The following is a 111,062-nucleotide window of genomic DNA, read 5'->3' as shown; positions in this document are numbered from 1 at the left end:
GAGGTTCGCCCTGCGCGGCACCCTGATCCCCATCGTCACCATCTTCGGGGTGGACCTCGGCACGCTGATCGGCGGCGCGATCATCACCGAGACGACCTTCGGCCTGCAGGGGATCGGGCGTCTGTCCGTCAGGGCCGTCACCTCGTCCGACCTGCCCATGCTCATGGCCACGGTGCTCGTGGCGGCCGGGGCGATCGTGGTGTTCAACATCGTGGTGGACATCCTGTACGCCTTCATCGACCCCCGCGTACGGCTGAACTAGGAGCCCTGAGAAAAGTGCCAACTCCGTTCCTGTCGGTCCGTGACCTGACCGTCGACTTCCACACCGAGGACGGTGTCGTCCACGCCGTGGACGGGCTCTCCTTCGACGTGGAGAAGGGCACCACGCTGGGAATCGTCGGCGAGTCGGGCTCCGGCAAGTCGGTGACCAACCTGACCGTGCTCGGCCTGCACAACCCGGAGACCACCAAGGTCGGCGGGGAGATCCTGCTGGACGGCGAGGAGCTGATCGGCGCCTCGCGCCCCACCATGGAGAGGCTGCGCGGCAACAAGGTCGCGATGATCTTCCAGGACCCGCTGACCTCGCTCTCGCCGTACCACACCATCGGCAGGCAGATCGGCGAGGTCTACCGCAAGCACACCGGAGCGAGCCGCGCCGAGGCCCGGGACCGCGCGGTCGAGATGCTCACCCGGGTCGGCATCCCGCAGCCCCGGCTCCGGGTGGACGACCATCCCCACCAGTTCTCCGGGGGCATGCGCCAGCGCGCGATGATCGCGATGGCCCTGGTCTGCGACCCGGATCTGCTGATCGCCGACGAACCCACCACCGCGCTGGACGTGACCGTGCAGGCCCAGATCCTGGACCTGCTCAAGGCCCTCCAGGAGGAGACGGGCGCCTCCATCGTGCTGATCACCCACGACCTGGGCGTGGTGGCGAGCACCGCGCACGAGGTGCTGGTGATGTACGCCGGGCGGGCGGTGGAGCGCGGCACCGTCAGGGAGGTCCTGAACGAGCCCCACCACCCCTACACCTGGGGGCTGCTGGCCTCCATGCCCCGGCTGACCACCCCGGTGGACGTGCCGCTGCGGCCGGTCCGCGGCACCCCGCCGAGCATGCTCAACGTCCCTCCCGGCTGCCCGTTCCACCCCCGGTGCGACTACGTGAGGCTGGCCGGGCCCGGGATCTGCCAGGCGGAGCGGCCCGAGCTGTCCCCGCACCACGGCCACGGCGACGCGTGTTACCTGACCCTCGCCCAGAAGCGGGAGATCCACCCATGAGTGAGCCGCTGCTCGAGATGTCCGGGCTGACGAAGCACTTCCCCGTGGCGGGCGGCCTCGTCCTCAGACGGCAGGTCGGCCGGGTCCACGCGGTGGACGGCATCGACCTGACGGTGCACGCGGGCGAGACCCTCGGTCTGGTGGGCGAGTCGGGCTGCGGCAAGTCCACCACCGGGCGACTGGCCGCCCGGCTGCTGGAGCCGACCGCCGGCGCCATCCGGTACGGCGGGCGGGACATCACCCACGCGACCCGCAGGGAAATGAAGCCGATCCGGACCGAGATCCAGATGGTCTTCCAGGATCCCTACTCCTCGCTCAACCCCCGGCACACCGTGGGAACCATCGTCGGCGGCCCGATGGAGATCAACGGCATCGACCCGCCCGGGGGCCGGGACAGGCGGGTCAGGGAGCTGCTGGAGATCGTCGGGCTCAACCCCGAGCACTACAACCGCTTCCCGCACGAGTTCTCCGGCGGCCAGCGCCAGCGCATCGGGGTGGCCCGCGCGCTCTCCCTCAACCCCAGGCTGATCATCGCCGACGAGCCCGTCTCGGCGCTGGACGTCTCGATCCAGGCGCAGGTCGTCAACCTGCTCCGGCGGCTCCAGCAGGAGATGGGCATCGCCTTCCTGTTCATCGCGCACGACCTGGCCGTGGTCAGGCACTTCTCCCAGCGGGTCGCGGTGATGTATCTCGGCAAGATCGTCGAGATCGGCGACCGGGAGTCCGTCTACTCAGGCCCGCGTCACCCCTACACCCACGCCCTGCTGTCGGCGGTGCCCGAGGCCACCCCGGACACCGAGCCCCGCGAGCGCATCCGCCTGGCGGGGGACGTGCCCTCCCCGGTCGACCCGCCGTCCGGCTGCCGGTTCCGGACCCGCTGCTGGAAGGCCCGGGAGCGGTGTGCGGCCGAGGAGCCCCCGCTGGTCAGGCTGGAGGACAGCCGGGAGGGGCACCTGACCGCCTGCCACTTCCCCGAACGGCCGACCGTGCACGGGCGGGACGTGGTGCTGGACCCCGCCCTGCGCACCTGAGGCGTGTTCTGTGGATCTTTCCGCCGGGCCGTGGAGCCGGGCCGTGGAGAGGTCAGCTCTTCTCGGCCATGGACCGCAGGCTGTCCACCGCCATGGCCGGGTCGTCGGCGCCGTAGACGGCGTTGCCCGCCACGAAGACGTCGGCCCCGGCCTCGGCGCAGCGCTCGATGGTGTGGTCCGACACCCCGCCGTCCACCTGCAGCCAGACCTGGCCTCCGTGCTTGTCGATCAGCCGGCGGGCCCGGTGGATCTTGGGGAGGACCACGTCGAGGAACTTCTGGCCCCCGAACCCGGGCTCGACGGTCATCAGCAGCAGCATGTCGATCTCACCGAGCAGGTCCTCGTACGGCTCGACCGGGGTGCCCGGGTTCAGCGCGAGACCGGAGCGCGCCCCGGCGGCGCGGATCTGACGCAGGGTGCGGATCGGGGCCTTGGCCGCCTCGGCGTGGATGGTCACGCTGCCCGCCCCGGCCTCGGCGTAGGACGGGGCCCAGCGGTCCGGATCCTCGATCATGAGGTGGCAGTCGAGCGGCAACGTGGTGGCCTTGAGCAGGGACTCAACGACCGGCAGGCCGAGTGTCAGGTTGGGCACGAAGTGGTTGTCCATGACGTCCACGTGCAGCCAGTCGGCGTTGGGAACCGCCGCGGCCGCCTCGGCGAGGCGGGCGAAGTCGGCGGACAGGATGCTGGGCGAGATCTGTACGGCCATGATGCGGTTGATTCTATTGCGCGGCCTCCAGCGGCCCGTCATCGGTGGGCGAGGCGGGCGGGTCAGGGGTGCGGAGCGGGCGGGGCGGGCGGGGCGGGCGGCGGCTGCTCGTCGTCCGGCCTGCTGATCTCGGCCTTGAAGACGCGCAGGGAGCGGCCGAGTGACCGGGCGGTGTCGGGCAGCTTCTTGGCGCCGAAGAGCAGGATGAACACCGCCAGGATGATGAGCAGTTCCGGCATTCCCAGGTCGGCCATGAGGCGACCTCCTTTCGATGGCACGGATGCCGACGGTCACGGATGGTGTCGGCGAACTCGCCGTCCCCGCGGCCCCCAATGGCCGGAGACCGGCGGACCGTACCGCAGCGCACCGTCAAGCATACTTGTGACCTGCGAAAACGTCGCACGGAGTCGCACAGTGGCAGATCAGAGGCTGATCTGAACCCCATAGTCCTCCAGCCAGGCGTTGAGCTGGAGGAACCGCTCCAGCGACGCCCGGGTCCCACCGGCGTCCGTCGACTGCGCCAGCATGGCCCTGACCTTCTCCAGGTCGACCAGCGACGCGGCGGCGACGTTCCCGCGGTCGAGCAGCCGGGCCGCCTCCGCGCGCAGGGCCTGCCCGTAGGCGGGATCCTGCGTCGAGGGATAGGGGCTCTTGCGGCGTTCCAGGACCGAGCGCGGCAGGAGGTCGGCCACGGCGGCGCGCAGCAGGCTCTTCTCCTTGCCGTCGAAGGTCTTCATCGACCAGGGGGCGTTGAAGACGTACTCCACCAGCCGGTGGTCGCAGAACGGCACCCGGACCTCCAGGCCGACGGCCATGCTCATGCGGTCCTTGCGGTCGAGGAGGATCTGTACGAACCGGGTGAGGTGCAGGTAGCTGATCTCCCGCATGCGCCTCTCCAGACCGCTCTCGCCCGGCAGCCGGGGCACCTCTGCCAGCGCCTGCCGGTAGCTCTCGGCCCTGTAGGCGGGGAGGTCGAGCTTGCTCAGCAGGGAGTCGTCGAGGAGCGCGCTCAGGCCGGCGTACAGCGTGATCCCCGGTGTGGCCAGCCACGGGAAGGTGTCGGCGCCGACCGTCTCGGGGTCGTGGAACCAGCGGTAGCCGCCGAAGACCTCGTCCGCGGACTCCCCGGACAGCGCCACCGTGGAGTACTCCCGGATGGCCTTGAACAGCAGGTAGAGCGAGGCGTCCATGTCACCGATACCGGTCGGCAGGTCGCGCGCCCGCAGGATCGCGGTGCGCACGGCCGGGTCCATGAGGGCGGCGGAGTCCAGGACGATGTCCCTGTGCTCGGGGTGGACGTGCCGCACCACCTCGTGGACGTACGGCGTGTCGGGGGTGTCGCGCATCTCGTCGGGTTCGAAGTTCTCGCTGTAGCCGGCGAAGTCGACGGCGAACGACCGGATCTTGCCCGCCCCGTGCTCCTCCAGCGCTTTGGCGGCGAGCGCGGTGACGGCGCTGGAGTCGAGGCCGCCGGAGAGCAGGCTGCACAGCGGCACGTCGGAGATGAGCTGGCGCTCGACGATGTCGTCCAGCAGCCCGCGCACGGTCCGGACGGTGGTGTCGAGATCGTCGGCATGCTCGTGCGACTCCAGCCGCCAGTAGCGGCGCCGGGTCAGGCCTTCGCGGCTCACCCGGACGAACTGGCCGGGACGCACCTCGTACATCCCCCGGTAGATCCCGTGTTCGGGCGTCTTGACGAAGGAGAGCAGCTCGCGCAGCCCGTCGGCGTCGACCACGGGCGGCTGGGCGAGCGGGTTGGCGAGGATGGCCTTGGGTTCCGAGCCGAACAGCACGCCGGCCGGGGTGGGCTGGTAGTAGAGGGGCTTGATGCCCATCCGGTCACGTACCAGCAGCAGTTCCTCGCGGCGGACGTCCCAGATCGCGAAGGCGAACATGCCGTTCAGCCGGGTGGCGAAATCCTCGCCCCACTCGAGGTAGGCCCGTACGACCACCTCGGTGTCGCTCCGGGTGCGGAAACGGTGGCCGCGCGCGGCCAGTTCGGAGCGGAGCTCGCCGAAGTTGTAGACCTCACCGCTGTAGGTGAGGACGGCGAGTGGCCGGCCGTCCTCGTCGTCGGCGACCATCGGCTGGCGGCCGCCCTCGATGTCGATGATGGCGAGCCGGCGATGCCCCAGCGCGACGTGCGGGGCGAGCCACAGCCCTTCGTCGTCCGGCCCGCGGCAGGCCATGGTGTCGCTCATGGCCTGCGCGATGTCCCGCGCCTGCCCGAGGTCGCGTTCGAAGTCCACCCAGCCGGAGATTCCGCACATGTCGACGCCCCCACGTCTCGCCAGCGATCGTTACACATTTGTAACAGACTGTCGAACACCTCTATGCCCCGGGGGGGCGGGCGACACTCAGCGGCGGCGCAGCAGCGCGAGGAACATCCCGTCGGTGCCGTGGCGGTGGGGCCAGAACTGGGCGTACGGGCCCTCGCCCAGGCCGTCCACCTCGGGAAGGTAGGCGCGGGCGTCGAGGGTCTCCACGTCGTCGCGCCCGGCCGAGACGTCGCCGACCACGACGGCGGTCTCGGCCAGGTGGGGCGAGCAGGTGACGTAGGCGACGACTCCTCCGGGACGGACCGCCTCCAGGGCCGAGGTCAGCAGCCCGCGCTGGAGCCGGCCCAGGTCGGGAAGGCTGCGCGGGTCGCGTCGCCAGCGGGCTTCGGGGCGGCGCCGCAGGGCGCCCAGCCCGGTGCAGGGCGCGTCGACCATGACCCGGTCGAAGACTCCGGCGCGCCAGGCGGGGACCGTGCCGTCGGCGGTGATCACCACGGCCTCGCGGGTGGCCTGCCGGACCAGGCGGGCGCGGTGGTACTGGAGCTCGGCGGCCAGGAGGCGGGCCCCGCCCGGGAAGGCCACCGGACCGGATGCCCCCTCCCGCGCGGTCTCGGACCGCCCGTCCGGCTCCCGGAGCACCGCGTCGGGCTTCCACGCCGGGGAACCGGCCTCGTCACCGTGGACGGCGATGGCGTCCAGAAGGCCCGCCTTGCCACCGGGGCCCGCGCACAGGTCAAGCCACCGGCTGTCGCCGCCGGCCACCGGGACGCGGGTCAGAGCCAGGGCGACGAGCTGGCTGGCCTCGTCCTGCACGGCGGCGCGTGCCTCGGCCACGGCCTGGATGGAACCGGGGTCGCCCTCGGACAGATAGGCCGCGTAGGGGGAGTAGCGAGCCGGCTCCGCGCCGGAGGTGAGAAGCTCCTCGACCGACGCGCGGCCGGGCCTGGCCACCAGGGTGACACGGGGGCGCTCGTTGTCGGCCGCCAGCAGGGCGGCCGTCTCCTCGAAGTCACCGCCCACGGCGTCGCGCATCGCGGTGACGATCCACCGGGGGTGGCTGTGCGCCACGGCCAGGTGACCGATCGGGTCCTGATCGGGGTCGGGTGCCACGATGGGCAGCCACTGCTCCAGGGAGCGGCCGGCCACCTTGCGCAGCACGGCGTTGGCGTACTTCGACGCGCCGGTGCCCACGCGCAGCCGTACCAGGTCGACGGTCGTGCCGACGGCGGCGTGCGGGGGCACCCGGGTCTTGAGCAGCTGGTGCACGCCCAGGCGGATGGCGTCGAGCAGCGGCGGGTCCAGGTCCTCGGGGGCCCGGTCGCTGCAGGCCGCGATGATCTCGTCGTAGGTGCCGAGCCCGCGCAGGGTGCCGTAGGCCAGCTCGGTCGCCAGACCCGCGTCCCGCCCGGACAGGCGGCGCTCGCGCAGCAGCGTGGGCATCAGGAGGTTTGCGTAGGCGTCCCGCTCGTCTACGGCCCGCAGCAGGTCGTAGGCGACGTTGCGGGCCTCGTCACGGACCGGCCTGGGCGGACGGCCGCTCCTGCCACCGCCCCGGCCGCCCGACGCACCTGTCTGACCACCACGTGAACGGTTGCCCGGACCATGGCCGCCGCGCGGGACATCCCCGCCGGTCCCCCGATCGCTCATGACCCCTAGCCCAGCCGATCTTCGTCTGCGGGCCGCACGCCGCGGGCCCACTCCCCTGCGCCCATCAGGCGCTTGCCCTGCGGCTGCACCTCACCCAGCTCGACCGGGTGGGTGGCCGTGCCGACCAGGACGGACTTCTTTGACGCCGCGATCCGTCCGGGCTCCAGGGCCGGGGCGTCGGGCGCGGGCCGTACCGGGCCGAGCTTGACCCGCTGACCGCGGAACTCCGTCCACGCGCCCGGGGCGGGCGTGCAGGCGCGGATGAGACGGTCCACCCGCAGAGCGGGTGCGGACCAGTCGACCCGGGCGTCGTCCACACTGATCTTCTTGGTGAAGCTCAACCCCTCGGCGGGCTGGGGCACGGCCTCCAGCTTGCCGTCCTCGATCCCGTCCATGGTGGCCACCAGCAGTCCGGCACCGGACTCGGCGAGCCGGGCGAGCAGGTCGCCGCTGGTGTCGGCGGGCCGGACCTCCTCGGTCACCACACCGTAGACCGGGCCCGCGTCCAGCTCCTTGACGATCTGGAAGGTGGTCGCGCCGGTGATCTGGTCACCGTGGAGCACGGCGTGCTGCACGGGGGCGGCCCCCCGCCAGGCGGGCAGCAACGAGAAGTGGAGGTTGACCCAGCCACGGCTGGGGATGTCCAGGGTGGCCTGTGGCAGGAGCGCACCGTAGGCCACCACCGGGCAGCAGTCGGGATCGATCCGCCGCAACCGCTCCAGGAACTCGGGATCTCCCGCCTTCAGCGGTCGCAGAACCTCGACGCCCGCCTCCTGGGCCAGCTCGGCGACGGGGCTCGGTTGGACCTTGCGGCCGCGGCCCGACTGGGCGTCCGGCCGGGTGACGACGGCGACGACGTCATGGCGCGGCGAGTCGAGCAGGGCCCGCAACGAGGGCAGGGCGGTGTCCGGGGTTCCGGCGAAGACCAGGCGCACGTTGCTACAGAGCCTTCCCTTGGGTGGCGTGCGGGGAGAACTTGAACGCGGGGGCCGACAGGCCGCTCCACTCCGCCTCGCGGATCTCCTTCATGGCGAGCTTGCGCTGCCGCAGGTCCATCCGGTCGATGAACAGCACCCCGTCCAGGTGGTCGGTCTCGTGCTGGAAGCAGCGGGCCATCAGGTCGGTGCCCTCGAGGGTGACGGGCTCGCCGTGCATGTTGACGCCCTTCGCCACGGCCCGGATCGCCCGGGGCGTGGGGAACGACAGGCCGGGGAAGGACAGGCAGCCCTCCTCGCCCTCCTCGTCCAGGTCGTCGGAGAGGTCGAGGTTGGGGTTGATCAGATGGCCGAGCTGCTCGTCCACGTAGTAGGTGAAGACCCGCAGGCCGACGCCGATCTGGGGGGCGGCCAGCCCGGCCCCGGGGGCGTCCATCATCGTGTCGGTGAGGTCCTTGACGAGCTTGCGCAGCTCCTTGTCAAAGTCCTTGACCGGCTCCGCGGGAGTGCGCAGCACGGGGTCGCCGAAAAGGCGGATCGACTGAATGGCCAACAGGGCTCTCCTCACACTTTTCGGGGATGCCCACAGTCTAAGGGCCGCATGGAGTGTTCCTCGGATCTCCCGCTCTCCCACCGGCCCGCAGCGGGAACCTCGGGCGATCCGCCCCACCCCATGGGCGGCGAGCCGGTGCCCGGGGACCCGCCGGCCACGACGGCGGGTCCAGGCCGTCGGGGCGACCGCGGCAGGCGGAAAGATCCACCGAACACGCCCTAGCGGGAACGGGCCTTCATGGCCGCCTTCCGCGCCGCCTTGGCGACCGCCGCGTCACTGTGGCGGGCACCCAGCAGGTCCAGCACGGCGATCGTGTCGGGGTGGTCCACCGGCGCCATCTCCTCGACGACCCGGACCAGGTCCTCCGCGGGTTCGAGCATGCCGAACTCGCACATGGCCTCGGGGGCGTTGCCGAGGTGGATCAGCGAGGCGATCGTGTCGACGGCGATCCAGGTGCTGTCGGCGGGGGTGAGAGCGGGTGCCGGCAGGTCGCGGATGTGCAGCCAGGAGGCGGCGTAGCGCCACATGGCGGGCTCGGTGAGCGCCTCCCTCAGCGGGGCCTCGGCCTCGGGTCCGAGCTCCTCCAGGATCGTTCCCACGGTGCCGCGCTGGCCGGCCGTACCGGATGCGGCGATCTTGACCAGCTCCCGGGCGGCGGCCTCGGGGACGCGGGACTCCAGCCACACGGTGACGGCGCTGGGAGTGGCGGAGCGTTTCATGATCGCATCAACCAGCTCGGCCGCGCCGAGGTCGGCGTAGACGGCGACCTCGGCGCCGGTGGGGGCGTCGTGCCCCTCCCGCAGCAGGTCCTGGCGGACCGCCCACATGCCCAGCGGCGTCAGCCGGGGCCAGCCCGCCTCGGACCGCTCGATGAGCCCGCAGTAGCCCAGCAGCGACAGCGCGCCGTCCAGCTCGGCGGGGAGCGCGACGGCCAGCGCCCGCATCTGCGCGGGACGGGTCTCGCAGGCAACCTCGTGCGACTGCAGGATGCCCTTGACCAGGGTGGCGGGAGACAGACCGTCACTCACGGCGTACATCGTGGCGAGCATCTCGGCGAGATGGTCGTCGACCACCTCCGAACCGGTCAGGCTCTCGTCCGCGCGGTCCAGGACGTCCATGACCACGCCGTCCCAGAAACCCAGCAGGGCCGCGGCGGGCAGCTCGGCGGAGAGCGCCAGCGGACCGGCCGCGGCCACGCCCCGAACGATGCGGATCATTCCGGTGTTGACCGCGACGACCCAGAGCAGGTGCAGCCGTGCCGGGTTGGGCAACCCGAGCTCGGCGCAGGGCAGGAAGGGGTCGGGCAGCAGGCCCTCGGGGGTCACCTGACGGGTGCCGGTCCACGCCGCCAGCCGCTGGGCGTCCAGCACCAGCGGAACCCTGAGCACGGCGTCGGCGAGCACGGCGTCGGTGGCGAGCACGACCGGCGGAAAGCTCAGCGCCTCGGTGCCGCAGCTCTGGCACTCGCAGTCCTTGCCCGCCGCGGAGACCGCGTCGAGCATGGTCGCGCGCGCCTCACGGGACCCCGATCCCAACTCGTCGACCAACCTGCGCAGTTCGCCGAGATCGAAGACATTGCCCATGTTCCCGCTCTTTGCCACCCGTGAAACTTACTGCACTGGAGCCCCACGGGTGTACGGCTAACCGATGGCGCGAGAGCGTGCTTTGAAGGCGGCCTTGCGGGCGGCCTTGGCCACGTTCTGGTCGTTCAGGGAACGTCCCAGCAGCTCAAGAACCTCGACGACCTCGGGGTGGTCCACCCGCCACATTTCCTCGATCACGTGTGCCGGCGGCCCGGAGGCCGCCATGTTCTCGGCGAACGCCTCCGGATCGTCCTCGGCCGTGGAGATGGCCAGGGCGAGCATGTCCACGCTCATCCACAGCACCTCCTCCTGGGAGAGCACCGGGGCGGCCAGACCCCGGGCGGAGAGCCAGTGGACGGCGTGCGGGCGCAGCTCGGCCTCGTCGAGGTAGGGGCGGACGGCGGGCTCGGCCTCCGGGCCGAGCCGGTCCACGATCGTCACCGCGATGCCGCGGACGACCGAGGGCGCCCCGGAGGCGGCGCCGAGCATCTCGGTGGCGGCGGCCTGCGGGGTCCTGCTCCGCAGCCAGCCCTGGATGTCGGCCTCGGCCATCTCGATGGGCAGCCCGGAGAGCAGTCCCTCGATGAGCTCGGGCGCGTCGGCGGCGGTCAGGTCGGCGGCCTCGGGCGCCTCGATGCCGAGGTCGGTGTAGTGCTCCCGCAGGCCCCAGACCGCCAGCGCGGACAGCTCCAGGGTCTCCTCGCTCTGCTCGGCGACGCCGCAGTAGGCCAACCCCCGTACGGCCTCGGCGACGTCCACCTCCCCGTCGCCGATCAGACCGATCTCCTCCAGATAGGCGCTGACGAGAGGGATCGGCACCGGCGCCTGCAGCCGGTAGAGCATGTCGCACAGGCCGTAGAGCTCCTCGTCGAGGGACAGGTCGCCGGTCACGGCACCACCCGTCTCCTTCTCCACGAGGAAACCGACCACCGCGGCCCACGTGTCGAGCGGATCGGGATCCTCACCGTCGAAGATGGCGGTGCCCTCGACCTCCACCAGGCCGGTGTGCACCGCCAGCTCCCACAGGAAGCCGGGGTCGGCCACCGCGAGCTGGACGGCCGCCTCGGCGGCGTCGCGGACCCGCAGGCGCCCCTTGACGGTCGGCCTGCGGCCTCCGGCCAGCATCCACTGGACCAGCCGCCGGATGTCGGTCACCAGAGGCACCCGCAGAGCGCTCTCGGCGAGCACCGCACGGGGCGCCAGCCGCGCCGGGGGCAGGGGGGAGCAGCCCGGGCAGTCGCAGGGGTCGTCGGCGGGCTCCTCCACCGCCGACACCGAGACGTCTCCCTGCTCCAGCGAGTCGGCGCCCATCGCGCTGAACAGGCTCTTGGCCATGCCGAACTTGGAGGTGTCGGCGAGCGCGATCGGCATCTCGGGCTCGATCCGGTCCAGGACGACCCTCATGCGGACGGCCATCTTGCCGCCGATCTCCTCTGTCGCGAGCAGGAAATCAACCAGGGTGCGGGCGGCGGCAACGGTCTCGGGGGCACTTTCCGGTGGGGCGATGACCTTGCGCGGGTAGATGTTGAGCAGCAGTTCCTCGAAAGTGACGGGGGTGAAATCACCCAGCTCGTTCACGTTCAGATAATCGCTCGCGTAGTCGCAGAGCAGCCGCACCTCATCCACGTCAACGTCCAGGCCGTGCGCGCGCCCCCACGCACGCAGATCGTCTACGGCCCGATTTACCCATTCGATCGACACAGGGGAAAATTAACGGCTTACTGTCAGCACCGCGAATCGGGGAAACAGCTCAAATCATGTCGAGAGGGTCAATGCATACCCTGACCACCTCAGGGGCCTTACGCGCGGACCGCACCCCGACGGCCCCCTTCAACGCGGCGGACAGCGCCGGTCCAGCCCCTCGGGGAACCCTCACCATGGCGCGTTCCCGCACCTGATCGCCCCTGAGCGTGTCGAGGGGGACGGGTCCGAGAACCTGCGCCTCCCCCGGCAGCACTGCCTCGCCGAGCATTTCCCTGACCGCCGACGGAGAACCGGTCAGTGTGGCCAGTCTTACCGCGGGAGGGAAACCGAGTTCTGTCCTGCCGGCCAGTTCGCGCTCGGCATGGGTGACGGGATCCCAGCGCACCAGCGCCTGTACGGCGAGCACCGAGGAGTCGGCCAGCACGACCAGTTCGGCCCTGGGCCGCAGCAGCGCGGCGGCGTTCATCCACCGGCGTAGCGTCTCCTCGGCGACCCGCAGGTCCGGCCGGCCGAGCAGCGCCCACCCGTCCAGCAGCACGGCCGCCGCGTAACCGCCCTCGGCCACCGGTTCGGCCCCCGGGGTGGCCACCACCAGCGCCGGGGCCGCGCCCACCGTGGCGAGCACGCCGTCCTTGCCCGAGGTCCTGACCGGTACCGAGGGGAAGGCCCGCCCCAGCTCTTCGGCCGTACGGCGGGCGCCCACCACCTGTGCCCGCACCCGGACGCCCCCGCAGGCGGGACAGCGCCACTCCCCCGCGATCCGGCCGCACCAGCGGCAGTAGGGGGCGGCGTGGCCACCGCGCAGCGCGAGCGGGCCGCTGCAGTGCCCGCAGCGGGCGGGGGCCCGGCAGTTCTGGCAGGCCAGCGCAGGCAGATAGCCCCGCCGGGGGACCTGCACCAGCACCGGACCGGTCGTCAGCCCGGCACGCAGCGCCCGCCAGGCGAGGCTGGGCAGCCGGGCCGCCCTCGCCGCCTCGTCCCTGGCCAGTTCGGAGTCCTCGCCGGCCGGCCGGACCCTCGGGGCCCTGCCCCTGACCGTCTCCCGGGCGGCCACGATGGGACCGGCCCAGCCTCCCGCGACGAGCTGGGTGGCCTCGGCCGTACGGGCGTATCCGCCGATGAGCAGGCCCGTACGGCCCTGGTGGGCCCGGAGCGCGAGGATCTCCCGGGTGTGCGGGTATGGTGCCAGCCGCTCGGCGTGCAGGTCGTCGCCGTCGTCCCAGACCATCGCCAGCCCGAGATCCCTGACCGGCGCGAAGGCGGCGCCCCTGGTGCCGACGACGGCACGCACCTGTCCCCGGACCACCCGCAGCCAACGGCGGTAGCGCTCGGCGGGTCCCAGGTCGGCGGTGAGCGCGACGTGCTCTCCGGGCCCCAGGACGGCGCTCAGCGCCGCGTCGGCCAGTGCCACGTCCTTTCCGTCGGGGAGCACCACCAGCGCCCCCCTGCCGCTGCGCAGGGTCTCCCGTACGGCCACCGCCACGGCCCCGGCCCATCCGGGTCCGCCGTCCCCGGCTCCGGGCAGCGCGGTCCACACGGCGCGCGGCGCCCCCCCGCCGGCCAGGGCCGCGAGGAACCTCTCCCCGTCGGGATAGTCCGCCCAGGCTCCCGGCTCGCCGGCTCCGTCCCGGTCCCTCCAGGACGGTGAGGCGTCCGGACCGCCGGCGCCGCCCTCCGGGGACGGTGAAGCGGACGTCTCGGAGGCTCCTGTGCCCTCCCCCGCGACGGCCGCCTCGCCCTCCGGACGGGGGCGGGTCGCCGCGCGGGCCTCGGCCTCGACCCTGGCGTGGCGCGGGGGCACGGCCAGACGCAGGACGTCGGCCATGGTCCCGGCGTAGCGGTCGGCCACGGCGCGGGCCAGTGCGGCGATCTCGGGGGTGAGGACGGGCTCGGGGGAGATCACCCTCTCCAGCCGGGCCAGCTTGCCCTGGTGCTCGCTGCTGTGCACCCGCTCCAGGAGAAAGCCGTCGACGAGTTTCCCGGCGAACCGGACGCGGACTCGCGAGCCCGGCACCGCCTCGGCGTCCAGGGGCGCCGGGACGACGTAGTCGAACAGCCGGTCCAGGTGCGGCAGCGGCGTGTCCACGACGACCCGGGCGACCGGCAGCGCGGCGGCCGGCTCCGGCACCCCCCTGACGACCTTGGCGGGAACGGGCGCGGGCCGCTCACGTACGGCGTCGAGCGGCAGCAGGGCGTCGTCGTCCGAGGAGGGGCTGGCGTGGGTCACCCACTTGTCCTACCAGATTCCCGAGGCGGCGAAGACGACCGGCCGACGGGTCACCGCCAGACGCCTGTCGGGGCACGGCCGCTCACGCGCGGTGAAACGCCGACGGTGAACCGGCGGCGGAAACGGCACGGTCCCCGGTGAGAGCTCTCACCGGGGACCGTGCACGGAGACCAGGTCAGAGACCGGCGGCGGTGCGCAGGGCCTCGGCACGGTCGGTGGACTCCCAGGAGAAGTCGGACCGGCCGAAGTGGCCGTACGCGGAGGTCGCCGAATAGATCGGGCGCAGCAGGTCGAGGTCACGGATGATCGCGGCGGGGCGCAGGTCGAAGACCTGGAGCACGGCCTTCTGGATCATCTCGATCTCGACCTTCTCGGTGCCGAAGGTCTCGACGAAGACACCGACCGGGTGCGCCTTGCCGATGGCGTAGGCGACCTGGACCTCGGCGCGGTCGGACAGACCGGCGGCCACGATGTTCTTGGCGACCCAGCGCATGGCGTAGGCGGCCGAGCGGTCCACCTTGGACGGGTCCTTGCCGGAGAAGGCGCCGCCACCGTGGCGGGCCATGCCGCCGTAGGTGTCGACGATGATCTTACGGCCGGTCAGACCGGCGTCGCCCATCGGGCCGCCGATCTCGAAACGGCCGGTCGGGTTGACCAGCAGGCGGTAGCCCTCGGTGGAGATCTCCAGGTCGGCGAGCACCGGGTCGACCACGTGCTCCTTGATGTCCGGCGCGAGCATCTCCTTGAGGTCGATCTCGGCCGCGTGCTGGGTGGAGACCACCACGGTGTCGAGGCGGACCGGACGGTCGCCGTCGTATTCGATGGTGACCTGGGTCTTGCCGTCGGGGCGCAGGTAGGGCACGGTGCCGTCCTTGCGGACCTGCGACAGGCGCTCGGCCAGGCGGTGCGCCAGCTGGATCGGCAGCGGCATCAGCTCGGGGGTCTCGCGGCAGGCGTAGCCGAACATCAGGCCCTGGTCGCCGGCGCCCTGGCGGTCGAGCTCGTCGGCGCCCTCGCCCTCACGGTTCTCGTAGGCGTCGTCGACGCCCTGCGCGATGTCGGGCGACTGCGCGCCGATGGACACCGACACGCCACAGGAGGCACCGTCGAAGCCCTTGTGGGAGGCGTCGTAACCGATCTCGAGGATCTTCTCCCGGATGAGACCGGGAATGTCGACATAGGTCTCCGTCGTCACCTCTCCGGCGACGTGGACCTGACCGGTGGTGATCAGCGTCTCGACCGCGACGCGGCTCTTGGGGTCACCCTTGAGCATGGCGTCGAGAATCGCGTCACTGATCTGGTCGGCGATCTTGTCCGGGTGGCCCTCGGTGACCGACTCGGAGGTGAACAGGCGACGGGACAAGTCAGTGGCTCCTCATGCAGCGGCTGCTGGCGTCTGGGGGCTCTGGCGTCGACACGACACCAAGAGCGCTGGGCCGAAGTCTAGCCGTACCCGGAGCAGCGTCGCGAAACCACGACGTGTCCAATTGAAGTGCGCCGTCCAAATTTGCCCGATATGGCTGGTCAGCAGACCCGGCGCCGCCCGCCTGCCGGCGACCACCGGGGTGGAGCGGGCCTGCGGCGGAGACCACGCTCAGAGAGGCCAGCGCCGTATCGTACTCCTCCGCCGCGACGATCGGCGCCCCCGCCCAGTCGACGTGCCGCAGCTCGGGTTCGATCGTGGTCGCGGCCACCGAGTCGAGCTGCGCGTCGGAGAGCGGGAAGGTCTGGTCGGCGAAGACGGCGTAACGGCCGTCCGCGGTGTCGATGGCCAGCAGCAGGTCGAGCCGGCCCAGATCGCTGAGCCGGGCCGTCACCGCGACCCAGTCGGTCGCGTTCAGGCCGGAGAAGCTCTCGACGTAGACGACGTACAGGCGCACCCCCCGGCGGGCCCGCAGTTCGGCGACGGCCGCCTCGACCTCCGCCCGGCGCGCACCGAGCACGCCCGCCCTGTCGGTCACCTGCCCGGAGACGACGGCCGGTGGGTCGGCGGCGACGGCCGGTGGGTCGGCGGCGGCGCCCCACGGGGAGAGAGCGACCTGCGTCACGCGGACGGCGGCCGGCCGATCGGCCCGCGTCGCGGGCCCTCCCGGCGACATCGTCAGGACCAGCACGGCCAGCACACGCACGAGGTGTAGCACCCGCAGCTCCCCACCGGCCCCGCAACCGTCCCGCGGACCGGTTCATCGCCGGGTGGTCTCCGTGTCTCCTACTCGACCCTCACCCGTTCAGCGTATGAGGTCACAGGTCGGGCAGTGGATCGGGGGGTAGCGTCTCGGGCTCGAAGACCTCGGCGTCGGCCGCGCGGACCACCGCGGCGTACTCCTCATCGATCTCGAACACCATGCCGCCGAGCTCGATGGCGGCACCCGCGGAGAACTCCACCGGGCCGAGCCGTGTGCGGCGCGTGTGGGTGGCGTAGACCGAGGTCGGCGCGTCCTGGTCGAAGAACTTGGTGGACAGCACGGAGATCGAACGGTCGGTCACCACGATCAGGAAGGTCGCCATCCCCGGCGACCCCACCGACAGCGCGGGCAGGACATAGCGCATCTCCTCCCCCGGGGGGAGCAGAGCGCGACAGCGGGCCCTGACAGCGGCGGGCACCGGCATGATCGAATCCCTTCACGCTGCAACGTGCCAGGTCATTTCGGACGCAGTATCCGCCCCGGAGAGACCCCCGGCAAGCGGATCAGCGAAGCCGGTGAGCCACAAGATCCCAGACCATGTCGGCGAGGTCCTCCTTGGGGCCGCGTGGGATCTCCACCGGCTCCCCGCCGGCGACCAGGACCACCGCCGCGTTGTCCGGCGTGCCGAAGGCGAGACCCGCGCCGACCTGGTTGACGACGAGCAGATCGCAGCCCTTGCGGGCGAGCTTGGCCTGCCCGTTGGCGAGGACGTCGTCGGTCTCGGCCGCGAACCCCACGATCACCGGCGGATACGGCTTGAGCCCCTCGCGACGGCGATCCCCCAGCTCTGCGAGAATGTCAGGATTTTTTACCAGATGAATGGGATCAGGCTCGGCCGAGGTCTTCTTGATCTTCGAGCCGCTCTGCGCCAGGGGCCGGAAGTCGGCGACCGCGGCGGCCATGACCACGGCGTCGGCTCCCTCCACCGCGTCCAGCACGGCGGCGCGCAGCTCCGCGGCCGACTCCACCCGGACCACCGTGGCCCCGGCCGGGTCGGGCAGCGCGACATTCGCGCTCACCAGGGTGACCTCGGCGCCGCGGGCCACGGCCGTACGGGCCAGCGCGTAGCCCTGCAGGCCCGAGGAGCGGTTGCCGATGAAGCGGACCGGGTCGATGGCCTCGCGGGTGCCTCCGGCGGAGATCACCAGGTGGCGGCCGGCCAGGTCGGCGGGGCGCCCGGACAGGACCCTGCGGCAGACCTCGAAGATCTCCTTGGGATCGGGCAGCCGGCCGCGGCCGGTGTCGGCACCCGTCAGGCGGCCCACGGCGGGGTCGATGACGATCGAGCCGCGCTCGCGGAGCGTGGCCACGTTGGCCCGGGTCGCGGGGTGCTCCCACATCTCGGTGTGCATCGCGGGGGCGAACACGACCGGGCACCGCGCGGTGAGCAGGGTGTTGGTGAGCAGGTCACCGGCCAGCCCGTGGGCGGCCTTGGCGAGCACGTCGGCGGTCGCGGGAGCGACCACCACCAGGTCCGCGCCCTGACCGATCCGCACGTGCGGGACCTCGTGCACGGAGTCCCAGACGTCGGCCGTCACGGGGTTACCTGACAGCGCCGCCCAGGTCGGCTCGCCGACGAAACGGAGCGCCTCCCTGGTCGGGACGACGCGGACGTCGTGCCCCGACTCCGTGAACAGGCGGAGCAGCTCGCAGGCCTTGTAGGCGGCGATGCCCGCGCCGACGCCGAGCACGACGGCGGGTCTGCCGCGCATCGGTGGGACTAGCCCTCGATCGGCTCGGAGGTGAGCAGACCCTCGCTGACCTCTCGCAGCGCGATGGAGAGCGGCTTCTCCTGCGCGTGGGTCTCCACGAGCGGGCCGACGTACTCCAGCAGGCCTTCGCCGAGCTGGGAGTAGTAGGCGTTGATCTGGCGCGCGCGCTTCGAGCCGAAGATCACAAGGCTGTACTTGCTGTCGACGATGTCGAGCAGCGCGTCGATCGACGGGTTGGTGATGCCTTCGGAGTAGGCGGCGTTCGTTGCCACGTTGTGATTTCCCCTAGCTAGGTGAACGTCCGGGGCTCGAAGCCTCGGGAGCATCAGCCAGTAAGGCTATCAGCCGATGACATACATCCTGGACGGACGTGTTCACAAGAGTCAGGTCGAATTCCTGCTCCGCCGCCATCTCGATCCGGCCGGCCGCCAGCCGGCGGGCGATGACGTCCTCCGGCTCGGTGCCCCTGCCGCGCAGGCGCTTCTCCAGCTCCTCCCAGGTCGGCGGGGCCAGGAAGATCAGTGTCGCCTCGGGCATGCTCGCACGGACCTGACGTGCGCCCTGGAGGTCGATCTCCAGCAGCGTGGGCACTCCGGCGGCGATCTTCCGGAGCACCGGGCCGCGCGGCGTGCCGTACCTGTTGCCGGCGAACTCGGCCCACTCCAGCAGCTCGCCGGAGGCGGCCATCCGGTCGAAGTCGTCGTCGTCGGCGAAGAAGTATTCCACCCCGTGGGTCTCCCCCGGCCGGGGCTTCCTGGTGGTCACCGAGACCGACAGCCACACCTCGGGGTATGCCCGCCGGAGCTCGGCGACGACCGTGGACTTGCCGACGCCTGACGGCCCTGAGAGGACCGTCAGGCGGTTGCCGATCGGCCCGGCGGAGGCTCGCGCCGCCTCCGGGCCTGCGACCGGGGAGGTGAAGCCACCGGACCCGCTCTCAGCGGTCTCCTCCGGGACCCGACTCTCGTCGGGCCACGACGTTCCGGTCACTCCAAACCCCCCGTTGTTGCCATCCCCGCTGATCCGGGGTGAGCGCGTCCCTACTGAACCGAGACTAGCTCTCGGCGCCGCCGAACTCACGCTCGAGTGAAGCCCGCTGGTTGGCACCGAGACCCCGCACACGGCGGGACTCTGCGATGCCGAGCCGCTCCATCAACTGCTTGGCGCGGACCTTGCCCACGCCGGGGAGCGACTCCAGAAGAGCCGACACCTTCATCTTTCCGATGACGTCGTCAGCCTGCCCGTCTTTGAGCACCTCAGCCAGAGAGATCGCGCCGTGCTTCAGGCGGTTCTTAACCTCGGCACGCTCTCGGCGGGCCTTGGCAGCCTTCTCTAGGGCTGCGGCGCGCTGCTCAGGGGTAAGGGGAGGAAGAGCCACGCCGGGTCACCTCGAATTTCCTGTCGATGTACTCGGACGGGAAGGGAAACTAGCTGGTCATGGCGCTTCAAGCAACGTCAAGGCCGGTTTCTTACCGTAGAAAATCTACTTCGTCACTTTGTGTAGCGACAATATCGCCGAGCGTCGATAAAAGTGCGCCGGACCCGGTGTTTCCAGCGATGTGGATCACACCGCCGATCAGAGCGCGCGACCGCTGTCGGCGAGGGTGCGCCGTAGCGCCGCGGCGATCCCCGCGGCGGTCGCCCCGGGGTCGGCCGAACCGGTGATCGGGCGGCCGATCACGAGAAGGTCGGCCCCGTCGGCGAGCGCCTGCTCGGGAGTCGCTACTCTTGCCTGATCCTGACTCGCGGCACCGACGGGGCGGACGCCGGGAGTGATCAGGGTGATGTCCGGCCCGACCTCTGCCCGCACCGTGGCGACCTCACGCGGCGAGCACACGAGGGCCTGGGCGCCCGCGCCGACGGCCATGACCGCCAGACGGCGCACGGCGTCCTCGGAGGGCCCGGCGATGCCGATGCGCCCCAGATCGGCCTCGGAGAGCGACGTGAGCACCGTCACGGCCGCGATCTGGGTGGCGGGCAGGGCCTCCACGGCCGCACTGATCATCGCGGGGCCACCGCCCGCGTGGACGGTCAGGATGGCGGGCCTGAGCCGTGCCACGGCCTTGGCCGCGCCCGCGACGGTGTTGGGGATGTCGTGGAGCTTCAGGTCCAGGAACACCTGCACGCCGCTCGCCCCGCGGATCGAGGCGATCACCTCGGGGCCGTAGCGGAGATAGAGTTCGAGTCCGACCTTGACGGTGCTGACATGCGGCGTCACCAGACTCGCCCAGTGGGCCGCGGTCTCCAGATCGGGGGCGTCCAAGGCGACGGCGATGGGTGCGGGCCTCACAGGGAACTCTCCTCTAGATCTATCCGATGCCGGGTGGGCGCCCCCGGCGGGCGATGGGCCAGGCCGACCGCGTCGGCCAGCCGGTGGAACCCCCGGGCCGCCAGGAGCTCCTCCAGCTCGCGCAGGATGCGCAGGCAGGCGTAGGGGTCGTGGAACAGCGCCGTGCCCACGGCGACGACGCAGGCCCCGGCGAGGATGAACTCGAAGGCGTCCCTGCCGGTCAGCACGCCCCCCATGCCGATGATGGGCACGCCGGGCAGCGCGGCGTGGACCTGCCAGACGCAGCGTACGGCCAGTGGGCGGATGGCCGGGCCGGACAGCCCGCCGGTGACCGCCGCCAGCGAGGGGCGCATGGCCTCGGTGTCGATGCTCATGCCGAGCGGATTGTTGATCATTGAGAGCGCGTCGGCTCCGCCGTCCACGCACGCACGGGCGACGCTCACGATGTCCACCACGTCCGGGGAGAGCTTGGCCACCACGGGCACGTCGTAGCGCATCACCGAGCGCACCGAGGCGACCACCTCGGCCGAGGCGGCGCCGTCGCGGGCGAAGACCCGGCCCCGGTCCTCGATGTTGGGACACGACAGGTTGACCTCCACGGCGCTCACCCCGGGGGCGTCGGTGAGTCTGCGGGCCAGCGCGGTGTACTCGGCCACGGTGCCGCCGCCGATGGAGACCACGGTCCTGACGCTCCGCTGGGCCAGCCAGGGCAGCTCGCGCTCCAGGAAGGCGTCCACGCCCGGCCCCTGGAGGCCGACGGCGTTGAGCATGCCCGAGGGCGTCTCGGCCATCCTGGGGGTCGGACGGCCCGCTCTGGGGGCCATCGTGATCGACCGCGTGGTCAGCGCGCCGATCCGGCCCAGGTCGAAGAACTGGGCGAGCTCGGAGCCCGACGCCGCGCACCCGGCGGCCGTGGTGATCGGATTGATCAGTTCCACGTGCCCCAGGTATGTCCGCATGTCAACCGACATTGTTCCGCGATCCCCCACCGGGCGCTCCGAGCGCGTCGAACGGGATCGTTCCCACATCGTCGAAGCGGACGCGCTCGCCCCGGAAGACCGGTCCTTCGACGCACGAGCGGACCATCCGGGTGACACCGTCGTCCCCGATGACCGGCAGCACGCACGTCATGCACACGCCGACCCCGCACGCCATCCGCTCCTCCACGGCCACCTGGACCGGGATGTCGAACTCGACCGCCACCGCCGTGACGCCGCGCAGCATCGGCATCGGGCCGCAGGCGTAGACCGCGTCGGCCCGGACGTCGGCGATCACACCGGGCAGCACGTCGGTCACCCGGCCGCGCAGGCCCAGGGAGCCGTCCTCGGTGGTCAGCGTGGTCGTCTCCCCCATCCTCCGGGCACGCAGCGCGCCGAACACCCGGTCGGCCGAGGCCGCGCCGAGCACGAAGTCGACGCGGCAGCCACGCTGCTGGAGCGCGTCGGCCACCGCGAACAGCGTCGCCGAGCCGTACTCGCCGCCGACCAGAACGCAGTTCACCGGGTCGCGCGGCAGCGGGAACGGCCGGCCCAGCGGCCCGACCAGGTCGAGCGTGTCACGGGCGCGGCGCTCGGCCAGCCACGCCGTGCCCGGGCCGCGCGCGGCGAAGACGAACTCCACCGTGCCGCCGTAGTCGGGCTTGACGTCGTGGACGGAGAAGGCGCGGCGCGTCAGCATCGACGTCTGCGCCCCGCCGACGGCCACGGCGACGAAATGGCCGGGCCGGAAGCGCTCGGCGATGCCGGGCGCCACCACGGTCAGCGCATGATAGGCGTCGACCCGGCGCGTCGTCAGCACCGTGCCCGTCACCTGTACCGGAGTAACAGGCGTCTTTCTCACCTCCGCCCGGGCATCAGCCCCGCAGCCGCAGTGCCCATGGTCGCGCCCGGCTCCTCATTCGCTCCGCGGACGGCTCATCCTTCACCGGCCACTCCGCTCACTCGTCCCCTAAGCCGCTCGTCCCCATGGTCGCGCCCGGCTCCTCATTCGCTCCGCGGACGGCTCATCCTTCACCGGCCACTCCGCTCACTCGTCCCCTAAGCCGCTCCGCGTGCTCCTGGAGCGACCGTACGCCGATGTCCCCGCGGACGATGGCCTGGATGCCCTGGACGGCCGCGGCGAGTCCCTGGACCGTCGTGATGCAGGGGATGCCCCGCAGCACGGCGGCGGTGCGGATCTCGTAGCCGTCCAGCCGCGGCCCGGACTGACCGGGGCTGCCGAAGGGCGTGTTCACGATGAGATCCACTTCACCATCCAGGATGCGACGGCCGATGGTCGGCTCACCCTTGGGGCCCGTTCCTTCACTCTGCTTTCGCACGATCTTGGCATGGACGCCGTTGCGGCGCAGCACCTCGGCCGTTCCCTCCGTGGCCAGAATCTCGAAACCGAGGTCCGCGAGCGCCTTGACCGGGAAGATCATCGCACGCTTGTCCCGGTTCGCCACCGAGACGAACGCCCGTCCCCCCGTCGGCAGCGAGCCGTAGGCGGCGGCCTGCGACTTGGCGTAGGCCGTGCCGAAGAACTCGTCGATGCCCATGACCTCGCCGGTGGAGCGCATCTCGGGGCCCAGGATGGTGTCGACGCCCCGGAACCGGTTGAACGGCAGCACCGCCTCCTTGACCGCGATGGGCGCGTCGAGCGGGAGCGTGCCGCCGTCGCCCTCGTCGGGGAGCATGCCCTCCGCGCGCAGCCCGGCCACCGTGGCCCCCATCATCACGCGGGCCGCCGCCTTGGCCAGCGGCACAGCCGTCGCCTTGGAGACGAACGGCACCGTACGGCTGGCACGCGGGTTGGCCTCCAGCACGTAGAGGATGTTGGCCGACATGGCGTACTGCACGTTGAGCAGGCCGCGCACGCCCACGCCGCGGGCGATGGCCTCGGTGGCGGCGCGGATGCGCTTGATGTCGTGGCTGCCGAGCGTCATCGGGGGCAGCGAGCACGCCGAGTCTCCGGAGTGGATCCCGGCCTCCTCGATGTGCTCCATCACGCCGCCGAGGTAGAGTTCCTCGCCGTCGAACAGCGCGTCCACGTCGATCTCGACGGCCTCGTCGAGGAACTTGTCCACCAGCACCGGGTGGTCGCTGGCCGCGCCCGCCTTGGTCATGTAGGTGGTCAGCGTCTCGTCGTCGTAGACGATGGCCATGCCCGCGCCGCCGAGGACGTAGGAGGGCCGGACCAGGACCGGGTAGCCGATCTCCTCGGCGATCGCCAGCGCCTCGTCCACGGTCACCGCGGTGCCGTGCTTGGGCGCGGGCAGCCCGGCTTCGGCCAGGACGCGGCCGAAGGCGCCGCGCTCCTCGGCCAGGTGGATCGACTCCGGCGAGGTGCCGACGATCGGGACCCCCGCGTCCTTGAGCGCCTGGGCGAGACCGAGCGGGGTCTGGCCGCCGAGCTGGACGATGACTCCGGCGACCGGACCGGTCTGCTGCTCGGCGTGGACGACCTCCAGGACGTCCTCCAGGGTGAGCGGCTCGAAGTAGAGGCGGTCGGAGGTGTCGTAGTCGGTGGAGACCGTCTCCGGGTTGCAGTTGACCATGACGGTCTCGAATCCGGCCGACGACAGCTCGAAGGAGGCGTGCACGCACGCGTAGTCGAACTCGATGCCCTGGCCGATCCGGTTCGGCCCCGAGCCGAGGATGAGGACCTTGGGGCGGTCGCCGTAGGGGACCTCGGTCTCCTCGTCGTAGGTGGAGTAGAGGTAGGGCGTCTGGGCGGCGAACTCGGCGGCGCAGGTGTCGACGGTGTTGTAGACCGGCCGGACGCCCAGGGCGTGACGCAGGTCGCGGACCCGGGGCTCGGTCATGTCGCGCAGCTCGGCGATCTGCAGGTCGCTGAAGCCGTACCGCTTGACCTTCGTCAGCACCTCGGCGGTGAGCTGGGGAGCCTGACGCAGCTCGGCGGCGACCTCGTCGATCGCGAACAGCTGGTCCACGAACCACGGGTCCACCGCGGTGGCATCGAACAGCTCCGCAGGCGTGGCCCCGGCGCGGATGGCCTGCTGCATGGTGAACAGGCGGCCGTCGTGCGGGGTGCGGCAGGCCGCGAGGAGGGCGTCCTTGTCGCCGGGTTCCCCTGCCCAGGTGAAGACGGCGCCCTTCTTCTCCAGCGAGCGCAGCGCCTTCTGCAGGGCCTCGGGGAAGGAGCGGCCGATGGCCATGGCCTCGCCGACGGACTTCATGTGGGTCGTCAGGGTCTGGTCGGCGCCGGGGAACTTGTCGAAGGCGAAGCGCGGCACCTTGACCACGATGTAGTCGAGCGAGGGCTCGAACGACGCCGGGGTCTCCTTGGTGATGTCGTTGGGGATCTCGTCCAGGGTGTAGCCGACGGCCAGCTTGGCGGCGATCTTCGCGATCGGGAAGCCGGTGGCCTTGGAGGCCAGGGCGCTGGAACGGGAGACGCGCGGGTTCATCTCGATGACGACCATGCGGCCGGTGTGCGGGTCGACGGCGAACTGGATGTTGCAGCCGCCGGTGTCCACGCCGACCTCGCGGATGACCGCGATGGCGACGTCGCGCATGTTCTGGTACTCGCGGTCGGTGAGCGTCAGGGCGGGGGCCACGGTGACGCTGTCGCCGGTGTGCACGCCCATCGGGTCGATGTTCTCGATGGAGCAGACGATGACGACGTTGTCGGCCTTGTCGCGCATGACCTCCAGCTCGTACTCCTTCCAGCCGAGGATGGACTCCTCCAGGAGCACCTCGGTGGTCGGCGAGGCGTCGAGGCCCGCTCCGGCGATGCGGCGCAGGCCCTCCTCGTCGTGGGCGAAGCCGGAGCCGACCCCGCCCATGGTGAAGGAGGGCCGCACGACCAGCGGGTAGCCCAGTTCGCCCACGGCGGCCAGGCACTCGTCCATGGTGTGGCAGACGACGCTGCGGGCGGAGTCGGCGTTGAGCCCGCGTTCGGCGGCGACCTTGGCCACGATGCCCTTGAACAGCTCGCGGTTCTCACCCGCCTGGATGGCCTCCACGTCGGCGCCGATCAGCTCGACGTCGTACTTGGCCAGGACTCCGGCCTCGTGCAGGGCGATCGCGGTGTTCAGCGCGGTCTGCCCGCCGAGGGTGGGCAGCAGCGCGTCGGGGCGCTCCCTGGCAATGATCTTCTCGACGATGTCCGGGGTGATCGGCTCGACGTAGGTGGCGTCGGCGAACTCGGGGTCCGTCATGATCGTCGCGGGGTTGCTGTTGACGAGGATCACGCGGAAGCCCTCGGCGCGCAGCACGCGGCAGGCCTGGGTGCCCGAGTAGTCGAACTCGCAGGCCTGCCCGATCACGATCGGGCCGGAGCCGATCACCATGACCGACTGGATGTCCGTGCGCTTAGGCACCCTTGCTTCCCTTCATCAGAGCGCAGAACTGGTCGAACAGCCCCGCCGAGTCGTGCGGGCCGGCCGCGGCCTCGGGGTGGTACTGGACGCTGAAGGCGGGGCGGTCGACCAGCCGCAGCCCCTCGACGCAGTCGTCGTTGAGGTTGACGTGGCTGACCTCCGCCGGGCCGTACGGTGTGTCGAAGCGCCCCTCCAGAGGGGCCTGTACGGCGAAGCCGTGGTTGTGCGCGGAGATCTCCACCTTGCCGGTGCGCCGGTCCTGGACCGGCTGGTTGACCCCGCGGTGGCCGTAGCGCAGCTTGTAGGTGCCCAGGCCGAGGGCCCGGCCGAAGATCTGGTTGCCGAAACAGATGCCGAAGAACGGCACGCCCGCCGCCAGGACGCCCCTCAGCGCCTCGACGGGGCCGTCGGCGGTGGCCGGGTCGCCGGGACCGTTGGAGAAGAACACCCCGTCGGGGTTGAGCGCGAGGATGTCGGCGGCGGTGCTGGAGGCCGGCAGGACGTGCACCTCACAGCCGCGCTCGGCCATCCGGTGCGGGGTCATCGACTTGATGCCGAGGTCCACGGCCGCCACGGTGAAGCGCTTGGCGCCGATCGCCGGGACGACGTACGGCTCGGCGGTGGAGACCGCCTCGGCCAGGTCGGCGCCCTCCATCGCGGGGCTGCGCCGGACCCGCTCCAGGAGCTCCTCGACGGGGGCCAGGGCCGCGCCGGAGAAGACACCGGCGCGCATGGCGCCGCGCTCGCGCAGGTGGCGGGTGAGGGCGCGGGTGCCGGCGATGGCGATGCCGACGACGCCCTGCCCCTTGAGGTAGTCGTCCAGGGAGCGGTCGGCGCGCCAGCTGGAGGAGACGCGCGCGGGCTCGCGGACCACGTAGCCGGCGACCCAGACGCGCGAGGACTCGGGGTCCTCGTCGTTGACCCCGGTGTTGCCGATGTGCGGCGCGGTCATCGCGACGATCTGGCGGTGGTAGGAGGGGTCGGTGAGCGTCTCCTGGTAGCCGGTCATCCCGGTGTTGAAGACCATCTCGCCGAAGGTCTCGCCCTCGGCGCCGTAGGGAATCCCATGGAAGACGCGGCCGTCTTCCAGCACAAGCACTGCGGTCACTCAAACACCCCGATCATCTCGGTCATTGCTCCGCAAAGTATGAAATATCCGGCACGCCTGAGGGGGGCGCCTCCACGATGTGGGACGCCTCCGTGCGCACGGCGGGGCCGCGCGCGCAGGCAGGGGGCCGTCAAGCGAGCTTTCCGTCCAGGACGGTCGGCCTGCCACGGAGGAAGGTGGCCACGACGCGGCCGGGCAGGGTCCTGCCCTCGTACGGCGTGTTGCGGCTCTTGGAGGCGTAGCCGGCCGGGTCCACCTCGGCGCGCACGGCGGCGTCGTAGAGGGTGATGTTGGCCGGGGCGCCGACCTCGATCGGCCGCCCGTGGCCCTCCAGCCGGCCGATCCTGGCCGGGGCGCAGGACATGCGCTCGGCGACGCCGGCCCAGTCGAGCAGTCCGGTCTCCACCATGGCCTCCTGGACCACCGACAGCGCCGTCTCCAGGCCGATCATGCCCATGGCCGCGGCGGCCCACTCGGTCTCCTTGTCCTCGACCGGGTGCGGGGCGTGGTCGGTGGCGACGCAGTCGATCGTGCCGTCGGCCAGGGCCTCGCGCAGCGCCTCCACGTCCGCGCGGGTGCGCAGCGGCGGGTTCACCTTGTAGATCGGGTTGTAGGAGCCGACAGGAGAGTCCTCGACGAGGTCGTCGGTGAGGAGCAGGTGGTGCGGGGTCACCTCGGCGGTGACGTTCCAGCCCTTGGACTTGGCCCAGCGGACGATCTCCACGGAGCCCGCGGTGGACAGGTGGCAGACGTGCAGGCGGGAGCCGACGTGCGCGGCGAGCAGGCAGTCGCGGGCGATGATCGCCTCCTCGGCGACCGCCGGCCAGCCGGTGAGGCCGAGCCTCCCGGAGACCGCGCCCTCGTTCATCTGCGCGCCGGCGGTCAGGCGCGGCTCCTGGGCGTGCTGGGCGACCACGCCGTCGAAGGCCTTGACGTACTCCAGCGCGCGGCGCATGAGCACCGCGTCGGAGACGCACTTGCCGTCGTCGGAGAAGACGCGGACCCGCGCGGCGGAGTCGGCCATCGCGCCGAGCTCGGCCAGCCGCTCCCCCGCGAGGCCGACGGTGACGGCGCCGACCGGACGCACGTCGCAGTGGCCGGCCTCCTGGCCCAGGCGCCAGACCTGCTCGACGACGCCCGCGGTGTCGGCGACCGGCTCGGTGTTGGCCATGGCGTGCACGGCGGTGTAGCCGCCCAGGGCGGCGGCGCGGGTGCCGGTGGCGACGGTCTCGGCGTCCTCACGGCCGGGCTCGCGCAGGTGGGTGTGGAGGTCCACCAGGCCGGGCAGGGCGATGAGGCCGCGGGCGTCGACCGTCTCGTCCCCGCTCAGCCCCTGACCGATCTCCGCGACGACGCCGTCGCGGATCAGGATGTCGGCCGGCTCGCCGCCGAGAATCCTCGCGCCCTTGATGACGATGCTGGTCACTGGATCTCTCCCCCGAGGTCGGCGCCGCCAAGCAGCAGGTAAAGGACGGCCATGCGCGTGGTCACTCCGTTGGCGACCTGCTCGACGATCGTCGAGCGCGGAGAGTCGGCCACCTCGGCCGCGATCTCCATTCCCCTGTTCATCGGGCCGGGGTGCATCACGATGGCGTCGTCGTGCATCTTGGCGACGCGGTCGCGGTCGAGGCCGTAGCGGCGGCTGTACTCCCGCTCGGTGGGGAAGAACGCCGCGTTCATCCGCTCGCGCTGCACGCGCAGCATCATGACCACGTCCGACTTGGGCAGCACGGTGTCGAGGTCGTAGGAGACCTCGCAGGGCCAGGAGTCCACGGTCACCGGGAGCAGGGTGGGCGGGGCGACCAGGGTCACCTCGGCGCCGAGCGTGCTCAGCAGCAGGACGTTGGAGCGGGCGACCCGGCTGTGCAGCACGTCACCGACGATGGTGACCCTCCTGCCGTCCAGCGGGCCGAGGCGGCGGCGCATGGTGAAGGCGTCCAGCAGGGCCTGGGTGGGGTGCTCGTGGGTGCCGTCGCCGGCGTTGACGACACTGCCGCGCACCCAGCCGGCCAGGCGGTGCGGCGCGCCGGAGGCGCCGTGCCGGATGACGACGGCGTCGGCGCCCATCGCCTCCAGGGTCAGTGCGGTGTCCTTGAGCGACTCGCCCTTGGAGACGCTGGAGCCCTTGGCGGAGAAGTTGATGACGTCCGCCGACAGGCGCTTGGCCGCGGCCTCGAAGGAGATCCTGGTCCGGGTGGAGTCCTCGAAGAAGAGGTTGACCACGGTACGGCCGCGCAGGGTCGGCAGCTTCTTGATGGAACGTTCTGAGATCTTCGCCAGCTCGTCGGCGGTGTCCAGGATGAGCAGGGCGTCGTCACGGCTCAGGTCGGCCGCCGAGATCAGATGCCGCTTCACTTGTCGTCTTCCTTCAGCAGCAGGACCGCGTCGCGGCCGTCGTTCTCCTCCAGGTAGACCTTGACGATCTCGGACTTGGAGGTCGGAAGGTTCTTGCCCACGTAGTCGGCCCGGATGGGCAGCTCGCGGTGACCTCGGTCCACCAGGGCGGCGAGCTGGACGGCCTGCGGGCGGCCCAGGTCGTTGAGCGCGTCGAGCGCGGAACGGACCGTGCGACCGGAGTAGAGGACGTCGTCGACGAGGACGACGACCCTGCCGTCGATGCCGTCGGCCGGCAGCTCGGTGCGGCCCAGTGCGCGGGCGGGACGGAGGCGGAGGTCGTCGCGGTACATCGTCACGTCAAGGGACCCGACGGGCACCGAGCGGCCCTCGAACTGCTTGACGTAGGCGGCCAGGCGACGGGCCAGGTGGACGCCTCGCGTGGGAATCCCGAGAAGGACGATGTCCTCGGCGCCCTTGGTGCGCTCAAGGATCTCGTGGGATATGCGGATCAGCGCGCGGTTGATGTCGGGCCCCTCAAGGACCGCACGGGCGCTGCCGCGGGCATGCGAAATCGCATCAGTCAAAGAAAACACCACCTTTCCCGCCTCACAGGACGGGTCTTAAAGGAAGTCAACGCCCTCACGTTAGCAGCCGTACGACGGCACGCCGGAATCGACCTCTTGATTCCGTAACGATGACAAACTAGGACAGAGACCTACATATAGTACTCCATAGCACGCACAGACCATTGATCGGCAAAGTCATGCCCGCTCGACCGTGACGGCGGAGCGCCAGGGCAGGGCGGTGGCGACCGCGTCCCGGTCTCACCTCGAGAGAGCGGGGGCCTCGGACGGCCAGGTCCGGACGCGTCCGGCACCGGACAGGAACCCCGAGGCCAGAAGGCATCTGCGCGGGTAACGAGGGTTTCATCCCATCTGCCCCGGGGGAACTCATCGATATCGCTCATGGACGTGAGCGGTGCGGCGGGACTGTGCCGGGGGCGCGCGATGGGGGAGTCTTCTGGCGAGCGTCCGCCAGGACGGATCGGCGCCTTCTCGCTCGCCGCCCTCACCACCTCCGGCGCCCCGCCCGCCGACGCGGTCAACGCCGCCGTGGCGATCCGGTCCGGCTTCCGGATGACGTACGGCACCGGCATGGAGGCACTCTTCATCGGCTTCCTGATGATGCTCGTGGGTATCCCGACCTACACCTGGGCCGAGGCGAGACGCCGCGCGGACGGCCCCGGAGACGAGGCTCCGGCTCCCCTGCCGCTCCGACAACGACGAAGGAAGACGCGAATGACCTTTCATGTCGACTCCGAGGTGGGCAGGCTCCATCAGGCCCTGCTGTACAAGCCCGAACTGGCGCTGAAGCGGCTCACCCCGTCGAACAAGGACGACTTCCTCTTCGACGACGTGCTGTGGGTGCAACGCGCGCTGGAGGAACACGAGCAGTTCCAGCGGGTACTGCGCGACCGCGGCGTCACCGTCCACCTGCTGGACGAGCTGCTGCACGAGACGGTGGAGATCCCCGAAGCCCGCAAGTACATCCTGGACAGCGTCATCGACGAGCGGTACTTCGGGCCGGTGGCCGTCGACGCCCTCCGCAACGCGCTGGACGCGATGGACTCCGACGAGCTCGTGCTCTACCTCATCGGCGGCATCACCAAGCGCGAACTGATGGACAGGGGCACCGACCCCAAGAGCCTGGCGTTCCACACGCTCCCCCCCGACGGCTTCGTCCTGCCGCCGCTGCCCAACCACATGTTCACCCGCGACACCTCCTGCTGGATCTACGACGGCGTCTCCGTCAACGCGATGAGGAAGAAGGCCCGCCAGCGCGAGACCGTGAACTACGAGGCCGTCTACCGCTACCACCCGCTGTTCGCGCCCGGTTACGACAGGCCGGGCGAAGGCGGCTACAACGTCTGGATGCGAGGGCTGGCCGCCGCCCCGGCCACCATCGAGGGCGGCGACGTGCTCGTCATCGGCCGGGGGGCGGTGCTGGTCGGGATGAGCGAGCGCACCCAGCCGCAGGCGGTGGAGATGCTCGCGCGGAGCCTGTTCAGCAAGGGCTCCGCGGAGCGGATCGTCGCGCTGGACATGCCGAAGGCCCGGGCGTTCATGCACCTGGACACCGTCATGACGAACGTGGACGTCGGGGTGTTCACCAAGTTCGCCGGCCTGGGCATGCTGCCCTCCTACACGGTCGAGCCCGGTGACAACGAGAAGGAACTCAAGATCACCGATCATCCCGCGGAGGACATGCACAAGGCCATGGCCCGGGCCCTCGACCTGGACGACATCAAGATCCTCACCCCCACGCAGGACGTCTACGCCGCCGAGCGGGAGCAGTGGGACGACGGCTGCAACGTGCTGGCCGTCGAACCCGGTGTCGTCATCGCCTACGAACGGAACACGACCACCAACGACTACCTGCGCGACAACGGCATCGAGGTGATCACGACCCCGGGCGGCGAGCTCGGCCGGGGCCGGGGCGGCCCCCGCTGCATGAGCTGCCCGCTCGAACGCGACGGCATCTGACGCGCTTCACCGGCCCGGGGGGCACACATATGGCATTCAACCTACGCAACCGCAGCTTCCTGAAGGAGCTGGACTTCACTCCGGAGGAGTTCAGGTTCCTGATCAAGCTGTCGGCCGGCCTCAAGGCCGCCAAGTACGCCGGGAACGAGGTCCCCCGGCTCGCCGGCAGGAACATCGCGCTGATCTTCGAGAAGACCTCGACCCGCACCCGGTGCGCGTTCGAGGTCGGCGCCCACGACCAGGGCGCCCACGTCACCTACCTCGACCCGAGCGGCTCCCAGATGGTCCACAAGGAGTCGGTGAAGGACACCGCACGGGTCCTCGGCCGCATGTTCGACGGGATCGAGTACCGGGGAAGCAGGCAGGCCTACGTCGAAGAACTCGCGGCCTACTCCGGCGTGCCCGTCTGGAACGGCCTCACCGACGAATGGCACCCGACACAGATGCTCGCCGACATGCTCACCATCCAGGAACACAGCGACAAGCCCCTGCACGAGGTCTCCTACGCCTACCTCGGCGACGCCCGCAACAACATGGGCCACTCGCTGCTGGTCACCGGCGCGATGCTCGGCATGGACGTGCGGATGGTGGCTCCCGCGGACCTCTGGCCGGACGAGGCGGCGGTCGTCGGACCGGCCAGGGACCTCGCCAGGAAGACCGGCGCCACCATCACCATCACCGAGGACGTGGCCGAGGGCGTCAAAGGCGTGGACTTCCTCTACACCGACGTGTGGGTGTCCATGGGCGAACCCAGGGAGGTGTGGGACGAGCGCGTCGAGCTGCTCATGCCGTACCAGGTCAACGCGGAGGCGATCCGGGCCACCGGGAATCCGGGAGTCAAGTTCATGCACTGCCTGCCGGCCTTCCACAACCGGGAGACCAAGGTCGGCGAAGAACTGTTCGCGAAGACCGGCCACGACGCGCTGGAGGTCACCGAGGGGGTCTTCGAATCTCCGCGCTCGATCGTCTTCGACCAGGCCGAGAACCGGCTTCACACCATCAAGGCCATCATGGTGGCCACCCTGGGGGACTGACCGTGCACACCACCACACCATCAAGGCACCCGCGGACCCGGTCATCCAGAGGGGGCGACCTATGCGCGTCCTGGTAGCCCTGGGGGGAAACGCGCTGCTGCGGCGGGGGCAGAGGCCCGACGCCGACCTCCAGGAGAACAACCTCCGCGCCTCGGTCACGTCCCTGGCCAGGCTCGCCGAGCGGCACGAACTGATCATCACCCACGGGAACGGCCCGCAGGTGGGCGTGCTGGCACTGGAGAGCGCCCAGGACACCAACCTGACCAGGCCCTACCCCCTCGACACGATCGTCGCCGAGACCCAGGGCATGATCGGCTACTGGCTGCTCCAGGCGCTGCAGAACGCGCTGCCCGGACGGCAGGTCGCGGCGTTGGTCACCCAGACGCTCGTCTCCGCGGTGGACCCCGCGTTCAAGAACCCGACCAAGTTCGTCGGCGAGATCTACAGCCAGGAGGAGGCCGAGAAACTGGCCCAGGAGTACGGCTGGACGGTCAAACAGGACGGGCGGTACTGGCGGAGGGTCGTGCCCTCCCCCGCCCCGCGGCGGGTCGTGGAGACCCGGCTGATCGGCCGCCTGGTCCGCGACGGCGTCCTGACCGTCTGCGCCGGTGGTGGCGGCATCCCGGTCATCCGCAACGAGAAGGGGCGGCTCCAGGGCGTCGAGGCGGTCATCGACAAGGACCTCACCGGATCGGTGCTCGCCGAGGCGCTGGAGGCGGACGTCTTCATGATGCTGACCGACGTGCCGCGGGTGGCGAGGCACTTCGGCACCCCCGAGCAGGAGGACATCACCCACACCACGCCCCACCAGCTGCGCGCCGAGAGGTTCCCGGCCGGCTCGATGGGCCCGAAGGTCGAGGCGGCCTGCCGGTTCGTGGAGACGACCGGCGACATGGCCGCGATCGGCATGCTGGACGAGGCCGAGCGGATCCTGGAGGGAAGGGGTGGCACGATCGTCACGCCCAACGCCACCTGGCCGCTGGCCAGCACCCTCTGATCCGGGATCCGCGTCCGCGTTTCGGCGGTCAGACCCCGGTCAGCCCCCCTGACACGGCAGATCATCACCACACAGGCCCAGTCGAGGGGGACATGTCATGGCTCCGGTGGCGCAGCGGCTGTTCCGCATCAAGCCCGCCGACATGATCGTCGCCGAGGGCGGCCACGGCGAGGGCGGCGAGCTGCGCCGGACCATGACCCTGTGGCAGCTCACCCTCTTCAGCGTCGGCGCCACGCTCGGCACCGGCATCTTCGTCATCCTCGGCCAGGCCGTGCCCAAGGCCGGTCCCGCCGTGGTGGCCTCCTTCGTGCTGGCGGCGATCACGGCCCTGTTCTCGGCCCTGTCCTACGCCGAACTGGCCGGCACGATCCCCGTATCCGGGTCGTCCTACTCCTACGCCTACGCGACCCTGGGCGAGCTGGTGGCGTGGGTGTGCGGCTGGTGCCTGATGTTGGAGTACGCCGTCTCGGTGGCGGCGGTGGCGGTCGGCTGGGGCGAGTATCTCAACCGCTTCTTCCACGATCTGCTCGGCTGGCGGTTACCGGCCTCCGTCACCCACTCCCCCGGCGATCAGGGCGGCGTCTTCAACCTCACCGCGATACTGATCGTCCTGCTCGCCACCTGGCTGCTGATGCGCGGCACCTCCGAGAGCGCCACCGCCAACGTGATCTTCGTAATGCTCAAGATCGCGGTGCTGGCGTTCTTCTGCTCCGTGGCCTTCACCGCGTTCAACACGGGCAACCTGACGCCGTTCGCCCCGCTGGGCGTCGCCGGCGTCACCGCCGCCGCCTCCCAGGTCTTCTTCTCCTACATCGGCTTCGACGCCGCGTCCACCGCCGGAGACGAGGCCAGGAACCCCAAGCGCGACCTGCCCCTGGCGATCGTCTTCTCACTCGTCATCGTCACCGTCGTGTACGTGGCGGTGGCACTGGCCGCCGTCGGCGCCATGCCCTGGCAGCAGTTCAACCCGGGCACCACCGAGGCCGGCCTCGCCCTCATCGCGAACCAGGCCACCGGCTCCACCTGGGCGGGCGTCATCATCTCCTTCGGCGCCGTCGTCGCCATCGCCAGCGTCGTCCTCACCGTGATGTACGGGCAGACCCGCATCCTGTTCGCGATGTCGCGCGACGGCCTGATACCGAAGATCTTCCAGAGAGTCGACCCGCGCCGCCAGGTCCCGGTGGCCAACACGCTCATCGTGGCCCTGTTCATCTCCGTGCTCGCCGGGTTCATCCCGCTGGGCCAGCTCGCCGAGGCCACCAGCATCGGCACCCTGTTCGCCTTCGCCATCGTCAACATCGGCGTGCTGGTGCTCCGCCGTACCCGGCCCGACCTGCCCCGCAGCTTCAGGACGCCGTTCTTCCCGGTCACGCCGGTCCTCGGCGTGGTCCTCTGCGTCATCGTGATGCTCGGGCTGGCCGGAATCACCTGGCTGGCCTTCACGATCTGGATGCTGGCCGGCCTGCTCGCCTACTTCCTGTACGGCTACCGCAACTCCCGCCTCAACCGGAGCGTCCGATGAAGATCGAACATGTCCTCGCCGGGTTCGTCCCCGAATCGCGCGGCAAGGACGGGCTGGCGCTGGCCGTACTGCTGGCCAGGCAGACCGGGGCCCGGCTGACGGTGGCCTACGTGCACACCCCCGCCTGGACCACGCCGGGACCGGGCAGGATCGACGCCGAGTGGCGGGCCTATGTGACCGCGGAAGCCGCCCGGACCCTCGAACAGGCACGGCTGCTGCTGGCGGACGTGCGCGACCTGCCGATCGACTACGTCCTCGACGGCAACCGGGGCAGCGGGCGCGGCCTGGTGCAGCTCGCCGGCAGGACCCGGGCCGACGTGGTGGTCATCGGCCCGGCCCCCGGAGGCGTCCGGGGGCGTATCCGCCTGGGCAGCACCGCCGACCAGCTCCTGCACGCCTCTCCCGTGCCCGTCGCCCTGGCCCCCAGGGGCTACGGCGGGGAGCACCCGCCCGAAATCCGGCGGCTGACCGTGGCCTACCGGCGCGACCCCGCATCCGACCAGGCGGTGCTGGAGGCCGCCACGCTCGCCGCGCGGATGGGCGTGCCACTGCGCCTGATCACCCTGGTCGTACACAGCGGGCAACAGGCGAGGATGGACGAGGAGACGCTCAACCGGCTGCGGGAGACGGTCACGGCCGACCTCAGGGCGGCCGCGCGCGGCCATGGGCGCCTGGAGGTGGCGGTGGAGGTTCTGGAGGGCAGAAACGTGGCGACGGCGCTCGGCGGCACCGACTGCGAGGGGGTGATGCTGATCTGTGCCTCCAGCGAAACGGGACCGCTGCGCCGGGTCTTCGTCGGCGACATCTCATCGAAGATCATACGCTCCGCGTCCTGCCCGGTGATGATGTTGCCCCGAAACCCACCGAAGAAGCCTGGAATCATCGGCAAGCAGGGGAAACTCTGACGGTTCACCGCAGAAGATGGGACAAGTGTGGCGTTTGAGGAGGAGCACACCGGATCGGATTCGGCATCTTTTTTCCAATCAGCTTGACCTTAGGCGTCCACCGCTTTACCGTCACTGTCCGTAACCACACCTCGCGGCGTTATCGGGTAAACCCCAACCTCCCCGTCACCGAAGGTGCTACCCCAGGCATCAACCCGGTGGTTGGGGCATATGTTGCGAGGGAGCACAATCAAGTGAAAGCAGTACATAACAGAGCCGGGGGGCCACACGATGCCGTCTGAGTACGCCAAGTCGCTGGGTGCACGACTCCGCGCGATCCGCACCCAGCAGGGCCTGTCCCTGCACGGAGTCGAAGAGAAGTCCCGCGGACGCTGGAAGGCGGTTGTCGTCGGCTCCTACGAGCGCGGGGACCGCGCCGTAACGGTGCAGAAGCTTGCCGAGCTGGCCGACTTCTACGGGGTTCCGGTCTCGGAGCTGCTGCCGGGTGGCGCCGCCCCGAGCCCGCTCGGCCCGACACCGAAACTTGTGATCGACCTTGAGCGCCTTGCCCAGCTCCCCAAGGAGAAGGCAGGCGCCCTCGCCCGCTACGCCGCCACGATCCAGAGCCAGCGTGGTGACTACAACGGCAAGGTGCTGTCCATCCGTCAGGAGGACCTGCGCTCCCTTGCCGTGATCTACGACAAGTCCCCTACCGAGCTCACCGAGGAACTCATCACCTGGGGCGTCCTGGACCCCGAGGCACGTCGCGCCGTCGACTCCTTCTGACGGTCCGTCCGGGGTGGGCACGCCGATCGCCGGCGTGCCCGCCCCCGGCGAATCCGGCAAATCTCTCCCTCTTGCCAGAACCTCGCCCGCATCCCGCCACGGTTGACGATCCCTGTGGTAGGAAAAGGCAGACATGGCATTTAACGAGATGTGGTGGACATGGCAGGGGGAGAGGATCGGCATGATCACTCTCGAACGCGCCCGCAGAGCCGTCTTGACACTTTCAAGGCGCTGTTGGGATCGACCAAGACCCGTGCCTTCCTGAGACTGCTGACCTCCGTCGGAGGCAGCAGGACCCAGGACACCCTGAAGCTCCTGCCCTTCATCGTCATGGCCGTGGTGGCCCTGATCGACTTCGGCTCCGGCCCGACGGCCGGCCTCCTGCCGCTGCTCGCCCTCGGCCCGGCCTTCGCCAGCGTGGCCTGCGGGCTGGCCAGGACCACGGTGGTCGGCGTCGTCGCCCTGGCACTGTGCTTCGCGCTCGGGCGCTACAACGAGATCCTGTGGACGCCCCGCACCAACATCACCGCGCTCGCCATCCTCGGCGTCACCGTGGCCAGCGTGCTGGCCAGCGCCGGCCGGCTCCGCCACGAGCGCCAGCTCGCCGACGTCCGCTCGGTGGCCGAGGTCGCCCAGCGCGTGCTGCTGCGACCGGTCCCGCGCCGCGCCGGACCCGGGATCGGCGTCGCCGTCTCCTACACCTCCGCCACCGCGGAGGCCAGGATCGGCGGTGACCTGTATGAGGTCGTCGCCACCCCGCACGGGGTCCGGATCATCGTGGGAGACGTCCAGGGCAAGGGCCTGGAGGCGGTGGAGACCGCGGCGGTGGTGCTCGGCGCCTTCCGGGAGGCGGCTCACGACGAGGCCAAGCTCCAGGGAGTGGTGACCCGGCTGGAGAACGCCCTGACCCGTGAGCTGTCCGGAGAGCAGTTCGTCACCGCGATCCTGGCCGAGATCACCGGGGGGACCTCCATCACCTTGATCAACTGTGGCCACCCGTCGCCCATGGTGCTCAGCGCCGACTCCACGCAGTGGTTCGCCGATCCTCCGGACGAGGCGCTCCCCCTGGGCATGGGCTCGCTGAAGGCCAGCGATCCGGTGCCGTACCAGATCCCCTTCGAGCCGGGCGACCAGGTGCTCTTCTACACCGACGGGGTCATCGAGGCGCGTAACGGAACAGGGGACTTCTATCCCCTTCCCACCAGGGCCCACCTGTTGAACGGCGCCGATCCGCAGCTCTCCCTGGACGCGCTCCGCGCCGACCTGCTACGGCACGTGGGCCGTCCGCTGGGCGACGACGCCGCCATGCTCCTGCTGCGTCGCCGCGCGGCCCATCCGACCGCCTCCTCGGCGGCCTGATCGGCCGGATGCGCGGGCCGGCCGCGTCTAGCCGGCCAGGGGGACGCGACCGGGCAGCATGGGCTGGGTGGGCACGCCCAGCAGCTTCTCCACCGTGGTGACGAACCGCTCCGCCTCGGAGATCAGCTCCTCGGCGTCCCGCGCCGACACCACGCGGGTCATCCCCGCCTCGGCCGAGGCCCGCTTGGTCGCGCTCATCTCGAAATAGGGCGCCCAGTCGGCGAGCCGTGGCTCGGCCTCGGGCAGCAGCTCCCAGGCGCTGCGCAGCCGGCGCCTGCGGCCGTCCATGGGGCGCGGCCGTGCGGCCAGGATGGCGGCGGCGGCCCTGAGCGCCGCCAGGTGGGCGGCGACGTAACGGGTGGCGGGGGTCCGGGCGGCGGCCGCCTCCTCCAGGCAGTCACGCGCGTCGGTCAGGTGCGCCCGCGCCGTGGGCGACAACCGGGGCCCGCCGGAATCGCTGAGCCGAGGGGTCATGTGCTTCAGCCTCCTAGGTCACAAGCGGCTCCCGGCGTTTTCGCCGGTGATGTCAACACTTGCAGACCCCACCGACAAATCCGCCGGGTGGCCGGACGAGGAGCTTCCCCTCTCCCCGTCCGCCCCGACCTGGCCCGATCGCCTGTGGCGACGAGGCGGACACGATCGGCCACCCTGGACGTGATCCGCGAGTCTCACGTCATTACATCGAACATAAATTCGATCACTCATAGTGTCAAGTAAGGCGACGGACGGAGGCCCGGCCCTCCGGAAACGGCAAGGCCCCGGGAGATCATGATCTCCCGGGGCCTTCACCTGTGACTATCGGACGAACTTACCTCTCACGTGCACCGGGACGCCCTTGCCCAGCAGGCCGGGGAGCACCGACGCCACGTTCATGGGGAGCCGGACGCAGCCGTGCGAGGCGGGAGCCAGCGGCACCGACAGCGCGCCGTGGAAGGCGATGCCGCCGTTGAAGAAGATCGGGTTGTAGAGCTGGCCGAGATAGGACTTGTGCCAGCCGTCCCTGCGCCAGGTCGTCTTGTAGTCGCCCGTCGGCGTACGGGCGTCGCCGCAGAACCGCTGCACCTTGCCGCCCCAGTTCGCCGTCTCGCAGTACGGGATCCCGCTGCCGGAGGAGGTGTGGCTGATCAGCTTCACCCGGCCGTTGACGTAGAGGACCATCACCTGCGTGGTGAGGTTCATCTCGACCCGGGTCGGCTTGCCGTTGGGCACCAGCACCTTGGGCGCCTTCGGGGCCTCCAGGGCGTTCCACGTCCTGCGCGCCACGGTGCTGGTCGGTGTGATGCCGTTGACCTTCTGGAAGGCCCAGACCGCGGCCTGGGTGGCCCCGCCGTACCGGCCGTCGAGCTTGCCGGGCACATAGCCGAGCTCCTTCAACCGCGTCTGCAGCATCTGGACCGCGGCGCCCTTGGCGCCGATCTTGAGCGTTTTGCCGGGTGCGGCGAACGCGGCCGCCCCCGCGGCCTTCACCGCGACGGCCGGCGGCGCCGCGGTGACGGTCTGGGCGCTCGCGGCCCCGGAAAGGCCGAGAGAAGAGAGAAGCACGGCCCCCGCCGTCATGAGCGCGGCCACTCCGAGCCGCCGTTCAACCCCCACCTAAAATCATCCCCTCATATCACCGATGCTCGGACCAAGGGACCATAGCGCACGGATCACGCTTATCTGCCATCAGTAATGAAGCGGCAATCAATGGTCAACCTGTTTAGAGTGACCCCGTGCCAGAAAAGTTGCATCCCAATGTCGAGAAGGTCGCCGCCGTCCTGGGCGAGCACGGAGTCACCGGCGAGATCGTCGTGTTCGCGGAGGCCGCGCCGACCGCCGCGACCGCCGCAGCGCAGCTTGGCTGCGAGGTCGGCGCCATCGCCAACAGCCTGGTCTTCGACGCCGACGGAGCCCCGCTTCTCGTCCTCACCAGCGGCGCCCACCGGGTGGACACCGATCTGATCGCCGAACGGGTGGGCGCGGCGAAGGTCAAGCGGGCCGCCCCCGACTTCGTGCGCGCCACCACCGGTCAGGTCATCGGCGGCGTCGCCCCGGTCGGCCACCCCGCCCCGCTCAGGACGCTGGTCGACACCTGGCTCGACAGGCACCCGGTCGTCTGGGCTGCCGCGGGCCATCCGCACACGGTCTTCCCCACCTCCTTCGCCGAGCTCGTCCGCCTCACCGCCGGCACCCCGGTGGACGTGGAGCGCTGACCGCCGTCCGGCCCCCGCTCCGCGGGGGCCGGCGTCCACGGTCCCGGCGTCCGGGACGGAGAGGCGAGGGACACGCCCGTCCCCCCTCCCGAGCCGGCATCTCTCGGGCCCGAAGGGGATGAAGGCACCCAAAGGTCGAACGAGACATACCAAACGCCACTTATGTACCTTTCACCGGCCAGGTCGATGTCCGCCCTGCTAGGGTGCATGGGGTGATCGGACTGCGACAGGTCGGCCCCGGGGAGTTCGCCGCCCGGCTGGACGCGGTCCTGGAGATCTACACCGCCGCGATGGCCCCTCCCGCCGACCAGCTCTCCGGCCGAAAGACGATCATGGGAAACCATGCCGTCCACCCGGGCTTCACCTGCCTGTTCGCCGAGCGGCCCGACGGGATGCCGGTGGGTCTGGCCTACGGCTTCCACGGGGTCCCCGGGCAGTGGTGGCACGACGTCGTCCACCAGGCCATGGCGGAGCGGTACGGCGAGGGCAGCGCGCGCGGCTGGCTCGGCGACGCCCTGGAGCTCGCCGAGATCCACGTCCACCCCGACTACCAGGGCAAGGGCATCGGCCGGACGCTGGTCACGGGCATGTGCGCCGGCCGCCCGGAACGCACCGCCGTACTGTCCACCCGCGACCAGCCCACCGCGGCCCGGCATCTCTACCGCAGTGCCGGTTTCGTGGACCTTCTCACCCAGTTCGTCTTCCCGGGCGGCTACGAGCGCTATGCGATCCTCGGGGCGGTGCTCCCGCTGCGCGGGTAGCGGCGGGGACCGGTCGCCGCGCCGCCGTGCACGGCGGCGCGGCAGGTCGGCTCTACGCGGGCAGGAAAGCGGCCTTCGGGGCGACGTCGAGGGCCTGGAAGACCTCACGGGTCGCGCTGGAGCGGTTGAAGGTGATGAAGTGGATTCCGGGCACGCCCTCGTCGAGCAGGGTCTGGCAGAGCTCCGCGGCGTGCTCGATGCCCAGCCGGCGCACGGCGGCCGGATCGTCGGCGACGGCCTCGAACCTCGCCGCCACATCCGCCGGGAACGGCGCGCCGGAGAGCTGCTCGGACCGGGCGATCGTGCTCAACTGGGTGACCGGCATGATGCCGGGGATGATCGGGGTGTCGCAGCCCCTGGCCGCCACCCGGTCGCGCAGCCGCAGGTAGTCGTCCGCCTGGAAGAACATCTGGGTGATCGCGTAGTCGGCTCCCGCACGGCACTTGCGCACGAAGTGCTCGGTGTCGGCCTCCACCGAGCCCGACCTGGGGTGCTTGTAGGGGAAGGCCGCCACGCCCACGCAGAAGTCGCCGGCCTGGCGGATCAGCCGGACCAGATCGTCGGCGTAGAGGACGCCTTCGGGGTGGCGCACCCACTCACCCATGGGATCGCCGGGCGGGTCGCCCCGCACCGCGAGGATGTTGCGCACGCCCGCGTCCGCGAAGCGGCCGACCAGATGGCGCAGCTCGCGGATGGAGTGGTTGACGGCGGTGAAGTGGGCGACCGGGGTCAGCGTGGTCTCGTGGGCGAGCCGCTCCACGATCTCGACCGTGCGGTCGCGGGTGCCGCCGCCGGCGCCGTAGGTGACCGACACGAACGACGGGCGCAGCGCCTCCAGTTCCCGGATGGCGCGCCAGAGCTGCCGCTCCCCCTCGTCGGTCTTCGGAGGCATGAATTCGAAGGAGAACGACCGGCCACCGGCGGCGAGGATCTCGCGGACGGTGGGCACGCGGTCGGGAAGGACTGACGGGCGACCCAGAGCCATGGTTCCAGGGTACTGGTCACACTGCCGCCGCCAATAACCGCAATTAGCGGCGAAGCGCCCACCTCTACAGATAGGAGTCGTCGCTAAGGCCCGATAATGTCAGGGCATGACCAATTCCGCAGCTGCGCTCGACATCATCCGCTCCGAAGTGGATCGTTCGCTCAGGGAATTCGTCGAGCGGCAGCGACCTCGGATCAACGCTCCCGAGGTGGCACCTCTCATTGCGGCCGCCGAGGAGTTCCTGGCGGGTGGGAAACGGCTGCGCCCGGCGTTCTGCTACTGGGGCTGGCGCGGCGCGGGGGGCGGCGAGGACCCCGCGTTCTTCACGGCCGCCGCGTCACTCGAACTGCTCCAGGCGAGCGCCCTGGTGCACGACGACGTCATGGACGCCAGCGACCTGCGCCGGGGAATGCCCTCGGCGCACCGCAGGTTCCAGAGGCTGCACGAGAAGGCGGGCTGGCACGGCTCCGCCGAGCAGTTCGGCGAGAGTGCCGCCATCCTGCTGGGCAACCTGATGCTCATCTGGTCCGGTGAGATGTGGCGGGGCAGCGGTCTGCCGCCCGCCTCGCTCGCCGCGGCGCAGGAGGTCCACGACCACATGCGCACCGAGCTGATGTGCGGCCAGTATCTGGACCTGCTGGAACAGGCCCACGGTGAGAACAGCTTCGACAGCGCGCTGCGGGTCGCCCTCTTCAAGAGCGGCAAATACTCGGTCGAGCAGCCGCTCCGGCTCGGGCTGGTGCTGGCGGCGCGGGAGCGCGCCCCGTGGATCGACCGGCTGTGCGAGGAGTACGGCCGGTGCGTGGGCATCGCCTTCCAGCTCCGCGACGACATCCTGGGCGTGTTCGGCGATCCCGCCGAGACCGGCAAGCCCGCCGGTGACGACCTGCGGGAGGGCAAGCGGACGATGCTCATCGCCCGCGCACTCGCCGCGGCCTCCTCCGTCCAGGCGGAGACCGTGCGCGCCACGCTCGGCGACCCCGACCTGGACGTGTCCGGGGTCGAGCGGCTCCGGCAGATCATCGAGGAGACCGGGGCGCTCCTCGCGTGCGAAGAGATGATCAAGAAGTATCTCGAAGACGCCCTGAGCTCGCTGGACGACGCCCCGATCACCGCGGAGGCCCGCACGGCCCTGGCCGAGCTGGCCGTGGCCGCGACGTCCCGCCGCACCTGACCGGCTCCACCGCCACCGGCACGGAGCCGGTCAGGTCGAGCCGGTCAGCCGCCGCTGGAACTCCTCGGCAGCCGCCTTCGGGTCGTCGGCCTCGGTTATGGCCCGCACGACCACGACCCTGCGCACGCCGTACGACATGACCTCGTCCAGGTTGGCGAGGTCGATGCCGCCGATGCCGAACCAGGGCCGGTCGGTGGCCAGGGACGCGGCGTGCCGGAGCAGGCCGGGTCCCGGGGCGGACCGCCCGGGTTTGGTGGGCGTCGGCCAGATCGGGCCGCAGCAGAAGTAGTCGACCCCGGGTTCGACGGCGGCGGCGGACGCCTCATCGTCGGCGTGAGTGGAACGCCCGATGAGGATGTCGTCGCCGAGCATGTCGCGCACGACCGGCACCGGCAGGTCGTCCTGGCCGAGGTGGAGCACGTCGGGACGGGCCGCGTAGGCGATGTCCGCGCGGTCGTTGACCGCCAGGAGTCTGCCGTGGCGGTCACAGGCCGCGCGGAAGACCTCGAGGAGCTCGAGCTCCTCGCGCGCCTCCAGACCCTTCTCGCGCAACTGCACGATGTCGACGCCGCCGGCCAGGGCGGCGTCGAGAAAGTCGGCGAGGTCCCCGCGGTTACGGCGTCCGTCGGTGCACAGGTAGAGGCGGGCGTCAGAAACCGAGGGCCTGGGCACGTCGCTTGACCTCGGTATGGCGGCCCGCGACGATCGCGTCCACCGGTGAGCCCGGCAGGGTGTCGTCCGGGGTGAACAGCCACCGGAGCGACTCGACGTCGCTGTAGCCCGCGTCGAGCAGCACGGTAAGCGTGCCCGGCAGGCCCTTGACGACGTCGTCGTCGGCGGCGATGAAGGCGGCGGGGACCTGGGGCTCGCCACCCCCGCGCCGCACTCCGATGAGCTTGCGGTCCTTGAGAAGTTGCTTGGCGCGACCGGCGCTGAGGTTGAGCCTCCTGGCCACCTCGCTCAGGGTGAGCCACTCGCCCACCAACTGGTCGGTTTCCCGGTCGATCTGCGCAACAGAAAGCGTCACGAATCCACCACTACCACATCGAGCCCTTCGCCAAACACCCTGCGGCGAGGTTACGCCGCCGTACAGTCGCGCAACGCTACCGCAGGGTCGGCCAGGCGATCGACGTCGAGACGCTGTCCGCGCTCGATGAGGCGGCGGCCCTGGACGAGGTCGCGGGGACGGTTGACGGCGAGCACCGCCGTGAGCCTGTCGTCCCCGGTCACCCAGCAGACCCCCCACCTGGTGTCGGTCGCCGGATCCCCGCGCATGACCAGGCGGCCGCCGTCGTGGTCCCCGGCGTACTGCACCATGTGACCGAACTGCTCGGACCAGAAATAGGGCACCGGGTCGTAGACCGCCTCGTCACCCAGGAGCGTGGCCACGGCCACGTCGGGGGCGCCCAGCGCGGTGTCCCAGTGCTCCACCCGCAGGCGGCGGCCGTAGCGGCGCGACCACCAGGCCGCGCAGTCGCCCACGGCGACGACGTTCGGCAGCGAGGTGCGCAGGTGCTCGTCGGTGACGACCCCGTTGTCGAGTTCGAGACCGGAACCGGCGAGCCACTCGACCGCGGGCCGTACGCCGACGCCGGTGACGACCACGTCGGCCTCGACCAGGGAGCCGTCGGCCAGGGTCAGCCCGCCCTGGTCGACCGAGGCGACCGCGGTGCCCAGGCGCAGGTCCACGCCCGCCTGGCCGTACCAGGCGACGGTGTGCGCGCCCACGGGGCCGAGGGCGGCGCTCAGGGGGACGTCGGCGGTCTCGACGACTGTCACCTCGCAGCCCGCCTTGCGGGCGGCGGTGGTGACCTCGGCGCCGATCCAGCCCGCGCCGATGACGGCGACCTTCGCTCCTCCGGTGAGCAGGGCACGCAGTTCCAGCGCGTCGTCGATGGTGCGCAGGACGTGCTGCGGGCCGTCGCCGCGGAGGCGGATCGGGCGCGAGCCGGTGGCGATCACCAGCCCGTCGTAGGCCAGCTCGCCCTCCGTGGTCTCCACCACGCCCTCGCGGAGCCCCTTGGCGACGACGCTCGCGCGAAAGTCGACCTCCAGCGCGTCCAGGTCGGAGTCGACGACCGTGGAGTCGGTCTCACCCAGCAGGACGCTCTTCGAGAGCGGCGGACGGTCGTAGGGCCGGTGCGCCTCCTCACCGAGCAAAGTGATCGTGCCGCCGAACCCGTGGGCCCGTAATGCCTCGACGCTCCGCACGCCGGCCAGGCCGGCGCCAACCACCACGACATGATTCACAATCTACGAGCCTAAGCGGCCGGAGCGATCTCCTACCAACGCGGTTCGATAACGAAAACGGTATTTAGCTCACATCCCACACGATGATGGTGTTGTCCGATGCCCCTAAGGTGGGAGGGACAAGACGCGCGGGAGCCCGGAACGCACCGGGCTGAGAGGAGGGCTGCGGAGCGACGAGGACCGCGGTGGGCCCGGTGACGTGCGAGAGAAGTCGCGCCTTCGGCGCGGACGAGCACGACGGCGGGCGGACGGCGATCCGGGCGTGACCGCAAGCGAGCCCTCGACCGCCACGAACCTGATCCGGGTCATGCCGGCGAAGGGAGCGGAGCACGCATGGCACACCACTTCGACGTCCTCGTCATCGGCGGGGGCATCGTCGGGCTGTCGGTCGCGTGGCGCACGGCCCGGCGGGGCCTGAAGGTGGCGGTGGTCGATCCCGCGCCGGCCTCGGGGGCCTCACACGCGGCGGCGGGCATGCTCGCACCGGTCAGCGAGGCCACCTACACCGAGGAGCCCCTCCTCCGGCTGGGCCTGGCCTCCCTGGAGAGATGGCCGGCGTTCGCGGCCGAGCTCACCGCCGACAGCGGTCACGACCTCGACTACCGTACCGACGGCACGCTGGACGTCGCCTTCGGCGCCGACGACCTGGCGGTGCTGGACGACCTCGCCGCGTTCGTCGAGAAGCTGGGGCTGCCCGCCGAGCGGCTCACCGGCCGCGAGTGCCGCCGCCTGGAACCGATGCTCGCCCCGGCCGTCCGGGGCGGCCTGCTGGCCGGGGCGGACGCGTGGGTGGATCCCAGAAGGGCCACCAGAGCCCTCCTGGACGCCCTGGAACGCAGGGGCGGCACACAGGTGCGAGCCCGGGTGACAGGGCTGGAGACGGGCGCTGAGGCGGTCACAGGGGTACGGCTGGCGACCGGCGAGATCCTCGGAGCCGCCCAGGTGGTCCTGGCGGCCGGCGCCTGGTCGGGGGCGATGGAGGGACTGCCGCCCGAGGTGCTGCCGCCGGTGCGGCCTGTCAAGGGCCAGATCATGCGGCTGCGCTCCCCGACGCCGATCCTGCGGCGGTGCGTGCGGGGCGTCGTGCACGGCGCGCACGTCTACCTGGTGCCGCGCGGTGACGGGGAGGTGGTCGTCGGGGCGACCCAGGAGGAGATGGGATTCGACACCCGGGTGACCGCCGGAGGGCTGTGGGAGCTGTTACGCGACGCGCGGGAGCTGGTCCCGGGCGTGACGGAGCTGGAGCTCGCCGACGTGATCGCGGGACTGCGCCCCGGCACCCCGGACAACCTTCCGCTGGTCGGCCCGACCGCGCTGCCCGGCCTGTCCCTGGCCACGGGGCACCACCGGGGCGGGGTGCTGCTCGCCCCGCTCACCGCCGACCTCTGTTCCGGCGAGGCGGACCCGGAACTCTCGACGATCTGCTCACCACTGCGTTTCCAGGAGCACCATTGAACGTGACGATCAACGGCACCGCGCACGAACTGCCCTCCGGGGCCACCGTGACGCAGGCCGTACGGACGCTGACCGAGGTCAGGAGCGGCGTGGCAGTGGCGGTGAACGACGAGGTCGTCTCGCGGGGGGCATGGGACACGACGGCGCTGGCGGAGGCCGACCGGGTCGAGGTGCTGACCGCGGTGCAGGGAGGGTGACGGAGATGGACGACGATCTGATCATCGGCGGGGAGAAGTTCTCCTCCCGTCTCATCATGGGCACCGGGGGCGCGCCCTCGCTGGAGATCCTGGACCAGTCGCTCGCCGCCTCGGGCACCGAGCTGACCACGGTCGCGATGCGGCGGCTGGACCCGGCCTCGCGGGGCTCCGTCCTCGACGTGCTGCGCCGGCGCGGCATCAAGATCCTGCCGAACACCGCCGGCTGCTTCACGGCCGGGGAGGCCGTGCTGACCGCCCGGCTGGCCAGGGAGGCCCTGGAGACCGACTGGGTCAAGCTGGAGGTCATCTCCGACGAGCGCACCCTGCTGCCCGACCCGATCGAGACGTTCGACGCGGCCGAGCGGCTGGTGGCCGACGGGTTCACGGTGCTGCCCTACATCGGTGACGACCCGGCCCTGGCGCGCAGGCTGGAGCAGGCGGGCTGTGCGGCGGTGATGCCGCTGGGCGCCCCGATCGGCTCCGGGCTGGGCATCCGCAACCCGCACAGCATCGAGCTCATCGTGGAGGCGGCCGGCGTGCCGGTGATCCTGGACGCCGGGATCGGCACCGCCAGCGACGCGGCTCTGGCGATGGAGCTGGGGTGCGACGCGGTGCTGCTGGCCACGGCGGTCACCCGGGCGCACCGGCCGGAGCTGATGGCGCAGGCCATGCGCTCGGCGGTCGTCGCGGGCCGCCAGGCACGGCTGGCGGGGCGGATCCCCCGGCGGCGCCACGCGGAGGCGTCCTCTCCGATGAATCCATAGGAAACAGTCAACTTCTCGGCATCGGTTTGGAACACGGGGACCCTGCGGGCATCAAATCGCCCGTAAACTCAGCCGCGTGGACACGACGCTTACGGACCCCCTCGTCGGGAAGCTCCTCGACGGGCGTTACCGCGTTGAGTCCCGGATTGCCCGGGGCGGCATGGCGACCGTCTATGTGGCTCTGGACATCCGGCTCGACCGCACGGTCGCCGTGAAGGTGATGCACCGTTCCCTCGCCGAGGATCCCGCGTTCGTGCGGCGGTTCATCGGCGAGGCCAAGTCGGTTGCCAGCCTCTCGCACCCCAACGTGGTGCACGTCTTCGACCAGGGCACCGACGGAGACAACGTCTACCTGTCGATGGAGTACGTGCCGGGACGCACCCTGCGCGACGTGCTCCGTGCCCGGGGCAGACTGCCCGCCCGCGAGGCCCTCGAGGTCATGATCCCGGTGCTCGCCGCGCTGGGCGCCGCGCACCAGGCCGGACTGGTCCACCGGGACGTCAAACCGGAGAACGTGCTGCTCAGTGACGACGGCCGGATCAAGGTGGTGGACTTCGGCCTGGCCCGCGCGATCGAGGCGACCAACCAGACACGCACGGGTGTCATGATCGGCACCATCGGCTACATGTCGCCCGAGCAGGTGACCTCCGGAGCCGCCGACGTCCGCAGCGACGTCTACTCGGCCGGGATCATGCTGTTCGAGCTGCTCACCGGCCGCCAGCCGTACGAGGGCGACACCCCGATGTCGGTGGCCTACCGGCACGTGCACGACACCGTGCCCGTGCCCTCGGCCCTGCTGCCGGAGACCTCGCCGCTGCTGGACACGCTGGTGGCCCAGGCGACGGCCCGCGACCCCGCGGACCGCCCGGCGGACGCGACCGCGATGCTGGTCGCCGCGGTGGAGGCGCACCGGGCCCTGCCTCGGGAGAGCGGCCCGGTGCCGTCGGTTCCCGTCGGTCCCCCTCGCGGGCAGGACTCGGCGCCCCCGCCGGCCAACCAGACCCTGATCCAGCCGCGCGTCGACCTGCTCACCAGCCCCGTCACCGACCACGCCGCGCCCGCCGCCCGGAAGCCGGAGAGGTTCCGGCCCAACTGGTTCGTGATCGCGCTGGCCGTGGTGATGGTCGCCGCGGTGGGGGTGACCGGCTGGCTGTTCTCCCAGAGCACGACCATCACGGTGCCCAAGCTGGTCGGCAAGAACGTCACGATCGCCGAGGGCGAGGCCAGGCAGGCCGGCTTCGCCGTCGAGATCGGCAAGGCCGAGAACAGCGAGGACGTGCCCAAGGGCAACGTGATACGGACCGACCCGGAGGCGGGCACCGAGGTGGAGGGCAAGTCCAAGCTGCTCATCATCGCCTCGGCGGGCCCCAAGCGGATCCCCGTGCCCAACGTCGTCGGCCTGGACGAGAACAGCGCGCGGACGAAGCTCGCGGAGGTCGGGCTGGTGGTCGGCGGCGTCAAGAAACAGTCCAGCGAGACCGTGCCGCGCGGCCAGGTGATGAAGACCAGCCCCGCGGTGGGCAACCAGGTCAAGGAGGGCAGCAAGGTCGCCCTGGTGATGAGCGCCGGCCTGGTCATGCCCGACGTCAAGGGCATGCCCCGCGACCAGGCCGACGCCATGTTGCGCGGCGCGGGGTTCACCCCCGAGTTCGTCGAGCAGACCGACGCCGCCCAGCCCTGCACGGTCATCGCCCAGGACCCCCAGCCCAACGCGGAGATCGACAAGGGCGCCGTCGTCCGGATGACCCTGTCGCAGTGCAGCAACGGCGAGTGGCACTGGCCCTGGGAGAACAACGACCAGAACGTCAACGAGGACCAGCAGATCGTCGTCGTCCCCAACGTGTTGTTCAAGGACGTCAGAGCCGCGCGGGACGAGCTGCGCGCGGCGGGGGTGAGTGTGAAGGTGAAAAGAGGCTCGGGCCGGGCCACGGTCCTGGCCCAGATCCCGCCGGGTGGCCAGCAGGTCCCGGCGGGCACCGAGGTGACCCTCTGGCACTGAGGAGGGTCACCCGGGCACCCCGCCGGGCGTGAAAGGGCGGCCTCTCATCTGGACCGGTTCTCTCACGCCGTGGCTCGGCACGGCCTCATCTCACCGGTCCGCGTCCCTACCGGTGAGCGCCTCCACGACCGTGAGGCTGTCCTCGTATACGTGATAGCGCGTGATCAGGCCGTCCTCGACCGTGAGGCGCAGGGCGCACAGGGCGGTGTACGCCCTTCCGGTGGCCTTCACCGTCTGCTGGATGTCTCCCAGCACCACCGCGTCCGTCCCGTCGACGAGGACGCGCGACGCCGATCCCCCGCGCCTGTCCGGGACGTGGAAGGCGTTCAGGGTACGGAAGTGGTCGGCGGCCTCGGTCCGGGTCGAGCGGGGCCTGATCCACGGCGCCGCCGGGTGACCTCCGTCCGGCCAGTTCAGCTGCCAGTCGACCTGCTCCGCGAACAGTTCGGCGATGTGGTCCGGATCGCCTCCGCCCAGCCGGCGCAGGAACTCCTCCGCGGTGGCGCGGGTGCCCGGATCACCGTTCTCGGCGAACTGGTAGTCGTGCCGGATCAGTCCGTCGTCGCCGAGGACGACGAAGACGGAACCCGTCCATGCGACGTCGCCGCCGGTGGCGGGGATCATGTGAGTGGTGAACCTGATGACGTCGTGGTGGCCCACGGCGTCGTCCGCGGACCGGAAGACGAACCCGCCCGACCTGACCAGTTCCTCGTGCGCCTCGGTGACCCGGGTCTCGATGGCCTCGCGCCCGCGATACTCCGCGGACTCGATGGTCTCGACCCCGTCCTCGGCCCACAGCTCGGCGATGGCCGTACGGCGAGCGTCCGCGTCGGGCTCGTTCCACACGGCGACGTAGCGGTTCACGAAATCGATGATGGTGTCCATGCCGGGGACGGTAACGACAGTCCCCTGACATCCCCTGTCAGTGGACTGCGGCAGACTTCCCCCATGCGGGCGAGTCGGCTGGTGTCCATCCTTCTGCTGTTGCAGACCCGGGGCCGGATGACGGCCCAGGAACTGGCGGACACGTTGGAGGTGTCCGTGCGCACGGTCTACCGCGACATGGAGTCCCTCGGCTCGGCGGGCGTGCCGCTGTACGGCGAGCCCGGGCACGAGGGCGGTTACCGGTTGCTCGACGGCTACCGCACCCGCCTGACCGGCCTCACCACCCACGAGGCCGAGTCGCTCTTCCTCACCGGGCTCCCCACGGCAGCCGCCGACCTGGGCCTGGGCCCCGTCGTGACCACCGCACAGCTGAAGCTCATGGCCGCCCTGCCGGCGGAGTTGCGCGACCGCGCCGGACGGATCTCCGAGCGTTTCCATCTCGACGCCCCGTCGTGGTACCGCGAGGCCGACTCCACGCCGCATCTGACCGCGGTCGCGGAAGCGGTGTGGGACCAGCGCATGGCGCGGATCCGGTATCTGCGCTGGACGGAGCCTCACGAGATCACCCGGACCGTGGAACCGTACGGCGTCGTCCTCAAGGCCGGGCACTGGTACGTCGTCGCCCGGCACGCGGACCGGATCCGCACCTACCGGGTCTCCCGGATCCTGGACATCGATGTGCTGGCCGAGCCGTTCGAACGGCCGGCGGGGTTCGACCTGACCGCCTACTGGCAGACCTATCTGGAACACTTCGACGCGCGCCGGCACCGGCGGGAGGCGACCCTCCGTGTCTCCCCGGACGCCCTCGACCGCATGCCCCACCTCATGGAGCCGGCCGTGGTCCAGGCCGCCCGGCGGAGCGCGGGGGAACCGGATTCCGAGGGTTGGACCCAGGTCACCATCCCGATCGAGTCCGTCGAACAGGCCCTTCCCGAACTCCTCAGGCTCGGTGCCGGCGCCGAGGTCCTCGCCCCCCGGGAGCTCCGCGAACGGATCACCGAGACCCTCGACGCGCTGGCCCTCGTCTACCGGCGGGGATGTCCCGGTCACCACGGAGACGGGGACATCCCCGGACACTCCGGAAACGTGCCGCCGTCAGCGCCGTGACCGTGGCCGCGCACCGGGTGAGCGGGTCCGTGAACGTCTCCGGACGGACGGCCGCCCGGGGGAACGGGGGTCAGCTCTCACGGAGGGAGCCGTGCAACCGGACGCGGGCGAGGCCGCCGTCGGGGTAGACGTCCACCCGGACGTGGGTGACCACGGGGGCGTCGTCGATGCGGAAGCGGTGCGGCGTGTCGGGCTGCAGACGGGTCCTGGGCAGCAGCCCGGACCAGGTGACCCCGTCCGCGGTGCCCGTGATCGAGACCGAGCCCGGGGCGTTGAACAGCAGGTTGGTCGTGTCGATCTCGGCGAGCTTGACGACGCCCGGACCCGCCAGGCGGATCAGCAGCCAGTCGTTGCCGTCGTCGCGGCGGCGGGCGGTCTCCCAGCCCTCGGCCTGGTGCCGGGCGAGGCCGGGGGCGATGACGTTGTTGGGCGAGGAGTAGAACTCGTTGGAGCAGCCGACGACCAGCCCGCCGTTGGCCAGCGCGGCCAGATCCAGTCCGAGGCCGTCGTACAGCGTCAGGTCGGGCCTGACGTCGCCGTGCACGCGTAGCCGGGCGATGCCGCCGTCGGGGAACATGTTCAGCCGGACATGGGTGTGACGCCGCTCATCGGTCACGTCGAAGAAGTGCTCGGCGTCGCCCTTGAGGTCGCTCTTCGGGACGATCTCCACCCAGTCGGCGGCCTCCAGCTCGGCGGCCGTGGGATACCCCTCGACCGCGGTGGCCTCGACGGAGGCGTGCGGGGGGTAGTTGCCCCGGAACCACGCGGTGTCGATCACGACGCCGCGGATCACCCCGGGCAGGCCGAGCCTGACCAGTGCCCACTCGTGGCCGGGCTCGCGCCGCCGCCGGGTCTCCCAGCCGTCGTAGACCTGTCCCTTGGCGCCGAAGGTGTGCGCCTGGAAGCCGGGGCGGCCGGGGCGGATCAGGCTCTCCCGTTCGGCGAAGGACTCGTCGCTGGCCGCGATGACCGATCCGCCGAGGGTGCGCAGGGCGAGGTCGGGCAGTGTGGTGAACTCACTCACGGGGAGGTCCTCTCCTCTGTGGTCCGTTCCGGTCCCGTACGGCGCGTCCCGGCCGTGGCGCCCTCCGGTCCCGGGTCGAGGCGCGGTCCCGGGCCGGGGCGCAGGAAGACTCCCCCGGGAACGTCGCCCACGGCCCGGCCGCGCAGCCAGGTGGCGCGGACCACCCCGCGCAGCGTCCTGCCGTGGTACGGCGTGACCGGGTTCCTGTGGTGCAGGGCGGCCACGTCCACGGGGTGGTCGGCGTCGGCGTCGAAGGCGACCAGGTCGGCGTCGGCGTCCACGGCGATGGCGCCCTTGCCGTCCAGCCCGGCCAGTGCCGCCGGGTTCTCGGACATCCACCGGACCACCTGGCCGAGGCCGTGCCCGCGCTGGGAGGCCTCGGCCCAGACAGCCGGCAGGCCGAGCTGGAGGGAGGAGATCCCGCCCCAGGCCGCGGCGAAGTCGGGCACCTTCAGGTCCGGGGTGGAGGGTGAGTGGTCGGAGACGACGCAGCTCAGCACGGCGTCGGCGAGCCCCCGCCAGAGCTCCTCGCGATTGGCCGCCGAGCGGATCGGCGGGCAGCACTTGAACTGGGTCGCGCCGGGTGGCACCTCCTCGGCCGTCAGCGTCAGGTAGTGCGGGCAGGTCTCGGCGGTGATCCTCACGCCCCGCCGTTGGGCCTCGGCCAGGGGCTCCAGGCAGAGCGCGGACGACACGTGCAGGATGTGCGCCCGCACGCCGGTCTCCTCCGCCAGCGCGACGACCCGCTCGACCGCGCGGCGCTCGGCCTGGCCGGGGCGGGAGTCGAGGAACTCGGGGTATCCGGGGCCCGCCGGTTCGCCGAGCAGGGCCGGGTCCTCGGCGTGGACGACCAGCAGGCCGCCGAAGGAGGCGATCTCCGTCATGACCGCCCGTAGCTCGTCCGCGCCGAGCGGCGGGAACTCCTCCACTCCGGAGGGTGACAGGAAGCACTTGAACCCATGCACCCCTGCCTCGTGCAGGTCCCTGAGGTCTCTGAGACTTCCGGGGATCGCGCCGCCCCAGAAGCCCACGTCCACCAGGCACTGCCCGGCCGCCGCCCTCTTCTTCTCGGCCAGCGCGCCCACGTTCACGGTCGGCGGCAGCGAGTTGAGCGGCATGTCGACGATCGCGGTGACGCCGCCGGCCGCCGCGGCCCGGGTGGCGGAGGCGAAGCCCTCCCAGTGCGTGCGCCCGGGCTCGTTGACGTGCACATGGGTGTCCACGAGCCCGGGCAGCAGCGCGGTGTCGCCGAGGTCGACCTGCCCGGCGGCGTCCAGGACGGCGTCGTAGGGGTGCAGGCCGGCGATCCTGCCCTCCCGCACGGCCACCGCCGCCGGTCCCTCCCCGTCGGGCAGTACGGCCCGGCGCGACCGGATGACCAGGTCCATCGCGTTTTCGGCCCGCATGCTCAGTGCCTCCCGCCTTCCTCGTCCGCCCGCCGGGCGTCCCCATCCGGGACCGGCCGGGCCTCCGTCACAGATGCCCGCGCACGAACTCGCGGGTGAGCCGCTCCAGCAGCGGTCCCGCCTCGGACATGCACACGGCCGGGTCGGGCTCGATGTCGGTGAGCGCGTAGGCGGCCGTGATGCCCGCCGCGTTCAGCTCGTCATCGCCGAGGGCGCGGCGGCCGCAGACCGCGACGACGGGGACCCCCGCCTTGGCGGCGGCGGTCGCCACCCCGGCGGGGGCCTTGCCGCGCAGGGTCTGCTCGTCCAGCGAGCCCTCGCCGGTGATGACGAGACGGGCGCCGTCGAGCCGGTCGTGGAAGCCGAGCAGGTCCAGCAGATACTCGATACCGGGGCGGATGTCGGCGGACAGGAAGGCCAGGGCGGCGAAGCCCACTCCCCCGGCGGCGCCCGCGCCCGGCTGGGCGGCCACGCCCATGGGGCGGACGATCCCGTCGTGCTCGATGGCGCCGGCCAGGCCGTGGGTGTGCGCGGCGACGGCGGCGAGCCGGGTGAGGGCTCCTTCGAGGAGCTTCACCTCCTCCGGGCTCGCGCCCTTCTGCGGGCCGTACACGGCGGCGGCGCCGTGCGGGCCCAGCAGCGGGTTGTCGACGTCACTGGCCACGACGTACTCGACATCGCCTATCGCGATAAGGCCAGATTTATCGATTTTTTCTAGGTTGCGCAGGGCGGCTCCGCCCGGTGGCAGCTCCTGCCCGTCGGCGTCGAGGAACCGCACGCCCAACGCCCGCATCATGCCGGTGCCGCCGTCGGTGCAGGCACTGCCGCCGAGCCCGAGCACGATCCGCCGGGCACCGCGCCGTACGGCGTGGGCGATCAGTTCGCCGGTGCCGTAGCTGGTCGCGGTCAGCGCCTGAAGCCCACCGGGCAGACGGCGCAGGCCGGAGGCCTCGGCGAGCTCGACGACGGCCGTCGGCACCTCGGCGGAGTGCGGGCCGGCGGGCTCGCGCCAGGCGTAGGCGGCGCGGACCGGCTGCCCGGTGGGACCGGTGACCTCCACCTCGACGCGGGTGAACCCGCAGGCCACGACGGCGTCCACGGTGCCGTCGCCGCCGTCGGCCACCGGCAGCGTGACCGTGACGACATCCGGCCCCAGACCCGCCGCCACGCGGGCGGCGACCTCCGCCCCGGTCAGCGACCCCTTGAACTTGTCCGGGGCGATGAGGACATGTCCCGAAGACTCAGACAACCCTGCTCCCTAGTGGAGAATCGGCGGGCACGCGCCCTGGCCCGGAGTGAACGGGGGAGGCGCCTCCCGGAATCCGGTGAGGTGGACGACCATCATCACATCCGCCCGATGACGGGCCCCAACCCGCCCGCTCCTCCGCACCGGGCACTCGCCGCGGCCGGTGAGCCTCCAGCCCGCGCTCCCGGAGCCCGCTCAGGAGCCGACCTCCCTGCGGGCGGTGAAGCCCCGCTCCTCGGCGAGCCGCATGAGGCGGCGGTGGGCCTCGCCGCCCGCGCGGCCCAGCGCGTCCTGGGCGACCGTGCGCAGCTCGTCGTCCTCGACGACCGTCTCGCCGCCCACCAGGAGCCGGGCGAGCGGCGGCTGACGGCTGCCGAAGACCAGGGTGCAGACCGGGTCGGTGACGGCCGAGGCGAAGGCGCCGTCGGTCCGCCACAGGGCGATGTCGGCGAGCTTTCCGGCCTCCAGGGAGCCGATCTCCTCCTGGCGGCCCAGGTTCCTCGCCCCGCCGAGGGTGGCGATCTCCAAGGCCTGCCGGGCGGTGAGCGCGGTGGGCCCGTACCTGGCCCGCTGCAACAGCAGGGCCTGGCGCATCTCACCGGACAGGGAGGTCAGCTCGGCGGAGGCGCTGCCGTCCACCCCGAGGCCGACGACGGCGCCGCGCCGCAGCATCTCCGACACCCGGGCGATGCCGGCGCCGAGACGGCCGTTGGAGCTCGGGCAGTGCGCGGAACCGGTGCCGGTCTGGGCGAACGTGTCGATGTCGGCGTCGCTCAGGTGGACCGCGTGGGCGAACCACACGTCCGGGCCCAGCCAGCCGAGCCTCTCCATGTAGTCGACCGGGCGCAGGCCGACCTGGGCCAGGCAGTGCTCCTCCTCGTCGAGGGTCTCGGCGAGATGGGTGTGCAGGCGCACCCCCTTGGACCTGGCCAGCGCGGCGGCCTCGGTCATCAGATCGGCGCTGACCGAGAACGGCGAGCACGGGGCGACCGCGACGCGCAGCTTCGAGGAGAAGGACGGGTCGTGGTAGGTGTCGACGGCCTCGGCCGTGGCGGTGAGGATCTCGTCGAGCCCTTCGACCACGACGTCCGGAGGCAGGCCGCCCTGGGATTTTCCGCGGTCCATCGACCCCCGGGCCGGGTGGAAACGGATGCCCAGCTCCCGGGCCGCCTCGATCTCCGCGGCGAACAGGTCGCCGCGGCCGGAGGGGAAGATGTAGTGGTGGTCCGAGGAGGTGGTGCAGCCGGACAGGGCCAGGTAGCCCAGTCCCGCGCCGGCCGCACCCCTGACGACCTCGGCGTCCATCGCCGCCCACACCTCGTAGAGCGCCACCAGCCATTCGAAGAGAGTGGCGTCCTGGGCCAGTCCCTGGGAGGCCCACTGATAGAGGTGGTGATGGGTGTTCACCAGGCCGGGGGTGGCCAGGCAGCCGGTGCCGTCGATCCTGACGGCGTCCGGGACGGCCGGGGCGGGGCCGGGACCGAGCGCCGCGATCCGGTCGCCCTCGACGTGGATGTGGCCGGAGCCGATCTCCGGGCCCACCACCGGGGCGATGTGGACGTTCTCGATCAGGACCGTGCTCACCGGGTCTCCTCCCTGCGGGCCGCGGCGAGCCGTACCGCGTCAATGATCTTCTCGTAGCCGGTGCACCGGCAGAGGTTGCCCGCCAGGGCCTCGCGGATCTCGGCGTCGGAGGGCCGTGCGATCCGTTCGATCAGGTCGTGAGCCTGGACGACGAGGCCGGGGGTGCAGAAGCCGCACTGGACGGCGCCGCACTCGACGAAGGCCTCCTGGACCGGGTCCAGCCGGTCGCCCTCGGCGAGCCCCTCGACCGTGCGGACCTCACGCCCCTCCGCCTGGCCGGCCGCCACCAGGCAGGCGCAGACGGGGAGACCGTCGAGGTAGACGGTGCACGAGCCGCACTCGCCCTGCTCGCAGGCGTTCTTGGAACCGGGCAGGCCCACCCGCTCGCGCAGGACGTACAGCAGGCTCTCGCCCTCCCAGACGTCGTCGGCCGTCTCCTGGCGGCCGTTGACGGTGAAGGTGACACGCATCAGCCCGCCCTCCTTCCGTGCTGTCCGGACCGGAACTCGTTCCACGCCCAGGTCAGGGTGCGGCGCGCCATCACACCGACGGCGTGCCTGCGGTAGCCGGCGGTGCCGCGCACGTCGTCGATCGGCGAGGCCGCCTCCGACACCAGCTCGCCGAAACGCCCGAGCACGCCGGGATCGAGCCGGGCGTCCCAGTCGAGTTCGGCGGCGAGGAACTCCTCGGCGGCGACGGCCCTGCGGGGGGTGGGAGCGGCCGAGCCGATGCCGGTGCCCACCCGCCGATCGTCGGGGTGGAGCGCGATCGCGAACGAGCAGACCGCGATGACCATGGCGTTGCGGGTGCCCACCTTGGAGAAGTACTGGGGGCCGCTCGCCGGGCTCATCCAGAACGCCCTGATCAGCTCGTCGGGACGGAGCGCGCTCCGCTTGACCCCGAGGTAGAACTCGGCGGCGGGGATCATCCGCACGCCGCGGGCGGCGGACTCGACCTCGATGACCGCGTCCCCGGCCAGCAGCGGCGGGTGGCTGTCACCGGCGGGCGAGGCCGCGCCGAGGTTGCCTCCGACGGTGCCGCGGTTGCGGATCTGCGGCGAGCCGACCGTGCGCGCCGCCTGGGCCAGGCCCGGCAGCCGGTCACCGAGCTCGGTGATCAGCCGCGCGTACGGCACGCCCGCGCCGACCCGGAGCCGCCCGTCGTCCTCGGCGGTCCATCGGGTGAGCTCGGCGACGCGGTTCAGGTCGAGCAGCGCGGCGGGCCGGTGGACGTCGAAGTTGAGCTCCACCATCATGTCGGTGCCGCCCTGGATGGGCGCGGCCTCCGGGAGGGCGGCCTTGGCCTCCAGTGCCTCCGCCCATGTGGCGGGCCTCAGGAACTCCATGGTCATCACTCCCAGGCGGAGTGGGCGGCGGGGGCGTCGTCGTCGAGCACGGCGCCTTCGATCAGCCCGTAGGGACGGTCGGCGGCGTAGAACACCTCGCCCGGGTTGTCCAGCCCGAACGGGGTCAGGTCCACCGGGAAGTGGTGCTTGTTCGGCATCGCCAGGCGCACCTCACAGATCTCGTCGCGCGTCTCCAGCACCCGCCTGCCCATCGCGTAGAGGGTCTGCTGCAACGACAGGCTGTGCGTGCCGGCGAACGCCTCCAGCAGGCATCGCCGTACCTCACTGTACGACTCGCCGAACCCGTGTGACCCGTCGGCCGGAGAGGCCCCGGAGGCATGGCGCCATCGGGCCGACACCTCGGTGGCCAGCACGCGGTCGGTGGTCGGCTGGAGCGTGGTGTACTCGTCCACGGCGAAGCCGGAGAACTCCGAGCCGGTCGAGTTGAGCACCACCAGGTCCTTCAGCCCGGAGACCACGGTGGTGGTCCCGTCCCGGTCGTGATGGACGACGCAGGTGCGCACCTCCCTGCCCGAGCGGACGAAGGAGTGCCGCTCGGCGCGCGGCCCGGGGAGGGGGACGCGGTCCCAGAAATACTCCTCGATCTCCACCCGGGCGTGGTGCACGGCGGGCTGGGAGTCCACGTAGTGGCGGGCCAGCAGGAGCGCGAAGTCCTCGATCTGGTCCACCCCGTACTTCCTGGCGAAGACATAGGTCGTGTTCTTCTGCGTGTCCGTCGGCAGGACGGCGCTGTTGTCGCCGCTCAGGTGGACATCGTCCATGTCGCCGGAGAGGGCGGAGCCGACGTTGACGTCCTTGATGTGGTGGACGCCGGCGTCCCTGGCGACGCGGACCAGACGGATCTCCGCCTTGCCGTAGCGGTTCGGGCCGAGAATGACGGCCATGCCTAGCTCCCTCGGTACGTCGAATAGGCGAACGGGCTCAGCAACAGGGGCACGTGGTAGTGCTCGCCGGGGTCCGTGACCGTGAAGTCGATCGCCACCTCCGGGTAGAAGGCGTCCACCGCCCGGGCGGCGAAGTAGCCGCCGGTGTCGAAGACCAGCCGGTGGGCACCCGCGCCGGGCGTCCATCCGCCGATCCGGCCGTCGGCGTCGGTGACGCCCTCGGCGAGCACGGTGCCCGCCCTCTCCAGCCGTACGGCGACGCCCACCGCGGGTCTGCCCAGCGCGGCGTCCAGAACATGCGTGGACAGGCTCATCCGGCCCCTCCCGCCGGCCGGGCCCTGTACGGCTCGCTCACGCTTCCTCCCCCAGCAGCTTGGCCACGCGCAGGCGGGTGATTCTGGCGAGCTCGGTCCGGACGACGCCGCGCTCGGTGGTCTCGTCGTTGCGGAGCCGTTCCCGCAGGCGGTCCAGCATCTCCTTGGCCGCCATGCCGGTGGCGCAGATCAGGTAGACGTGGCCGAAGCGCTCCTCGTAGGCACGGTTGCCCTCGGCGAGACCGTCGAGCACCGCCTGACCGGCCGCCTCCACGCCGGACTGCTCCCGACGCGACCAGGACGCCTCCCGCCCCCCTGCCTCCGCGGCTCCGCCATAGCGGGGCGGCTCGGCTGTTCTCGCCACGGATGCGGGTGCGGCCCGGCCGCCGTCGCGGGGCGGCTCGCCTATTCTGGGGTGCGCGGCCAGCGCCTCCTGGACGTCCGGCCAGGTCAGGCCGCGGACGGCCGCCTCTGCGGCCTCGGCCAGTCCGGCGAGGTCCCGGTAGGGGCGCCGCGCGGCCACCTCGTGGGCGAAGGCCCGGGACGCGCAGCACGCCAGCAACCCGTCCTCGGCCTCGGCCGCGCTGAGCGCGTTGAAGCCGGCCAGACCGGGCACCCGTGCCGCGGAATTCACTTTCGGCATGGGAGCAGTACACACACCGCCACCACACCGGGTCCAGCAGCGAGAACTCCCAAGTGGGCTAAAGGTTCGCCCCGCGTTTTCGTGTCATGCTCCAAAGCGGGGCGGTTCCGTTCGACGGAGAGGGCCGTGACCGCCCGGGCATGGGCGCGATCGCGCGATGGCGTCTGCCGGAGCGGGCCTCCGCGCGGCCGGCGGGACGCGCTCGGCGCCGCGGGAAGGACCTGTCACGCTCGCCTACAGCGTCGCCGCGAAGCATCCGGAGGCGCGCCCGATGGTGACCGTGATGCGGACGTGCCCGTCGGCGGGGAGCAGGACGGAGCCGGGGTAGATCGAGTCGCGGGAGGGCGTGCCGTCGTCGTTGAGGGGGGTGGAGGTCGCCGCGGCGTCGCGGACGTAGTAGGCGATCGTGCCCGACTCCACGTGGTCGACCTTGATCAGCGCGTCCGCCGACCCCTTGTGGGGGTCCTGGGCGACCCACAGCTTGGCCACGCCGCCGTGCTGCTGCCGGAGCGTCCGGCCGAAGGGGCCGGCACGCACGCCGCCCGCCGAGGCTCCCTTCTCACCGGCCCTGTCGACGTCGACGCACGGCACGCCGTCCTTCGGGGTGGCCGGCGGGGAGACGGGACTCGTCCAGGCGAGCACGCTCGGCGCCTGTTTCACGACCGGCTGATCCGCTGAACAGGCAACTTGACTCAAAATCATGACAAATACCATTAACAGCGGCAAAACTCTTGATCTAACCATTGATCAAAATATCCCGCACATTTATGATCACGTCCATGGGCTTAGCCGATTTAGTCGGTATGGGCTGCGGACTTCTCGCGGCCCTATTCGTCGCCAGTGGTATCCCCAAGATCAAAAGACCGTTCGAGCTCGCGATCACCCTCGTCCGTTTCGGGGTCGCCAGCCGGGTGAGACCCGCCCTGGGCCGACTGCTCGGGGCCGTCGAAGTCGCGGTCGGCCTCGCCGTCGCGCTGAGCCCGGCCCTGCTCCCGGCCTCGGCCGCCGCCCTCCTGCTCCTGGTCGCCTTCACCGCGGTGATCGTGCGATCACTCGCGGTGGGCCAGAACGTGGAGTGCGCCTGCTTCGGGACGGGCGAGAGGACGTCGTGGGTCACCGTGGTCAGGAACCTCGTCCTGATCGGCGTCGCGCTGTCCGTCGCGGTCGCACCCGCGGTGCCCACAATGGACCAGCGCATTTCAGGACTCCTAATAGGAACAGTAGTGACCTGCGGATATTTACTGATATCCACACTCGCTGTAGTGAAGCCGTTCAGCATCCAGCTTGACGGTCAGGGGCGATGACATGGACTACACTGGATTGATCATCGCATCGCTCGCCTGGATGCTCCTCCTCAGCGTCGGGCTACTGGTCGTACGGCGTGAGCTGTCGATCCTTCAGGACCGCGTGGCGGCGAGCGGAGCCGCGCCCGCGGACGGCCTCGCCATCGGCGCGCTCGCCCCGCGATTCCCCGGCCTGCGGCCCGACGACGTGGTCCTGTTCTTCTTCGGCGACTGCGCGCCCTGCCACGAGATGGCGGCGGAGGTGGCGGGGTCCGCCGATCCCCGCGAGTTCGCCTGCGTGATCAGCGACGGCACCCTGGCGGGCTCGGGCGCCGGTGTCAGGGAGCTCCTGCCCGGCGACGCGCGGGCGCTGGTGGGGGACGAGGCGACCACCGTCAGGGAGCGGTACAAGGTCCGCTCCGGCCCCTTCGGCGTGGCGCTGTCCGAGGGCCTGGTGGTGGGTAAGGGCGTCCTGCGTCACCCGGGCGACCTCGAGCATCTCCGGCGAGCCGCCCACGGCGCGGTCGCCTCCACGACGGACGGCTGAGGGAGACGCCGATGGGCGGTGTTGCGACGGGCTCGTGGATCAGACCGGCGGTGGCGATACCCCTGGCCGGCCTCGGCGCGCTCGCCGGCCGGCTGGTCGGCCTGGAACCGTGGGCGCTGCTCGCCACGGCGGCGCTGATCGTGGGCATCGCCCAGCAGACCCTCCCTTGAGGCCCGAACGTGATCGTCATGATCACGCGCGCCCGCGTGTCCGGGTGCTTCGGTTCCCCGGTGGTGGCCGGTGCCGTACTCCTGCTCTCCGCGATCGCCGGAGCGGCGCTCACCGGGTCTCTCCTCGGCCTCCTCGGCTCGGCTCTGCAGCCCGCGATGCGGGCGCTGCTGGCCGTGGTCGCCGTGTCGGCCGTCGCCGTGGGCGTGGTCGTCCGGCCGGTCCCGTGGCAGCTGGACCGCGAGACGGCTCCCGGCTGGCTGCTTTACCAGGACTGGCGTACCGCCGCGTACAACGGTCTCGCACTCGGTCTCGGGTTCACCACGCGCATCGGTTTCTGGCTCTTCTACCTCGTCCCGCTGACCGCCTTCGTCGTGGCCGACCCGGTCCTGGGGGCGATCGGCTACGCCGTCTTCGCGGTGAGCAGGGTCGGCGTCTCCGTGCTGCTCGCCGCGGCGGACATCTGGATCGGCGGCGGGATCACGCGGGTCCGCCCCGCCACCGACCTGCTGGCCGTCGCCGCGCTCGGCGCCCTGTGCTCCGTTCTCGTCCCGTTGCTGTAACCCACCAGACCGTTGTTGTCACCAACAGAGAGGAAGCAGTCATGGAGGAGGAAACGACCAGACGTGGCCTGTTCTCCGGAGCATTCCGGAACAGGGCCGGCGAATCGCCGCTACCGCCGTCCGATGCCCCGGTCGCCGTCCTGGTCGCCGGCTCGGGCCGGGACGTCACCGTCCGCGGCTACGGGCAGTCGGCGAGCCTCACGGCCGCCGAGCCCGTCGCCGCGCAGGCCGAGGAGTTGCCGTACGGCTGGGCGCTCAGGCCGGGCGACCTCGTCGTGCTCGACGAACCGACACCGGGTGCACGGGTCGCCGTCACCCTGCACCGCAACGTCACCGGCCGCATCACGGACGTCGCCCCCGACCGCATCACGGTCGCGGGTCAGACGTGCCGGCTCGACCCGCGGACGCTGCACTACGAGGAGCTCGCGCCGGAGCCGTCGGCCAAGCCGCTGGCCGATCCGCTGAAGGCCGGCGACTTCGTCACCCTGGAGTGCTTCGACAACCGCGTGGACGGCACCCTGACCGTCCACTTCATGCGACGGACCAGGCGGGCTTGATGGACCGGGTTCTCGCCGTCGTGGTGGTGGCGGCATGCGTCGTCCTCACGGTGGCCTTCCTGGCCTGCCTGCGGGGGATCGCGGAGCTCCGGCTACGCCTCACCGGGCGCGGCATCGATCCCTCCAGCCAGTTGATCATCGGCAGGAAACTACCGGACCTCCTCATCCAGCTGATCCCCGACGCGACGCAGGACGCGTTGGTGGTCTTCATGTCGAGCACCTGCGGAACCTGTCTCGGCCTGGCGGCCGACCTGGACAGGTTCGCGGGCCGCCAGATGGTGGCGTGCGTCGTCGGCGACTCCAACGCCGAACTGGTCGCGATGCTCCCGCCGCACGTCACGGTCATCGAAGGAGAACGGGCCGAGGCCGTGGACAGGGAACTGCCCATGGCGATGTGGCCGAGCGCCATCCTGCAGCGTGATGGGTTCATGGTCGCCGTCGGGCAGGGCAGCGACGCCAACAGCGCCGCCGCCCTCGAGGTGTTGTGGGAACAGAGACTGGCCGTATCGGAGGAGATCCAAGCATGATCGTCGAGCAGGTTAAGAAGACGCGGCTGTCGAGGAACAAGTTCCTCGCCGTCGCCGGGGCGACGCTCGTGGGCGTGGCCACCAACGCGTGGTTCCCCGGACGGGCGGAGGCGGCGCCGGCCGGCTGCTACGGTGCGCCGACCTGCGGCTGCTGCAACGCCACGAAATGCTGCTCCAGCGGCTGCAGCAACGCCTACACCTGTGGCGGCAACCACTGCTGGACGACCTGCGCCTATCTGGGAAGCAGCCTGTCCCGCTTCGACTGCTGCGACTTCTACACCAGCGGCGGGTCGCTGTGCATCTGCCGGGTGAACTACCGGGCCTGCACCTGAGGGACGGTGAGTGCGGTGGCAACGACCCACCGCACTCATCCCCGGACGACGCCCCGGACGACGAGGGCCCCCGGGGACGAGCCCCCGTCGACGCCGGACGCACCGTGACCGCGACCGCCGGTGGGCTGTCGGCCGCAGCGCCTAAAATGGCGGCACCATGACTTCTCTCTCCCTCATCGGCGGACAGGTGTCCGTCACCGGCGGCCTGGCAAAGGGCGGCCTGCAGTACGCCTCGGACATCGGCGCCGAGGTGATCCAGGTGTTCGTCACCAACCCCCGCGGCTGGGCGCTCGCCGTGGGCAACCCCGTCCAGGACGTCAAACTGCGCGAGTCGGGCGTGCTCTCCTTCGTGCACGCGCCCTACCTCATCAACATGGGCTCCCCCAGCGCCGACACGCTGGAGAAGTCGGTGGCCACCGTGCGGCACGGCCTGCAGCGCTCCTATGCGATCGGCGCCGCCGGGCTGGTGGTCCACACGGGATCGGCGGTGAGCCAGCACCGCGACGACGCCATGCGTCAGCTGCGTGAGCACCTGCTCCCCCTCCTGGAGGAGATCCCCGACGACGGCCCGGACCTGCTGCTGGAGCCGATGGCGGGACAGGGCGCGATGCTCTGCGCGACCGTCCAGGACCTGGAGCCCTATCTGGCGGCCCTCGACTGGCACCCGAAGGCCGGCGTCTGCCTGGACACCTGCCACGCCTTCGCCGCCGGCCACGACCTGTCGGCCACCGAAGGCGTCCGCGAGACCTTCGACGCCCTGCACGCGGTCGCCCCGGGCCGTCTCAAGCTGATCCACGCCAACGACTCCAAGGACGTCTGCGGCTCCAAGAAGGACCGGCACGAGAACATCGGCTCCGGACACATCGGCGTCGAGCCCTTCGCGGAGCTGATACGTCACCCGGCCGCCGCCGGAGTGCCGCTCTGCATCGAGACCCCGGGCGGCGTGGACAAGCACCGCGAGGACATCGAGCTGCTGAAGAAACTCCGCGCCCGCTGACACCGGTCCGCCTCGCCGTCGACGGGGTGGGACGGGACGCCCGTTTGCGTGATCCGGCCGCCCCCGCTGGCCAGATCACGGTCCGGCCAGTGGCTGACGCGGGCGTCCCGTCTCACCGGAGACCGCCGGCCCCTCCCCCCAAAAGCAGGGGCCGGCAACCGGATGACCTGCCGTTGGCGGCCATCCGGGATTCCGCGCACCAGATCTTGTTCGAGCCTTTCGGCTCTGTCCCCCTGATGCGGCGGTTTCGGCTCTCCAATGAGGGGAAGACTAGAGGGACGCCCAGACGGGCGACCGATGCTTTCCGGTCAGCGCGATTAACGGTGTGTAGCCGTCGACGTACGGAGCGAGACGGTGCGACGAGCGGCCGGACGGGAGCGACGAGCGGTCGCCCTACCTGATCGCACCGGAGGACAGCGGCCGGCCCTGGAGCTGACGGTCACGGATGAGCTGGGCCCGGACCTGCGGGGTGTGGCGGCGGCTGACCGGCAGCGTCTCCGAGCCGACCTGCAGCGTCACCCTGCCGCCGTCGAAGCGCAGCTCGCTCACATGCCGGATCGAGACCAGCGTGCTGCGGTGCACGCGGATGAATCCCGATCCGGCCCAGCGCCGCTCCAGGGCGGCCAGTGACATCCGCACCAGGAAGGTGCCGTCGGCGGTGTGCAGCCGCACGTAGTCGCCCTGCGCCTCGGCGAACCGGACTGCCTGCTGGGGGACGAACCGGGTCCGCCCGCCGAGCTCGACCGGGATGACGTCCTCCGGGACCGGCCCGCTCGCCGCCGGCGTCATGGACTCCAGGCGCCGTACGGCCTCCGCCAGGCGATCGGCCCGGACCGGCTTGAGCAGATAGTCGACCGCCTCCAGGTCGAAGGCCTGAATGGCGCAGTCCTCGTGGGCGGTGACGAAGACCAGCCGTGGCGGGTTGGGGAAGGCACCGATGAGGCGGGCCAGGTCGAGGCCACCGAGACCGGGCATCCGGATGTCGAGGAAGACACCGTCGAGCCGTTCTCCGGCGCCGATCATCTGAACCATGTCCTGAAGCGCGGTGATTCCTCCGGGGGCAGTGGAAACGTGCTCGATGCGAGGGTCGTGGCGGAGCAGGTGGGCAAGCTCCTCCAGCGCAGGGACCTCGTCGTCGACGGCCAGGACTCGCAGCATGGCCCCACGCTGCCCCCGAACCGCGTTCAGCGCAATAGAAATTTCAACTTTAAGTAAAAGTATGACTACTAATAGCTATTACCGGAGGGAAGCTTGGGCACGCGTAGCCGTATTTTGGTCCCCGCGCCGAGAGCGGTCTCCACGACGAGACCGTAGCCCTCACCGTAGATGTGACGGAGCCGCACGTCCACGTTCGCCAGGCCGATCCCGCCCTCGCCCGCGCCGTGGCGGGGATCGTCGTCGAGCAGCCGTCTGGCCCGCGCCGGGTCCATGCCGAGCCCGTCGTCCTCGACGCTGATGTGGGCCTCGGAGCCGGTGTCCCTGACCACCACCCGCACCTCACCGGAGCCACCGGTGGCCGCTATGCCGTGCTTGATGGCGTTCTCGACGAGCGGCTGCAGGCACAGGAACGGCACGAGCACCGGCAGCGCCTCCGGCGCGACCTGGACGGTGAAGCGGAGCCGTTCGCCGAACCTGGCCCGTTCCAGCAGCAGGTAGCGGTCCACGCAGCGCAGCTCGTCGGCCAGGGTGGTGAAGTCCCCTCCCCTGCGCAGCGCGTGCCTGGTGAAGTCGGCGAAGTCCATCAGCAGTTCGCGGGCCCGCTCCGGGTCGGTACGGACGAAGGAGGCGATGGTGGTCAGGGAGTTGTAGACGAAGTGCGGGGAGATCTGCGCGCGCAGCGCCCGAGCCTCGGCCTCCGTCGCACGTCTGCGGGAGGAGTCGAGGTCGGCGAGCTCGAGCTGGCCGGAGACCCACCGGGCGACCTCGGTGGCGGTCCGGACCAGTGCCGCGCTCACCTCGGCGTCATAGGCGGCCAGGGCGCCGACCACCCGGCCGTCCACGGTGAGCGGCACCACCGCCGCCCCCCGGATCACGCAGCCGGGCGTGCCGCAGCCGAGCGCGTCACCGGCCACCACGTACGGACGGCTCGACGAGAACACCGTGCGGGCGTGCTCGGACGCGTGCTCGCGGTGGCAGTCCGCCGCGCCGTCCCAGGCGAGCACGCCGTCGATGTCGGTCACCGCGACGGCACTGGTGCCCAGCAGCGCGCGCAGGTGGCGGATCGCGTCACGGGCCGAGTCGCGCGTCAGTCCGGCACGCAGCGACGGAGCCGCCAGCGCGGCGGTGTGCAGGGTGGCGAAAGTGGTCTCGTCCGGCGGGACGGGCGGATGGCGGGGGGGCGGTGGCCGCCGGCGGGACAGGACGAACCCCAGGAGAGTGCTGACGGCGCAGAGCAGCACCCAGCCGCTGGTCGACCACATGCGGGAAACCGTAGTCAACCGCTCCGGCGGATCAGGGGAGAACTCCGATCGCAGCGGCCCTTCGCCCGGTTCCTCCTGACAATCGATTACGGCGGCCCTTCACCCGGTTCCTCCTGGTAGGAGTAGCGCTGCTCGCGCCAGGGGTCGGCGACGTTGTGATACCCGCGCTCCTCCCAGAAACCGCGCCTGTCCTCCAGGAGATACTCCACCGCGCGCACCCATTTGACACTCTTCCACGCGTACAGGTGAGGGACGATCACCCGGACCGGGAACCCGCGCTCCGGGGAGATGGGCTTCTCGTCGAGTTCGAGGGCGAACAGCGTGTGGGGGCGGGCGAAGTCGCTCATCCGCATGTTGGCGCTGTAGCCGTACTCGGCCCAGACCATCACGTGCTTCACCCCCGGGGCGGGCGGGGCCAGCTCCATCAGCGTCGCCGTGGACACCCCGCGCCATTCGTTTCCCATGATCGAGAACTTGGTGACGCAGTGGAAGTCCGCCAGGACCGTGGTGCGTGGCAGCTCGGAGAACTCGGGCCAGGTGAACCTGTACTGCTCGCCCGAGGCGGTCGCGCCCATGACACGGAACTCCCACGTCGCCGGGCGGAATGTGGGCACCCGGCCGTAGTGGATCACAGGACGTCCCCGGGGGACGTACTGGCCCGGAGGCAGGCGAGTCTCCTCCTGCGGAGGTTCGGACTGCTCCACCATCACTCCCCTCGCCGTTTCCCGCTCGCAGCAGTGATCCTTTTCCCCGACGGCACGGGGTAATCCTGCCACCGCGTCTCCCGAGCCTCCCCGGCGGCCACCGGATAACGCTTTTTCCTCCTGCCGAAGGCCAGGTCACGGCCCCGGATCGCGGATGTGCTCCAGCGGTGCGGTACCATTTCCCGCAATGCGTACCGTGTTCTGGTTTTGGTATGGCGACGGACCCGTGGGTCGGACCGTTCGCCACCAGATGCTGCGCTGACAGCCAGGCGAACGCGAAGGCCCCGGGTCCGATATCGGACCCGGGGCCTTCTGCGTTGGCGGACCTTTTCATCGAAGGAGAGACATGGTCATCGTCATGGGCCCCGACGCCGTACCGGCGGACATCGAGGCGATCGTTGAGACCATCGGCGGGGCGGGCGGCGAGGCGTTCGTCAGCCGGGGCGTGAGCCGTACGATCATCGGGCTGGTGGGCGACATCGCCCAGTTCGGCACGCTCGACCTTCGTGGCATGCGCGGGGTGGCCGACGTGATGCGGGTGACCGCCCCGTACAAGCTGGTGAGCAGGGACAACCATCCCGAGCGGTCCACGGTCCGGGTCGGCGGCGTGCCGATCGGCCCCGGCACGGTCACGCTGATCGCCGGCCCGTGTGCGGTGGAGACCCCGCAGCAGACCCTGGACGCGGCGGAGATGGCCAAGGCCGCCGGGGCGACCCTGCTGCGCGGCGGCGCCTACAAGCCCCGCACCTCCCCCTACGCCTTCCAGGGCCTGGGCGAGGCGGGCCTGCGCATCCTCGCCGACGTGCGTGAGCAGACCGGGCTGCCCGTCGTCACCGAGGTCGTGGACGCCCACGACGTCGAACTGGTCGCCTCCTACGCCGACATGCTGCAGGTCGGCACCCGTAACGCACAGAACTTCGCGCTGCTGCAGGCGGTCGGCCGGATCGGCAAACCGGTCATGCTCAAGCGCGGCATGAACGCCACCATCGAGGAGTGGCTGATGGCCGCCGAGTACATCGCCCAGCGCGGCAACCTCGACATCGTGCTGTGCGAGCGCGGCATCCGCACCTTCGAGACCGCGACCCGCAACACCCTGGACGTCTCCGCGGTCCCGGTCGTCCAGCGCCTGTCGCACCTGCCGGTCATCATCGACCCGTCGCACTCCGGCGGCCGGCGGGACCTGGTCCTGCCGCTCACCCGCGCCGCCATCGCGGTCGGCGCCGACGGTGTGATCATCGATGTCCACCCGCGTCCCGAGCAGGCCCTCTGCGACGGCCCCCAGGCACTGGTCGACGGGGACCTGCCCGAGCTGGCCCGCGTGGTGCGCGAGTTCCCGCCGTTGGTGGGCAAGGTTCCGGCGGGCGAGGCGCTGGCGTCCGCCTGAGCGTCACGGGATCAGGCCCTGTGTTCACCCACGCCACGAGCGTCCGCGTCTCCCGGTACGGCCGGCACCACAAGCTGCCGGCCGTGTCGCACGGGTGACCCGCGCCGGGGCGGCTCAGCCCTCCAGCTTGTACTCCTGGAGCGACCCGGCGAGCTGGACGGCGAGCTCCTCGGCGTCGAGCCGCTTCTCGATCTGCTTCAGGTCCGCGATCTTGGCGGCGGTCTCGACACGGCGGGGGGCCAGGAGGGTGCAGCAGTCCTCGTCGGGGAGCTCGGAGATCTCCAGGGTGCCGATGCGGCGGGCCTCGGCCATGATCTCGGTCTTGTCGAGACCGATGAGCGGGCGCAGGATCGGCAGGTGGACGGCGTCGTCCTGGGCGGTGATGTTCTGCAGGGTCTGGGAGGAGACCTGGCCGAGAGAGTCACCGGTGATCAGCGCCCCGGCGCGGAGCCGGCGGGCCACCTCCTCGGCGGTCTTGAGCATGAGGCGGCGCTGCGCGATGATCGCAAGGCGTTCCTGGCCGGAGGCCTTGATCGACTGCTGGGCCTTGCCGAAGGGGACGACCCAGAGGCGGGACCTGCCCTGGAACTTGTCCAGGGCACGCACCAGGGCGTACGCCTTGTAGATGGACTCCGACGTCGTGAACGGGATGCCGGAGAAGTGCAGGAAGTCCACGCGCAGGCCGCGCCGCATCATCCGGTAGGCGGCCACCGGGGAGTCGATGCCGCCGGACATCAGGACCAGCCCCCGGCCGCTGGTGCCGACCGGCAGGCCGCCCTGGCCGGGCATGCCGCCGGTGAAGACGAAGACCTCGTCCCTGTCCACCTCGATGGAGACGACCAGCTCGGGGTTCTTCAGATCGACCGGCAGTCCGTAGATGTCATTGAGCTCGCCCCCAACCGAACGGTCGATCTCCATCGAGGTCATCGGGAAGCGCTTGTCGCGGCGGCGGGAGCGGACCGCGAAGGAGACCCCGCGCCTGACGTCGTCCCGGTCGGCCAGCAGCTCGATCGCCGCCTTGGTGACCGCACCCGGGTCCTTCTCCACCCGCCATGCACGATGGACCCAGACCAGCCCGGGGACATGGGTGACCCGCTCGGCGACCGCATCGGCGACCTCGGGAGCGGTGCCCGGGGGCAGGAAGAGGGCGATCACGCCGTGGCGCTGACGCACGTCCACCTTGACATCGAAGTCCTTCAGGGCCGCCTTGATGTTGGACTGCAACCGCTGCTCGAAGAGCTCGCGGTTGTTTCCCTTGAGGACGACCTCGCCCAGTTTGAGCAGAACACAGGGCTCGCCCAAGGCGGACATGGTCATGGTGCAACCTCCGGTGGCGCTTCGAGGGGAATGTGGGTCCATCGCCAAGTGTCGCGCGTGGTCACGTAAAGACAAAGGCTCGACCTCGCCACTTTAGTCGCCCTCATGACCTGTCAGCGCCTCGTCGAGGGCGTGACGGACCGGCCCGGCGACCGTACGGCGGCGGGCCCCGCCTCCCGGCCGGCCGCGGCCGTGACCACACACCGGGCCCGCGCCTGCCTGTCCGAAGAGTGGCCACGGTGAAAAAGCACGCCGAATCCCCGCCGACGGACAGTTGTCCACCGGCGGGGGATCAGGCGTCAGATTTTCCGGAGGGCTCCGATGCGCATTTGACGCGGACGCGCTCTTCTGACGGTCAGCCGCTTTTATGCGGTGACGTGAAAACTCGATCGCCATTGACACGGAAGAGTCATGTCCCGCGCATAATTCGGCTTTCACGCTTCACCGGAACCGCCCTCCTCCTTGCGGACGGCGGCCGGCGGCCGGCACCTCTTTCTGAATTCTGAATGGCTTTCCGAGGGAGAAGCGGCGCGATGGCCGGCGGCGTGGCCGTACGACGGAATCATCCGCATCCCCCGAGGCCGGCGCCCCCGGGGCCGGGACCGGCCTCGGCGCGGGAAACTCCGGCCCTCGCCGGCCCTGCCGGGGCCGGCGAGGAGAACACCGCGGTTGTTCAGCGGGTTTTCGACGTTGGGACTGGTGCGGGCGTATCAGCCGCCACCACCACCGCCACCACCGCCGCCACCGCCACCGCCACCGCCACCGCCGCCGCCGCCGCCGGTGACGGTGTTGGTGTTGGTGTTGGTGTTGTTGTTGATGACATTGGCGCCGCCACCACCGCCACCGCCACCGCCACCGCCACCGCCACCGCCACCGCCACCGCCACCGCCGCCGCCGCCACCACCTCCACCGCCACCGCCACCGCCACCGCCGCCGCGCCGGGCACGGCACCTAGCGGGGTTCTGGTGCTGCCAGCAGGGCTTCGCGGCGGAGACGAGAGCGGACGTCGTGGACGTGATTTCGGCCCCGGTGCCGGCGCTGGCGGACTGGGCCGACACCGTCGCGGGGACGGCGAGAGAGGAGACCACCATCACACCGGCGGCGAGCGCGTTCTTGAGCTTGATCATGTGAGATCACTCCATGTCGTGCGGGTGCGCCCCGGGCGATACCCGGGCTGACGGAACATCGAATCGGTATCAAAGGCAACGCCGACACGGCGCAGAACCTGAATTCCACGCTAGTTGAGAATAAGTTGAACGCTCATCACAGCGAGGCAAAAGCATTCAACCCCCCGGATTACCCTTCGATTCAACGCAGGAACCGACGGGGATCATTTAGTCACACTCGGCTACCATTCCCCGCAGAGAGCCTTTCTCATAAAGGATTCACCTGGCCCCGGAATGCAACGGCCCGGTAGGTCGTTCCGATCCGGAACGGCCTTACATGGGAAATGCTTTGGCGGGCCCGTCGAACACCTGGATTTCTCATGGCATTTCCATGGATTTCAACAGGGGACGGCCGACCGGCGTACGGCGCAGAGCGCAGGGGCCCGGCCGTCGGCGGCGCGGAACGCGCGAGGCCCGGCCGGACGGACACCCGATCCGCCGGGAGATCCGGCCATATGCTCCGGCGGAACAACGATCAGCTGCGATAATCGCCGTTCCCCCTCACAGAGAACTGGATCATGTCCCACGTAGACCACTTCTCCTACGGCCTGATCACCCCCGTGCTGGCCTATGTCATGTCGAGCATCGGATGCGTGCTGGGCCTCCTGCTCACCATGAGGGCACGGCTGAGCACGGGTCCGTCCCGGCTGCGCCGGCTGATCGGCGGAGCGCTGTCCATCGGCGTCACCGGCGTCTGGGGCATGCACTTCATCGCCATGACAGGGTTCACCGTGGGGGGCCCGATCCGCTACGACGTGCCCCTGACGGCCGGCTCAGCGGTGCCGGCGGTGGTCGTCGCCGGCGCCGGCCTGTTCATGGCCTCCCACGGGGGCGAGAGGCTGATCCCCCTTCTCGGCGGTGGGCTGTTCACCGGTCTCGGCATGGCCGGCATGCACTACGCCGCCACGTTCGCGATGAACACGGCGGCGCGCATCTCCTACGATCCGCTGCTGGTGGGGTTCTCGGTGGTGATCGCGATCGCCGCCTCGACCGTGGCGCTCTGGTTCACCCAGCGGGTCGGCGGCGCGCTCGCCACCGGCGGCGCGGGCTTGATCATGGCCATCGCGGTCTGCGGCATGCACTACGTCGGCATGTTCGCGATGGAGGTACAGCCCCAGATCTCCCTGACGCCGGTCGCCGGAGCCCGGGGCTCCGACTTCATGCTGCCCGCCCTGATCGTGATCAGCGTGCTGACGCTCATCCTGCTGCTGACCGTCGTCCTGTCACCTTCGGAACAGGAGCAGCAGGACGACGCCGCGCTGCTGGCACAGCTGGAGACCGTGCACAGCACGGACAAGCCCCTCGCACCGGCGGTCAGCCGAAGAAGACCTCGGCCTCCTCGTAGCGGCTGACCGGCACGGTCTTCAGCTCCTTGGTGGCCTCGGCGAGACCGACCCGGACGACGTCGGTGCCCTGCAGCGCGACCATGACGCCGAACTGGCCGTCGTGCACGGCGTCGATGGCCTGCAGGCCGAACCGGGTGGCCAGCACCCTGTCGAAGGCCGTGGGCGTGCCGCCGCGCTGGATGTGGCCGAGCACGGTGGTACGGGCCTCCTTGCCGGTCCGCTTCTCGATCTCCTTGGCGAGCATCTCGCCGATGCCGCCCAGCCGGACGTGGCCGAAGGAGTCGAGCTCACCCGCCTGGAGCGCCATCTGCCCCTCGATCGGGTGGGCGCCCTCGGCGACGACGATGATCGGCGCGTAGCGGGTCTTGAAGCGGGACTCGACGTAGGCGCACACCCGGTCGATGTCGAAGGGCTTCTCCGGGATGAGAATGACGTTGGCACCGCCGGCCATGCCCGCGTGCAGGGCGATCCAGCCCGCGTGACGGCCCATGACCTCGCAGATCAGCGCGCGGTGGTGGGACTCGGCGGTGGTGTGCAGCCGGTCGATCGCCTCGGTGGCGATGTTGACGGCGGTGTCGAAGCCGAAGGTGTAGTCGGTGGCGTTGAGGTCGTTGTCGATCGTTTTCGGCACGCCGACGACCTTCACGCCCTTGTCGGAGAGCTGCTTGGCGACCCCCAGGGTGTCTTCACCGCCGATCGCGATCAGCGCGTCGACCCCGGTCGACACAAGATTTTCCTTGATCTTCTCAACACCGCCGTCAATCTTGATCGGATTGGTCCGCGATGAGCCGAGGATCGTGCCGCCGCGCGGCAGGATCCCCCGCACGGCCTGGATGTCCAGCGGCATGGTGTCGCCTTCGAGCGGGCCGCGCCAGCCGTCACGGAATCCGACGAATTCGTGCCCGTAGACGCTGACCCCCTTGCGCACGACCGCACGGATAACGGCGTTCAGGCCGGGGCAGTCGCCGCCCCCGGTTAGCACTCCAATACGCATGGCATCCTCCGGTGGTGGTTCCGAGGCAAGACGGCCAGACTAAGCGGGGTGGCGCGGCCGGCGAGGGATTTACGCCGCCGACGCATCGCATTCTGCCTGCTGTTGAGGCCAATGGTCTAGACCAAATTGGCGGAGTCCTGATTTGTCGGCCGCCGGTTCTCACCGGTGACGCCGGAGCGGCCGAGGTCGCGGGACGTCGTCTCCCCCTCCCAGTCTTCTCCATGCTTGCCGTTCGCCCGCGGGCGACCGCGCCGCGCGCTTTCCGCGCCCCGCAGGCGACCGCTCCGCGTGTCCCTGTCGCGTCTTCCCCGGATCGGTCACGTGGCATCGGGGACCGTCCCTCCTCAGCGGGGCGCCGGTCCGGCCAGGCCCAGGGATTCGAGGTTGTCCTCGGCCGGATGGCTGCGCCCGGCCGGGCCGGCCGCGAAGACCCGCAGAAGATTCCTGGTGGCTCTCCGGACGAAGGCGCCGGCCCGTGCGGTGACGCCGTGGCCGCAGCGGGCGCCCCGCATCGCGCACACCCAGCGCATCGTGCCGGAGTCGAACACGGCGGCGCCGCTCGGCGCGGTGTAGTAGGCGCTGTGCGCGACCGTGGCCCGGCCGCCGCAGTCGACCGGGGAGACCGACAGGACCTCCATGGGGCGGGGCGCGCCCGCGACCACCTTGTCGGTCTCCACCCCGGCCATGCCGGGGAAGGCGGTGCCGCGCCGCACCCCGGTGCCCTTGAAGATCCAGTTTCCGGGACGGGTGACCACGTAGGCGGACTCGGAGGGAAAACAGTCGTACATCGGGCCCGTCAGCGAGTTCTCCGGCTTACCGCTCTCACGCCACAGGGCCGTCCCGGGGTCCTCGGCGGCGTCCTTGTGGCAGACGACGAGGCGGCCGGGGCCCAGGGGTGTCGCGGCGAAGCGGATCCGCCAGTAGACGGCGTTGGCGCCGAGGAAGGCGATGTTGGTGCCGTGGGCGCGGGCGGCCTCGACGGTGTGGCGCATGTGGTCCGACCAGTATTCGTCGTGGCCGAGGGAGACGAGGCCCCGGGCTCCGTCGAGGACGTGCGGGTCGCGGTCGAGCTCCAGGTCCGTGACGTAGGAGAGCGGGAGACCGTCGCGCTCGGCGAGCTGGATGGCGTCGCGTTCCATGTCCAGGAAGAGCCGGGCGCCGGAGGTGTCGTAGGGACGGTCGAAGCTGACCGCGCGGGATCTGTCCGCGAAGCCGCCGGGTCCCTTGTAGAGGCTGCGGCCACCCCAGTCGTTGTAGGCCTGCCAGGTGGTGACCGCGTTGACGACGACCAGGCGCCCCCGGGTGGAGGCGGACCTGACGGTGAGGGGGACGTAGCGACGGCCCCCGGTGGCGGCGTCCAGCCGGATCAGGTAGGAGCCCTCGGGCCAGCCGGAGGTGTCCACCTCGGGGCCCGGCCTCCAGCGGGCGGCGGTCACCGTCCGGGTGGCGGCGACCGTCCTGGGCGGAGCCTGTCTCACACCGGGCAGCTCCGCGGACTTCCAGACCTGCCGGGCCCCGGCTCCGCCGTACCAGCCCATCCGGAAGGCGCGGGCGGTGTAGCGGCCGGCCGTGGTCGAGACGTACAGCCGGAAGCCCTCCCCCGGCAGCACGCTCACCCGGTCGGCGAAACCCTCGATCTCGTGCTCCGTGCCGGGGTCCCCGATCCGCCAGCGCGGATCGCCCGCCCTGGCGTTCTCGGCCACGGTGGCGTTCCTCGCCGTGGCGGTGGCGTCGGCGGCGCCCGCCTTCACCGCCGTGCCGGCACCGCCGGGCGGGGAGGGACTCTCTCGCACGGAGGAAACGCCTCCGGAGGACACGGGCGCGGCGGTGACGGAGCACCCGACGGTTACCAGGGTCACCGTCAGCGCGACGGCCAGACGCAGGGGCACTTCGAACATGGGCCGCAGCATGTCCCGTGCGGGAGGGGCCCGCACGGGATTTGGGCTGTTCTTTGACTCAGGCCGACGGCAGCACGCACGAGGGAGTGCCCACCGCGAACACCTCCCCGTCGAACCGCGGGACCCCGTCCTTCATCGTCAGTACGGCGACGCCGCCGGAGCGCTGGTTGGCCACGTACATCCGGTCGCCGGCGATGGCGAAGTGCCGCGGCCAGACACCCCCGCAGCCGACCTCGGCGATCGGGTCCAGGGTGAGCGGAGAGAACACCGAGACGGTGTCGGGGCCCCGGTTGCCGACGTAGACGGACCCGCCGGACACCTCCAGGTGCGAGGGAGCGTTCTCCCCCCCGGTGGCACTGGCGGGGACGGCCCGCAGCTCACGCCAGCCGTCGTCGTAGACACGGACCGTACCGTCCAGCTCCCCGGCGACGTACCAGTGGTCTCCGGACCGGGCCATGTGCCGGGGGCCCATACCGGACGCGAGCCGTACCGGACCGTCGGGGTGCGACGCCACCTCGCCGTCGACGAGGTAACGGCGGACCTCGCCGGCACCCAGGTCGGTCACGTACAGCACGCCGTCGGGACCGAAGACGGCCTGGTGGGCATGGGCGCCCTCCCGGTAGGGGAAGGTCCACACGTCGGTGAGCAGGCCGGAGCCGTCGATCCCGTGCACGCTCACCGTGCCGTCGCCGTAGTTGGCCACCGCGAGACGGGTGCCCGACGGATCGACGGCCAGGTGGCAGGGGGCCGACCCCTCGCTCGGCCGCCGGGACAGCGGGGTCAGGGCGCCGTCATCGGCACGGGCGAAGACGCTCACCATGCCCCGCTCGCCCTCCTCCACCGCGTACAGGACCGGGAGCCGGGGGTGGGCGGCGAGGAAGGACGGGCCCGAGGCCCTCGTCTCGCCGAGCCGCGCGAGGCTCTCCAGGTCCACCAGAGTGATCCCCACACCCGATCCGCCGGTGTCGGGGGTGTATCCACCGATATACGCAATCCCAGTCATCATGTTCCTCTCGCCGCACCAGGGCGACTTATGCAATCCACGGAAAGATCGCCCTTTGTCAGCCAGTCTGCGAACTTAGCGCAGCCGAGCGGCGACCAGAAGCCGGGGCGAGAGCCTGCGAGATATTTGATTGACTGAGTCAGTGAAATAGTTGATTCTGTCAGCCATGGACAACCATGTCGCGGAGATCCGTGCCTTCAACCGCTTCTACACCGGGGTCATCGGCGTGCTTCACCAGGGCGTCCTGGACACCCCCTACTCCCTCACCGAGGTCAGGGTGCTGTTCGAGCTGTCCCGGCGGGACCGCATGGAGGCCGGTGAGCTGCGACGCCTGCTCAAACTCGACGCCGGATACCTCAGCAGGATGCTCGGGCGGTTCGAGACCGACGGCCTGGTCGCGCGCGAGCGGTCCGCCGCCGACGGGCGGCGGCAGGTCATCGGGCTGACCGAGGCGGGCAGGAAGACGTTCGCGACCCTTGACGAACGCTCGGCGGCGCAGGTGCGCGGCCTGCTGGACCCGGTGACCGAGGAGGACCGGCGGCGACTGGTGGCGAGCATGGCGACGATCCAGGAGATCCTCACGCGTACGCCGAAGGCGGAGCCGTACGTCATCCGCCCGCCGCGCCCGGGGGATCTGGGCTGGGTGGTGCACCGCCATGGCGTGATCTACAGCCAGGAGTACGGCTGGGGCCAGGATTTCGAGGCGCTGGTGGCCAGGATCGTGGCCGACTACGTGGACAAGCACGACCCCGCGCGCGAGGCCGGGTGGATCGCCGAGGTGAACGGCGAGCGGGCCGGGTGCGTCTTCTGCGTGCGCCAGGACGACGAGACGGCCCAGCTCCGGATGCTCCTGGTCGAGCCGTCCACCAGGGGGATGGGGATCGGCGGACGGCTCGTCGAGGAGTGCGTGCGCTTCGCCGCGGCTGCGGGCTACCGGCGGATCACGCTGTGGACCAGGGACGTGCTCACCGGCGCCCGGCGGATCTACGGGGCGGTGGGATTCGAGCTGGTCGAGGAGCAGCCGGCGGACGGCTTCGTCGAGGAGGTCTGGGCCAGGGACCTCTGAGGGGCCGCCCCCGGCCTGACCTCTTCTCCGCAGGAGGGTGCCGGGGACCCGGCTTCTCCGCGGGAAGGGGGACTCAGCGGCGGAAGGGGCCGGTGACCTCGTAGGTGACGCCGTCGGTCCCGGCGGTGTCCCCTCGGACGCCACGCTGGGAGGAGAAGTAGAGGCGGCGGCCGTCGGGAGAGAAGGCGGGGCCGGTGATCTCCGACTTCGGGTGGCCGTCGACCCGGAGGAACGGGGTGACCACCCGGTCGGGGGTGATCAGATTGATCTCCATGTTCCCGGTGTCCTCGGCGACGTAGAGGTCCCCGCCGGGAGTGCCGGTGAGGTTGTCCACGACTCTCAGCGGGGCGTCGGCGTCGTAGACGATCTCCAGGCGCTCGCTCTCCGTGTCATAGCCCCACACCCGGTTGTCGCCCTTGGTGGTGAAGAAGCAGACACCGTCGGCGTAGTGGCACCCCTCTCCCCCGTTGAAGCGCCTGGCGGCGTCCACCTGGTGGCGGGTCGCCTCCAGCAGCGCCGCCGGATTCGGCACCCGCTGCCAGGTCACCGCCCCGGCGGAGGAGGCGCAGAGCACGTCCAGCCGGCCCGCCGTCAGATCACCCCAGTGGGTCGGCCGGAACCGGTAGAAGCAGCCGTCCGGCTCGTCCTCGGTCAGGTAGATCACCTGCCGGTCCGGGTCGCAGGCGGCGGCCTCGTGCCTGAACCTGCCCATGGCCAGGCGCGGCATCGCGGCGCGCGAGCCGTACGGGTCGCACTCGAAGACCCGCCCGCGCAGGATCTCCTCACACGACAGCCAGGTGTTCCACGGCGTACGGCCGCCGGCGCAGTTGAGGTTGGTGCCCGACAGGATCCGGTAGGCGCCGCGGACGGCCCCGCCCGGCCCGAACCTGATCGCCGTCGCACCGCCGAGCAGCGGGACCTCCGAGTTGGAGACGTAGATCCAGCCGTCGCCGTCCGGGAAGCACGCGCCGCCGTCCGGCGCCGGGTGCCAGAGCACCCCGCCGACCCGCCGTCCGGTGCGGGCGACGACCCTGCCGGTGAACCCCGGGGGCAACGCGACGCCGTTGACGTCGGGAGCGCCGAGCGCGCCGTAGGGGCCGGGGGCACGGAGCGGGAGGGCCTGCGCGGCCCCCTGCCAGAGTGATCCGGCGAAGGCCGCCCCGGCGGCCAGTCCTCCGGTTCGCATCAACGTACGGCGAAGCATGGCGCCTCCTCGTTGCCTCCACGGTACGTGTCCAGTTGATCGAACTCATATGAACGGGACAGCCGCCTAGGTCCAAATTTTCCGGAAATCCCATGACCGCGTCCTTCCGGCTTTCGAGTTCGCCGACGCCGCAACCCGGATCGACGGGCGGCCGTAGCGGGGTTCCGTCCGGTCAGGGCGGGTCCGAGGCGACGGCGAAGGAGTTCGGCGGGCCGGAGGTGCTCGTCGCGGCGGAGGCACCGGAGCCGACGGGGCACTGGTAGGCAGGCGGGTGATCAGCGGCACCGGGGGGTCGGGAGGCTATGCCGAGCGCGTCGCGGTGGACGCCGCCGGGCTCATCGAGGTGCCGGACGGCATGGAGCTCGACACCGCGGTGGCGCTGCTGGCCGACGGGCGCACGGCGACGTTGTAGCCGCGCCCGGACAAGCGTGGGCCCGGCCCGGATCGAATGATCCTGAGCCGGGCCGGGATTCATCTGCCGATCAGCTGAACATGCCGGGCTCGTAGGAGCCCCCCTGGTTGCGCACGATCACGCCGAGCCGGGTGCCCTCCTCGGTGAGCGCCAGCGCGGCCCGTTCGGCCTCGGTGAACACGGTGGCCTCGCGCCAGGCGGCGACCAGGTTGAGCCGGAGCGAGGTTTCACCGGCGGCCGCGGCCTCCTTGGTGTGGATGTCGACGCAGAAACCGCAGCCGTTGATTTGGAACTCGCCCGCGTCGCCGCTGCACCATCGGACAGACGGTCGCCGCTGACACCGCGCCCACGCTCGCCACGAAATACGACCGTGACCACAGGGTCGGCAACCGCGAGCGTAGGTGGGCGAACTCTTCTCGCAGCACGTGCGAGGTGTGGCCCTTGAACTGGTTCGCCACGTAGGAGGGTGAATCCTTCGGATGCGGTTTCACGGACAGATGCACGTGATCCGGCATCACCTCAAGTGTGATGATCTCCCACCCGTGTTCGTCGGCCTTGGCGTGGATCAGTTCCTGCAGTCGGATCTTCACCCGGCCATCCAGGACACGGCGACGATACTTGGGGCACCACACCACGTGGTAGCCCAGGTCGTACGCCGCGCCCGGAGAGGTACGCACCTGACGAGCCACCCGATCATTATAAGCCTGGCTCTCTTATAATCCAAGGAGGACAGGCAAAGACCTCAACCTGCGGGTCAGGGCACGCTCAGGCCCCAGAGGGCCTTCCCGCACGGCATTCCCCCGTCGCCTGGGGGCGACGGTCCCCTGCCTTCGACTTGATGGGATTTCGATCGGGCACGGCGGCGGCCGGGCCGGTCGAGTGCTCGACGATCCGGAATCGGGCGACCTCCTGGTAGGCCGCGATCACGGCGGCGAACATGGCGCCCGGCGCGACGACCAGGACCAGCAGTCAGGTGACGTAGCCAGGCAACAGGAACATCGCCATGAAGGCGACGACGACACCGATCCAGACGGCCGGCTTGCCGGGGATGTTCACTACCAGGATCCTTCCATCCATTCGTACCAGTGCCCGCGCAGGTGTTCGTAGTCACCCTCGTCGCCGCCCGGAGGCTCCGCCACGGGGCTCCAGGCAAAGCCGTAGGAGCCGAGGAAACCTGTGCCCCGCACCAGGAAACGCGCACCGGTGTCGGTGCGCTCGACCGACACCAGGGGGAACAGTCCCACCATCTTTTCCTGAGTCTCGGGCTCCGTCCCCGCCGCCACCGCCCGGGCGTAGCGCTCCAGGCTCGTCTCGGAGAGCGCGAACCGGGCGGTGTAGGGGACGTCGAAGTGCACAAGCCCGGTCACGATCACCCCCATGAGCGGGGCCGCGGCCCAGCGCGCCCAGTACCTGCGCAGGCCGGGACGGCCGTCCGCGCAGAGCAGCGTCACGACGAAGCGGGGAGTCCAGACGATCACGATGACCAGGCCCAGGAAACCGCCGAACAGCGTCTCCATGAATTGACCTGCTCCCTGCCCTGAAGGACGGGGATTCCCGTGCCGCTTACGCGGCAGCCCGCGGCACGCCGCGAGCTATGGAACGGGGTGCTTGACGCTTCACCGACCCGGGCAACCCCGAGTCTCCACGCCCTGAGACGACCGGCCCGGCCGCCTGTCCTCTGGCCCTGATGCATTTTGCGGCGTTCACGTCAGCGTGCTCGGTATACCCGCAGGCGGTGCAACGGAAGAGGGCTTGGCTCTCACGACTCTTCGCGTCCACCTTCCCGCAGGCCGGAGCCGAGCACGTCTGGGACGTGTAGGCAGCAGGGACCTTACCGATGACGCTGCCGGTACAGCGCGCCTTGGACCGCAACGCGACTTCCAGCCCATACCAGCCCTTATCCAAGATCGCCTTATTGAGGCCAGACTTTTGAGCGACCCGCGAACCCGGCTCCTCGATCGTGCCGGACGCCGAGGCGGTCATGCCACGGACGCCCAGATCCTCCAAGACGATGTGCCCGTAGTCGCGGGTGAGCCGGTGCGCGCTCTGGGCGTTGAAGTCCGCCCGGCGCCACCGAACCCGCCGCATGATCTCCCCCACCTCACCGGCCACCACCTTGCGCCGGGCCGAGCCCTTCTTCGTACGGGCCAACCGGCGTTGCAGCCGCAGACACCGCTCCGCCTCACCGGCCGACAGGTAGCCCAGATCGGCCTCGCGGTCGGCCTTCTCCTCCTTCGGGGGCACCGGCGAGGACACGCCGGACTCGCCGGCATGGCGGCGGTCGAAGAACTCCCCGCCGGAGGTGACGGCAGCCGTCACCACCCCCCGGTCCACCCCCGCCACCCGGTCGGGGCGTGCATGCCCCTCCATTTGAGTGATGCCGTCGTCGACCAGGAACGACACGAACCAGTGCTTACCGTCGCGCGAGATGGTCGCGGACTTCACGCTCTCGCCCAGCGGGCGCGACAGACGGAACCTCACCCACCCGAACTTGGGCAGGAACACTCGCCCCCACTTGCGGTTGATCTTCTCGACCGGGATGTGCTTGGCGGTCGGGAACCGAAACGACGGCGTCCACTTCGCCTTGCTCTTCCAGCGGACCTTCCAGGTGCCGTGCCTGCGGCACGCCTCGTCCAGGTCCTTGAGCGTCTGCTGGATGACCTGGGCGGGAGCGTCGGCCAGCCAGGTGAACTCGCCCTTGGCGTCGGCGAGTTGCCCGCACTGCCCGGCATAGCCGATGAAAGCGCCCCTGCGCCGATAGGCGCGACGCTGTTCCAGGCCGGTGTTCCACACCGACCGGCAGATCCCGGCCACCCGCTCGGCGAACAGCTTCTGCCCGAAGTCCAACTCCAGCCGGTACTTGCGCCCCGTCAGTATGCGAAACACCTCCCTTGCCCCACCTGTCGCTCACATCTCACAGACTCGAACACATTAGCTCTGGTCTATGACTCAGGAAGCCGAATACCGGCGCGGTAGACATGTGGTTTCCGCGATGCATGCCCATCTGGTCTTCGTGACCAAATATCGCAGGAACGTCTTCGACGACGAGATGCTGCGCCGCTGCGAAGAAATCATGATCGAGGTGTGCGACGGCTTCGAGGCCGAGCTACGCGAGTTCAACGGCGAAGACGATCACATCCACCTGCTGGTCCACTACCCGCCCAAAGTCGCCATCAGCAAACTGGTCAACTCGTTGAAGGGCGTGTCCTCGCACTACCTACGCAAGGAGTTCACCGGCCGGGTCAACCGCGCCGTCATGCACGGCCACTTTTGGTCCCCCAGCTACTTCGCCGCCTCCTGTGGCGGAGCTCCGCTGACCATCATCAAGGCCTACATCGAACAGCAACGCCGCCCAGCCTGACGTTCTGGGTCCGCGCTTCGCGCTCCGGGATGTCTCGCCTGACGGCGGGCCATCCCCTGACGGGGACCGCATTCATCCCCGGCCCGAAGGCCGAGGCTTTCTGCGGACCATCGGTAACCGCCGGGGGCGCTCACGCCGTACAGCAGGGCAAGCCCGGCGAACGCGGTGAGAGGGAGCAGCCAGCGGCCGGGAGGACCGGTCAGCGTGCGGGTGAACGGCGACAGGCGCGGTCCCCGTTCCCGGATCGTCGACGGGCCCGGTGTCTCCTCTGGAGGACTTCCGATCATGTCGCCATTTAACTCGCCCATGATCGCGATGAACAGCGGAACGCCCACTCTCGTTCTCCCGCCGGATCAGCGGATCCGCAGGAGCCCCTCGTCCACGCGGAGCCCCGGCAGGCCGGGCCCCGGGGACGGGAAGGGCGCCCCGGCCGTGGAGGCCGGGGCGCCTTCGGCGGGACGGTCTAGCGCTGGGCTTCGATCATCCAGTGGTGCTTCTCCAGGTCCTGCGTGATCTCGATCAGGAGGTCCTGGGTGACCAGGTCGGCCTCTTCGGTGGCGGTGATGCGCTCACGCATCCGGCGGGTGATGGACCCGAGGATGTCCGTCATCGCGGCGACGACCTTGCCGTCGTTGATGTAGCCCGTCTCCAGCTGCGGCACCTCGGTCGTGCTCGCGATCGTCGAAGCCCGGCCGTCGGGGTTGCATCCGAGGGCCACCGCGCGCTCGGCGACGGTGTCCGCGTGCTTCCTGGCCGCTGAGACGATCTTGTCGAGCTGCAGGTGCAGCGAGCGGAAGTTGTGGCCGATCACGTTCCAGTGTGCCTGCTTGGTCAGCAGCGACAGGTCGAGCAGGTCGACGAGCGCGCCCTGGAGTGCGACGGCGACGACCTTCTTGTCTTCGGGATTGAGCGGGCTGGTGATCGCGGACATGAAATGTCCCCCCGTTTCGACATCGGTTTCCGGTTTGTACTGAAACGTCCCTACCCACTCCTCTCTCCTCTAATGTTGACAGTGTCACGATTACAGTGTCACTATCGAGATATGGAATGGACCATCGGTGAACTGGCGGAGCGGGCCTCCGCGGCGCTCGCCCCGACCGCCCAGCTCAACGGGCGGGTCAGGGACATGCCCACCGAACGCCTCATCCGGTGGTATTCCACGATCGGGCTGCTCGACCCGCCGTCGGCCCGCCGCGGTCGCGTCGCCCTCTACGGCAGGCGCCACCTTCTCCAGCTCATCGCCGTCAAACGACGTCAGGCCGACGGCCGGACGATCGCCGAGATCCAGGCCGAGCTGGCCGGGGCCGGGGACCAGATCCTGGAGTCGATCTCCAGCCTCCCGGCGCCTCCGGCGGAGCCGCCCGCGCCCAGGGCCACGCGCCCGCGCTTCTGGGCCGAGCCGGCCGCGTCGTCGTCCGCCACCGCGCAGGCCGGCCCTCTCATGCCGAGACCGGCCGCACCGCAGGCGGGCGCGCCCACCCGGGCCACCTCGCCCGGACCCGCCCCATCGCGGCCACCGGCGTCCCCGCCCGTCACTCCGCCGCCCTCCCACGCACCCGCCGTGATCGTCCACGGCGTACGGCTGGCGACCGGCGTGACCCTGCTGCTCGACGGCGACGGCCGTACGCCCTCGCCCGAGAGCCTCGCCGAGATCGCCGCCGCTTCCGGGGTGCTCCTGGCGGTCCTGCGCAAACACGACCTCGCACCTGCCGAAGGGAAGTCGTCATGATCACCTCCATCGCAACGCTACGACCGGAGGAGTGCGAGCCCGTCCCGGACGCCGGGCTGGGAGCACTCTTCACCGAGCGCGGCAACCTGCCGCTGGAGAGCGTGGACGTCACCGCCGCCGTGTCCGGGCTGATCGCCGGGGTCGAGGTGGTCCAGGGTTTCCGCAACCCGCACGACGTGGCGCTCGAGGCCACCTATGTCTTCCCGCTGCCCGACCGGGCCGCCGTGACAGCCTTCAGGATGGAGGCCGACGGACGGATCATCGAAGGGATCCTCAAGGAGCGCGGCCAGGCCAGGGCCGACTACGACCAGGCGGTCGCCGAGGGCAGGCGGGCCGCGATCGCCGAGGAGGACCGGCCCGACGTCTTCACCATCCGGGTCGGCAACATCGTGCCGGGCGAGCGGGTCACCGTGCATCTCACGCTCAACCAGCCGCTCCCCTACGAGGACGGCGCGGCGACCTTCCGCTTCCCCCTGGTCGTCGCTCCCCGCTACATCCCCGGCACCCCGCTCGACGGGGACCAGGCGGGCGGCGGCTGGTCCCCCGACACCGACGCGGTCCCGGACGCCTCCCGGATCACCCCCCCGGTGCTGCTGCCCGGCTTCCCCAATCCGGTACGGCTCTCGCTCGCGGTCTCCGTCGATCCGGCCGGGCTGGAACTGCGCGAGATCCGCTCCAGCCTGCACGCCGTCCTCCAGGAGGGGACCACGGTCAGCCTCCAGCCGGGCGAGCGGCTGGATCGCGACTTCATCCTGCGCCTGTCCTTCGGCACCTCCACCTCGCTCGCGCTGGTCCCTGACGCGGGCGACGGCGAGGAGGGCACGTTCACTCTGACCGTCGTCCCCGAGCAGGCCCGGGGCGCGGCCACGCCCAAGGACGTCGCGCTGGTGCTGGACCGCTCGGGCAGCATGACCGGCTGGAAGATGGTCGCCGCCCGACGCGCCGCCGCCCGCATCGTCGACACGCTCACCGGGGGCGACCGGTTCGCGGTGCTCTCCTTCGACACCGTGGTGGAAGCACCCGAAGGGCTCGGCCCGGGACTGTCACCGGCCTCCGACCGCAACCGCTACCGCGCGGTGGAGCATCTCGCCCGGCTGGAGGCGCGGGGCGGCACCGAGATCCTGGCCCCGCTGGAGCAGGCCGTCGCGCTGCTCGCCGACTCGGCCCGGGACCGGGTCCTGGTGCTCGTCACCGACGGGCAGGTCGGCAACGAGGACCAGATCCTGGAGCGGGTCGGCGCCAGACTGGCCGGGATGCGGGTGCACACGGTCGGCATCGACCGCGCGGTCAACGCCGGGTTCCTCGGCAGGCTGGCCGGACTGGGCGCGGGCCGGTGCGAGCTGGTGGAGTCGGAGGACCGTCTGGACGAGGCGATGGAGCACATCCACCGCAGGATCGGCGCCCCGCTGGTCACCGACCTGTCCCTCAAGGCCGACGGACTCGACCTCGTCCCCGGCACGGTCAGCCACCTCGGCTCGATCTACCCGGGGGTGCCGCTCACCGTCCTGGGACGCTACCGGGGAGACGCGTCCGGGGCGCTGACCGTGCACGGGCTGGACTCGGCCGGGCAGCCCTGGGAGCGGCGGGTCGCCGGGTCGCGCACGGACAGTCCCGCGACGCGGGCGATCTGGGCACGAGCCCGGCTGCGCGTCCTGGAGGACCGCTACGCCGCGGGTGACCACTCGCTGGAGGAGGAGATCGTCGGGATCTCGCTCACGTACGGCGTGCTCTGCCGGTTCACCGCGTTCGTCGCGGTCGACAGCACGGTGGTCGCCGAGGGCGGGCCGGGGCATCGCGTGATCCAGCCGGTGGAGCTGCCCAGCGGCTGGGAGAGTCCGGTCGTCACGGCGGCGCCGATGATGCTGACCTCGATGGCCCAGCCGCAGGCGGGCGCGCCCGCGCCCGCGGCCCCCGGCGCGGCGCCGAGGTTCACGGCCGGCGGGACGGGCGGCGCGGCGTGGAACATGGCGTCCGGGACCACCCGAGGCAAGATGAGGCCGTCCGGCCCCGTGCCCTCCGGGGCGAGGGAGCTGCCCCGGGCCGAGATCGAGGAGGAGCTGAAGCGGCTGCGCGCCGCCGGTTCTCTCGGCGCCGCCGACCGGCTGCGCTACCTCGCGGATCTGGGCAGCCGCCTGGCGGCCCTGGCTGTCTACCTGGGCGGTCACGCGGAGCTTGAGGCCCTGGCCGCAGACCTGCAGACCGGCGGGGATGTGGAGGCGCTGTGGCGCCGGGCCGTCGACGGGCTGGAGGCGCTGAGCCGGTCCGGGGAGCGGCGCCCCTTCTGGAAGCGGTGAGAGGTCCGGAGGAGTCAGGTCGCGTCGATTGTCAGGTGCCCTCCCAGGTCAGGTCGGCTAAAGTGCCGGGATGACCAGCCCGATCTTCGCCCTTTGCGATGAATATGTCACCCGTTCGGCAGTGCTCGACCCGGTCAGCGCCGGGATGGAAGGGCTCGATATCCCGTTCGCCGCGGCCACCGACTACGGCCCGGACGGCAACGCCGCCCGGGCCGCCCTGATCAGCGAGACCTTGAGGAAGCTCGCCCCCCTGGAGCCGCAGGGCGAAGCGGACGTCCGGGCCGCGGCACACCTGCGCGAGCGCCTTGAGGCCGAGCTCGCCTGGCACGAGATCGGCGAGCCGCTCCGTGCGGTGCGGGCGCCGTTCGGGCTGGTCACCGACCTGCGCGACAGCGTGGATCTGCTGCCGCACGGCACCGACGACCAGTGGCGTGATGTGGCGGCCAGGCTCTCGGCTGTCCCGCGGATGTTGGACGGCTGGCGGGCGAGCCTGGAGGCGGGTCTCGCCCAGGACATGCCGGCGGCCCGCCGCCAGGCGCTGGAGCTGGCCGTACAGCTCGACCTGTTCGCCACCGACGGCACGCACCGAGAGCTCGTGACGGGGTACGGCGACGGCCCGGTCCGCGGCGAGCTGGACCGGGGCGCCGCGGCCGCGCACACCGCCTACGCCGAGGCCGCCCGCTACCTGCGCGAGGACTACGCGCCCCGGGCCACCCAGCGGGACGCGGTCGGCGCCGAGCGCTACGCGGTGGCCGCCCGGCTCAACCTGGGCGCCGACATCGACCTGGTGGACGCCTACGAGTGGGGCTGGGCCGAACTCGCCCGCATCGAGGCCGAGCTGGTGGCCGAGGCGGGGCTGGTGCGGCCGGGCGCCTCGGTGGAGGAGGCGACCGCGATCCTGAACGAGACCCAGTACGTCGAGGGCCTGGACGCCTACCGGGGCTGGCTGCAGGAGCGTCACGACCGGGCGGTCGAAGAGCTGCACGGAACCCACTTCGACATCGCCGAGCCGCTGCGCCGGGTGGACGTCACGCTGGCCCTGGGCTCGACCTCGGGGGCGGCCTACTACACCTCGCCGAGCGAGGACCTGTCACGGCCGGGCCGCACCTGGTGGCCGGTGAACGGCGACCAGAACCGGTTCGGGACCTGGAACGAGCTGACCACCGTTTTCCACGAGGGCGTGCCCGGCCATCACCTCCAGCTCGGGGCCACCCGCGTGGCCGGGGACGGCCTGTCACGTTTCGGCAAGAACTCCTGGGTGAGCGGGCACGGCGAGGGCTGGGCGCTCTACGCCGAACGACTGGCCGACGAGCTGGGCTGGTTCACCGATCCGGGCGCCCGGCTGGGCATGCTCGGCGGGTCGGCGCTGCGGGCCGCGCGGGTGGTCATCGACATCGGCGTCCACCTGGACCTGCCGCTTCCCGACGGCTCGAAGTGGACCTTCGACAAGGCGTGCGACGTGCTGCTCAACCAGGGCCGCGGCGAGCCGCACCGGGTCCACGCCGAGGTGGTCCGCTATTTCGGCTGGCCGGGGCAGGCTCCTTCCTACAAGCTCGGTGAGCGCGCCTGGCTGGCCGCCCGCGAGGAGGCCCGGCAGCGTCTGGGCGCGGCCTTCGACCTGCGCCGCTGGCACACCGCGGCTCTGGAGCTCGGGCCGGTGGGTCTGTCCGGTCTGGCCGACGCCCTGCGTAGGATCGGCTGACGCCGGGAAGAATATGGTCCGGATCGCGGGGGCTCGGCGTGATGACTGCCCGCGATCCGTGTCACGGTCACGCACGGGGCCTTTCCTGATGAGCGGTCCGCCGACCAGCTCGGGCGCCGGTGCGAGTGACCTGTAAGGAGTGAGATGGTGATTCTGGACGGTGGCCTCGCCACGCACTTGGAGGCGCTCGGCGCCGACCTGCGGGACGAGCTCTGGTCGGCGAGGCTCCTGCTGGAGAACCCCTCGTTGATCAGGCGGGCGCACCTCGACTACTTCGCCGCGGGGGCCGAGGTGGCGACCACGGCGAGTTACCAGGCGAGCATTCCGGCGTTCGTACGCCGGGGGCTCGGTGCCGACGAGGCCGAGAAGCTGATCGTGCTGTCGGTGCGTCTGGCCGTGGAGGCCCGGGATCTCCACGGCACGGGAACGGTGGCCGCCAGCGTCGGCCCCTACGGCGCCTACCTGGCCGACGGCTCCGAGTACACCGGCGACTACGACCTCGACGAGGACGGTCTGGCCGACTGGCACCGGGAGCGCTGGCACATCCTGGCCGGCAGCGGGGCCGACCTGCTGGCCTGCGAGACCATTCCGTCCTACGCCGAGGCCAGGGCGCTGGGCCGGCTGCTCGCCGAGACGCCCGGAACGCGGGCGTGGGTGAGCTTCTCCTGCCGCGACGGCGAGCACATCAACGACGGCACCCCGATCAAGGATGCCGCCGCGCTGTTCGCCGGCAACCCTCAGGTGATCGCCGTCGGTGTCAACTGCACGGCCCCCCGCCACGTGCCCAGCCTCATCGACCGGATCGAGGGCAAGCCGGTGATGGCCTACCCGAACTCCGGGGAGACCTGGGACGCCGTGAACCGCCGCTGGCTCGGGCTGGCCGACCCCGACGAGTTCGGCGCGGCGGCGGCCGGGTGGTCCGCCGCGGGTGCCGCCTTCGTCGGGGGCTGCTGCCGTACCACCCCCGAGCACATCCGCCAGATCCGTGAGCACCTGAGGACGGGCTGAGCCCGGAGAGGCGGCGGCTCAGTCGAGGTGGAAGACCTCGCCGAGTGCCATCATGCCCTCGTCCGGGTGTCCCTCCAGGTTCTCGAAGAACGGGGCCATCTCCGCCTGCCACCGCGCGTTGACCTCGGTCGCGGCCATTCCCGCCAGGGCCGCCTCGAAGTCGTCGGTCTCCAGGTAACCGACGAGGAGCCCGTCGTCCCGTGTGAACAGTGAGTAGTTGTGCCAGCCGGTGGCCCGCAGAGCGTCGAGCATCTCGGGCCACACCGTGGCGTGGCGTTCGCGATACTCCTCCAGCCGGTCCGGCCGTACCTTCAGCAGGAAGCAGACGCGCTTCACGGGCACCTCGTTAAAAACGTTTTAACAAACGCTGGTGAACCTACGGGTGACGTGTCACCACTGTCAACACCCGGTCGGTCGGAGCGACCGGTGCCCACCGGCGACGGAAGGTGGCGCCCGGGTGGTTGTTACGTTTTACTCAGTGCCCATGGGTTCGGTGAGCATCAAGGACGTCGCGGCACGTGCAGGCGTCTCCCCCGGCACGGTGTCCAACGTGCTCAACCGCCCGGAGAAGGTCGCCGGATCCACCCGCGCCCGAGTCGAGGGGGTCATCCGCGAGCTCGGATTCGTCCGCCACGGTTCCGCTTCCAGCCTGCGGGCCGGGCACAGCCGCACGGTCGGCCTGTCGGTCATCGACATCGGCAACCCCTTCTTCACCGACGTGGCCGCGGGGGTGGAGGAGGTGGCCAGCGAGCGTGGATACGCGGTGATCCTGGGCAACTCCTCGGGCGACGAGCTCAAGGAGGAGCGCAACCTGCTGGTCTTCGCCGAGCACCGGGTCCGGGGGGTGCTCATCACCCCGACGGGGACGGGGTCCGGCAGGCTGGACCAGCTCAGGGAACGCGGCATCAACACGGTCCTGGTGGACTACCCCGCGACGAGCCCCGACCAGTGCTCCGTGGCGGTCAACGACGTCGCCGGCGGCGCACTGGCGGTCTCCCATCTGCTGGGCGGCGGGGCCGAGCGGATCGCCTACGTCACCGGTCCCCTCACGATCCGCCAGTGCCTCGACCGGCGGATCGGGGCCGAACAGGCGCTGGCGGCGGCCGGTCGCGACCCGGGCGAGGCGATGCGACAGATCACGATGAACGCGATGACCGCCCGGGCGGGCCAGGAGGCGGCCGAGAAGATGGTCTCCGGGGGACGGTTGCCGGACGCGGTGTTCTGCGCCAACGACCTCCTGGCCCTGGGCATGATGCGCGGGCTCCTGCAGGCGGGTGTCCGGGTGCCCCAGGACGTCGCGCTCATCGGTTACGACGACATCGACTTCGCCTCGGCCTCGGCGGTCTCGCTCAGCTCGGTCCGGCAGCCGACTCACCGGCTGGGCCGGGTCGCCACCGAGCTGCTGCTCGACGAGTGCGACAACCCCGAGTCCCACGCCCACCAGCAGATCATGTTCCAGCCCGAGCTGGTCGTCCGCGAGTCGAGCCGCTGACCTCCACGCCGAACTGTCCCGTGGTGTGGTTCTCCATGAACATCACCGGCATCACCGCGGACCGGTCAGCAGCCCCCGGTCAGGGAGATCCGCCGGTTCCGTGATGATCGCCGTCAGGCCCCTCGTGCCGGGACTCGGCCCCGGAGACCGAGTTATCCGGGCCGATGATGGCGTTCTGCACCACGTTGGACAGCAGCAGCATCACCACCAGGTCGAAGGTGTTGAGCCGGGCGATGTCCCGCTTGCCGATCACCCGCAGCAGGATCACCACCGCGAGGTAGACCACCACGGTGCGCACGGCCTTCTCCGCCAGCGGGATACCGGTGATCAGGATGTCCTGCCACGTCCGCTCAGACCATCCATGTCCGGCGGGGAGGCCGGGGTGGCGCCGGACCAGCGGGCCGGCGCGTCAGGCGACGAACACCTGGGCCAGGGACATGCCGCAGAAGGCGGCGGCCAGACCGGCGGCGACGCTGGCGGCGACGTTCACCAGGGCGAACAGGCGGGCGCCGTCCTCGACCAGCCGCAGCGTCTCGTAACTGAAGGTGGAGTAGGTGGTGAGCGCGCCGCAGAACCCGGTGCCGGCCAGCTCCATCACCGCGCCGCTCGCCGGCAGGGCGGCCAGGAACCCCAGGACGGCCGACCCGATGACGTTGACCGTGAAGGTGCCCCAGGGGAACAGCGTGTCGTGGCGGGCCTGGACGGCACGGTCGGTCAGGTAGCGCAGCGGTGCGCCGACGGCGGCGCCGAGCGCGACCAGCAGGAGGCTCACCGCGTCTCCTGGGCCGGATCACCCGGCCGGCCGACGTAGCGGATCACCTCGACCTCGTCGATGATGACCAGCCCTTCACCGACCAGCTCGTCGAGCTGGGGAAGGAACGCCCGGACCGGCTCTTCGGCGTCGACGATCACGATGGCGAGCGGGAGGTCCTCCGACAGCGACAGGATCCGGGTGGTGTGGATGTGGTTGGAGGCGCCGTAGCCCTCGATGCCGCGCATCACGCTGGCCCCGGCCAGCCCGGCGCGGTGGGCCCGGCGCACGATCTCGTGGTAGAGAGGCTTGTGGTGCCACTGGTCGGTCTCGCCGATGAAGATCGTCAGCCGGAGGGCCGGCCCCTGAAGCTTCATGATCGTCTCCTACTCGGCTGCCTCCTGCGGGTGATCACGCGTGTCAGCGCGGTTCCGGTGTAGACCGCGGCCAGCGCGCCGACCACCGTGGCGGCCAGGTAGACCAGAGCGGTCCGCGGGGCGCCCGCGGCGACAGCACGGCCGATGTCGACGACGTAGGTGGAGAACGTGGTGAACCCGCCCAGCACTCCGACCCCCAGGAACGGGCGGACCAGCCGGTGGGCCTGCCAGATCTCGGTGATCAGCACCATCAGCACACCGATCAGCAGGCATCCGGCCACGTTGACGCCGAAGATCGCCCAGGGGAATCCTCCCGGCGAATGCGGGAACGCGACGGCCAGGCCGTGACGGGCCAGCGCCCCGAGCACGCCTCCGGCCGAGATCGCACCGAGGATCGCCCACGGGGCCCTGCTCAGTTCGGCGCGCTGACGACCGACGCGCAGGTCGACGTCGGGATCGGCCCCGGGAGCGGTCACGGGGCCGGGCACATGGCGACCCGGTGTGTCAGGTGTCTCGGCCACGGATTCTCCCCCCCTTACCTCGCTCGTACGGCCTAGCCCCGGCCCCTGTTCTCCTTCGCCAGCCGGGCGGCCTCGACCTTGGCGCTCGCGGCGTACTTGTCGACGTACTCCTGGCCGGAGAGCTCCATCAGCGCGTACATGATCTCGTCGGTGACGGCGCGCAGGACGAGGCGGTCCTCCTCCATCCCGTAGTAGCGGGTGAAGTCCAGCGGTTTGCCGAACCTCACTCCCGGGCGGATGCCCAGCTTGGGGAAGAGACGGCCGGGAGGCATCATCTCGAAGGTGTTGACCATCGCCCACGGGATGACCGGCGCGCGCGACTCCAGGGCCAGCCTGGCCACGCCGGTCTTGCCCTTGTAGAGGCGCCCGTCGTGGGATCGGGTGCCCTCGGGATAGATGGCGAGCACCTGGCCCTCGCCGAGGATGCGCTTGCCGGTGCGCAGCGCCGCCTCGCTGGCCTTGCCGCCCGAGCGGTCGATGGGAACGGTCCCGACGCCGCTGAAGAAGGCACGGCTGAGGATCCCCTTGATCCCACGGCCGGTGAAATAGTCGGACTTGCCGAGAGAGATCACCTTTCGCGGCAGGAACAGCGCCCCGAAGAAATGGTCGGCGAACGACAGGTGGTTGCCGGCCAGGATTACCGGTCCCTCCTTGGGCACGTTATCCACCCCTTCCGCCCACGGACGGAAGACGGAATGGAGGAAGGGCCAGAGGATGGCCTTCACCACCCAGTAGAACACGCGGGGCTCCTTCGATCGGCAGGGGGGACCTGGAGGTATCTTCGCACCTTCGGACCCGGCCAACTACATTGCGAAACCACTCATATCGACCTCTCGCAAAATACGCCCCACTCGTGCGACGATCGGGCGAACCTTACAAGGAGCTGCGATGCCAGTCATGCCCGGCGCGGAGCCGTACCACCATAAAGGTGGGCAGATCGGAGTCCTGCTCTGCCATGGATTCACCGGATCGCCCCAATCCCTGCGCCCATGGGGAGAACACCTGGCCGCGGCGGGCATGACCGTGGCGCTGCCCCGGCTGCCCGGCCACGGCACCACCTGGCAGGAGATGAGCCGCACCCGCTGGGAGGACTGGTACGCCGAGTTGGACAAGTCCCTGGCGGATCTGCGTGGCCGCTGTGCCGAGGTCTTCGTGATGGGCCTGTCGCTGGGCGGCTGCATGGCGCTGCGGCTGGCAGAGGTCCACGGTGAGGGGATCAGAGGACTGGTGATCGTCAATCCGTCGATCACCAACGACGTGCCCCTGCTCAGGCTGGCGCCGCTGCTCAGACTGGTGGTCTCGTCGGTGCCGGGCGTGGCGGGCGACATCAAGAAGGAGGGGGTGACCGAGCTGGGCTACGCACGCACGCCGGTCAGGGCCGCGGCCACCCTTCCCCGGCTGTGGGCGCTGACCCAGGCGGAACTGGGCAAGGTCACCCAGCCGGTGCTGGTCTTCCACAGTCCGCAGGACCATGTGGTGAAACCGGCCAGTGTGCGTATCCTGCGTGAGAGGCTGAGCGGGGGGAATCTTAATGTGGTGGAGCTCAACGACAGCTACCACGTCGCGACGCTCGACAATGACGCGGATCGGATCTTTGCGGGGAGCGTGGAGTTCATCCATACGAACGCCTCGGTACCCTTGCAGAGGGACTGATCGCACATGGGGGATGCGCGGTTTCCGGGAGGAAGTGGCCGACCGATGAGTAACGAGCTCAGCTAAGTGACACCTCAAAGCGATGAGGACGAGGTCTGGCGTCAGATCGTCGCGTCCTTCAATGACACCGCTGAACGCGACGCGGCCGACCAGCCGTGGCCCGACAGCGAGAACCTGCCCTCCGAACCTCTCCGACGCGTGCTCAAACAGTCGGACGGGGAAGAGCGCCCACCGGCGGAGGACGGCTCCGCCGATGACGGCGACGACACCGAGCAGGAGGATCCCGACGACGAGGGCCACTACGTCCCCCCGCCGCCGCCTCCACTGCCCAGGATGGACACCACGACCAAGATCGCATGGCTGGGCCTCTTCGGCGGCCCGGCCTACCTGCTGCTCAGCGCCGCCCTGAACTGGAACCTGCAAGGCTGGATGCTGTTCACCGCGGTCGCGGCGTTCATCGGCGGTTTCGTGGCGCTGGTGGTGCGGATGGGCGACGGTCCACCCAACGACTCCGGCTGGGACGACGGCGCGGTCCTCTGACGGCCACGGCCGGAACGCCCGCGCCGTCACCCGGCGACTACGATTTGTCGTGCTCCGTCGTGGCGGGCCGCCCCGCCGTGCTGAGCCGCTCGATCACGTCGGTGTAGCGGCCGGCCGCGTCCACCACGTGCCCCACGGTCAGCACGGTGCCGCTGCCCGGCAGGTAGGCCGCCGACTGGAGCCGGACGGTCCGCGAAGCGGCGCCGGCCGTGCCGCGCAGCGCGGTGAACGTGTGACCGTCGTAGCGGAGCAGGAACGCCTCACCGGGCCGGCTCAGGTCCACCCCGGAGATCCAGAAGTGACCCTTGCGGTCGCCGGTTACGCCGTACAGGCGCACGTCGCCCCGGGGCGGGTTCAACCGGTGCCACTTCTTGCCGTTCCAGGACAGGACCAGCGGAGTGACCCCGCTGCCGGACTCGTCGTAGACACCGCCGATGGCCAGCGCCCGCTTCGGCCCGTCGAGGTGGATGTCGCGCAGGTAGCCGCCGGGGATGTCGGGGACCGGGAAGGTCTTCCAGTGCCCGTTGGTGAGCCTCGCGATCAGAGGGCCGTCTCCGGTGTCGCCCACCGCCCATCCGTCGCTCTTGGCCGAGAGCGCCACCCCGTACAGCGTGCCGTCCTGCTTGAGCTGTGTGATCTTCCACTTGCCGCCTCCGGTGCCGGTGACGACGAGCGGCTGCTGGTCGCGCCGGCCGACCGCGGCCATCCGGCCGGGGAGGGCGGCGACCCCGCCCAGCCAGTCACCCACCCGCAGCTTTTCGACGGTGACCCTGTCGAAGGCCGCCCCGTCCCCCCTCGCCAGGTACGGGAGGCTGTCATGTCCCTCCCCGACCGCCCACATCTCGGTCGCCGAGGCGGCGGCCACCGACCGTAGAAGACCGGCGCCGGTGGGGTCGTTGCGGATGCCGACCTCGGTCCAGCTCACGCCGTCCCAGTGCGTGATCGCACCACGGCTCTGCCAGATGTCCCAGACGCTCTGCTGCCCCACCGCCCAGACATCGGTGGCGGAGACCCCGGCCACATCGGACAGCGACCCGTCCCGGCTCAGCCGGGCACTTGTCGGCGCCTGCCAGGCCTCCGCGACGGGCGGGCGGACAGGCTCGGCATGGGCGGCGAGCACAGGCGTGGAGAACAGGAGCACGCCTCCCGCGCACAGCGCCAGTGCACGCCGCGGAAGGCGACTGGTCATGCTTCAAATGGTACGGGCCACGCCCGGCCCCTCGTGCGGCTCCCCTTGAACAGCGTCCAGATGGCACATCGGGCGGATCCGCAACGCCGCGGACCGGCGCGATCCGGCCGGGGGTCGGGCGTCGCCCGGCTGGTGTCCCCCGCCGGGAGGCGAGCACGGTCTGGCCGGTGGACGGCGCCGACCAGGTGAAGGCTGCGGTGGCGAGCAGGTGCACCAGCCGGCTGGAGATGTGAGCGCGGAAAGTAGTTGCCGTACCGCATCCATCACATGAAGGATGTCGTCATGATCAAGGTCGAGTCACTGACGAAGATCTTCCGCCGGCCTCGCGCCTTTCCCGTCACCCTCCCCGGAGGCCTCCGTCCACCGGACGCGGAGGGCCCAGCTCGGCGACCACGGGCAGATGGTCGGTGGCGACTGCCAGGTCGGCGGGGTCGGCGTCGGCTCCACCGCAGGAGATGACCGGGAACCCCGCCGCCGCGAAGATCGCATCGATGCGCTCTCGCGGCCCCCGCGCGGGGAAGGTGAAGCCGTCACCGTGCGGCGAGGCCGGATGGCAGTCGGTCAGGCGTTCGGCGAGATGGCACCAGGTCAGGTCGTGGGAGTGCTCGTTGAGGTCTCCGGCGAGCACCGGCAGGGCGTCGAACCGGTCGGCGGCCGCCCGGAGCAGGGCCAGTGCCTCCCCCGCGTGATAAAGCCTGGCGGCCCCGTCGAGATCCAGGTGGATCGATCCGACGGCCACCCGATGTCCTCCGGACTCCACCACGGCGATCGCGATCGCGCGCCGCTCCAGGCCGAGGAAGCACCTCAACAGGTGCCCTTCGCCGTGCAGCAGGCGCACATCCCGGCCGACCAGCACGGCCACCCCGCCCAGACGACGGCCCGCCGCCACGGTCAGTCCGCCGGAGGCGGCCAGCCGCCCGCGCCGGCGGCGCCAGTTCAGGAACCGGGGGGCCTCCTGAACGCAGAGCACGTCGGCGCGGAGCGCGGTGATCACCCGCCCCAGCGCGGCGACGTCGTCTTTCATGGAACGCACGTTGTAGCTGGCGACCCTGAGCACCACGGCTACCTCATTTGGCGAAACGTCATGAAATGTGACGAGACATGCCGCGAGCGTAGCCCCGTGGGCCCCGGCGGACCAGGGCCCACGGACGCCTCAGCGTCGCCGGGCGAGGTCCGCCGCACCGACCAGGCCCGCCGCCGCGCCCAGCTCGGCCAGGCGGATGTCGGCCAGGGGCCGGTGCCCCCGTCCGGTCAGGTTGCGGGCGAAGGCCTCACGGACCTGGTCGATCCAGAGGTCCGCGGCACGCGAGACGCCGCCGCCGAGGACGAAGCACCCCGGGTCGAGGACCGCGGCGAGGTCGTCCAGCCCCTGGGCAAGCCACTTGGCCATCGCGGAGAACGCCGCCAGGGCGGCCGGGTCGCCCTGCCTGGCCGCCTCGGTGACCTCCTGGCCCTCGATCTGGCCGGGGGAGCCGCCGGCGATCTCCAGCAGCGTGGCGGCTCGCGCCGGATCCGCCTCGGCGATCGCCCTGGCCTCGGCGACCAGGGCGTTGCCGCTGGCGTACTGCTCCCAGCAGCCCCGGTTGGTGCACCCGCACAGGCGCCCCTCGGGGACCACCTGCATGTGGCCGAGCTCGGCGCCCATGCCCCAGCGGCCGCGGTAGAGGGAGCCGTCGAGCACGATCCCGCCGCCGATGCCGGTGCCGACGGTCACGCAGACCAGATGGCTCTCGCCGCGCCCGGCACCGAACCTGGCCTCGCCCCACGCCATCGCGTTGGCGTCGTTCTCCACCACCACGGGCAGGCCGACGAGGTCGGAGACCTTCTTCTGCAGGGGCTCCTCGCGCCAGGCGAGGTTGGGCGCGAACCGCACCATGGAACGGGTCTCGTCGACGAACCCGGCCGCGCCGAGGCCCACGGCCTCGATCTCCCTGTTCTTGGACAGCTCCCGGACCGCCTCGGCGATCGTCTCGGCGACCTGTTCGGGGCTGGTGGCCGGGGTGGGCCGTAGAAGCTGCTCGACGATCCGGCCGTCGTCGTCCACGACGCCCGCCGCGACCTTGGTGCCGCCGATGTCAACGCCGATGGTCAGCGCCATTGTCCACCCTTTCCCTCTGGGCTCACCCCAGGTCGATGTGCTCCACGGGGGTCTCATCCCTGCCGCGCTCTCGTGCCCGCTGCGCGGGCGAGGGCCTGTTCAGCCCGTCGACGGCCGACTTGAAGACGGAGAACAGCTCGCTGCCCGCCTGCATCAGGTTGTCGGTGACCGCTGTGCCGGACTCGCGCTGGGCGGCCATCGCACGGCAGACGGGACAGGCCCGGCAGATGTATTCGTCATGCTCGGAGACCGCCTCCTCCCACACGTCCCGGCCGCCGCGCCCCGAGCCGCCGGAGAACGCGCCGCCGAACCCGGCCATCGTTCCTCTGACCAGGTTCTTGCGCAGTTCCCTGGCCGCTCTCTGCTGGAGCGCGTCGAAAAGCTTGAACGCCTCCTCGGCCGCGCTGCCCAGTGGATCTCTGTCGTTTTCCGGCTTTCCGGTCTTCTCAGTCATCAGGCCCTCCCGATTGGAACCGTACCCGGAGAAGGCCGTCGCGGAGCACCGCACTCTGCACGGACCTGCGGGCCAGGGCGGTGGGCAGGGCCAGGACGCGGCGGTAGGAGCCCGCGTTGACGATCAGCTCGTCGCCCTTGCGGGCCAGGTCCACCTCGTCCTTCTCGGCGAGCGGCAGTGCCAGGATCAGTTCGCCTTCGGGGGTGATCCGCAGCGGCGGATCCCCGGTGGGCGGGGCGAAAGGGTCGGCCTCGCCGTACATCGCCTCGGCGACGGCGGCGAGAGCGTCGGTCCCGATGGGCTCGGCGTCCAGGTAGGGGACCGTGTGGACGGGCAGTGGAGCGAAGGACTGCTCGACGTCGGCCAGGTGCCTGGCCTGGGCCGCCACCCACCTCTGCCGCCACGGATCCGCGCCGTCGGCGGGGAAGACCCGGTTGGCGATCACCGCGTCGACGCGGTAGCCGTACAGGCTGAGGGAGGTGAGCGTGCGGCGGGCCTCGGCCAGCACGACCGCCTCGGGGGTGAGCACCAGCCGGACGCTGGCGTCGGGGCCGGTGAGCAGCTCGCGGACCTCCATCAGGCCGCGGTGGAGCCGCTCCCCGGCGCCGATCACGTGGTCCTCGGGCACGCTGACCTGCGCCACCCGGCGGACCAGCGGGGAGAGCGTGCGCAGGAGCCGCCTGCCGACCGGCAGCAGGCGGTTGACGTGCCAGTCGAGGGCCTCGGGCAGCGCGAGCAGCCGGAGCGTCTCGGCGGTGGGCGCGCAGTCGATGACGACGACGTCCCAGCGGCCGCTCCGCGCCTGATCACGGAGCTCCAGCAGGGCGATGACCTCCTCGGCACCCGGCAGGACGGTGATCTCCTCGGCGGTGATCTCGTCGAGACCCAGCTCGGTGAGGAAGCCCCTGGCGTAGTCGCGCAGATCGCCCCACTGGCGCTCCAGCGCCTTCTGGGTGTCCACCTGGTGCAGGTAGAGGCCGGGCGAGACCTCGGTGGGCTCGCCGCCGGCGGTCAGACCGAGCGCGTCGGCGAGCGAGTGGGCGGTGTCGGTGGAGACCACCAGAGTCTTCCGCCCTGACCGGGCCGCGAGCGTGGCGGTGGCCGCCGCCGCGGTCGTCTTGCCGACGCCGCCCTTGCCGGTGAACAGCAGGACCCTGCTCACGCGCCCTCCCTTCCCGGTGGTCCGGCCTCCGCCCCGCGGGCCCGACGGTCCGGCCTCCTCACGAGGCCTCGACGCGCCTCTTCAGTCCCTTCAGGGCGGTGTCGATGATGACCTTCTCCGCTTTCCGCTTGATCATGCCGATCATCGGCACCTTCAGGTCGACGGCGAGTTCGTACGTCACCTCCGTGCCGCCGCCCCCGCCCGCGAGACGATAACTTCCGGTGAGCCCGGAGACCATCTTCCCGGCCTCGGCGACGCTCCAGTCGACGGAGTCCTCGCCGTGCCAGGTGTAGGCGAGGGTGTATTCGTCGCTGATCACGCCCGCGTCCAGGACGAACCGGACCGTGGCCGGGAGCCCGTCCTCGTCGGTGGACAGGACCCGCGCCGACTTCACCTGGCCCGCCCACTCCGGATATGAGGCGAAGTCTGCGATCACCGTCATGATGGGGGACCGGCCCGCGCCGATCATGATGCTTGAAGTGGTGCGATCAGCCATGGGCTTACCGTACTCGTTCAGCCTTTCCCAGCGGGCGTCCGGCTCACCACTCAAGGACGAAGGGAACTCCACTGCCGCGGAAGTGCCCCACGTTGAGGCATTCTGTCCTGCCGATCCGGGTGCGGGCGGCCAGGGGCTGGTGCACATGGCCGAACAGGGCGTAGCGCGGCTGGGTCCGCCGGATCGCCTCCAGCGTGGCCTCGCTGCCCCGCTCGAAGCGCCGGGCGACCACGTCGTAGAGCAGCTCGGGGACGGCGGGGGGAATGTGACAGCAGAGCACGTCCACCTCCCCCACGGCCTCCACCTTGCGCGCGAACTCCTCGTCGTCGATCTCGTTCGGCGTCCGGTACGGCGTGCGCAGCCCGCCCCCGACGAAGCCGAACCGGAGCCCACCGAGCTCCACGGTCTGCCCGTCGAGCAGGTGGTGGCCTTCCCTCAGATAGTCGGGCCAGTAGCGCGGCAGGTCCACGTTGCCGTGGGTGAGATAGGCCGGGGTCGGCATGGCGGCGAAGATCTCGTCGTACTGCCGGCGGACGGAGCGCTCGATGTGGTCGCGGGGGTCGCCGTCCAGTGACGCCCAGAGCTCGGCCGACAGGGCCCGTGCCTCGTCGAACCGCTTGGCCGTCCGGAGCGTGATGAGCTGCGTGGCCTTCTCCCGGCCGAACAGCTCGGGGAAGATCCCCTGGGAGTGGTCGTCGTAGTCGACGAACAGGATCAGGTCGCCCAGGCAGACGAGCGCGTCGGCACCGTCTTTCGCACGAGCCAGGGCGTCGGCCCTTCCGTGCACATCGCTGACGACATGAACCCGCATGCCGGACATCTTAACTGTTGGCAAAATACGGACATAAGTAACAACTTAGATGCGACGCAGGTGGTGGAAGGGCGGTCCGGGGGCGCGGCATCGCGTGGCTGATACCGTGAAATCGCCTTCGGCACCGTCTGGAGCACGGATCTACCCGCGCGTAACTTATCGCGATAGCTTCAGGCATCCCATTGATCCGTGCGTCTTCAGGAGCGACCCGTGCGCGAGTACAGCGTCCCCGTACTGGTGGATGTCCCCTCCTCAGCCAACCTGACCGACACGGTGTTCCAGCGCGCCGAGCGGGAGCCGGGCACCGTCAGCCTCCGCAGGAAGGCCGGCGACGACTGGATCGCCGTCACCGCCGGGGAGTTCCGCGATCAGGTCGCCGCCGTGGCCAAGGGGCTGATCGCGGCGGGCGTCGGACCCGGTGACCGGGTGGCCCTGATGGCGCGCACCCGCTACGAGTGGGCCGTGATCGACTACGCCGTCTGGGCGGCCGGCGCGGTCACCGTGCCGATCTACGAGACCTCCTCGTCCGACCAGGTCAAGTGGATCGTCTCCAACAGCGGCGCGAAGGCCGTCTTCGTGGAGCTGTCCTCGCACGAGGAGACCGTCCGGGAGGTGCTGGAGGAGCTGCCGGAGCTCGAGAACGTCTGGCGCATCGACGACGGCGCCCTGGACGAGCTGACCGCGGGCGGCGCCGAGGTGTCCGACGAGACGCTGAGCGAGCGCAGGACCGGCCGCGGCATCGCCGACCTGGCCACCATCGTCTACACCTCGGGCACCACCGGCAGGCCCAAGGGCTGCGCCCTGACCCATGACAACCTGCTGTTCACCGCCAGGAACGTGGCGCGGGGCCCGCTGGAGCAGCTCTTCGTCACGGAGGACAAGGCGGTGCTGCTGTTCCTGCCGCTCGCGCACGTCTTCGCCCGGATCATCCAGGTTGTGGCCGTCGAGACCGGCACGGTCCTCGGGCACAGTCCGAACATGAAGAACGTCGGCCCCGACCTGCAGACTTTCAGGCCGACGCTCCTGCTGGGCGTGCCGCGGGTGTTCGAGAAGGTCTACAACGCCGCCGAGCAGAAGGCGGCCGCCGACGGCAAGGGCAAGATCTTCCACGTCGCGGCCGACGTCTCCGTGGCATGGAGCCGGGCGGAGTCGGCGGGCGGCGCCGGGCTGGGCCTGCGGCTCAAGCACGCCCTGTTCGACAGGCTGGTGTACCGCAGGCTCCGTGCCGCCACCGGCGGCAGGCTCTGGGTCGCGGTGTCCGGGGGGTCCGCCCTGGGCGAGCGGCTCGGGCACTTCTTCCGCGGCGCCGGCATCCAGATCCTGGAGGGCTGGGGCCTGACCGAGACCTCGGCGCCGTCCGCGGTGAACATCCCGGGCGCCAACAAGATCGGCACCGTCGGCAAGCCGTTCCCCGGCGTCACGATCGGCATCGGCGAGGACGGCGAGGTGCTGGTCAAGGGCCGTCACGTCTTCGACGGTTACTGGAACGACGAGAAGGCCACCGCCGAGGCGATCGACACGGACGGCTGGTTCCACACCGGCGACATCGGCGAACTCGACAAGGACGGCTACCTGAGCATCACCGGCCGTAAGAAGGAGCTCCTCGTCACCGCCGCGGGCAAGAACGTCGCCCCGGCTCCGCTGGAGGACCTCATCCGGGCCCACCCGCTGATCAGCCAGGCGATGGTGGTCGGCGACGACCGGCCGTTCGTCGCGGCGGTCGTCACGCTCGACCCCGAGGCCCTGGAGCAGTGGAAGGGCGCCAACGGCAGGGCCGGGGCCACCCTCGCCGACCTCAGCACCGACCCCGCGATCCTCGCCGAGGTGCAGAAGGCGGTGGACAGGGCCAACGCGTCGGTCTCCAAGGCCGAGCAGATCAAGAAATTCGCGGTGCTCGACATCGACATCACCGAGGAGAGCGGGCACCTCACCCCGACCCTCAAGGTCAAGCGGAACGTCGTGATGCGCGACTTCGCCAAGCAGGTCGACTCCCTGTACGGCTGACGGCCGCTCCGGCCGCGGCGGGCGTCCCGGCCCGCCGCGGGCGGGAGGCGCCTCAGGGCGCGGGGCCGAGCAGCCGGGCGAACCGGGCCGCGACGAGATCCCAGCCCCACTCCCGGGTGACCCACTCGCGCCCGCGCTCCCCCATCGCCCGGGCCCGCTCCGGGGCCCGCAGGAGTCCGACGAGGGCCCCGGCCACCTCGGCCGGGGAGGTCCCGTCCACGACCAGGCCGGTCTCCCCCTGCAGCACCGCGTCGGGAGCCCCGCCCGACGCGCCCGCCACCACGGGCAGCCCGCTGGCGGAGGCCTCCAGATAGACGATGCCGAGCCCTTCCACGTCGATGCCGCCGAACCTGGTACGGCAGGGCATGGCGAACACGTCGCCGGCGGCGAGGTGGGCCGGCAGCGCCGCCGGCGGCACCGGTCCGATGATCCTCACCGAGTCCGCCACCGGCCGGGCCAGCCGCTCCAGGGTCCTGCGGTACGGCCCGCCGCCGACGATCAGCAGCACGGCCTCCGGCACCGCGCGCAGCACGCGGGGCCAGGCCCGCAGCAGGACGTCCTGTCCTTTGCGCGGGACCAGCCGGGACAGGCAGACCACGACCGGCCGGTCCCCCAGCCCCAGCGCCGCGCGTACCTCCTTGCCGTCGGCGTCCGGACGGAACACGCCGGTGTCGACGCCCGGCGCGAGCCGTACCAGCTTGCCCGCGGGGATGACGCGGGCCAGCCTCTGCCGGGTGTACTCCCCCAGGTAGGTGACCACGTCGGCGTGGCCGCCGATCCTGGCCAGCAGGGGGCGGGCGAGCGGGATCTGCGTCCAGGACGCCTCGTGGCCGTGGGTGATCATGACGATGTGCCGTACCCCGGCGGCGCGCATCGCGGGGGCGAGCAGGCCGAGCGGGGCCGCCGCCCCGAACACCACCGTCTCGCACGCGAACTCGGCGACCAGTTCCACGGCCCGGCGGGCGACCGCGCGCGTGGGCAGCATCAGCGAGGTGGGATGCCGCACGACGGGGTACGGCTGGCGGGCGTCGAAGCCGTCGCAGCCAGTCCACCGCGGGGCGTAGACGACCACCGAGCCCGGCGGGCGGCAGGCGGCGAGACCGTGCACGAACGACTGGATGCCGCCGGCCCGGGGCGGGAAGTCGTTGGTGACGATCAGCGCCCGGCTCACGGCTCCCGGATGCCGTTCAGCCGAGCCCACGAACGCGCCATGGCGATGCGCTCGGGCGCCGTGGGATGCGAGCCGTAGAGGACGTATTCGAGGGCGTCCGGCGTCAGGTCCGAGATGTTGGTCACCGACAGCCGCTTCTGCATGGAGACGAACACGGCCGGGGCCCTGGTCAGGTCCAGCGCGTGCACGTCGGCGCGGGCCTCGATCTGCCTGCTCACCAGGTTCTGCGCGGGGCCGGACAAGAACGTGACCAGGCTGAGCAGTCCCATGAGCAGTCCCACCGCCTTCGGATCGGCCGCCGAGTCGGAGCCGGTGCGCCGCCGTAGCGGCCTCCAGGACGTCAGCAGGTAGAGCAGGCACGCCCCGCAGGCCGCGCCCAGGCCGCCGACGAGCGTGCCGTACAGCACGTCACCGGCCTTGGCGTGGCCCAGCTCGTGCGCGACCACCAGCTCGACCTCGTCCCTGGGCGCCCGGAGCAGCGTGTCGTAGACCACGATCCTGCGGGTCGCGCCGAACCCGGAGACGTAGGCGTTGAGCGCGGTGGTCCGCCGGGAGGCGTCGGCCACCAGGACATCCTCGACGGGCACCCCGTCGCGGGCGGCCATGGTGAGCAGGTCGTCGCGGAGCTGCCCGGCGGGCATCGGCGTGAAGTCGTTGAAGATCGGTTCGACCACCACCGGGTAGGCGAAGGAGACGACCACGGTCAGCGTGAACGCGCCGATCGCCGCGGGGATCCACCAGCGCCGGTAGCGGCGTGCCAGCGCGACCACCGCGAGCACCATGATCGCGGTCAGCGCGGTCCCGATGCCGATGTTCTTGATCCGGTCGGCGGTCCAGGACAGCCAGTCCTGGGTGGACAGGCCGAACGCGCGCAGCTGGGTCTCCGACCACATTCCCAGGGGCCAGCGCAGGACCGCCACCGCCACCGAGATGACGAGGACGCCCAGCAACGCCCTCAGCCACCACGGGCCCCTCAGCCGGCCGACGAGCCACGCGCCCAGCGGGGTGCCCACCAGGATCCCGGCCACCACCAGGGTCAGGCCGAGCGAGAGGTAGGCGGGCGCGCTGACCGCGGCGTCGAAGGTGTCGGCGCGGGCGACCTGGCCGGGGGTGAAGTCACGGGCCGGGTCCGGGACGAGAGGCGGGGCTGTGGCGGGCAGGACCCGCCAGGGCGTGGTGAACGCCACGACCGCCAGCGTGACCACGCCGAGGGCGGCCAGCGCCCACCCCGCCGCCCGGATATCCGGGCGCGCCTCCGTCATGGTTCGCGTCATTCCAGTTCCCTCCGGAGGTGATCACGCCACGCGGCGGTGAGCTCCGCCTGCGACAGGCCCAGCGCGCTGCCGACATCGCTACCGTAGAGCCTCACCAGTGCCTTCTCACCGAAGCGCTCCGCGATGTAGCGGCAGGCGAGCCACGCCTCCTCGTAGGCCTGTGCCAGCCTCGGGGCGCCGGGGGCGAAGTCGGCGGCCACGGGCAGCCGGGTGGGCAGCAGGCCCGCGCGCACCTCCTGGGCGAGTTCGGCGGCGGCCTCGCGGACCCCGATCCCGGAGTCGCGGTATCCCACGTAGTCGGCGAACCCCTCCGACAGCCACATCGGCACCCGGCCGCCCCGGGTCGCCCCGGTGGCCAGGTGCGTGAGCTCGTGAGCGATCACCACGTCCCGCCCCGTCTCGTTGAGCCTCGCGTAGCCCGACGGCAGGACGATCACCCGGTCGGAGGTGGCCATCGCGGCCAGGCCACGGGTGCTTCCGGCGCCCGCGAGCGCCGCCGCCTCCGCGTCGGTGGCGGGGAAGAGGATCACGGCCCGGACCGGTCCCCAGATCCGCCCGACGGCCCGGCGGGCGCGGTCGGCTCTGGAGGCCAGGTCGCGCAGGCGCGCGGGCGGGACATGGTGGCCGATCACGACGGAGTCCTCACCGCGGACCACGGTGGCGGCGCCGGGCCACGGGCCGCGCGTCTCCCCCGAAGGCGGCTCCGCCCCGGTGACCAGGCCTGCGCTCATCAGCGCCAGCATCCCGGTGAGCACGGCGCGGCGCCCTCTCGGGACGGACATATGAGCCGATGCTACTTGACGGACATGGAGCGGCCCCGTCCGTCCCCGGGAGGACGGACGGGGCCGGATTCCCTCGGTCAGCCGCCGGGGCGGACCGCTCCGGCGAAGGAGGACTTGTAGTACCCCTTCAGGCTCACGGACCGGACCGTCTTGCCGCTGCTCGGCGAGTGCACCATCTTGCCCTTGCCGACGTACATGCCCACGTGGCCCTTGCCGTAGAAGAACATCAGGTCACCGGGGCGCAGACGGCTCCACGAGACCTTCTTCCTGACGGCGCGGTACTGGCTGGTCGTGATCCTGGGGAGGGTCACACCGGCCTTGCGCCACGCGTACTGGACGAGCCCGGAGCAGTCGAACGCGCCGGGACCGGAGGCTCCCCACCGGTACGGATCGCCGATCTGCTTCCTGGCCGCCGAGACCGCCTTACCGGCCTTCACCTTCTGCAGTGCGGCTCTGCTCAACGTGGTCTTCTTGGCCTTCGCCTTCTTGGCGCTGCTCCGCGCCGCGGCGGCGGGGGCCTGAACCGTCCTCTCAACCTGAGAGTCGGTGCTTCTGACCTGGAGAGTGGGCCCGGTGTCGGCCGTCGCCTGTGCCGTCGTGGATCCCAGCACGACCGCTCCCGAGGAAGCGGTCAGAGTGAGTACGGCACCGCCCAGGGAAAGGCGGGCAAGGCGCGACAGACGGGGGTTACGCAGGGTGGTAGACAGGATTTCTCCTTGGGACTTCCACTGATGCCTACCGGGTTAGCTGACGGATTCGGGCAGGGAAGTCGCCCTACGGCATGACATATGCCGATTCACCCCTGGCCCTCCTCTGAGGGCCCATGGGTCCCCGGTTCCGCGCCTCCTGGCTGCACGGATTCGGCAGGCCGCCGCGACGGGGATCAACCCCTCGGGGGAGCGACGGCCGGTTGGATTTCTAACGGAACGCCTGCTCCGGGGAGCAGGCGCGCAATGCGGTGACATGGCGTGTCACCGCGACGCCAGAAGCTACCTCGAACACCATATTTCGGCAAAGCAATGCCATGAATACGGAGATCGATAAAGCTCTTCCCCACCTCGTGATCATTGCGTGATATGCGGTTCCCTCATCCGGATATGACCCTCGTCACATTCCACGGATCATGATCCAAAAAACGCCACTCCTGTAACATTTGTCACATCAGGTTTGATCTCTTTCTCTCCGGCCCGCGGAACGGCCGTCCTATACGTCTAGATCGCCGCGAAGTCGCCGCCGAACCTCCGGCACCGGCCAGGGGGCAGGGAAGCGACGGGCCGGCGAGCGTTGCGGCCTTCATCGCTTCCCGGAAGATCGAGCATGACGGACGGGAATGGTCACACCAAGGTGGTCCAGTACGACCAGAACCGGATGCCGATCAGGGTGATGACGCCAAGGGACCAGATGGTGAGGGCGACCGCGTGGTAGCCGATGACCGCCCCGATCGCGCGGCGCACACCGGCGGGGACGGGCAGGTGGCGCCGGGCGAGGTTGTGCAGGGTGACGTACCAGAAGATTCGTCGCCGAGACCATGCGTGCCGCCCTCGACGAAGCCGGCGATCTCGAAGCGGCGGTGAACCGTTTCGTCGGCACGGTGTCGCCCGAGGTGGCCGCGGCCCTTCGGGACGCGCTCGAGGGGCGAGACGGAGTTGCTCCGTGATCCTCTGGTTGATCTCCGCGGGGATCTCGCTGACGCCCGTCGTGCTCGGCGGACGGGTGGCCGAACACTTGGCCGCCGCACCGTGGACTCATCGGTGTCCCCGTGCCGCGCTCGTCCTCTGGCAGGCCATCGGCCTGTCCGGCGGGCTGGGAGCGGTCGGAGTGGGCCTGGTGGCCGCAGCCGCGCCGCTGGCCGTGCTCTTCCCGCACGGCATGCACACGCTGGTCTGGCAGATCACTCCTTCCTCCACGACGCCTACGTCCTGCCGAGTGAAGAGCCCGTGGCGTACTGCGTCCCAGGACGACATGCCCGCATCGTGCTGAGCCAGGGGACGCTGGACCTACTGAGCCCGCGAGAACTGCAGGCCGTGATCAGGCACGAGCGCACGCACGAGGCCGCCATGACCTCATCCTGCTGCCGTTCATCGCGCTGAGCCAGGCGTTTCCCTGGCTGAGCGCAGCTCGGACGGCCCGCGAGGTCGTCCCGGTGTTGCTGGAGATGCCGGCAGACGACCAGGCCCGCCGCGCCCACGGCGAGCTGTCGCTGGCTCGCGCCCTGGTGCGGATGGGCCACCCCCGCGGCCGGCCCGGCGGAGGCGGGACGCCGGCCCTGGCGGACAAGGCGGTCGTCCACCGGGTGGAACGCCTTCTCGACCAGCGGGACAAGCGGTCGGACTGGGCACCTGCCGCCGCCTATTCGACAGCCGGCATCCTGCTCAGCGGGCCCCTTGCCGTACTGGTGGCGCCCCTGCTCTGCATCACCGTCTGGCGCGTCTGACGGGGAACCGCGGGGGTCTGCAGAGGAGCCTCGGCCTCCCGGAACAGGAGGCCCTCCACAGACGCGCAGGTCAGGGGCGGACGGCTCCGACCACGCGACGGCCGTAGGAGGACAGCGGGACGACCTTGACGACGTCTCCGGTCTGGGGGGCGTGGACGATCTTCCCACCACCCGCGTACATGCTCACGTGCCCCAGCCCCTCGCTGAAGATGAGGTCCCCCGCCTGGAGCTCGCTCAGCGACACCTTACGGCTCGCGCCCCAGCTCCACTGCTCCCAGGTCGTGCGGGGGAGGCTGACGCCGCCGTTGCGCCAGGAGGCCTGGATGAGGCCCGAGCAGTCCCAGCCGCCCGGGCCCGTGCCGCCGTACCGGTACGGCTTGCCGACCTGGGCGAAGGCGAAGCTCAGGGCCGCCCTGGCGTTGCCCGAGGCCGGACCGTTGTACTTGAGCCCGGTGCTGTTGGGGTTTCCCGGCTGGAAGGCGTTGAGCTTGTTCAGCAGGGCGGTCTGGGACTTCACCATCTTGTCGGCCTTGGCCTTCGCCTCGGCCAGCTCGTCGCGCGTCGCGTCGGCCTCGGTCAGGGCGGCCTTGGCCTTGTCGCGATTGACGCGCAGCACCTTGTTCGCCTCGTCGAAGGCGTCCAGGGTCAGGGCGCGGGAGGTGGACATCTGGTCGACGGCGGCCAGGCCGTTGAGCAGCATGGTGGGATCGGGCTGGTTGATCATGCCCTCCCAGCCGCTCACGCTGCCGAGCTGGTAGGAGTTGACGGCCATGGTGACGAGCCCCTTGCGCAGGCCGGCGACCTTGGCGTTCTGACGGTTGAGGTCGCCGTTCAGCGTCTCGTACTTCTTGCGGGCTCGCTTCAGCTTCTCGCCGGCCTGGTTGTACTTCTCGACGACCTTGTCGGCCTGCTCGTTGAGCTTCTCCAGCTTCTTCTTGGCCTCGGCCACGGTCGGCTTCGGCTCCGCGAAGGCGCCGCCGATCGGCAACAGCAGGAGCGCGAGAGCCAACCCTGCGGCAATCGGCATCCGCCCGAATCCAACCGGCATACCCGCCACGGCCACAGCATCGCCTCCCAGTGCAAAGACCTGGGCGGAATAGTACAGAACAAGTAAGGGTTAGCTCACCTTTTTGGCCGTTTTACTCCTTACGGGCAGGTGGCAATCGCGCAGACTTTCGCGGTCATCTTGGTGGCGTCCCGCATCTGGTCGGCCCAGTCCCGCTTGGTGGGCTTGGAATACTCCCCCGCCCACAGGTAGACCAGCACGGCGTTGCCCCTGCGGACCACCACGCTCCGGTCCCCGCCGACGCCGGCCTTCCTGCCGTAGTAGACCTGGCCGGAGACCTTCAGGGCGTCGTCGCCGAGCCCGGCCACGGCCGTGGAGACGTAGCGGTAGGCGGAGCCGCCGTCCTTCTTGGCCCCGCACGCGGACAGGGCGGCACGGACCTGGGCCATGGCCCGCTCGGCGCCTGCCCGCGAGCCGTACAGGAGCACCTGCTCGACCTTCATGAAGTCCGGCACACCGGTGAACGTCACCGTCCGCGCGGCCACCCGGCCGATCCCGCCGGGGGCGTTCTTGCCGCACGGGTTCAGCGCGAACCGGGACTT

117 protein-coding genes, 1 pseudogene and 1 riboswitch (2 of these 119 running past the window's edge) are annotated in these 111,062 nt (G+C 70.9%); of the genes and pseudogenes, 44 read left to right on the top strand and 74 right to left on the bottom strand.

Going from position 1 to position 111,062, the window contains the following annotated elements:
* The 3 genes in view from FHR32_RS27980 to FHR32_RS27970 are tightly spaced (at most 14 nt apart) and all read left to right on the top strand, a layout consistent with a single transcriptional unit that may run on beyond the window.
* Nucleotides 1–262, top strand: partial view of an ABC transporter permease gene (locus FHR32_RS27980; RefSeq protein WP_184757507.1) — the end only. It extends 719 nt beyond the left edge of the window; only the last 262 of its 981 coding nucleotides appear in the window; its start codon lies off the left edge, out of view; it ends in the stop codon at nt 260–262.
* Between the two features lie 14 nt (nt 263–276).
* On the top strand, nt 277–1,278 hold the full coding sequence (locus tag FHR32_RS27975) for an ABC transporter ATP-binding protein (RefSeq protein WP_184757506.1): 1,002 nt from the start codon (nt 277–279) through the stop codon (nt 1,276–1,278).
* Complete coding sequence (locus FHR32_RS27970; protein ID WP_184757505.1) at nt 1,275–2,309, top strand: ABC transporter ATP-binding protein; 1,035 nt, start codon at nt 1,275–1,277, stop codon at nt 2,307–2,309. The genes FHR32_RS27975 and FHR32_RS27970 overlap by 4 nt, the downstream gene beginning before the upstream one ends.
* A 52-nt stretch (nt 2,310–2,361) precedes the next feature.
* Here FHR32_RS27970 and rpe read toward each other — a convergent pair whose 3' ends face one another.
* The 24 genes from rpe to pyrR all read right to left on the bottom strand — a co-directional run bounded on the left by rpe (nt 2,362) and on the right by pyrR (nt 29,486).
* Nucleotides 2,362–3,018, bottom strand: a complete 657-nt coding sequence (rpe, locus tag FHR32_RS27965) for a ribulose-phosphate 3-epimerase (RefSeq protein ID WP_184757504.1) — start codon at nt 3,016–3,018, stop codon at nt 2,362–2,364.
* 62 nt (nt 3,019–3,080) lie between these two features.
* Nucleotides 3,081–3,272, bottom strand: coding sequence for a Sec-independent protein translocase subunit TatA (gene tatA / locus FHR32_RS27960; RefSeq protein ID WP_184757503.1), 192 nt, complete (start codon nt 3,270–3,272; stop codon nt 3,081–3,083).
* Nucleotides 3,273–3,440: 168 nt separating this feature from the next.
* A complete protein-coding gene (gene asnB / locus FHR32_RS27955; RefSeq protein ID WP_184757502.1) occupies nt 3,441–5,288 on the bottom strand; it encodes an asparagine synthase (glutamine-hydrolyzing) in 1,848 nt (615 codons plus the stop codon).
* A gap of 87 nt (nt 5,289–5,375) precedes the next feature.
* Nucleotides 5,376–6,944, bottom strand: coding sequence for an RsmB/NOP family class I SAM-dependent RNA methyltransferase (locus FHR32_RS27950; RefSeq protein ID WP_184757501.1), 1,569 nt, complete (start codon nt 6,942–6,944; stop codon nt 5,376–5,378).
* Between the two features lie 5 nt (nt 6,945–6,949).
* Nucleotides 6,950–7,879 carry a methionyl-tRNA formyltransferase gene (gene fmt / locus FHR32_RS27945; protein WP_184757500.1) on the bottom strand — a complete coding sequence of 310 codons (930 nt, stop codon included), beginning with the start codon at nt 7,877–7,879 and terminating at the stop codon, nt 6,950–6,952.
* A gap of 4 nt (nt 7,880–7,883) precedes the next feature.
* On the bottom strand, nt 7,884–8,432 hold the full coding sequence (gene def / locus FHR32_RS27940; protein ID WP_184757499.1) for a peptide deformylase: 549 nt from the start codon (nt 8,430–8,432) through the stop codon (nt 7,884–7,886).
* A 218-nt stretch (nt 8,433–8,650) separates the two neighbouring features.
* On the bottom strand, nt 8,651–10,033 hold the full coding sequence (locus FHR32_RS27935; RefSeq protein ID WP_184757498.1) for a hypothetical protein: 1,383 nt from the start codon (nt 10,031–10,033) through the stop codon (nt 8,651–8,653).
* A 39-nt stretch (nt 10,034–10,072) separates the two neighbouring features.
* A complete protein-coding gene (locus tag FHR32_RS27930; protein WP_184757497.1) occupies nt 10,073–11,641 on the bottom strand; it encodes a hypothetical protein in 1,569 nt (522 codons plus the stop codon).
* Nucleotides 11,642–11,765: 124 nt separating this feature from the next.
* Complete coding sequence (locus tag FHR32_RS27925) at nt 11,766–13,946, bottom strand: primosomal protein N' (RefSeq protein WP_184757496.1); 2,181 nt, start codon at nt 13,944–13,946, stop codon at nt 11,766–11,768.
* A 175-nt stretch (nt 13,947–14,121) separates the two neighbouring features.
* A complete protein-coding gene (gene metK, locus FHR32_RS27920; RefSeq protein ID WP_184757495.1) occupies nt 14,122–15,309 on the bottom strand; it encodes a methionine adenosyltransferase in 1,188 nt (395 codons plus the stop codon).
* Nucleotide 15,310: 1 nt separating this feature from the next.
* Nucleotides 15,311–16,087, bottom strand: coding sequence for a TPM domain-containing protein (locus tag FHR32_RS27915; protein WP_184757494.1), 777 nt, complete (start codon nt 16,085–16,087; stop codon nt 15,311–15,313).
* Nucleotides 16,088–16,187: 100 nt separating this feature from the next.
* Nucleotides 16,188–16,556, bottom strand: coding sequence for a hypothetical protein (locus FHR32_RS27910; RefSeq protein WP_184757493.1), 369 nt, complete (start codon nt 16,554–16,556; stop codon nt 16,188–16,190).
* 79 nt (nt 16,557–16,635) lie between these two features.
* Complete coding sequence (gene coaBC, locus FHR32_RS27905) at nt 16,636–17,844, bottom strand: bifunctional phosphopantothenoylcysteine decarboxylase/phosphopantothenate--cysteine ligase CoaBC (protein ID WP_184757492.1); 1,209 nt, start codon at nt 17,842–17,844, stop codon at nt 16,636–16,638.
* An 8-nt stretch (nt 17,845–17,852) separates the two neighbouring features.
* Nucleotides 17,853–18,116, bottom strand: coding sequence for a DNA-directed RNA polymerase subunit omega (rpoZ, locus tag FHR32_RS27900; protein WP_012889517.1), 264 nt, complete (start codon nt 18,114–18,116; stop codon nt 17,853–17,855).
* Between the two features lie 13 nt (nt 18,117–18,129).
* Nucleotides 18,130–18,714, bottom strand: coding sequence for a guanylate kinase (gene gmk / locus FHR32_RS27895; RefSeq protein WP_184757863.1), 585 nt, complete (start codon nt 18,712–18,714; stop codon nt 18,130–18,132).
* 184 nt (nt 18,715–18,898) lie between these two features.
* Nucleotides 18,899–19,222, bottom strand: coding sequence for an integration host factor, actinobacterial type (mihF, locus tag FHR32_RS27890; RefSeq protein ID WP_012889515.1), 324 nt, complete (start codon nt 19,220–19,222; stop codon nt 18,899–18,901).
* A 198-nt stretch (nt 19,223–19,420) separates the two neighbouring features.
* Nucleotides 19,421–20,134, bottom strand: a complete 714-nt coding sequence (gene pyrF / locus FHR32_RS27885; RefSeq protein ID WP_184757491.1) for an orotidine-5'-phosphate decarboxylase — start codon at nt 20,132–20,134, stop codon at nt 19,421–19,423.
* Nucleotides 20,131–21,105, bottom strand: a complete 975-nt coding sequence (locus FHR32_RS27880) for a dihydroorotate dehydrogenase (protein WP_184757490.1) — start codon at nt 21,103–21,105, stop codon at nt 20,131–20,133. Before FHR32_RS27880 ends, pyrF begins: the two co-directional genes overlap by 4 nt.
* Entirely contained in the window at nt 21,095–21,973 is an 879-nt protein-coding gene (locus tag FHR32_RS27875; protein WP_184757489.1) for a dihydroorotate dehydrogenase electron transfer subunit, read from the bottom strand. The genes FHR32_RS27880 and FHR32_RS27875 overlap by 11 nt, the downstream gene beginning before the upstream one ends.
* Before the next feature lie 163 nt (nt 21,974–22,136).
* Nucleotides 22,137–25,457, bottom strand: coding sequence for a carbamoyl-phosphate synthase large subunit (gene carB / locus FHR32_RS27870; RefSeq protein WP_184757488.1), 3,321 nt, complete (start codon nt 25,455–25,457; stop codon nt 22,137–22,139).
* Nucleotides 25,450–26,565 (bottom strand): glutamine-hydrolyzing carbamoyl-phosphate synthase small subunit, encoded by a 1,116-nt coding sequence (carA, locus tag FHR32_RS27865; protein ID WP_184757487.1) that lies wholly within the window; start codon nt 26,563–26,565, stop codon nt 25,450–25,452. Before carA ends, carB begins: the two co-directional genes overlap by 8 nt.
* A 130-nt stretch (nt 26,566–26,695) precedes the next feature.
* Complete coding sequence (locus FHR32_RS27860) at nt 26,696–27,991, bottom strand: dihydroorotase (protein WP_184757486.1); 1,296 nt, start codon at nt 27,989–27,991, stop codon at nt 26,696–26,698.
* Nucleotides 27,988–28,920, bottom strand: coding sequence for an aspartate carbamoyltransferase catalytic subunit (locus FHR32_RS27855; protein WP_184757485.1), 933 nt, complete (start codon nt 28,918–28,920; stop codon nt 27,988–27,990). The genes FHR32_RS27860 and FHR32_RS27855 overlap by 4 nt, the downstream gene beginning before the upstream one ends.
* The gene (pyrR, locus tag FHR32_RS27850; RefSeq protein WP_221466237.1) at nt 28,917–29,486 is read right to left on the bottom strand and encodes a bifunctional pyr operon transcriptional regulator/uracil phosphoribosyltransferase PyrR; all 570 of its coding nucleotides are present in this window, start codon (nt 29,484–29,486) and stop codon (nt 28,917–28,919) included. Before pyrR ends, FHR32_RS27855 begins: the two co-directional genes overlap by 4 nt.
* A gap of 714 nt (nt 29,487–30,200) precedes the next feature.
* Here pyrR and FHR32_RS27845 point away from each other — a divergent pair.
* From FHR32_RS27845 to FHR32_RS27815, 7 genes are all read left to right on the top strand, one after another.
* Nucleotides 30,201–31,445, top strand: coding sequence for an arginine deiminase (locus tag FHR32_RS27845; protein WP_184757861.1), 1,245 nt, complete (start codon nt 30,201–30,203; stop codon nt 31,443–31,445).
* Between the two features lie 29 nt (nt 31,446–31,474).
* On the top strand, nt 31,475–32,479 hold the full coding sequence (gene argF, locus FHR32_RS27840; protein ID WP_184757484.1) for an ornithine carbamoyltransferase: 1,005 nt from the start codon (nt 31,475–31,477) through the stop codon (nt 32,477–32,479).
* A 61-nt stretch (nt 32,480–32,540) separates the two neighbouring features.
* A complete protein-coding gene (gene arcC / locus FHR32_RS27835) occupies nt 32,541–33,476 on the top strand; it encodes a carbamate kinase (RefSeq protein ID WP_184757483.1) in 936 nt (311 codons plus the stop codon).
* Nucleotides 33,477–33,573: 97 nt separating this feature from the next.
* Nucleotides 33,574–34,998, top strand: coding sequence for an amino acid permease (locus tag FHR32_RS27830; RefSeq protein ID WP_184757482.1), 1,425 nt, complete (start codon nt 33,574–33,576; stop codon nt 34,996–34,998).
* Nucleotides 34,995–35,903, top strand: a complete 909-nt coding sequence (locus FHR32_RS27825) for a universal stress protein (RefSeq protein ID WP_184757481.1) — start codon at nt 34,995–34,997, stop codon at nt 35,901–35,903. The genes FHR32_RS27830 and FHR32_RS27825 overlap by 4 nt, the downstream gene beginning before the upstream one ends.
* Nucleotides 35,904–36,173: 270 nt before the next feature.
* Entirely contained in the window at nt 36,174–36,668 is a 495-nt protein-coding gene (bldD, locus tag FHR32_RS27820; protein WP_184757480.1) for a transcriptional regulator BldD, read from the top strand.
* A 234-nt stretch (nt 36,669–36,902) separates the two neighbouring features.
* Nucleotides 36,903–38,027, top strand: coding sequence for a PP2C family protein-serine/threonine phosphatase (locus FHR32_RS27815; RefSeq protein WP_246467452.1), 1,125 nt, complete (start codon nt 36,903–36,905; stop codon nt 38,025–38,027).
* Between the two features lie 27 nt (nt 38,028–38,054).
* Here the strand turns inward: FHR32_RS27815 and FHR32_RS27810 are convergent, their stop codons facing one another.
* A complete protein-coding gene (locus FHR32_RS27810) occupies nt 38,055–38,501 on the bottom strand; it encodes an SAV_6107 family HEPN domain-containing protein (protein ID WP_184757479.1) in 447 nt (148 codons plus the stop codon).
* Between the two features lie 321 nt (nt 38,502–38,822).
* A complete protein-coding gene (locus FHR32_RS27805; protein ID WP_312882724.1) occupies nt 38,823–39,620 on the bottom strand; it encodes a L,D-transpeptidase family protein in 798 nt (265 codons plus the stop codon).
* Between the two features lie 119 nt (nt 39,621–39,739).
* On the opposite strand from FHR32_RS27805, the gene FHR32_RS27800 reads away from it, so the two are divergent.
* Both FHR32_RS27800 and FHR32_RS27795 read left to right on the top strand, forming a co-directional pair.
* Nucleotides 39,740–40,219 carry a YbaK/EbsC family protein gene (locus tag FHR32_RS27800; protein WP_184757478.1) on the top strand — a complete coding sequence of 160 codons (480 nt, stop codon included), beginning with the start codon at nt 39,740–39,742 and terminating at the stop codon, nt 40,217–40,219.
* 212 nt (nt 40,220–40,431) lie between these two features.
* The gene (locus tag FHR32_RS27795; protein WP_184757477.1) at nt 40,432–40,980 is read left to right on the top strand and encodes a GNAT family N-acetyltransferase; all 549 of its coding nucleotides are present in this window, start codon (nt 40,432–40,434) and stop codon (nt 40,978–40,980) included.
* Between the two features lie 52 nt (nt 40,981–41,032).
* Here FHR32_RS27795 and metF read toward each other — a convergent pair whose 3' ends face one another.
* The gene (gene metF / locus FHR32_RS27790) at nt 41,033–41,965 is read right to left on the bottom strand and encodes a methylenetetrahydrofolate reductase [NAD(P)H] (RefSeq protein ID WP_184757476.1); all 933 of its coding nucleotides are present in this window, start codon (nt 41,963–41,965) and stop codon (nt 41,033–41,035) included.
* 106 nt (nt 41,966–42,071) lie between these two features.
* Between metF and FHR32_RS27785 the strand changes: the two genes are divergently transcribed.
* The gene (locus FHR32_RS27785; protein WP_184757475.1) at nt 42,072–43,139 is read left to right on the top strand and encodes a polyprenyl synthetase family protein; all 1,068 of its coding nucleotides are present in this window, start codon (nt 42,072–42,074) and stop codon (nt 43,137–43,139) included.
* Nucleotides 43,140–43,169: 30 nt separating this feature from the next.
* Here the strand turns inward: FHR32_RS27785 and thiE are convergent, their stop codons facing one another.
* Genes thiE through FHR32_RS27770 form a run of 3 tightly spaced genes read right to left on the bottom strand, consistent with a single transcriptional unit; the run spans nt 43,170 to nt 45,389 of the window.
* Complete coding sequence (thiE, locus tag FHR32_RS27780; protein ID WP_184757474.1) at nt 43,170–43,811, bottom strand: thiamine phosphate synthase; 642 nt, start codon at nt 43,809–43,811, stop codon at nt 43,170–43,172.
* Nucleotides 43,789–44,166, bottom strand: coding sequence for an Rv2175c family DNA-binding protein (locus tag FHR32_RS27775; RefSeq protein WP_184757473.1), 378 nt, complete (start codon nt 44,164–44,166; stop codon nt 43,789–43,791). The genes thiE and FHR32_RS27775 overlap by 23 nt, the downstream gene beginning before the upstream one ends.
* 50 nt (nt 44,167–44,216) lie before the next feature.
* Nucleotides 44,217–45,389, bottom strand: coding sequence for an NAD(P)/FAD-dependent oxidoreductase (locus tag FHR32_RS27770; RefSeq protein WP_184757472.1), 1,173 nt, complete (start codon nt 45,387–45,389; stop codon nt 44,217–44,219).
* 333 nt (nt 45,390–45,722) lie between these two features.
* Here FHR32_RS27770 and thiO point away from each other — a divergent pair, with 333 nt between their 5' ends.
* From thiO to pknB, 4 genes are all read left to right on the top strand, one after another.
* Nucleotides 45,723–46,844, top strand: coding sequence for a glycine oxidase ThiO (gene thiO / locus FHR32_RS27765; RefSeq protein WP_184757471.1), 1,122 nt, complete (start codon nt 45,723–45,725; stop codon nt 46,842–46,844).
* Entirely contained in the window at nt 46,841–47,041 is a 201-nt protein-coding gene (gene thiS / locus FHR32_RS27760) for a sulfur carrier protein ThiS (RefSeq protein WP_184757470.1), read from the top strand. The genes thiO and thiS overlap by 4 nt, the downstream gene beginning before the upstream one ends.
* 5 nt (nt 47,042–47,046) lie before the next feature.
* Nucleotides 47,047–47,805: a thiazole synthase gene (locus tag FHR32_RS27755; protein ID WP_184757469.1), complete on the top strand. Its 759-nt coding sequence runs from the start codon at nt 47,047–47,049 to the stop codon at nt 47,803–47,805.
* 76 nt (nt 47,806–47,881) lie between these two features.
* On the top strand, nt 47,882–49,804 hold the full coding sequence (pknB, locus tag FHR32_RS27750) for a Stk1 family PASTA domain-containing Ser/Thr kinase (protein WP_184757468.1): 1,923 nt from the start codon (nt 47,882–47,884) through the stop codon (nt 49,802–49,804).
* A gap of 90 nt (nt 49,805–49,894) precedes the next feature.
* Here pknB and FHR32_RS27745 read toward each other — a convergent pair whose 3' ends face one another.
* Nucleotides 49,895–50,689 carry a nuclear transport factor 2 family protein gene (locus FHR32_RS27745; RefSeq protein ID WP_184757467.1) on the bottom strand — a complete coding sequence of 265 codons (795 nt, stop codon included), beginning with the start codon at nt 50,687–50,689 and terminating at the stop codon, nt 49,895–49,897.
* A gap of 63 nt (nt 50,690–50,752) precedes the next feature.
* Here FHR32_RS27745 and FHR32_RS27740 point away from each other — a divergent pair, with 63 nt between their 5' ends.
* Nucleotides 50,753–51,796, top strand: coding sequence for a helix-turn-helix transcriptional regulator (locus FHR32_RS27740; RefSeq protein WP_184757466.1), 1,044 nt, complete (start codon nt 50,753–50,755; stop codon nt 51,794–51,796).
* A 70-nt stretch (nt 51,797–51,866) separates the two neighbouring features.
* On the opposite strand, the gene alc is transcribed toward FHR32_RS27740, so the two are convergent.
* The 10 genes from alc to FHR32_RS27690 all read right to left on the bottom strand — a co-directional run bounded on the left by alc (nt 51,867) and on the right by FHR32_RS27690 (nt 60,923).
* Complete coding sequence (gene alc / locus FHR32_RS27735; RefSeq protein ID WP_184757465.1) at nt 51,867–52,820, bottom strand: allantoicase; 954 nt, start codon at nt 52,818–52,820, stop codon at nt 51,867–51,869.
* The gene (gene allB, locus FHR32_RS27730; RefSeq protein WP_184757464.1) at nt 52,817–54,226 is read right to left on the bottom strand and encodes an allantoinase AllB; all 1,410 of its coding nucleotides are present in this window, start codon (nt 54,224–54,226) and stop codon (nt 52,817–52,819) included. The genes alc and allB overlap by 4 nt, the downstream gene beginning before the upstream one ends.
* Nucleotides 54,227–54,293: 67 nt before the next feature.
* On the bottom strand, nt 54,294–55,475 hold the full coding sequence (locus tag FHR32_RS27725) for a glycerate kinase (protein ID WP_184757463.1): 1,182 nt from the start codon (nt 55,473–55,475) through the stop codon (nt 54,294–54,296).
* 192 nt (nt 55,476–55,667) lie between these two features.
* Nucleotides 55,668–57,056: an 8-oxoguanine deaminase gene (locus FHR32_RS27720; protein WP_312882723.1), complete on the bottom strand. Its 1,389-nt coding sequence runs from the start codon at nt 57,054–57,056 to the stop codon at nt 55,668–55,670.
* Nucleotides 57,053–57,526: a (2Fe-2S)-binding protein gene (locus FHR32_RS27715; RefSeq protein ID WP_184757462.1), complete on the bottom strand. Its 474-nt coding sequence runs from the start codon at nt 57,524–57,526 to the stop codon at nt 57,053–57,055. Before FHR32_RS27715 ends, FHR32_RS27720 begins: the two co-directional genes overlap by 4 nt.
* Nucleotides 57,526–58,401, bottom strand: a complete 876-nt coding sequence (locus FHR32_RS27710; RefSeq protein ID WP_184757461.1) for an FAD binding domain-containing protein — start codon at nt 58,399–58,401, stop codon at nt 57,526–57,528. Before FHR32_RS27710 ends, FHR32_RS27715 begins: the two co-directional genes overlap by 1 nt.
* Before the next feature lie 5 nt (nt 58,402–58,406).
* Nucleotides 58,407–59,306 carry a factor-independent urate hydroxylase gene (gene pucL / locus FHR32_RS27705; RefSeq protein WP_184757460.1) on the bottom strand — a complete coding sequence of 300 codons (900 nt, stop codon included), beginning with the start codon at nt 59,304–59,306 and terminating at the stop codon, nt 58,407–58,409.
* 2 nt (nt 59,307–59,308) lie between these two features.
* A complete protein-coding gene (gene uraH, locus FHR32_RS27700) occupies nt 59,309–59,620 on the bottom strand; it encodes a hydroxyisourate hydrolase (protein ID WP_184757459.1) in 312 nt (103 codons plus the stop codon).
* Nucleotides 59,621–59,657: 37 nt separating this feature from the next.
* A complete protein-coding gene (gene uraD, locus FHR32_RS27695) occupies nt 59,658–60,263 on the bottom strand; it encodes a 2-oxo-4-hydroxy-4-carboxy-5-ureidoimidazoline decarboxylase (RefSeq protein WP_184757458.1) in 606 nt (201 codons plus the stop codon).
* A gap of 234 nt (nt 60,264–60,497) precedes the next feature.
* Nucleotides 60,498–60,923, bottom strand: a complete 426-nt coding sequence (locus FHR32_RS27690) for a hypothetical protein (RefSeq protein WP_184757457.1) — start codon at nt 60,921–60,923, stop codon at nt 60,498–60,500.
* 119 nt (nt 60,924–61,042) lie between these two features.
* Here FHR32_RS27690 and FHR32_RS27685 point away from each other — a divergent pair, with 119 nt between their 5' ends.
* From FHR32_RS27685 to FHR32_RS27650, 8 genes are all read left to right on the top strand, one after another.
* Nucleotides 61,043–61,567 carry a MauE/DoxX family redox-associated membrane protein gene (locus FHR32_RS27685; protein WP_184757456.1) on the top strand — a complete coding sequence of 175 codons (525 nt, stop codon included), beginning with the start codon at nt 61,043–61,045 and terminating at the stop codon, nt 61,565–61,567.
* Nucleotide 61,568: 1 nt separating this feature from the next.
* Entirely contained in the window at nt 61,569–62,093 is a 525-nt protein-coding gene (locus tag FHR32_RS27680; RefSeq protein ID WP_184757455.1) for a hypothetical protein, read from the top strand.
* Between the two features lie 11 nt (nt 62,094–62,104).
* Nucleotides 62,105–62,263, top strand: a complete 159-nt coding sequence (locus tag FHR32_RS27675) for a hypothetical protein (RefSeq protein WP_184757454.1) — start codon at nt 62,105–62,107, stop codon at nt 62,261–62,263.
* An 18-nt stretch (nt 62,264–62,281) separates the two neighbouring features.
* Nucleotides 62,282–62,824 carry a hypothetical protein gene (locus FHR32_RS27670; protein ID WP_184757453.1) on the top strand — a complete coding sequence of 181 codons (543 nt, stop codon included), beginning with the start codon at nt 62,282–62,284 and terminating at the stop codon, nt 62,822–62,824.
* A gap of 41 nt (nt 62,825–62,865) precedes the next feature.
* Nucleotides 62,866–63,381, top strand: coding sequence for a DUF5666 domain-containing protein (locus FHR32_RS27665; RefSeq protein ID WP_184757452.1), 516 nt, complete (start codon nt 62,866–62,868; stop codon nt 63,379–63,381).
* Nucleotides 63,381–63,908 carry a hypothetical protein gene (locus tag FHR32_RS27660; RefSeq protein WP_184757451.1) on the top strand — a complete coding sequence of 176 codons (528 nt, stop codon included), beginning with the start codon at nt 63,381–63,383 and terminating at the stop codon, nt 63,906–63,908. Before FHR32_RS27665 ends, FHR32_RS27660 begins: the two co-directional genes overlap by 1 nt.
* Nucleotides 63,905–64,240, top strand: a complete 336-nt coding sequence (locus tag FHR32_RS27655; RefSeq protein ID WP_184757450.1) for a hypothetical protein — start codon at nt 63,905–63,907, stop codon at nt 64,238–64,240. The genes FHR32_RS27660 and FHR32_RS27655 overlap by 4 nt, the downstream gene beginning before the upstream one ends.
* 157 nt (nt 64,241–64,397) lie before the next feature.
* Nucleotides 64,398–65,237: a deoxyribonuclease IV gene (locus FHR32_RS27650; protein ID WP_184757449.1), complete on the top strand. Its 840-nt coding sequence runs from the start codon at nt 64,398–64,400 to the stop codon at nt 65,235–65,237.
* Between the two features lie 393 nt (nt 65,238–65,630).
* On the opposite strand, the gene FHR32_RS27645 is transcribed toward FHR32_RS27650, so the two are convergent.
* The 3 genes from FHR32_RS27645 to FHR32_RS27635 all read right to left on the bottom strand — a co-directional run bounded on the left by FHR32_RS27645 (nt 65,631) and on the right by FHR32_RS27635 (nt 68,364).
* Entirely contained in the window at nt 65,631–66,395 is a 765-nt protein-coding gene (locus FHR32_RS27645; RefSeq protein WP_184757448.1) for a LytR/AlgR family response regulator transcription factor, read from the bottom strand.
* Between the two features lie 68 nt (nt 66,396–66,463).
* A complete protein-coding gene (locus tag FHR32_RS27640; RefSeq protein ID WP_184757447.1) occupies nt 66,464–67,657 on the bottom strand; it encodes a histidine kinase in 1,194 nt (397 codons plus the stop codon).
* Nucleotides 67,658–67,743: 86 nt separating this feature from the next.
* Entirely contained in the window at nt 67,744–68,364 is a 621-nt protein-coding gene (locus FHR32_RS27635; protein WP_184757446.1) for a molybdopterin-dependent oxidoreductase, read from the bottom strand.
* 343 nt (nt 68,365–68,707) lie between these two features.
* On the opposite strand from FHR32_RS27635, the gene aroF reads away from it, so the two are divergent.
* Complete coding sequence (gene aroF, locus FHR32_RS27630) at nt 68,708–69,745, top strand: 3-deoxy-7-phosphoheptulonate synthase (protein ID WP_184757445.1); 1,038 nt, start codon at nt 68,708–68,710, stop codon at nt 69,743–69,745.
* Between the two features lie 114 nt (nt 69,746–69,859).
* On the opposite strand, the gene thiI is transcribed toward aroF, so the two are convergent.
* Entirely contained in the window at nt 69,860–71,062 is a 1,203-nt protein-coding gene (gene thiI / locus FHR32_RS27625) for a tRNA uracil 4-sulfurtransferase ThiI (protein ID WP_184757444.1), read from the bottom strand.
* Nucleotides 71,063–71,167: 105 nt separating this feature from the next.
* On the opposite strand from thiI, the gene FHR32_RS27620 reads away from it, so the two are divergent.
* Entirely contained in the window at nt 71,168–71,305 is a 138-nt protein-coding gene (locus FHR32_RS27620; RefSeq protein ID WP_184757443.1) for a hypothetical protein, read from the top strand.
* 467 nt (nt 71,306–71,772) lie between these two features.
* Here FHR32_RS27620 and FHR32_RS27615 read toward each other — a convergent pair whose 3' ends face one another.
* Complete coding sequence (locus FHR32_RS27615; protein WP_184757442.1) at nt 71,773–72,189, bottom strand: hypothetical protein; 417 nt, start codon at nt 72,187–72,189, stop codon at nt 71,773–71,775.
* A 557-nt stretch (nt 72,190–72,746) separates the two neighbouring features.
* Here FHR32_RS27615 and FHR32_RS27610 point away from each other — a divergent pair.
* Nucleotides 72,747–73,580: an MHYT domain-containing protein gene (locus tag FHR32_RS27610; protein ID WP_184757441.1), complete on the top strand. Its 834-nt coding sequence runs from the start codon at nt 72,747–72,749 to the stop codon at nt 73,578–73,580.
* Here the strand turns inward: FHR32_RS27610 and FHR32_RS27605 are convergent.
* The 3 genes from FHR32_RS27605 to FHR32_RS27595 form a co-directional block, all read right to left on the bottom strand.
* Nucleotides 73,543–74,568 carry a 6-phosphofructokinase gene (locus tag FHR32_RS27605; RefSeq protein WP_184757440.1) on the bottom strand — a complete coding sequence of 342 codons (1,026 nt, stop codon included), beginning with the start codon at nt 74,566–74,568 and terminating at the stop codon, nt 73,543–73,545. The genes FHR32_RS27610 and FHR32_RS27605 overlap by 38 nt on opposite strands.
* A gap of 344 nt (nt 74,569–74,912) precedes the next feature.
* Complete coding sequence (locus FHR32_RS27600) at nt 74,913–76,466, bottom strand: N,N-dimethylformamidase beta subunit family domain-containing protein (protein ID WP_221466236.1); 1,554 nt, start codon at nt 76,464–76,466, stop codon at nt 74,913–74,915.
* 58 nt (nt 76,467–76,524) lie between these two features.
* Nucleotides 76,525–77,469, bottom strand: a complete 945-nt coding sequence (locus tag FHR32_RS27595) for a lactonase family protein (protein ID WP_246467777.1) — start codon at nt 77,467–77,469, stop codon at nt 76,525–76,527.
* A gap of 166 nt (nt 77,470–77,635) precedes the next feature.
* Here FHR32_RS27595 and FHR32_RS27590 point away from each other — a divergent pair, with 166 nt between their 5' ends.
* On the top strand, nt 77,636–78,535 hold the full coding sequence (locus tag FHR32_RS27590) for a bifunctional helix-turn-helix transcriptional regulator/GNAT family N-acetyltransferase (RefSeq protein ID WP_184757438.1): 900 nt from the start codon (nt 77,636–77,638) through the stop codon (nt 78,533–78,535).
* A 73-nt stretch (nt 78,536–78,608) separates the two neighbouring features.
* On the opposite strand, the gene FHR32_RS27585 is transcribed toward FHR32_RS27590, so the two are convergent.
* Nucleotides 78,609–79,739 carry an alkaline phosphatase PhoX gene (locus tag FHR32_RS27585; protein ID WP_184757437.1) on the bottom strand — a complete coding sequence of 377 codons (1,131 nt, stop codon included), beginning with the start codon at nt 79,737–79,739 and terminating at the stop codon, nt 78,609–78,611.
* A 271-nt stretch (nt 79,740–80,010) separates the two neighbouring features.
* Here FHR32_RS27585 and FHR32_RS27580 point away from each other — a divergent pair, with 271 nt between their 5' ends.
* Complete coding sequence (locus FHR32_RS27580; RefSeq protein ID WP_246467451.1) at nt 80,011–80,151, top strand: hypothetical protein; 141 nt, start codon at nt 80,011–80,013, stop codon at nt 80,149–80,151.
* Nucleotides 80,152–80,221: 70 nt separating this feature from the next.
* Here the strand turns inward: FHR32_RS27580 and FHR32_RS27575 are convergent.
* The 4 genes and pseudogenes from FHR32_RS27575 to FHR32_RS27560 all read right to left on the bottom strand — a co-directional run.
* Nucleotides 80,222–80,440, bottom strand: a pseudogene (locus FHR32_RS27575) (carboxymuconolactone decarboxylase family protein); the annotation flags it as partial.
* The gene (gene tnpA, locus FHR32_RS27570) at nt 80,379–80,840 is read right to left on the bottom strand and encodes an IS200/IS605 family transposase (protein ID WP_312882722.1); all 462 of its coding nucleotides are present in this window, start codon (nt 80,838–80,840) and stop codon (nt 80,379–80,381) included. The gene tnpA (FHR32_RS27570) and the pseudogene FHR32_RS27575, both read right to left, overlap by 62 nt.
* A 366-nt stretch (nt 80,841–81,206) precedes the next feature.
* Nucleotides 81,207–81,668: a hypothetical protein gene (locus FHR32_RS27565; RefSeq protein ID WP_184757436.1), complete on the bottom strand. Its 462-nt coding sequence runs from the start codon at nt 81,666–81,668 to the stop codon at nt 81,207–81,209.
* 46 nt (nt 81,669–81,714) lie between these two features.
* Nucleotides 81,715–83,037 (bottom strand): RNA-guided endonuclease InsQ/TnpB family protein, encoded by a 1,323-nt coding sequence (locus FHR32_RS27560; RefSeq protein ID WP_312882721.1) that lies wholly within the window; start codon nt 83,035–83,037, stop codon nt 81,715–81,717.
* Between the two features lie 58 nt (nt 83,038–83,095).
* Here FHR32_RS27560 and tnpA (FHR32_RS27555) point away from each other — a divergent pair, with 58 nt between their 5' ends.
* Nucleotides 83,096–83,512 (top strand): IS200/IS605 family transposase, encoded by a 417-nt coding sequence (tnpA, locus tag FHR32_RS27555; RefSeq protein WP_184757435.1) that lies wholly within the window; start codon nt 83,096–83,098, stop codon nt 83,510–83,512.
* A gap of 463 nt (nt 83,513–83,975) precedes the next feature.
* Here the strand turns inward: tnpA (FHR32_RS27555) and FHR32_RS27550 are convergent, their stop codons facing one another.
* Entirely contained in the window at nt 83,976–84,443 is a 468-nt protein-coding gene (locus FHR32_RS27550; protein ID WP_184757434.1) for a Dps family protein, read from the bottom strand.
* Nucleotides 84,444–84,554: 111 nt separating this feature from the next.
* Here FHR32_RS27550 and FHR32_RS27545 point away from each other — a divergent pair, with 111 nt between their 5' ends.
* From FHR32_RS27545 to mmuM, 4 genes are all read left to right on the top strand, one after another.
* Nucleotides 84,555–85,241: a MerR family transcriptional regulator gene (locus tag FHR32_RS27545; protein ID WP_246467450.1), complete on the top strand. Its 687-nt coding sequence runs from the start codon at nt 84,555–84,557 to the stop codon at nt 85,239–85,241.
* Nucleotides 85,238–87,535, top strand: coding sequence for a VIT domain-containing protein (locus FHR32_RS27540; RefSeq protein ID WP_184757432.1), 2,298 nt, complete (start codon nt 85,238–85,240; stop codon nt 87,533–87,535). Before FHR32_RS27545 ends, FHR32_RS27540 begins: the two co-directional genes overlap by 4 nt.
* Before the next feature lie 70 nt (nt 87,536–87,605).
* Nucleotides 87,606–89,237 (top strand): DUF885 domain-containing protein, encoded by a 1,632-nt coding sequence (locus FHR32_RS27535; RefSeq protein WP_184757431.1) that lies wholly within the window; start codon nt 87,606–87,608, stop codon nt 89,235–89,237.
* A 144-nt stretch (nt 89,238–89,381) separates the two neighbouring features.
* Nucleotides 89,382–90,245, top strand: a complete 864-nt coding sequence (gene mmuM, locus FHR32_RS27530) for a homocysteine S-methyltransferase (protein ID WP_184757430.1) — start codon at nt 89,382–89,384, stop codon at nt 90,243–90,245.
* Between the two features lie 18 nt (nt 90,246–90,263).
* Here the strand turns inward: mmuM and FHR32_RS27525 are convergent, their stop codons facing one another.
* Nucleotides 90,264–90,581, bottom strand: coding sequence for an L-rhamnose mutarotase (locus tag FHR32_RS27525; protein ID WP_184757429.1), 318 nt, complete (start codon nt 90,579–90,581; stop codon nt 90,264–90,266).
* Nucleotides 90,582–90,729: 148 nt separating this feature from the next.
* Between FHR32_RS27525 and FHR32_RS27520 the strand changes: the two genes are divergently transcribed.
* Nucleotides 90,730–91,737, top strand: coding sequence for a LacI family DNA-binding transcriptional regulator (locus FHR32_RS27520; protein ID WP_184757854.1), 1,008 nt, complete (start codon nt 90,730–90,732; stop codon nt 91,735–91,737).
* Nucleotides 91,738–91,816: 79 nt separating this feature from the next.
* Here the strand turns inward: FHR32_RS27520 and FHR32_RS27515 are convergent, their stop codons facing one another.
* From FHR32_RS27515 to FHR32_RS27495, 5 genes are all read right to left on the bottom strand, one after another.
* Entirely contained in the window at nt 91,817–92,035 is a 219-nt protein-coding gene (locus FHR32_RS27515) for a DUF421 domain-containing protein (protein ID WP_221466235.1), read from the bottom strand.
* 111 nt (nt 92,036–92,146) lie between these two features.
* A complete protein-coding gene (crcB, locus tag FHR32_RS27510; protein WP_184757428.1) occupies nt 92,147–92,509 on the bottom strand; it encodes a fluoride efflux transporter CrcB in 363 nt (120 codons plus the stop codon).
* The gene (locus FHR32_RS27505) at nt 92,506–92,865 is read right to left on the bottom strand and encodes a DUF190 domain-containing protein (RefSeq protein ID WP_184757427.1); all 360 of its coding nucleotides are present in this window, start codon (nt 92,863–92,865) and stop codon (nt 92,506–92,508) included. The genes crcB and FHR32_RS27505 overlap by 4 nt, the downstream gene beginning before the upstream one ends.
* Nucleotides 92,862–93,386, bottom strand: a complete 525-nt coding sequence (locus FHR32_RS27500) for a fluoride efflux transporter FluC (RefSeq protein ID WP_312882720.1) — start codon at nt 93,384–93,386, stop codon at nt 92,862–92,864. Before FHR32_RS27500 ends, FHR32_RS27505 begins: the two co-directional genes overlap by 4 nt.
* 32 nt (nt 93,387–93,418) lie before the next feature.
* A complete protein-coding gene (locus tag FHR32_RS27495; protein WP_184757426.1) occupies nt 93,419–94,126 on the bottom strand; it encodes a lysophospholipid acyltransferase family protein in 708 nt (235 codons plus the stop codon).
* 148 nt (nt 94,127–94,274) lie between these two features.
* Here FHR32_RS27495 and FHR32_RS27490 point away from each other — a divergent pair, with 148 nt between their 5' ends.
* Both FHR32_RS27490 and FHR32_RS27485 read left to right on the top strand, forming a co-directional pair.
* Complete coding sequence (locus FHR32_RS27490) at nt 94,275–95,039, top strand: alpha/beta hydrolase (RefSeq protein ID WP_184757425.1); 765 nt, start codon at nt 94,275–94,277, stop codon at nt 95,037–95,039.
* A gap of 66 nt (nt 95,040–95,105) precedes the next feature.
* The gene (locus FHR32_RS27485; protein WP_184757424.1) at nt 95,106–95,579 is read left to right on the top strand and encodes a hypothetical protein; all 474 of its coding nucleotides are present in this window, start codon (nt 95,106–95,108) and stop codon (nt 95,577–95,579) included.
* Between the two features lie 37 nt (nt 95,580–95,616).
* On the opposite strand, the gene FHR32_RS27480 is transcribed toward FHR32_RS27485, so the two are convergent.
* The 7 genes from FHR32_RS27480 to FHR32_RS27450 all read right to left on the bottom strand — a co-directional run bounded on the left by FHR32_RS27480 (nt 95,617) and on the right by FHR32_RS27450 (nt 101,789).
* The gene (locus FHR32_RS27480; RefSeq protein ID WP_184757423.1) at nt 95,617–96,768 is read right to left on the bottom strand and encodes a hypothetical protein; all 1,152 of its coding nucleotides are present in this window, start codon (nt 96,766–96,768) and stop codon (nt 95,617–95,619) included.
* A gap of 337 nt (nt 96,769–97,105) precedes the next feature.
* Entirely contained in the window at nt 97,106–97,828 is a 723-nt protein-coding gene (locus tag FHR32_RS27475) for an endonuclease/exonuclease/phosphatase family protein (RefSeq protein WP_184757422.1), read from the bottom strand.
* Nucleotides 97,829–97,921: 93 nt separating this feature from the next.
* A complete protein-coding gene (locus FHR32_RS27470) occupies nt 97,922–98,866 on the bottom strand; it encodes an ROK family glucokinase (RefSeq protein WP_184757421.1) in 945 nt (314 codons plus the stop codon).
* Nucleotides 98,867–98,888: 22 nt separating this feature from the next.
* On the bottom strand, nt 98,889–99,320 hold the full coding sequence (locus FHR32_RS27465) for a hypothetical protein (RefSeq protein ID WP_184757420.1): 432 nt from the start codon (nt 99,318–99,320) through the stop codon (nt 98,889–98,891).
* Nucleotides 99,313–100,482 carry an ArsA family ATPase gene (locus FHR32_RS27460; RefSeq protein ID WP_184757419.1) on the bottom strand — a complete coding sequence of 390 codons (1,170 nt, stop codon included), beginning with the start codon at nt 100,480–100,482 and terminating at the stop codon, nt 99,313–99,315. The genes FHR32_RS27465 and FHR32_RS27460 overlap by 8 nt, the downstream gene beginning before the upstream one ends.
* Before the next feature lie 58 nt (nt 100,483–100,540).
* On the bottom strand, nt 100,541–100,978 hold the full coding sequence (locus FHR32_RS27455) for an SRPBCC family protein (RefSeq protein WP_184757418.1): 438 nt from the start codon (nt 100,976–100,978) through the stop codon (nt 100,541–100,543).
* A gap of 43 nt (nt 100,979–101,021) precedes the next feature.
* Nucleotides 101,022–101,789, bottom strand: coding sequence for a metallophosphoesterase family protein (locus tag FHR32_RS27450; protein WP_184757417.1), 768 nt, complete (start codon nt 101,787–101,789; stop codon nt 101,022–101,024).
* Nucleotides 101,790–101,999: 210 nt separating this feature from the next.
* Between FHR32_RS27450 and FHR32_RS27445 the strand changes: the two genes are divergently transcribed.
* Entirely contained in the window at nt 102,000–103,793 is a 1,794-nt protein-coding gene (locus tag FHR32_RS27445) for an AMP-dependent synthetase/ligase (RefSeq protein ID WP_184757416.1), read from the top strand.
* Nucleotides 103,794–103,845: 52 nt separating this feature from the next.
* Here the strand turns inward: FHR32_RS27445 and FHR32_RS27440 are convergent, their stop codons facing one another.
* From FHR32_RS27440 to FHR32_RS27425, 4 genes are all read right to left on the bottom strand, one after another.
* On the bottom strand, nt 103,846–104,964 hold the full coding sequence (locus FHR32_RS27440) for a glycosyltransferase family 4 protein (RefSeq protein WP_184757415.1): 1,119 nt from the start codon (nt 104,962–104,964) through the stop codon (nt 103,846–103,848).
* Nucleotides 104,961–106,238 (bottom strand): M48 family metallopeptidase, encoded by a 1,278-nt coding sequence (locus tag FHR32_RS27435; RefSeq protein ID WP_184757414.1) that lies wholly within the window; start codon nt 106,236–106,238, stop codon nt 104,961–104,963. Before FHR32_RS27435 ends, FHR32_RS27440 begins: the two co-directional genes overlap by 4 nt.
* Entirely contained in the window at nt 106,235–107,020 is a 786-nt protein-coding gene (locus FHR32_RS27430; RefSeq protein WP_184757413.1) for a hypothetical protein, read from the bottom strand. Before FHR32_RS27430 ends, FHR32_RS27435 begins: the two co-directional genes overlap by 4 nt.
* Nucleotides 107,021–107,097: 77 nt before the next feature.
* On the bottom strand, nt 107,098–107,631 hold the full coding sequence (locus tag FHR32_RS27425; RefSeq protein WP_184757412.1) for a C40 family peptidase: 534 nt from the start codon (nt 107,629–107,631) through the stop codon (nt 107,098–107,100).
* Between the two features lie 106 nt (nt 107,632–107,737).
* A riboswitch (cyclic di-AMP (ydaO/yuaA leader) is annotated at nt 107,738–107,896 on the bottom strand.
* A gap of 652 nt (nt 107,897–108,548) precedes the next feature.
* Between FHR32_RS27425 and FHR32_RS46155 the strand changes: the two genes are divergently transcribed.
* Genes FHR32_RS46155 through FHR32_RS27410 form a run of 4 tightly spaced genes read left to right on the top strand, consistent with a single transcriptional unit; the run spans nt 108,549 to nt 109,454 of the window.
* Nucleotides 108,549–108,677, top strand: a complete 129-nt coding sequence (locus FHR32_RS46155) for a hypothetical protein (protein WP_281391054.1) — start codon at nt 108,549–108,551, stop codon at nt 108,675–108,677.
* Nucleotides 108,674–109,000 (top strand): hypothetical protein, encoded by a 327-nt coding sequence (locus FHR32_RS27420; protein WP_184757411.1) that lies wholly within the window; start codon nt 108,674–108,676, stop codon nt 108,998–109,000. The genes FHR32_RS46155 and FHR32_RS27420 overlap by 4 nt, the downstream gene beginning before the upstream one ends.
* The gene (locus FHR32_RS47370) at nt 108,958–109,110 is read left to right on the top strand and encodes a M48 family metalloprotease (protein ID WP_184757410.1); all 153 of its coding nucleotides are present in this window, start codon (nt 108,958–108,960) and stop codon (nt 109,108–109,110) included. Before FHR32_RS27420 ends, FHR32_RS47370 begins: the two co-directional genes overlap by 43 nt.
* A 53-nt stretch (nt 109,111–109,163) precedes the next feature.
* The gene (locus tag FHR32_RS27410; protein ID WP_184757409.1) at nt 109,164–109,454 is read left to right on the top strand and encodes a M48 family metalloprotease; all 291 of its coding nucleotides are present in this window, start codon (nt 109,164–109,166) and stop codon (nt 109,452–109,454) included.
* Between the two features lie 70 nt (nt 109,455–109,524).
* Here FHR32_RS27410 and FHR32_RS27405 read toward each other — a convergent pair whose 3' ends face one another.
* Both FHR32_RS27405 and FHR32_RS27400 read right to left on the bottom strand, forming a co-directional pair.
* On the bottom strand, nt 109,525–110,481 hold the full coding sequence (locus tag FHR32_RS27405; RefSeq protein ID WP_221466233.1) for a C40 family peptidase: 957 nt from the start codon (nt 110,479–110,481) through the stop codon (nt 109,525–109,527).
* A 119-nt stretch (nt 110,482–110,600) separates the two neighbouring features.
* Nucleotides 110,601–111,062 carry the 3' portion of a hypothetical protein gene (locus FHR32_RS27400; protein ID WP_184757407.1) on the bottom strand. 153 nt of this gene lie beyond the right edge of the window, so 462 of the gene's 615 nt are visible here — the last part of the coding sequence; its start codon lies beyond the right edge, outside the window; the stop codon is at nt 110,601–110,603.

The sequence above is a fragment of the Streptosporangium album genome (genome assembly GCF_014203795.1).
Classification (GTDB): Bacteria; Actinomycetota; Actinomycetes; order Streptosporangiales; family Streptosporangiaceae; genus Streptosporangium; species Streptosporangium album.
This window is presented reverse-complemented; position numbering and strand designations above follow the sequence as displayed.

Excerpts from the sequence above, each read along its gene's own strand:
- thiO (WP_184757471.1), top strand. The coding sequence starts at position 45,723 with ATGGCACACCACTTCGACGTCCTCGTCATCGGCGGGGGCATCGTCGGG.
- tatA (WP_184757503.1), bottom strand. The coding sequence starts at position 3,272 with ATGGCCGACCTGGGAATGCCGGAACTGCTCATCATCCTGGCGGTGTTC.
- rpe (WP_184757504.1), bottom strand. The coding sequence starts at position 3,018 with ATGGCCGTACAGATCTCGCCCAGCATCCTGTCCGCCGACTTCGCCCGC.
- arcC (WP_184757483.1), top strand. The coding sequence starts at position 32,541 with ATGCGCGTCCTGGTAGCCCTGGGGGGAAACGCGCTGCTGCGGCGGGGG.
- FHR32_RS27740 (WP_184757466.1), top strand. The coding sequence starts at position 50,753 with ATGCGGGCGAGTCGGCTGGTGTCCATCCTTCTGCTGTTGCAGACCCGG.
- FHR32_RS27755 (WP_184757469.1), top strand. The coding sequence starts at position 47,047 with ATGGACGACGATCTGATCATCGGCGGGGAGAAGTTCTCCTCCCGTCTC.
- FHR32_RS27435 (WP_184757414.1), bottom strand. The coding sequence starts at position 106,238 with ATGACGCGAACCATGACGGAGGCGCGCCCGGATATCCGGGCGGCGGGG.
- FHR32_RS27950 (WP_184757501.1), bottom strand. The coding sequence starts at position 6,944 with ATGAGCGATCGGGGGACCGGCGGGGATGTCCCGCGCGGCGGCCATGGT.
- FHR32_RS27595 (WP_246467777.1), bottom strand. The coding sequence starts at position 77,469 with ATGACTGGGATTGCGTATATCGGTGGATACACCCCCGACACCGGCGGA.
- FHR32_RS27910 (WP_184757493.1), bottom strand. The coding sequence starts at position 16,556 with ATGCCGGTGCCCGCCGCTGTCAGGGCCCGCTGTCGCGCTCTGCTCCCC.
- FHR32_RS27830 (WP_184757482.1), top strand. The coding sequence starts at position 33,574 with ATGGCTCCGGTGGCGCAGCGGCTGTTCCGCATCAAGCCCGCCGACATG.
- FHR32_RS27675 (WP_184757454.1), top strand. The coding sequence starts at position 62,105 with ATGGGCGGTGTTGCGACGGGCTCGTGGATCAGACCGGCGGTGGCGATA.
- FHR32_RS27565 (WP_184757436.1), bottom strand. The coding sequence starts at position 81,668 with ATGGAGACGCTGTTCGGCGGTTTCCTGGGCCTGGTCATCGTGATCGTC.
- tnpA (WP_184757435.1), top strand. The coding sequence starts at position 83,096 with ATGACTCAGGAAGCCGAATACCGGCGCGGTAGACATGTGGTTTCCGCG.
- FHR32_RS27785 (WP_184757475.1), top strand. The coding sequence starts at position 42,072 with ATGACCAATTCCGCAGCTGCGCTCGACATCATCCGCTCCGAAGTGGAT.
- FHR32_RS27640 (WP_184757447.1), bottom strand. The coding sequence starts at position 67,657 with ATGTGGTCGACCAGCGGCTGGGTGCTGCTCTGCGCCGTCAGCACTCTC.
- FHR32_RS27520 (WP_184757854.1), top strand. The coding sequence starts at position 90,730 with ATGGGTTCGGTGAGCATCAAGGACGTCGCGGCACGTGCAGGCGTCTCC.
- uraD (WP_184757458.1), bottom strand. The coding sequence starts at position 60,263 with ATGCCGAAAGTGAATTCCGCGGCACGGGTGCCCGGTCTGGCCGGCTTC.
- FHR32_RS27970 (WP_184757505.1), top strand. The coding sequence starts at position 1,275 with ATGAGTGAGCCGCTGCTCGAGATGTCCGGGCTGACGAAGCACTTCCCC.
- FHR32_RS27660 (WP_184757451.1), top strand. The coding sequence starts at position 63,381 with ATGGACCGGGTTCTCGCCGTCGTGGTGGTGGCGGCATGCGTCGTCCTC.
- FHR32_RS27545 (WP_246467450.1), top strand. The coding sequence starts at position 84,555 with ATGGAATGGACCATCGGTGAACTGGCGGAGCGGGCCTCCGCGGCGCTC.
- FHR32_RS27665 (WP_184757452.1), top strand. The coding sequence starts at position 62,866 with ATGGAGGAGGAAACGACCAGACGTGGCCTGTTCTCCGGAGCATTCCGG.
- coaBC (WP_184757492.1), bottom strand. The coding sequence starts at position 17,844 with ATGCGCGGCAGACCCGCCGTCGTGCTCGGCGTCGGCGCGGGCATCGCC.
- FHR32_RS27465 (WP_184757420.1), bottom strand. The coding sequence starts at position 99,320 with ATGACTGAGAAGACCGGAAAGCCGGAAAACGACAGAGATCCACTGGGC.
- uraH (WP_184757459.1), bottom strand. The coding sequence starts at position 59,620 with ATGAGCCTGTCCACGCATGTTCTGGACGCCGCGCTGGGCAGACCCGCG.
- FHR32_RS27620 (WP_184757443.1), top strand. The coding sequence starts at position 71,168 with ATGACCTGTCAGCGCCTCGTCGAGGGCGTGACGGACCGGCCCGGCGAC.
- FHR32_RS46155 (WP_281391054.1), top strand. The coding sequence starts at position 108,549 with ATGCGTGCCGCCCTCGACGAAGCCGGCGATCTCGAAGCGGCGGTGAAC.
- aroF (WP_184757445.1), top strand. The coding sequence starts at position 68,708 with ATGGTCATCGTCATGGGCCCCGACGCCGTACCGGCGGACATCGAGGCG.
- FHR32_RS27615 (WP_184757442.1), bottom strand. The coding sequence starts at position 72,189 with ATGATCAAGCTCAAGAACGCGCTCGCCGCCGGTGTGATGGTGGTCTCC.
- FHR32_RS27535 (WP_184757431.1), top strand. The coding sequence starts at position 87,606 with ATGACCAGCCCGATCTTCGCCCTTTGCGATGAATATGTCACCCGTTCG.
- FHR32_RS27600 (WP_221466236.1), bottom strand. The coding sequence starts at position 76,466 with ATGTTCGAAGTGCCCCTGCGTCTGGCCGTCGCGCTGACGGTGACCCTG.
- FHR32_RS27610 (WP_184757441.1), top strand. The coding sequence starts at position 72,747 with ATGTCCCACGTAGACCACTTCTCCTACGGCCTGATCACCCCCGTGCTG.
- FHR32_RS27825 (WP_184757481.1), top strand. The coding sequence starts at position 34,995 with ATGAAGATCGAACATGTCCTCGCCGGGTTCGTCCCCGAATCGCGCGGC.
- FHR32_RS27845 (WP_184757861.1), top strand. The coding sequence starts at position 30,201 with ATGACCTTTCATGTCGACTCCGAGGTGGGCAGGCTCCATCAGGCCCTG.
- FHR32_RS27590 (WP_184757438.1), top strand. The coding sequence starts at position 77,636 with ATGGACAACCATGTCGCGGAGATCCGTGCCTTCAACCGCTTCTACACC.
- FHR32_RS27650 (WP_184757449.1), top strand. The coding sequence starts at position 64,398 with ATGACTTCTCTCTCCCTCATCGGCGGACAGGTGTCCGTCACCGGCGGC.
- FHR32_RS27455 (WP_184757418.1), bottom strand. The coding sequence starts at position 100,978 with ATGGCTGATCGCACCACTTCAAGCATCATGATCGGCGCGGGCCGGTCC.
- mmuM (WP_184757430.1), top strand. The coding sequence starts at position 89,382 with ATGGTGATTCTGGACGGTGGCCTCGCCACGCACTTGGAGGCGCTCGGC.
- FHR32_RS27585 (WP_184757437.1), bottom strand. The coding sequence starts at position 79,739 with ATGCTTCGCCGTACGTTGATGCGAACCGGAGGACTGGCCGCCGGGGCG.
- FHR32_RS27680 (WP_184757455.1), top strand. The coding sequence starts at position 61,569 with ATGGACTACACTGGATTGATCATCGCATCGCTCGCCTGGATGCTCCTC.
- FHR32_RS27430 (WP_184757413.1), bottom strand. The coding sequence starts at position 107,020 with ATGTCCGTCCCGAGAGGGCGCCGCGCCGTGCTCACCGGGATGCTGGCG.
- FHR32_RS27540 (WP_184757432.1), top strand. The coding sequence starts at position 85,238 with ATGATCACCTCCATCGCAACGCTACGACCGGAGGAGTGCGAGCCCGTC.
- FHR32_RS27635 (WP_184757446.1), bottom strand. The coding sequence starts at position 68,364 with ATGGTGGAGCAGTCCGAACCTCCGCAGGAGGAGACTCGCCTGCCTCCG.
- asnB (WP_184757502.1), bottom strand. The coding sequence starts at position 5,288 with ATGTGCGGAATCTCCGGCTGGGTGGACTTCGAACGCGACCTCGGGCAG.
- FHR32_RS27605 (WP_184757440.1), bottom strand. The coding sequence starts at position 74,568 with ATGCGTATTGGAGTGCTAACCGGGGGCGGCGACTGCCCCGGCCTGAAC.
- FHR32_RS27745 (WP_184757467.1), bottom strand. The coding sequence starts at position 50,689 with ATGGACACCATCATCGATTTCGTGAACCGCTACGTCGCCGTGTGGAAC.
- FHR32_RS27480 (WP_184757423.1), bottom strand. The coding sequence starts at position 96,768 with ATGACCAGTCGCCTTCCGCGGCGTGCACTGGCGCTGTGCGCGGGAGGC.
- FHR32_RS27405 (WP_221466233.1), bottom strand. The coding sequence starts at position 110,481 with ATGCCGATTGCCGCAGGGTTGGCTCTCGCGCTCCTGCTGTTGCCGATC.
- argF (WP_184757484.1), top strand. The coding sequence starts at position 31,475 with ATGGCATTCAACCTACGCAACCGCAGCTTCCTGAAGGAGCTGGACTTC.
- FHR32_RS27645 (WP_184757448.1), bottom strand. The coding sequence starts at position 66,395 with ATGCTGCGAGTCCTGGCCGTCGACGACGAGGTCCCTGCGCTGGAGGAG.
- FHR32_RS27450 (WP_184757417.1), bottom strand. The coding sequence starts at position 101,789 with ATGCGGGTTCATGTCGTCAGCGATGTGCACGGAAGGGCCGACGCCCTG.
- FHR32_RS27715 (WP_184757462.1), bottom strand. The coding sequence starts at position 57,526 with ATGCGTGTCACCTTCACCGTCAACGGCCGCCAGGAGACGGCCGACGAC.
- FHR32_RS27655 (WP_184757450.1), top strand. The coding sequence starts at position 63,905 with ATGATCGTCGAGCAGGTTAAGAAGACGCGGCTGTCGAGGAACAAGTTC.
- FHR32_RS27685 (WP_184757456.1), top strand. The coding sequence starts at position 61,043 with ATGGGCTTAGCCGATTTAGTCGGTATGGGCTGCGGACTTCTCGCGGCC.
- FHR32_RS27710 (WP_184757461.1), bottom strand. The coding sequence starts at position 58,401 with ATGGAGTTCCTGAGGCCCGCCACATGGGCGGAGGCACTGGAGGCCAAG.
- FHR32_RS27880 (WP_184757490.1), bottom strand. The coding sequence starts at position 21,105 with ATGTCGGTTGACATGCGGACATACCTGGGGCACGTGGAACTGATCAAT.
- FHR32_RS27810 (WP_184757479.1), bottom strand. The coding sequence starts at position 38,501 with ATGACCCCTCGGCTCAGCGATTCCGGCGGGCCCCGGTTGTCGCCCACG.
- pucL (WP_184757460.1), bottom strand. The coding sequence starts at position 59,306 with ATGGCCGTCATTCTCGGCCCGAACCGCTACGGCAAGGCGGAGATCCGT.
- bldD (WP_184757480.1), top strand. The coding sequence starts at position 36,174 with ATGCCGTCTGAGTACGCCAAGTCGCTGGGTGCACGACTCCGCGCGATC.
- FHR32_RS27505 (WP_184757427.1), bottom strand. The coding sequence starts at position 92,865 with ATGAAGCTTCAGGGGCCGGCCCTCCGGCTGACGATCTTCATCGGCGAG.
- FHR32_RS27470 (WP_184757421.1), bottom strand. The coding sequence starts at position 98,866 with ATGGCGCTGACCATCGGCGTTGACATCGGCGGCACCAAGGTCGCGGCG.
- metF (WP_184757476.1), bottom strand. The coding sequence starts at position 41,965 with ATGGCTCTGGGTCGCCCGTCAGTCCTTCCCGACCGCGTGCCCACCGTC.
- FHR32_RS27490 (WP_184757425.1), top strand. The coding sequence starts at position 94,275 with ATGCCAGTCATGCCCGGCGCGGAGCCGTACCACCATAAAGGTGGGCAG.
- FHR32_RS27670 (WP_184757453.1), top strand. The coding sequence starts at position 62,282 with ATGATCACGCGCGCCCGCGTGTCCGGGTGCTTCGGTTCCCCGGTGGTG.
- FHR32_RS27550 (WP_184757434.1), bottom strand. The coding sequence starts at position 84,443 with ATGTCCGCGATCACCAGCCCGCTCAATCCCGAAGACAAGAAGGTCGTC.
- allB (WP_184757464.1), bottom strand. The coding sequence starts at position 54,226 with ATGCGGGCCGAAAACGCGATGGACCTGGTCATCCGGTCGCGCCGGGCC.
- thiI (WP_184757444.1), bottom strand. The coding sequence starts at position 71,062 with ATGACCATGTCCGCCTTGGGCGAGCCCTGTGTTCTGCTCAAACTGGGC.